The sequence below is a fragment of the Pseudomonas sp. Irchel s3f10 genome (assembly GCF_900187515.1).
GTDB classification, from domain to species: Bacteria; Pseudomonadota; Gammaproteobacteria; order Pseudomonadales; family Pseudomonadaceae; genus Aquipseudomonas; species Aquipseudomonas tensinigenes.
The window spans coordinates 57,672-173,014 of sequence record NZ_FYDZ01000007.1 but is presented as its reverse complement, the minus strand read 5'-3'; the positions used below and the strand labels follow the sequence as shown (position 1 = coordinate 173,014).

The 115,343-nt window shown below is 60.2% G+C and carries 92 protein-coding genes and 1 riboswitch (2 of these 93 cut by a window edge); of the genes, 49 read left to right on the top strand and 43 right to left on the bottom strand.

What is annotated here, in order from left to right; genetic code table 11:
• From pilO to hemE, 9 genes are all read left to right on the top strand, one after another.
• Window positions 1–618, top strand: the 3' portion of a protein-coding gene (gene pilO, locus CKW17_RS17030; protein WP_095120723.1) for a type 4a pilus biogenesis protein PilO. 6 nt of this gene lie to the left of the window's left edge; the window shows 618 of its 624 coding nt (coding positions 7–624); its start codon lies off the left edge, out of view; its stop codon occupies window positions 616–618.
• Window positions 615–1,142 carry a pilus assembly protein PilP gene (locus CKW17_RS17025; RefSeq protein WP_095120722.1) on the top strand — a complete coding sequence of 176 codons (528 nt, stop codon included), beginning with the start codon at window positions 615–617 and terminating at the stop codon, window positions 1,140–1,142. Before pilO ends, CKW17_RS17025 begins: the two co-directional genes overlap by 4 nt.
• 13 nt (window positions 1,143–1,155) lie before the next feature.
• Complete coding sequence (pilQ, locus tag CKW17_RS17020; RefSeq protein ID WP_095120721.1) at window positions 1,156–3,234, top strand: type IV pilus secretin PilQ; 2,079 nt, start codon at window positions 1,156–1,158, stop codon at window positions 3,232–3,234.
• Window positions 3,235–3,238: 4 nt separating this feature from the next.
• Window positions 3,239–3,757 (top strand): shikimate kinase AroK, encoded by a 519-nt coding sequence (gene aroK, locus CKW17_RS17015; RefSeq protein WP_011332081.1) that lies wholly within the window; start codon window positions 3,239–3,241, stop codon window positions 3,755–3,757.
• A 152-nt stretch (window positions 3,758–3,909) separates the two neighbouring features.
• Window positions 3,910–5,010: a 3-dehydroquinate synthase gene (gene aroB, locus CKW17_RS17010; protein ID WP_095120720.1), complete on the top strand. Its 1,101-nt coding sequence runs from the start codon at window positions 3,910–3,912 to the stop codon at window positions 5,008–5,010.
• Window positions 5,011–5,020: 10 nt separating this feature from the next.
• Complete coding sequence (locus CKW17_RS17005; protein ID WP_095120719.1) at window positions 5,021–6,613, top strand: AAA family ATPase; 1,593 nt, start codon at window positions 5,021–5,023, stop codon at window positions 6,611–6,613.
• Window positions 6,614–6,962: 349 nt separating this feature from the next.
• Window positions 6,963–11,408 carry a glutamate synthase large subunit gene (gltB, locus tag CKW17_RS16995; RefSeq protein ID WP_095120718.1) on the top strand — a complete coding sequence of 1,482 codons (4,446 nt, stop codon included), beginning with the start codon at window positions 6,963–6,965 and terminating at the stop codon, window positions 11,406–11,408.
• A 126-nt stretch (window positions 11,409–11,534) separates the two neighbouring features.
• The gene (locus CKW17_RS16990) at window positions 11,535–12,953 is read left to right on the top strand and encodes an FAD-dependent oxidoreductase (protein WP_039757038.1); all 1,419 of its coding nucleotides are present in this window, start codon (window positions 11,535–11,537) and stop codon (window positions 12,951–12,953) included.
• Between the two features lie 252 nt (window positions 12,954–13,205).
• Window positions 13,206–14,273 (top strand): uroporphyrinogen decarboxylase, encoded by a 1,068-nt coding sequence (gene hemE, locus CKW17_RS16985; protein WP_008077242.1) that lies wholly within the window; start codon window positions 13,206–13,208, stop codon window positions 14,271–14,273.
• A gap of 178 nt (window positions 14,274–14,451) precedes the next feature.
• Here hemE and CKW17_RS16980 read toward each other — a convergent pair whose 3' ends face one another.
• Window positions 14,452–15,726 carry an MFS transporter gene (locus CKW17_RS16980; RefSeq protein ID WP_095120717.1) on the bottom strand — a complete coding sequence of 425 codons (1,275 nt, stop codon included), beginning with the start codon at window positions 15,724–15,726 and terminating at the stop codon, window positions 14,452–14,454.
• Window positions 15,727–15,844: 118 nt separating this feature from the next.
• Between CKW17_RS16980 and CKW17_RS16975 the strand changes: the two genes are divergently transcribed.
• A complete protein-coding gene (locus CKW17_RS16975) occupies window positions 15,845–16,747 on the top strand; it encodes a LysR family transcriptional regulator (protein ID WP_095120716.1) in 903 nt (300 codons plus the stop codon).
• 104 nt (window positions 16,748–16,851) lie between these two features.
• Here the strand turns inward: CKW17_RS16975 and CKW17_RS16970 are convergent, their stop codons facing one another.
• The gene (locus CKW17_RS16970; RefSeq protein ID WP_095120715.1) at window positions 16,852–17,289 is read right to left on the bottom strand and encodes an excinuclease; all 438 of its coding nucleotides are present in this window, start codon (window positions 17,287–17,289) and stop codon (window positions 16,852–16,854) included.
• A gap of 216 nt (window positions 17,290–17,505) precedes the next feature.
• Between CKW17_RS16970 and CKW17_RS16965 the strand changes: the two genes are divergently transcribed.
• Window positions 17,506–17,889, top strand: a complete 384-nt coding sequence (locus CKW17_RS16965; RefSeq protein WP_042704943.1) for a type II toxin-antitoxin system PemK/MazF family toxin — start codon at window positions 17,506–17,508, stop codon at window positions 17,887–17,889.
• Window positions 17,890–18,102: 213 nt separating this feature from the next.
• On the opposite strand, the gene CKW17_RS16960 is transcribed toward CKW17_RS16965, so the two are convergent.
• The 21 genes from CKW17_RS16960 to CKW17_RS16860 all read right to left on the bottom strand — a co-directional run bounded on the left by CKW17_RS16960 (window position 18,103) and on the right by CKW17_RS16860 (window position 37,081).
• Complete coding sequence (locus CKW17_RS16960) at window positions 18,103–18,906, bottom strand: hypothetical protein (protein WP_095120714.1); 804 nt, start codon at window positions 18,904–18,906, stop codon at window positions 18,103–18,105.
• Window positions 18,907–18,931: 25 nt separating this feature from the next.
• Entirely contained in the window at window positions 18,932–20,158 is a 1,227-nt protein-coding gene (locus CKW17_RS16955; protein ID WP_095120713.1) for a beta-ketoacyl-ACP synthase, read from the bottom strand.
• On the bottom strand, window positions 20,158–20,886 hold the full coding sequence (gene fabG, locus CKW17_RS16950; protein ID WP_095120712.1) for a 3-oxoacyl-ACP reductase FabG: 729 nt from the start codon (window positions 20,884–20,886) through the stop codon (window positions 20,158–20,160). Before fabG ends, CKW17_RS16955 begins: the two co-directional genes overlap by 1 nt.
• Entirely contained in the window at window positions 20,879–21,343 is a 465-nt protein-coding gene (locus CKW17_RS16945; protein WP_095120711.1) for a hotdog family protein, read from the bottom strand. Before CKW17_RS16945 ends, fabG begins: the two co-directional genes overlap by 8 nt.
• Complete coding sequence (locus CKW17_RS16940) at window positions 21,340–22,536, bottom strand: beta-ketoacyl-[acyl-carrier-protein] synthase family protein (RefSeq protein ID WP_095120710.1); 1,197 nt, start codon at window positions 22,534–22,536, stop codon at window positions 21,340–21,342. Before CKW17_RS16940 ends, CKW17_RS16945 begins: the two co-directional genes overlap by 4 nt.
• Window positions 22,533–22,991, bottom strand: coding sequence for a hypothetical protein (locus tag CKW17_RS16935; protein WP_095120709.1), 459 nt, complete (start codon window positions 22,989–22,991; stop codon window positions 22,533–22,535). The genes CKW17_RS16940 and CKW17_RS16935 overlap by 4 nt, the downstream gene beginning before the upstream one ends.
• 137 nt (window positions 22,992–23,128) lie before the next feature.
• The gene (locus CKW17_RS16930) at window positions 23,129–23,854 is read right to left on the bottom strand and encodes a class I SAM-dependent methyltransferase (protein ID WP_095120708.1); all 726 of its coding nucleotides are present in this window, start codon (window positions 23,852–23,854) and stop codon (window positions 23,129–23,131) included.
• Window positions 23,851–25,098, bottom strand: a complete 1,248-nt coding sequence (locus CKW17_RS16925; RefSeq protein WP_095120707.1) for an NAD(P)/FAD-dependent oxidoreductase — start codon at window positions 25,096–25,098, stop codon at window positions 23,851–23,853. Before CKW17_RS16925 ends, CKW17_RS16930 begins: the two co-directional genes overlap by 4 nt.
• Window positions 25,085–26,248: a sodium:proton antiporter gene (locus CKW17_RS16920; protein WP_095120706.1), complete on the bottom strand. Its 1,164-nt coding sequence runs from the start codon at window positions 26,246–26,248 to the stop codon at window positions 25,085–25,087. The genes CKW17_RS16925 and CKW17_RS16920 overlap by 14 nt, the downstream gene beginning before the upstream one ends.
• Window positions 26,245–28,584 carry an MMPL family transporter gene (locus CKW17_RS16915; protein ID WP_095120705.1) on the bottom strand — a complete coding sequence of 780 codons (2,340 nt, stop codon included), beginning with the start codon at window positions 28,582–28,584 and terminating at the stop codon, window positions 26,245–26,247. Before CKW17_RS16915 ends, CKW17_RS16920 begins: the two co-directional genes overlap by 4 nt.
• Window positions 28,568–29,170, bottom strand: a complete 603-nt coding sequence (locus CKW17_RS16910) for an outer membrane lipoprotein carrier protein LolA (protein ID WP_095120704.1) — start codon at window positions 29,168–29,170, stop codon at window positions 28,568–28,570. The genes CKW17_RS16915 and CKW17_RS16910 overlap by 17 nt, the downstream gene beginning before the upstream one ends.
• Entirely contained in the window at window positions 29,167–29,592 is a 426-nt protein-coding gene (locus tag CKW17_RS16905) for a thioesterase family protein (RefSeq protein WP_095120703.1), read from the bottom strand. The genes CKW17_RS16910 and CKW17_RS16905 overlap by 4 nt, the downstream gene beginning before the upstream one ends.
• Window positions 29,585–31,129, bottom strand: coding sequence for a histidine ammonia-lyase (hutH, locus tag CKW17_RS16900; protein WP_095120702.1), 1,545 nt, complete (start codon window positions 31,127–31,129; stop codon window positions 29,585–29,587). The genes CKW17_RS16905 and hutH overlap by 8 nt, the downstream gene beginning before the upstream one ends.
• Window positions 31,110–32,057 carry a glycosyl transferase gene (locus CKW17_RS16895; RefSeq protein WP_095120701.1) on the bottom strand — a complete coding sequence of 316 codons (948 nt, stop codon included), beginning with the start codon at window positions 32,055–32,057 and terminating at the stop codon, window positions 31,110–31,112. The genes hutH and CKW17_RS16895 overlap by 20 nt, the downstream gene beginning before the upstream one ends.
• Window positions 32,054–32,788 carry a glycosyltransferase family 2 protein gene (locus tag CKW17_RS16890; protein ID WP_095120700.1) on the bottom strand — a complete coding sequence of 245 codons (735 nt, stop codon included), beginning with the start codon at window positions 32,786–32,788 and terminating at the stop codon, window positions 32,054–32,056. The genes CKW17_RS16895 and CKW17_RS16890 overlap by 4 nt, the downstream gene beginning before the upstream one ends.
• Before the next feature lie 59 nt (window positions 32,789–32,847).
• Window positions 32,848–34,527: an acyl-CoA synthetase family protein gene (locus tag CKW17_RS16885; RefSeq protein WP_095120699.1), complete on the bottom strand. Its 1,680-nt coding sequence runs from the start codon at window positions 34,525–34,527 to the stop codon at window positions 32,848–32,850.
• A complete protein-coding gene (locus tag CKW17_RS16880; RefSeq protein ID WP_095120698.1) occupies window positions 34,524–35,069 on the bottom strand; it encodes a hypothetical protein in 546 nt (181 codons plus the stop codon). The genes CKW17_RS16885 and CKW17_RS16880 overlap by 4 nt, the downstream gene beginning before the upstream one ends.
• Window positions 35,066–35,320, bottom strand: a complete 255-nt coding sequence (locus CKW17_RS16875) for an acyl carrier protein (protein WP_007909503.1) — start codon at window positions 35,318–35,320, stop codon at window positions 35,066–35,068. The genes CKW17_RS16880 and CKW17_RS16875 overlap by 4 nt, the downstream gene beginning before the upstream one ends.
• Window positions 35,321–35,329: 9 nt before the next feature.
• Window positions 35,330–35,590, bottom strand: coding sequence for a phosphopantetheine-binding protein (locus tag CKW17_RS16870; protein ID WP_016983882.1), 261 nt, complete (start codon window positions 35,588–35,590; stop codon window positions 35,330–35,332).
• Window positions 35,571–36,380 (bottom strand): 1-acyl-sn-glycerol-3-phosphate acyltransferase, encoded by an 810-nt coding sequence (locus CKW17_RS16865; RefSeq protein WP_095120697.1) that lies wholly within the window; start codon window positions 36,378–36,380, stop codon window positions 35,571–35,573. The genes CKW17_RS16870 and CKW17_RS16865 overlap by 20 nt, the downstream gene beginning before the upstream one ends.
• Window positions 36,356–37,081: a beta-ketoacyl synthase chain length factor gene (locus tag CKW17_RS16860; RefSeq protein WP_095120696.1), complete on the bottom strand. Its 726-nt coding sequence runs from the start codon at window positions 37,079–37,081 to the stop codon at window positions 36,356–36,358. Before CKW17_RS16860 ends, CKW17_RS16865 begins: the two co-directional genes overlap by 25 nt.
• Window positions 37,082–37,437: 356 nt before the next feature.
• On the opposite strand from CKW17_RS16860, the gene CKW17_RS16855 reads away from it, so the two are divergent.
• On the top strand, window positions 37,438–38,208 hold the full coding sequence (locus CKW17_RS16855; RefSeq protein ID WP_095120695.1) for a ParA family protein: 771 nt from the start codon (window positions 37,438–37,440) through the stop codon (window positions 38,206–38,208).
• Window positions 38,209–38,335: 127 nt separating this feature from the next.
• On the opposite strand, the gene trxC is transcribed toward CKW17_RS16855, so the two are convergent.
• From trxC to CKW17_RS16830, 5 genes are all read right to left on the bottom strand, one after another.
• On the bottom strand, window positions 38,336–38,770 hold the full coding sequence (gene trxC / locus CKW17_RS16850; protein WP_095120694.1) for a thioredoxin TrxC: 435 nt from the start codon (window positions 38,768–38,770) through the stop codon (window positions 38,336–38,338).
• An 80-nt stretch (window positions 38,771–38,850) separates the two neighbouring features.
• Window positions 38,851–40,314 (bottom strand): protein adenylyltransferase SelO, encoded by a 1,464-nt coding sequence (gene selO / locus CKW17_RS16845; RefSeq protein ID WP_095120693.1) that lies wholly within the window; start codon window positions 40,312–40,314, stop codon window positions 38,851–38,853.
• Between the two features lie 48 nt (window positions 40,315–40,362).
• Window positions 40,363–43,716 carry a mechanosensitive channel MscK gene (mscK, locus tag CKW17_RS16840; RefSeq protein ID WP_095120692.1) on the bottom strand — a complete coding sequence of 1,118 codons (3,354 nt, stop codon included), beginning with the start codon at window positions 43,714–43,716 and terminating at the stop codon, window positions 40,363–40,365.
• Window positions 43,717–43,750: 34 nt separating this feature from the next.
• The gene (locus tag CKW17_RS16835) at window positions 43,751–45,493 is read right to left on the bottom strand and encodes a potassium/proton antiporter (RefSeq protein ID WP_095120691.1); all 1,743 of its coding nucleotides are present in this window, start codon (window positions 45,491–45,493) and stop codon (window positions 43,751–43,753) included.
• A 323-nt stretch (window positions 45,494–45,816) separates the two neighbouring features.
• A complete protein-coding gene (locus tag CKW17_RS16830; protein ID WP_095120690.1) occupies window positions 45,817–47,442 on the bottom strand; it encodes a methyl-accepting chemotaxis protein in 1,626 nt (541 codons plus the stop codon).
• Between the two features lie 279 nt (window positions 47,443–47,721).
• Between CKW17_RS16830 and CKW17_RS16825 the strand changes: the two genes are divergently transcribed.
• The 3 genes from CKW17_RS16825 to CKW17_RS16815 all read left to right on the top strand — a co-directional run bounded on the left by CKW17_RS16825 (window position 47,722) and on the right by CKW17_RS16815 (window position 50,288).
• On the top strand, window positions 47,722–47,952 hold the full coding sequence (locus CKW17_RS16825; RefSeq protein WP_016987570.1) for a hypothetical protein: 231 nt from the start codon (window positions 47,722–47,724) through the stop codon (window positions 47,950–47,952).
• Window positions 47,949–48,251, top strand: a complete 303-nt coding sequence (locus CKW17_RS16820; RefSeq protein WP_016987569.1) for a cell division protein ZapA — start codon at window positions 47,949–47,951, stop codon at window positions 48,249–48,251. The genes CKW17_RS16825 and CKW17_RS16820 overlap by 4 nt, the downstream gene beginning before the upstream one ends.
• A gap of 99 nt (window positions 48,252–48,350) precedes the next feature.
• Entirely contained in the window at window positions 48,351–50,288 is a 1,938-nt protein-coding gene (locus CKW17_RS16815; RefSeq protein ID WP_095120689.1) for a methyl-accepting chemotaxis protein, read from the top strand.
• A 201-nt stretch (window positions 50,289–50,489) separates the two neighbouring features.
• Here the strand turns inward: CKW17_RS16815 and CKW17_RS16810 are convergent, their stop codons facing one another.
• Window positions 50,490–52,292, bottom strand: a complete 1,803-nt coding sequence (locus tag CKW17_RS16810; RefSeq protein ID WP_095120688.1) for an acyl-CoA dehydrogenase — start codon at window positions 52,290–52,292, stop codon at window positions 50,490–50,492.
• Between the two features lie 245 nt (window positions 52,293–52,537).
• Window positions 52,538–56,491, bottom strand: a complete 3,954-nt coding sequence (gene putA / locus CKW17_RS16805) for a trifunctional transcriptional regulator/proline dehydrogenase/L-glutamate gamma-semialdehyde dehydrogenase (RefSeq protein WP_095120687.1) — start codon at window positions 56,489–56,491, stop codon at window positions 52,538–52,540.
• Window positions 56,492–56,947: 456 nt separating this feature from the next.
• Here putA and putP point away from each other — a divergent pair, with 456 nt between their 5' ends.
• The 4 genes from putP (at window position 56,948) to CKW17_RS16785 (ending at window position 62,153) form a co-directional block, all read left to right on the top strand.
• A complete protein-coding gene (putP, locus tag CKW17_RS16800; RefSeq protein ID WP_095120686.1) occupies window positions 56,948–58,432 on the top strand; it encodes a sodium/proline symporter PutP in 1,485 nt (494 codons plus the stop codon).
• 352 nt (window positions 58,433–58,784) lie between these two features.
• Window positions 58,785–60,800: a type VI secretion system tip protein VgrG gene (locus CKW17_RS16795; RefSeq protein WP_095120685.1), complete on the top strand. Its 2,016-nt coding sequence runs from the start codon at window positions 58,785–58,787 to the stop codon at window positions 60,798–60,800.
• Window positions 60,790–61,503 carry a DUF4123 domain-containing protein gene (locus CKW17_RS16790; protein WP_095120684.1) on the top strand — a complete coding sequence of 238 codons (714 nt, stop codon included), beginning with the start codon at window positions 60,790–60,792 and terminating at the stop codon, window positions 61,501–61,503. The genes CKW17_RS16795 and CKW17_RS16790 overlap by 11 nt, the downstream gene beginning before the upstream one ends.
• Before the next feature lie 329 nt (window positions 61,504–61,832).
• Window positions 61,833–62,153 (top strand): hypothetical protein, encoded by a 321-nt coding sequence (locus CKW17_RS16785; protein ID WP_095120683.1) that lies wholly within the window; start codon window positions 61,833–61,835, stop codon window positions 62,151–62,153.
• 25 nt (window positions 62,154–62,178) lie between these two features.
• Here CKW17_RS16785 and CKW17_RS16780 read toward each other — a convergent pair whose 3' ends face one another.
• On the bottom strand, window positions 62,179–62,595 hold the full coding sequence (locus CKW17_RS16780; RefSeq protein WP_095120682.1) for a hypothetical protein: 417 nt from the start codon (window positions 62,593–62,595) through the stop codon (window positions 62,179–62,181).
• A 330-nt stretch (window positions 62,596–62,925) separates the two neighbouring features.
• Here CKW17_RS16780 and CKW17_RS16770 point away from each other — a divergent pair, with 330 nt between their 5' ends.
• A complete protein-coding gene (locus CKW17_RS16770; RefSeq protein WP_095120680.1) occupies window positions 62,926–63,765 on the top strand; it encodes a 23S rRNA (adenine(2030)-N(6))-methyltransferase RlmJ in 840 nt (279 codons plus the stop codon).
• A gap of 126 nt (window positions 63,766–63,891) precedes the next feature.
• Here the strand turns inward: CKW17_RS16770 and msrA are convergent, their stop codons facing one another.
• The 5 genes from msrA to aceE all read right to left on the bottom strand — a co-directional run bounded on the left by msrA (window position 63,892) and on the right by aceE (window position 73,998).
• Window positions 63,892–64,557: a peptide-methionine (S)-S-oxide reductase MsrA gene (gene msrA, locus CKW17_RS16765; RefSeq protein WP_016985652.1), complete on the bottom strand. Its 666-nt coding sequence runs from the start codon at window positions 64,555–64,557 to the stop codon at window positions 63,892–63,894.
• Between the two features lie 208 nt (window positions 64,558–64,765).
• Entirely contained in the window at window positions 64,766–67,462 is a 2,697-nt protein-coding gene (locus CKW17_RS16760; RefSeq protein ID WP_095120679.1) for a bifunctional diguanylate cyclase/phosphodiesterase, read from the bottom strand.
• A 243-nt stretch (window positions 67,463–67,705) separates the two neighbouring features.
• Entirely contained in the window at window positions 67,706–69,103 is a 1,398-nt protein-coding gene (locus tag CKW17_RS16755; protein WP_095120678.1) for an alkaline phosphatase D family protein, read from the bottom strand.
• A 276-nt stretch (window positions 69,104–69,379) separates the two neighbouring features.
• Window positions 69,380–71,341, bottom strand: a complete 1,962-nt coding sequence (aceF, locus tag CKW17_RS16750) for a dihydrolipoyllysine-residue acetyltransferase (RefSeq protein WP_095120677.1) — start codon at window positions 71,339–71,341, stop codon at window positions 69,380–69,382.
• An 11-nt stretch (window positions 71,342–71,352) separates the two neighbouring features.
• A complete protein-coding gene (aceE, locus tag CKW17_RS16745) occupies window positions 71,353–73,998 on the bottom strand; it encodes a pyruvate dehydrogenase (acetyl-transferring), homodimeric type (protein ID WP_007915682.1) in 2,646 nt (881 codons plus the stop codon).
• A gap of 384 nt (window positions 73,999–74,382) precedes the next feature.
• On the opposite strand from aceE, the gene glnE reads away from it, so the two are divergent.
• From glnE to CKW17_RS16685, 12 genes are all read left to right on the top strand, one after another.
• Window positions 74,383–77,322, top strand: coding sequence for a bifunctional [glutamate--ammonia ligase]-adenylyl-L-tyrosine phosphorylase/[glutamate--ammonia-ligase] adenylyltransferase (gene glnE, locus CKW17_RS16740; protein ID WP_095120676.1), 2,940 nt, complete (start codon window positions 74,383–74,385; stop codon window positions 77,320–77,322).
• A 444-nt stretch (window positions 77,323–77,766) separates the two neighbouring features.
• On the top strand, window positions 77,767–78,801 hold the full coding sequence (gene waaF / locus CKW17_RS16735; RefSeq protein ID WP_095120675.1) for a lipopolysaccharide heptosyltransferase II: 1,035 nt from the start codon (window positions 77,767–77,769) through the stop codon (window positions 78,799–78,801).
• Window position 78,802: 1 nt separating this feature from the next.
• Window positions 78,803–79,864, top strand: a complete 1,062-nt coding sequence (gene waaC, locus CKW17_RS16730) for a lipopolysaccharide heptosyltransferase I (protein ID WP_016985658.1) — start codon at window positions 78,803–78,805, stop codon at window positions 79,862–79,864.
• Complete coding sequence (locus CKW17_RS16725) at window positions 79,864–80,985, top strand: glycosyltransferase family 4 protein (RefSeq protein WP_095120674.1); 1,122 nt, start codon at window positions 79,864–79,866, stop codon at window positions 80,983–80,985. Before waaC ends, CKW17_RS16725 begins: the two co-directional genes overlap by 1 nt.
• A complete protein-coding gene (rfaP, locus tag CKW17_RS16720; protein ID WP_095120673.1) occupies window positions 80,985–81,791 on the top strand; it encodes a lipopolysaccharide core heptose(I) kinase RfaP in 807 nt (268 codons plus the stop codon). Before CKW17_RS16725 ends, rfaP begins: the two co-directional genes overlap by 1 nt.
• On the top strand, window positions 81,791–82,525 hold the full coding sequence (locus CKW17_RS16715) for a lipopolysaccharide kinase InaA family protein (protein WP_095120672.1): 735 nt from the start codon (window positions 81,791–81,793) through the stop codon (window positions 82,523–82,525). Before rfaP ends, CKW17_RS16715 begins: the two co-directional genes overlap by 1 nt.
• On the top strand, window positions 82,522–83,274 hold the full coding sequence (locus CKW17_RS16710) for a lipopolysaccharide kinase InaA family protein (RefSeq protein ID WP_095120671.1): 753 nt from the start codon (window positions 82,522–82,524) through the stop codon (window positions 83,272–83,274). The genes CKW17_RS16715 and CKW17_RS16710 overlap by 4 nt, the downstream gene beginning before the upstream one ends.
• Entirely contained in the window at window positions 83,274–84,725 is a 1,452-nt protein-coding gene (locus CKW17_RS16705; RefSeq protein ID WP_095120670.1) for a lipopolysaccharide kinase InaA family protein, read from the top strand. The genes CKW17_RS16710 and CKW17_RS16705 overlap by 1 nt, the downstream gene beginning before the upstream one ends.
• Window positions 84,726–84,870: 145 nt before the next feature.
• Window positions 84,871–85,185: a YceK/YidQ family lipoprotein gene (locus CKW17_RS16700; RefSeq protein ID WP_176470086.1), complete on the top strand. Its 315-nt coding sequence runs from the start codon at window positions 84,871–84,873 to the stop codon at window positions 85,183–85,185.
• A gap of 171 nt (window positions 85,186–85,356) precedes the next feature.
• Entirely contained in the window at window positions 85,357–87,111 is a 1,755-nt protein-coding gene (locus CKW17_RS16695) for a carbamoyltransferase (RefSeq protein WP_095120669.1), read from the top strand.
• On the top strand, window positions 87,104–88,012 hold the full coding sequence (locus CKW17_RS16690) for a glycosyltransferase family A protein (RefSeq protein WP_095120668.1): 909 nt from the start codon (window positions 87,104–87,106) through the stop codon (window positions 88,010–88,012). The genes CKW17_RS16695 and CKW17_RS16690 overlap by 8 nt, the downstream gene beginning before the upstream one ends.
• Before the next feature lie 54 nt (window positions 88,013–88,066).
• Window positions 88,067–89,527, top strand: coding sequence for a hypothetical protein (locus CKW17_RS16685; RefSeq protein ID WP_095120667.1), 1,461 nt, complete (start codon window positions 88,067–88,069; stop codon window positions 89,525–89,527).
• A gap of 3 nt (window positions 89,528–89,530) precedes the next feature.
• Here the strand turns inward: CKW17_RS16685 and CKW17_RS16680 are convergent, their stop codons facing one another.
• Entirely contained in the window at window positions 89,531–90,184 is a 654-nt protein-coding gene (locus CKW17_RS16680) for a toluene tolerance protein (RefSeq protein WP_095120666.1), read from the bottom strand.
• A gap of 125 nt (window positions 90,185–90,309) precedes the next feature.
• On the opposite strand from CKW17_RS16680, the gene msbA reads away from it, so the two are divergent.
• From msbA to CKW17_RS16645, 7 genes are all read left to right on the top strand, one after another.
• Window positions 90,310–92,130 (top strand): lipid A export permease/ATP-binding protein MsbA, encoded by a 1,821-nt coding sequence (gene msbA / locus CKW17_RS16675; RefSeq protein ID WP_095120665.1) that lies wholly within the window; start codon window positions 90,310–90,312, stop codon window positions 92,128–92,130.
• The gene (locus CKW17_RS16670; RefSeq protein WP_095120664.1) at window positions 92,124–93,020 is read left to right on the top strand and encodes a GNAT family N-acetyltransferase; all 897 of its coding nucleotides are present in this window, start codon (window positions 92,124–92,126) and stop codon (window positions 93,018–93,020) included. Before msbA ends, CKW17_RS16670 begins: the two co-directional genes overlap by 7 nt.
• A 4-nt stretch (window positions 93,021–93,024) precedes the next feature.
• Window positions 93,025–94,425: a PIG-L deacetylase family protein gene (locus tag CKW17_RS16665; RefSeq protein ID WP_095120663.1), complete on the top strand. Its 1,401-nt coding sequence runs from the start codon at window positions 93,025–93,027 to the stop codon at window positions 94,423–94,425.
• Window positions 94,426–94,489: 64 nt separating this feature from the next.
• Window positions 94,490–95,911: a bifunctional D-glycero-beta-D-manno-heptose-7-phosphate kinase/D-glycero-beta-D-manno-heptose 1-phosphate adenylyltransferase HldE gene (gene hldE, locus CKW17_RS16660; RefSeq protein WP_093430139.1), complete on the top strand. Its 1,422-nt coding sequence runs from the start codon at window positions 94,490–94,492 to the stop codon at window positions 95,909–95,911.
• Between the two features lie 130 nt (window positions 95,912–96,041).
• Complete coding sequence (locus tag CKW17_RS16655; protein WP_095120662.1) at window positions 96,042–97,016, top strand: glycosyltransferase; 975 nt, start codon at window positions 96,042–96,044, stop codon at window positions 97,014–97,016.
• Complete coding sequence (locus CKW17_RS16650) at window positions 97,017–97,703, top strand: hypothetical protein (RefSeq protein WP_095120661.1); 687 nt, start codon at window positions 97,017–97,019, stop codon at window positions 97,701–97,703.
• A 58-nt stretch (window positions 97,704–97,761) separates the two neighbouring features.
• Complete coding sequence (locus CKW17_RS16645) at window positions 97,762–98,562, top strand: hypothetical protein (RefSeq protein WP_095120660.1); 801 nt, start codon at window positions 97,762–97,764, stop codon at window positions 98,560–98,562.
• Between the two features lie 4 nt (window positions 98,563–98,566).
• Here CKW17_RS16645 and CKW17_RS16640 read toward each other — a convergent pair whose 3' ends face one another.
• From CKW17_RS16640 to CKW17_RS16625, 4 genes are all read right to left on the bottom strand, one after another.
• On the bottom strand, window positions 98,567–99,529 hold the full coding sequence (locus CKW17_RS16640) for a metal ABC transporter ATPase (RefSeq protein WP_095120659.1): 963 nt from the start codon (window positions 99,527–99,529) through the stop codon (window positions 98,567–98,569).
• A gap of 31 nt (window positions 99,530–99,560) precedes the next feature.
• The gene (locus CKW17_RS16635) at window positions 99,561–100,373 is read right to left on the bottom strand and encodes an aldo/keto reductase (RefSeq protein WP_095120658.1); all 813 of its coding nucleotides are present in this window, start codon (window positions 100,371–100,373) and stop codon (window positions 99,561–99,563) included.
• Window positions 100,370–101,545 carry an FAD-binding oxidoreductase gene (locus tag CKW17_RS16630; RefSeq protein ID WP_095120657.1) on the bottom strand — a complete coding sequence of 392 codons (1,176 nt, stop codon included), beginning with the start codon at window positions 101,543–101,545 and terminating at the stop codon, window positions 100,370–100,372. The genes CKW17_RS16635 and CKW17_RS16630 overlap by 4 nt, the downstream gene beginning before the upstream one ends.
• 117 nt (window positions 101,546–101,662) lie before the next feature.
• On the bottom strand, window positions 101,663–101,995 hold the full coding sequence (locus CKW17_RS16625) for a multidrug efflux SMR transporter (RefSeq protein WP_007915730.1): 333 nt from the start codon (window positions 101,993–101,995) through the stop codon (window positions 101,663–101,665).
• A gap of 110 nt (window positions 101,996–102,105) precedes the next feature.
• Here CKW17_RS16625 and CKW17_RS16620 point away from each other — a divergent pair, with 110 nt between their 5' ends.
• Together CKW17_RS16620 and waaA are read left to right on the top strand one after the other, a co-directional pair.
• Entirely contained in the window at window positions 102,106–103,002 is an 897-nt protein-coding gene (locus CKW17_RS16620; RefSeq protein WP_095120656.1) for a LysR family transcriptional regulator, read from the top strand.
• Between the two features lie 11 nt (window positions 103,003–103,013).
• Window positions 103,014–104,288, top strand: a complete 1,275-nt coding sequence (gene waaA / locus CKW17_RS16615) for a lipid IV(A) 3-deoxy-D-manno-octulosonic acid transferase (RefSeq protein ID WP_095120655.1) — start codon at window positions 103,014–103,016, stop codon at window positions 104,286–104,288.
• Between the two features lie 89 nt (window positions 104,289–104,377).
• On the opposite strand, the gene CKW17_RS16610 is transcribed toward waaA, so the two are convergent.
• On the bottom strand, window positions 104,378–105,811 hold the full coding sequence (locus CKW17_RS16610) for a TolC family outer membrane protein (RefSeq protein ID WP_016985680.1): 1,434 nt from the start codon (window positions 105,809–105,811) through the stop codon (window positions 104,378–104,380).
• 206 nt (window positions 105,812–106,017) lie between these two features.
• Window positions 106,018–106,123: riboswitch (TPP riboswitch) on the top strand.
• A 146-nt stretch (window positions 106,124–106,269) separates the two neighbouring features.
• On the opposite strand from CKW17_RS16610, the gene thiC reads away from it, so the two are divergent.
• Window positions 106,270–108,159 carry a phosphomethylpyrimidine synthase ThiC gene (gene thiC, locus CKW17_RS16605; RefSeq protein ID WP_007915736.1) on the top strand — a complete coding sequence of 630 codons (1,890 nt, stop codon included), beginning with the start codon at window positions 106,270–106,272 and terminating at the stop codon, window positions 108,157–108,159.
• 110 nt (window positions 108,160–108,269) lie between these two features.
• Complete coding sequence (gene cytX, locus CKW17_RS16600) at window positions 108,270–109,562, top strand: putative hydroxymethylpyrimidine transporter CytX (RefSeq protein WP_095120654.1); 1,293 nt, start codon at window positions 108,270–108,272, stop codon at window positions 109,560–109,562.
• On the opposite strand, the gene CKW17_RS16595 is transcribed toward cytX, so the two are convergent.
• Complete coding sequence (locus tag CKW17_RS16595) at window positions 109,531–110,277, bottom strand: RsiV family protein (RefSeq protein ID WP_095120653.1); 747 nt, start codon at window positions 110,275–110,277, stop codon at window positions 109,531–109,533. The two genes, cytX and CKW17_RS16595, sit on opposite strands and share 32 nt — an antisense overlap.
• Before the next feature lie 227 nt (window positions 110,278–110,504).
• On the opposite strand from CKW17_RS16595, the gene CKW17_RS16590 reads away from it, so the two are divergent.
• The 6 genes from CKW17_RS16590 to CKW17_RS16565 form a co-directional block, all read left to right on the top strand.
• Window positions 110,505–111,122, top strand: coding sequence for an NUDIX domain-containing protein (locus CKW17_RS16590; RefSeq protein WP_095120652.1), 618 nt, complete (start codon window positions 110,505–110,507; stop codon window positions 111,120–111,122).
• A complete protein-coding gene (locus CKW17_RS16585; protein WP_034151669.1) occupies window positions 111,113–111,565 on the top strand; it encodes a DUF1249 domain-containing protein in 453 nt (150 codons plus the stop codon). The genes CKW17_RS16590 and CKW17_RS16585 overlap by 10 nt, the downstream gene beginning before the upstream one ends.
• 99 nt (window positions 111,566–111,664) lie before the next feature.
• The gene (gene cpdA / locus CKW17_RS16580; protein ID WP_095120651.1) at window positions 111,665–112,480 is read left to right on the top strand and encodes a 3',5'-cyclic-AMP phosphodiesterase; all 816 of its coding nucleotides are present in this window, start codon (window positions 111,665–111,667) and stop codon (window positions 112,478–112,480) included.
• Window positions 112,481–112,769: 289 nt separating this feature from the next.
• Window positions 112,770–113,378, top strand: coding sequence for a YqiA/YcfP family alpha/beta fold hydrolase (locus CKW17_RS16575; RefSeq protein WP_095120650.1), 609 nt, complete (start codon window positions 112,770–112,772; stop codon window positions 113,376–113,378).
• A 41-nt stretch (window positions 113,379–113,419) separates the two neighbouring features.
• Window positions 113,420–115,327 carry a DNA topoisomerase IV subunit B gene (parE, locus tag CKW17_RS16570; RefSeq protein ID WP_095120649.1) on the top strand — a complete coding sequence of 636 codons (1,908 nt, stop codon included), beginning with the start codon at window positions 113,420–113,422 and terminating at the stop codon, window positions 115,325–115,327.
• Window positions 115,327–115,343, top strand: partial view of an esterase-like activity of phytase family protein gene (locus CKW17_RS16565; RefSeq protein WP_095120648.1) — the start only. It continues 973 nt past the right edge of the window; 17 of the gene's 990 nt are visible here — the first part of the coding sequence; the start codon lies at window positions 115,327–115,329; its stop codon lies beyond the right edge, outside the window. Before parE ends, CKW17_RS16565 begins: the two co-directional genes overlap by 1 nt.

The window sequence follows — 115,343 nt, the reverse complement described above, 5'->3', positions numbered from 1 at the left end:
CCGTCCGAATGGCTTGAAAGTTTGCGCGACATCGATTTCAACGATCTCGATACCAGCAACATCGGTTCGTGGCCGGCGGCGGTGAAATTTATCGCCGGAGCGCTGTTGATGGTGCTGGTGTTGGCGCTTGGCTATAACTTTTTCATCAGTGACATGGAAAATCAGCTGGATGCCAAGCGCGAAGAGGAGGCCACGCTCAAGGAACAATTTGCCAGCAAGGCGCGCCTGTCAGCCAATCTTGAGCTGTACACCCAGCAAATGAAGGAGATGGAAAATACCTTCGGCGTATTGCTGCGCCAATTGCCCAGTGACACCGAAGTGCCGGGGCTGCTGGAAGACATCACCCGTACCGGTCTGGGCAGTGGTCTGGAGTTCGAAGAGATCAAACTGCTGCCGGAGGTCACCCAGCAGTTCTACATAGAACTGCCGATTCAGATCACCGTCACCGGCGCCTATCACGATCTCGCCACCTTCGTCAGCGGCGTGGCTGGACTGCCGCGCATCGTTACCCTGCATGACTTCGAACTGGCGCCGGCCGATAAAGAAGGCGGGCCGAAGCTGCGCATGAGCATCCTTGCCAAGACCTACCGTTATAACGACAAGGGGCTGCAGAAATGAGCCCGATTCGTTGTATCGCGTTGTCGATGACGCTGCTCGCGTTGAACGGTTGTGGTGGTAGCGATGACTTCGGTGACCTCGATGCCTACTTGAATGAAGTGCGCCTGCGCCCGGCAGGCAAGATTGAACCAACCCCGACATTTCGGTCTTACCCAACATTCACTTACAGCGCTGCCAACCTGCGCAGTCCGTTCTCGCGCCAGGTGCGCGTCGATCTGGCCGGGCAGAAGCACGGCTCGCGCAACGTCAAACCCGACCCCAACCGGGTCAAGCAATACCTCGAAGGTTTCAATATCGAGCAGTTTGAGATGGTTGGCACGATCTCCAATGTTTCCGGCTCCTTTGCGTTGTTGCGCGGGGCGGGCGGGGTGCATCGGCTGAAAGTCGGCGATTACCTGGGGCGCAATGACGGTCGCATCGTCGCCATCAGCGCCACCCAGGTCGATGTCGTCGAAATTGTGCCCGACGGCGAAGGCGCCTGGCTGGAGCGTCCGCGCACCATTCCTTTGAAAGAGCACTCATAGTGGAAGTCGAATAATGAACAGGATTTTCTCCACCCTCGGTTTTTCGCTATGGATAGCGCTGATGTCGCCGATGGTATTCGCGGCCAATCTGAAGACGCTCGATGTGGCGGCGTTGCCAGGTGATCGCGTCGAACTGAAGTTGTCGTTCGACGCGCCGCCGCCGCAACCCAAGGGCTACACCACCGAATCACCGGCGCGGATTGCGCTGGACCTGCCCGGTGTCGCCAGTCAGTTGGCGAGCAAGAACCTTGACCTGGGCAGCGGCAATGCGCGCACCGCTACGGTGGTCGAGGCCAAGGACCGCACGCGGCTGATCGTCAGTCTCACGCAACTGGCGCCTTATAACACGCGGGTCGAAGGCAATAATCTATTCGTGGTGGTGGGGCAGGGTGCGCCAGCGGCTGCGCCGCGACCGGCAGCCGTGGCGCCGCGGCCGGCCACTGCGGCAGCCGCGCCTGCCAGGGCTCCGGTGCCGAAAAGCCGCGCCATTCGCGGCGTGGATTTTCAACGCGGTACAGCCGGCGAAGGCAATGTCGTCATCGATCTGTCCGACCCGACCATTGCCCCGGATATCCAGGAACATGACGGCAAGATCATCCTCAGCTTTGCCCGCACGCAGTTGCCAGACAAGTTGCGGGTGCGCCTCGACGTCAAGGATTTTGCTACTCCGGTGCAGTTCGTCAATGCCGGGGTGAGCGGTGATCGCACGGTTATTACTGTCGAACCCAGCGGCACCTACGAGTACTCCACCTTCCAGACCGACAACAAGCTGACCGTCAGCATCCGCCCGATGACCGTCGATGACCTGCAGAAACGTAATGCCGACCGTCAGGCGTACGTTGGCGAAAAGCTCTCGCTGAACTTCCAGGACATTGATGTGCGCTCGGTGCTGCAACTGATCGCCGACTTCACCAACCTCAATCTGGTCGCCAGCGACACGGTGCAGGGCGGCATCACCTTGCGTTTGCAAAACGTGCCGTGGGATCAGGCGCTGGATCTGGTGCTGAAAACCAAAGGTCTGGATAAACGCAAGATCGGCAATGTGCTGCTGGTCGCTCCCGCCGATGAAATCGCTGCCCGCGAGCGCCAGGAACTGGAGTCGCAGAAGCAGATTGCCGAACTGGCGCCGTTGCGCCGTGAGCTGCTGCAAGTGAATTACGCCAAGGCGGCGGACATCGCCAAGCTGTTCCAGTCGGTGACCAGTGCCGAGGCTAAAATCGACGAGCGCGGTTCGATTACTGTCGATGAGCGGACCAACAACATCATTGCCTACCAGACTCAGGATCGTCTCGACGAACTGCGGCGGATCGTGGCGCAGCTGGATATTCCGGTGCGTCAGGTGATGATCGAGGCGCGGATCGTCGAGGCCAACGTCGATTACGACAAAAGCCTGGGCGTGCGCTGGGGCGGCTCGATCCAGAACAAGGGCAACTGGAACGCTTCCGGGGTCAACGGTTCATCAACCACCATTGGTACGCCGGGCAGCACCAGTACCAACTCACCGTTTGTCGATATGGGGACCGTGGGTAATACCTCGGGGATCGGCATTGCCTTCATCACTGACAATGTCTTGCTCGATCTCGAGCTGACAGCGATGGAGAAAACCGGCAACGGCGAAATCGTCTCGCAGCCGAAAGTGGTCACCTCCGACAAGGAAACCGCAAAAATCCTCAAAGGCACCGAGATTCCGTATCAGGAAGCCAGCTCCAGCGGTGCCACGTCGGTGTCGTTCAAGGAGGCATCGCTGTCGCTGGAAGTCACGCCGCAGATCACCCCCGACAATCGCATCATCATGGAGGTCAAGGTCACCAAGGACGAACCGGATTACCTGAACAAAGTGCAGGATGTGCCGCCGATCAAGAAAAACGAGGTCAACGCCAAGGTACTGGTCAATGACGGCGAAACCATCGTGATTGGCGGTGTTTTCTCAAATACTCAAAGCAAGGTCGTAGATAAGGTGCCATTTCTTGGCGATGTGCCGTATCTTGGCCGCCTTTTCCGGCGTGATGTGGTTTCGGAGAAAAAATCCGAGCTGCTGGTATTTCTCACACCACGTATCATGAATAACCAGGCGATTGCTGTGAGTCGTTGATTCTGTGCGAAATTTGATTCTTGTAGGACCGATGGGCGCTGGCAAAAGCACCATCGGCCGGTTGCTGGCCAAAGAGCTGCGCCTGCCGTTCAAAGATTCCGACAAGGAAATTGAACTGCGCACGGGCGCCAATATCCCGTGGATCTTCGACAAGGAAGGCGAACCCGGCTTTCGTGACCGTGAGCAGGCGATGATCGCCGAGCTGTGCGCGTTCGATGGCGTGGTGTTGGCGACCGGCGGTGGCGCAGTCATGCGCGATGCCAATCGCAAGGCCCTGCATGAGGGTGGGCGAGTGGTGTATCTGCACGCCTCCGTTGAACAGCAGGTCGGCCGTACGTCTCGCGACCGCAATCGGCCATTGCTGCGCACCGCCAATCCGGAGAAAACCCTGCGCGACCTGCTGGCGATTCGGGATCCGCTCTATCGGGAAATCGCCGATCTGGTGGTGGAAACCGACGAACGGCCGCCGCGCATGGTGGTGCTCGACATTCTCGATCGTCTGGCGCAACTTCCTCCCCGTTAAAGCAGCGCTCGAAATGCGCTATCCTCGGCGTCCTGTCACAGCTCGTCGAGGTTGTGGCGGATGGCGTGCGAGCGGCGTCATACCCGCTATAGGCCGCAGATAACCAATAATTCAGGGCAGGACGCCTGCTTCCATCTTCACTGTGGGGACACATGCAGACACTCAAGGTCGATCTAGGCGAGCGCAGCTACCCGATTCATATTGGCGAAGGTTTGTTGGATCAGCCGGAACTGCTGGCTCCGCATATTCACGGGCGGCAGGTGGCAATCATCTCCAACGAGACCGTTGCGCCGCTCTATCTTGAGCGTCTGACCCGCAGCCTGGCGCAGTTCTCGGTGATCTCCGTGGTGCTGCCGGACGGCGAAGCCTTCAAGAACTGGGAAACCCTGCAACTGATTTTCGACGGTCTGCTGACCGCCCGTCATGACCGCCGCACCACCGTGATCGCCCTCGGCGGCGGTGTGATCGGCGACATGGCCGGCTTCGCCGCTGCCTGCTACCAGCGCGGTGTCGACTTTATCCAGATTCCTACTACGTTGCTGTCCCAGGTTGATTCGTCGGTGGGCGGCAAGACGGGTATCAATCATCCGTTGGGCAAGAACATGGTCGGCGCGTTCTATCAGCCGAACGTGGTGCTGATCGATACGGCGTCCCTGAAAACCCTGCCAGAGCGCGAGCTGTCCGCCGGTCTGGCCGAAGTCATCAAATACGGGCTTATCTGTGACGAGCCGTTCCTGACCTGGCTCGAAGAAAACGTCGATGCCCTGCGTGCGCTCGACCAGAAAGCCCTGACTTACGCGATCGAGCGCTCTTGCGCAGCGAAGGCTGCGGTGGTCGGTGCCGATGAGAAGGAAACCGGCGTGCGCGCCACGCTCAATCTCGGCCACACCTTCGGCCACGCCATCGAGACCCACATGGGCTATGGTGTCTGGCTGCACGGTGAGGCCGTCGCGGCTGGCACCGTAATGGCGCTGGAAATGTCCGCGCGCCTGGGCTGGATCAGCGAACAGGAGCGTGATCGCGGCATTCGTCTGTTCCAGCGAGCCGGTCTGCCGGTGATCCCGCCGACGGAAATGACCGAAGCCGATTTCCTGGAACACATGGCAATTGATAAAAAAGTGATCGACGGTCGTCTGCGCCTGGTGCTGCTGCGCCGGATGGGCGAAGCGGTAGTGACCGACGATTATCCGAAAGAGGTTCTACAGGCCACGCTGGGAGCGGATTACCGCGCCCTGGCTCAGCTTAAAGGTTAATAAGATTCCGATGACTAGTTTGCATGCCGACGAGGCGTTCCTCGGCCATTTCCAGTTAAGTCACGACCCGTTCGCGCCACGCGTACCGGGCTTCAAGTTCTTCCCGGCCCAGCGCAAACCGGTGCTGGGTCAATTGCATCATCTGGCGCGTTACAGCCAGTTGCTGCTGGTGGTCACTGGCCCGCAAGGCAGCGGCAAGACGCTGCTGCGTCAGGCGCTGGTCGCCAGCACCAACAAGCAGTCGGTACAGAGCGTGGTGGTTTCCGCCCGTGGCGCCGGTGATGCCGCTGGCGTGCTGCGCCAGGTCGCGCAGGCGCTGAACGTCGCTCAGGCCGAAGTTGGCGCGATTCTGGACCAGGTTGTGCAACTCGCGCTGACCGGCCAGGAAGTCTATCTGTTGGTGGACGACGCTGAGCAGCTCGACGAGTCCGCCCTGGAAGCGCTGATGGCGCTGGGTGCCGGCGCTCCGGAAGGTCGCCCGCATGTGTTCCTGTTCGGTGAGTCGTCGCTGATCGCTCAACTCGAGGCTTTGCACCTCGAAGAAGAGCGTTTCCACGTCATCGAATTGCAGCCGTACACGGAAGAAGAGACCCGCGAATATCTCGACCAACGGCTCGAAGGAGCAGGCCGCGGTGTCGAACTTTTCACCGCGGATCAGATCTCTGATATTCACGAAAGTGCCGAGGGTTGGCCGGGCAACATCAACCAGGTCGCTCGCGATGCTCTGATCGAAGTCATGATTGCCAGCCGCTCTGCGGTCAAGCGTCCAAGTATGGGGTTCAACATGCCGAAGAAACACGTATTGGCGATTTCCGCCGTCGTTGTGGTCGCGGTCGCCGCCGCCTGGCTGATGCCGGGTCGCAACAAGGCGCCAACCACCGGCGCACCGGCCAATGAACAGGCGCAGTTGCCGTTGGGCCAGGGCGCAGCCAATGGCGGCGCGCCGAACGTCGAATTCGCCGGTAATACGCAGCCGATGCCGCTGCCGTTGGTCGGCAACTCGCAACCGGTGATGCGCGGTCCGTTGGCCGAAGCGGCCGGTGGCATTACCGAAGGCGACGATGGCGTGCCGCTGGAAGGTTCCAGCGACACCCCGCCAACCGTGACCACTTCGGCGCCACCCGCGGGTGTTCCGGCAGGTCCTGCGCCAACACCGGTTCCTGTCCCGGCAGCCAAGCCGACCCCTGCGCCAACTCAGGTTGCCACCGCCAAGCCTGCTCCAGCAGCGCCAGCAGCCAAACCGGCTCCGGCGCCAGCCAAACCTGTTGCAGCCGCGAAACCGGCCGAGAAGCCGATTACTGTCGCCAAAGCGGCCGGTGGCAGCTGGTACGCCGGTCAGCCGACCGGTAACTACGTGGTGCAGATTCTCGGCACCAGCTCGGAAGCTGCCGCGCAAAGCTTCGTCAAGGAGCAGGGTGGTGAGTACCGTTATTTCAAGAAAGTCCTCAACGGCAAGCCGCTTTACGTGATCACCTACGGCAACTTTGCCAATCGTGATGCGGCCGTTTCTGCCATCAAGGCCTTGCCAGCGAAGGTTCAGGCTGGTAAACCTTGGCCTCGCACTGTCGCCAGCGTCCAACAGGAACTGGCAACAACTCGCTGAAGATTCGGCGGCCTTACCCAGGCCGCCTCTCCAAGCACCTCAAAATTTCTACGAGTGCGCGCTTCCTTCCAGGTCGCGTGCCTTGTGGTGTCTGCGTCACAGTAGTCTTTGAGTCGTTGCGGTCAAAATTAAAAAAGTTTTGACTAGCACAGCAGATCGCTTTAAACCTTTCACAAATGCGACATGAATTTGCGACATTTCGTCGTCAAATTTGTGAGCCTCTGTGTCGCTGTGTACAATGACCACCCTTTTGCCCCTGCTAAGCCGGCGTACGTTCGGCGCGGGGTGCAAGTGGTTGAATTGAAAAGAAATTTGCCTCGAAGAGAGGCAGCCTGGTGAGAAAGTGTCTATGAAAGCAGGTCTGTACCAACCAGATGAATTCAAGGATAACTGCGGTTTCGGCCTGATAGCCCATATGCAGGGCGAGCCCAGTCATACCCTTTTGCAAACGGCCATCGAGGCCCTGACCTGCATGACCCACCGCGGTGGGATTAATGCCGACGGCAAGACCGGTGACGGTTGCGGTCTGCTGATTCAAAAACCTGATGCGTTCCTGCGCGCCATTGCCCAGGAAATCTTCAGCGTCGAACTGCCCAAGCAATATGCAGTGGGCATGGTTTTCTTCAACCAGGATCCGGTCAAGGCCGAAGCCGCTCGCGAGAACATGAACCGCGAGATCCTCGCTGAAGGCCTGCAACTGATCGGCTGGCGCAAAGTGCCGATCGACACCAGCGTCCTCGGCCGCCTGGCCCTTGAGCGCCTGCCGCAGATCGAGCAGGTGTACATCGGCGGTGAAGGCCTGAGCGATCAGGACATGGCCGTGAAGCTGTTCAGTGCGCGTCGTCGTTCGTCGGTGGCCAATGCCGTCGACTCCGACCACTACATCTGCAGCTTTTCGCACAAAACCATCATCTATAAAGGCCTGATGATGCCGGCCGACCTGGCCGCGTTTTATCCAGACCTGAGCGACGAGCGCCTGCAAACCGCGATCTGCGTGTTCCACCAGCGCTTCTCCACCAACACCCTGCCGAAATGGCCGCTGGCGCAGCCATTCCGCTTCCTCGCCCACAACGGCGAGATCAACACCATCACCGGTAACCGTAACTGGGCGCAGGCCCGTCGGACCAAGTTCACCAACGATCTGATGGATCTGGAAGAGCTCGGCCCGCTGGTCAACCGTGTCGGTTCCGACTCTTCGAGCATGGACAACATGCTCGAGCTGATGGTCACCGGCGGCATCGATCTGTTCCGTGGCGTGCGGATGATCATTCCGCCGGCGTGGCAGAACGTCGAAACCATGGACCCGGATCTGCGTGCGTTCTACGAGTACAACTCGATGCACATGGAGCCGTGGGACGGCCCGGCTGGCGTAGTAATGACCGACGGTCGTTACGCGGTGTGCCTGCTCGACCGTAACGGTCTGCGTCCGGCGCGTTGGGTCACCACCACCAACGGTTTCATCACCCTCGCGTCGGAAATCGGCGTGTGGGATTACAAGCCTGAAGACGTGATTGCCAAGGGCCGTGTCGGCCCTGGCCAGATCTTCGCGGTGGACACCGAAACCGGGCAGATCCTCGACACCGATGCGATCGACAACCGCCTGAAGTCCCGTCATCCGTACAAGCAATGGCTGCGCAAGAATGCCCTGCGCATTCAGGCGACCATGGAAGACAACGACCACGGTTCGGCGTTCTACGACGTCGATCAGCTCAAGCAATACATGAAGATGTATCAGGTCACGTTCGAAGAGCGCGATCAGGTGCTGCGTCCGCTCGGCGAGCAAGGCTACGAAGCCGTTGGCTCGATGGGTGACGACACGCCGATGGCCGTGCTGTCGCAGCGCGTGCGCACGCCGTACGACTATTTCCGTCAGCAGTTCGCGCAGGTCACCAACCCGCCGATCGACCCGCTGCGTGAAGCCATCGTGATGTCGCTGGAAATCTGCCTCGGTGCCGAGCGCAACATTTTCCAGGAGTCGCCGGAACACGCTTCGCGCGTGATCCTCAGCTCGCCGGTCATTTCCCCGGCCAAGTGGCGCTCGCTGATGAACCTCGACCGCCCGGGTTTCGAGCGGCAGATCATCGACCTCAACTACGACGAAAGCGTTGGCCTCGAAGCGGCGATCCGCAACGTTGCCGATCAGGCTGAAGAAGCCGTACGCGCCGGGCGTACCCAGATCGTTCTGAGCGACCGTCATATCGCGCCGGGCAAGCTGCCGATCCACGCCTCGCTGGCGACCGGTGCGGTGCACCATCGTCTGACCGAAAAAGGCCTGCGTTGCGACTCCAACATCCTCGTTGAAACCGCGACCGCCCGTGACCCGCATCACTTCGCGGTGCTGATCGGTTTCGGCGCCTCGGCGGTCTATCCGTTCCTCGCGTACGAAGTGCTGGGCGACCTGATCCGTACCGGTGAAGTACTGGGCGACCTCTATGAGGTGTTCAAGAACTACCGCAAAGGCATCACCAAAGGTCTGCTGAAGATCCTCTCGAAGATGGGCATCTCGACCATTGCTTCGTACCGTGGTGCGCAGCTGTTCGAGGCCATCGGCCTGTCCGAAGAAGTCTGCGACCTGAGCTTCCGTGGCGTGCCGAGCCGCATCAAGGGTGCGCGTTTCGTCGACATCGAAGCCGAGCAGAAAGCACTGGCCAGCGAAGCCTGGAGTCCGCGCAAGCCGATCCAGCAGGGCGGTCTGCTGAAGTTCGTCCACGGTGGCGAATATCACGCCTACAACCCGGACGTGGTCAACACCCTGCAAGCCGCTGTGCAGCAGGGCGACTACGCCAAGTTCAAGGAATACACCTCGCTGGTGGACAACCGTCCGGTGTCGATGATCCGCGATCTGTTCAAGGTCAAGACCCTCGATACGCCGCTGGACATCAGTGAAATCGAACCGTTGGAATCGGTGCTCAAGCGCTTCGACTCCGCCGGTATCTCGCTGGGCGCCTTGTCGCCGGAAGCTCACGAAGCCCTGGCCGAAGCCATGAACCGCCTCGGTGCGCGTTCGAACTCCGGCGAAGGCGGTGAAGACCCGGCGCGTTACGGCACCATCAAGAGCTCGAAAATCAAGCAGGTCGCGACTGGCCGTTTCGGCGTAACCCCGGAATACCTGGTCAACGCCGAAGTGCTGCAGATCAAGGTCGCGCAAGGCGCCAAGCCGGGCGAGGGCGGGCAACTGCCGGGCGGTAAAGTCAACGGTTTGATCGCCAAGCTGCGTTACGCAGTGCCGGGTGTAACGCTGATTTCGCCGCCGCCGCACCACGACATCTACTCGATCGAAGACTTGTCGCAGCTGATTTTTGACCTGAAGCAGGTCAACCCGAAGGCACTGGTTTCGGTGAAGCTGGTAGCTGAAGCAGGCGTCGGCACCATCGCCGCCGGTGTGGCCAAGGCCTACGCGGACTTGATCACCATCTCCGGCTACGACGGTGGCACCGGTGCATCGCCGCTGACCTCGATCAAATACGCCGGCGCACCGTGGGAGCTCGGCCTCGCTGAAACCCACCAGACCCTGCGCGGCAACGACCTGCGTGGCAAAGTCCGGGTGCAGACCGACGGCGGCCTGAAAACCGGCCTCGACGTGATCAAGGCAGCGATTCTCGGCGCCGAAAGCTTCGGCTTCGGTACCGCGCCGATGATCGCGCTGGGCTGCAAATACCTGCGTATCTGCCACCTGAACAACTGCGCCACCGGCGTTGCGACGCAGAACGAGAAGCTGCGCAAGGATCACTACATCGGTACCGTCGACATGGTGGTGAATTTCTTCACCTACGTCGCCGAGGAAACCCGTGAATGGCTGGCCAAGCTCGGCGTGCGTTCCCTCGAAGAGCTGATCGGTCGTACCGATCTGCTGGAAATCCTCGAAGGCCAGACCGCCAAGCAAAACCACCTGGACCTGACGCCGCTGTTGGGCAGCGATCACATCCCGGCGGACAAGCCACAGTTCTGCGGTGTTGAGCGCAACCCGCCGTTCGACCAAGGCCTGCTGGCCGAGAAGATGGTCGAGATGGCCTCGTCGGCGATCAACGACATGAGCGGCGCCGAGTTCGACCTGGATATCTGCAACTGCGATCGTTCGATCGGCGCGCGGATCTCCGGCGAAATCGCCCGCAAGCACGGCAACCAAGGGATGGCGAAAGCGCCAATCACCTTCCGCTTCAAAGGCACTGCCGGGCAGAGCTTCGGCGTATGGAACGCCGGCGGTCTGAACATGTACCTGGAAGGTGACGCCAACGACTACGTCGGCAAAGGCATGACCGGTGGCAAGCTGACCATCGTGCCGCCGAAGGGCAGCGTTTATAAGACTCAGGAAAGCGCCATCATCGGCAACACCTGCCTGTATGGCGCCACGGGCGGCAAGCTGTTCGCCGCCGGCACCGCAGGCGAGCGTTTCGCCGTGCGTAACTCCGGTGCCCACACGGTCGTGGAAGGCACTGGCGATCACTGCTGTGAGTACATGACCGGTGGTTTCGTCTGCGTTCTGGGCAAGACCGGTTACAACTTCGGCTCTGGCATGACCGGTGGTTTCGCCTACGTGCTCGATCAGGACAACACCTTCGTTGACCGGGTCAACCACGAGCTGGTTGAAATCCAGCGGATCAGCGGCGAGGCGATGGAAGCCTATCGCAGCCACCTGCAAAACGTGCTGAACGAGTACGTCGCCGAAACCGACAGCGAGTGGGGTCGTGAACTCGCCGAAAACCTCGATGACTACTTGCGCCGTTTCTGGCTGGTCAAACCGAAGGCGGCGAGTTTGAAATCTCTGCTCTCCAGTACTCGTGCGAGTCCGCAATAACGGCGCAGCTGCAAGCCACTGGCTTCAAGCGGCAAGCTGGAGCCAGTGCGCGCTGTAACGGACTAATGTGATTTTCTTGCAGCTTGAAGCTTGTAGCTTGGAGCTGTCGTGTAAGAGGTTTTGAAGATGGCCGAACGTCTCAGTAACGACTTTCAATTCATCGATGTCGGGCGCAAAGATCCGAAGAAGAAACTGTTGCGTCAACGCAAGAAAGAGTTCGTCGAAATCTACGAACCGTTCAAACCCCAGCAGTCGGCCGATCAGGCCCACCGCTGCCTGGGTTGCGGCAACCCGTATTGCGAATGGAAGTGCCCGGTGCACAACTTCATTCCCAACTGGCTGAAGCTGGTGGCCGAGGGCAACATCCTTCAGGCCGCCGAACTGTCGCACCAGACCAACACCCTGCCGGAAGTCTGCGGCCGGGTCTGTCCGCAGGATCGTCTGTGCGAGGGTGCCTGCACCCTTAACGACGGTTTCGGCGCGGTGACCATCGGTTCGGTCGAGAAGTACATCACCGACACCGCGTTCGCCATGGGCTGGCGCCCGGACATGTCCAAGGTCAAACCGACCGGCAAACGTGTCGCGATCATCGGTGCGGGCCCGGCGGGTCTGGGCTGTGCCGACGTGCTGGTACGCGGTGGCGTGACCCCGGTGGTGTTCGACAAGAACCCGGAAATCGGTGGCTTGCTGACCTTCGGCATCCCCGAGTTCAAGCTGGAAAAGACCGTGCTGAGCAATCGTCGCGAAGTCTTCACCGGCATGGGCATCGAGTTCCGTCTGAATACCGAAGTCGGCAAAGACGTGACCATGGAACAACTGCTCGCCGAATACGATGCAGTGTTCATGGGCATGGGCACCTACACCTACATGAAGGGCGGTTTTGCCGGTGAGGATCTGCCGGGCGTCTATGACGCACTGGATTTCCTGATCGCCAACGTCAACCGCAACCTGGGCTTTGAAAAGTCGCCGGAAGACTTCGTCGACATGAAAGGCAAGAAGGTTGTGGTGCTCGGCGGCGGCGACACGGCGATGGACTGCAACCGCACGTCGATCCGTCAGGGCGCCAAGTCCGTGACCTGCGCGTATCGTCGTGACGAAGCGAACATGCCCGGCTCGCGCAAAGAGGTGAAGAACGCCAAGGAAGAAGGCGTGAAATTCCTCTACAACCGTCAGCCGATCGCCATCGTCGGTGAGGACAAGGTTGAAGGCGTGAAAGTGGTCGAGACCCGTCTCGGCGAACCGGACGCCCGTGGCCGTCGCAGCCCTGAGCCGATCCCGGGCTCCGAAGAGATCATCCCGGCCGACGCCGTGGTTATCGCCTTCGGTTTCCGCCCGAGCCCGGCGCCGTGGTTCGAGCAGTTCGAGATCCAGACCGACAGCCAGGGCCGCGTTGTTGCGCCTGAGCAAGGTCAGTACAAGCACCAGACCAGCAACCCGAAAATCTTCGCCGGTGGCGACATGGTGCGCGGTTCCGACCTGGTGGTGACGGCGATCTTCGAAGGCCGCAATGCTGCCGAAGGGATCCTCGATTACCTGGGCGTCTGATTACATTTCAAGCTGAAATGCGATCAAAAATGTGGGAGCGAGCCTGCTCGCGAAAGCGGTCTGTCAGCCAACTTAAATGTTGGATGTGCCGGCCTCTTCGCGAGCAGGCTCGCTCCCACAGTTATTTTTGGGGGCTGCAAAATCTGCATTCCAACGCAATAAATTGACCCGATAGACAAAAGGCTGACCTGCATCCGTGCCTTTTGCGTCGCGCTCTGAGAAAATGCCCGCACTTTTTTTCCGGATGCCGACATGACTGCCCTGAAGAACGACCGTTTCCTCCGCGCCCTGCTCAAGCAACCCGTAGACGTCACCCCGGTGTGGATGATGCGTCAGGCCGGCCGCTACCTGCCGGAATACCGCGCCAGCCGCGCCCAGGCCGGTGATTTCATGAGCCTGTGCATGAATCCGGAATTCGCCTGCGAAGTCACCATGCAACCGCTCGACCGCTATCCACAACTGGACGCGGCGATCCTGTTTTCCGACATCCTCACCATCCCCGATGCCATGGGCCAAGGTCTGTACTTCGAGACCGGTGAAGGCCCGCGCTTCAAGAAAGTCGTCAGCACCCTCGCCGACATCGAAGCCTTGCCAATCCCGGATCCGCACAAAGACCTCGGCTACGTGATGGACGCGGTCAGCACCATCCGTCGCGAATTGAACGGTCGTGTGCCGCTGATCGGTTTCTCCGGCAGCCCGTGGACCCTGGCGACCTACATGGTCGAAGGCGGCTCGTCGAAAGACTTCCGCAAGACCAAAGCCATGCTCTACGACAACCCGCAGGCCATGCACCTGCTGCTGGATAAACTGGCGCAATCGGTGACCTCGTACCTCAACGGCCAGATCATGGCTGGCGCGCAAGCGGTGCAGATCTTCGATACCTGGGGCGGCAACCTGTCGGCGGCGGCGTATCAGGAGTTCTCGCTGGCCTACATGAAGAAAATCGTCAGCGGCCTGATCCGCGAACACGACGGTCGCAAAGTGCCGGTGATCCTCTTCACCAAGAACGGCGGCCTGTGGCTGGAAAGCATCGCCGAGGCTGGCGCCGACGCACTGGGCCTGGACTGGACCTGCGACATCGGCAACGCCCGCGCCCGTGTCGGCGACAAGGTTGCGCTGCAAGGCAACATGGACCCGACCGTGCTCTACGCCAAACCGGAAGCGATCCGCACTGAAGTCGGGCGCATTCTGGCCAGCTACGGCAAGGGCAGCGGTCACGTGTTCAACCTCGGCCATGGCATCACGCCTGAGGTTGATCCGGAGCACGCCGGTGCATTCCTGCGCGCGGTGCATGAGCTGTCTGCGCAGTATCACGAGTGATCGCCACACCATAAAAAACGCCCGGCTAAATGCCGGGCGTTTTTGTTTGCACGATCCTACGTCGGACACGGACCCATTGTAGGAGTGAGCCTGCTCGCGATAGCGGTGAGTCAGTCGCTGAATGTACTGGCTGACACTCCGCTATCGCGAGCAGGCTCACTCCTACATGGGTTACGCGTCAGGCTTTGACACCGCTGAGAGGCGGCAACTTCGCCAGCTTCAATGCGACCAGCAGCGCGATCAGCAACAGCGCGCCGATAAACAGGCCGATGCCATTCCACCCGCCGAGATGCCAGAACACCCCGCCAGCCGTGCCGGCAATACTCGACCCGGCGTAGTAGCTGAACAAATACAACGACGATGCCTGGCCCTTGGCCTTGGTCGCGCGGCGGCCGATCCAGCTACTCGCCACAGAATGCGCTCCAAAGAAACCAAAGGTGAAAATCAGCATGCCGACGATCACCAGTAGCAGCGGCGTAAACATCGTCAACGCAAGGCCGGCAAACATCAGCGCAATGGTCGCCCACAACACTTTGCGCCGCCCCAGTTTGTCCGCCAGCGAACCAATCTTCGCCGAGCTGTAGATCCCCGACAGATACACCACCGACAGCAGACCCACGAATACCTGATCAAGGTTGTACGGCGCAGCCAGCAAGCGATAACCGATGTAGTTGAACAGGGTGACGAATGCACCCATCAGCACGAATGCCTCCAGAAACAGCAACGGCAGACCGGCATCGCGAAAGTGCATGGTGAAGCCGTCGAGCAAACTGCGCGGGTGCAGCGAGCGTGAGCGGAAGTTGCGCGACTCGGGGAGGATCTTCCAGAACACCGCGGCGGCAATCATCGCCAGACCGCCGATCACCAGCATCGCCGTGTGCCAGCTGACGAAGTCGATCAACACGCCGGTGATCAAGCGCCCGCTCATACCGCCAATCGCATTACCGCCAATGTACAAACCCATCGCCAGACCAATGTGTTGCGGATGGATCTCTTCGCTCAGATAAGTCATCGCTACCGCCGCAAGTCCGCTCAGCGACAGCCCGATCAGCGCGCGCATGATCAGCACGCCTTCCCAACTCGGCATCATCGCACTGGCCATGGTGCACAGCGCTGCAGCGAACAGCGCGGTCACCATCACCGGTTTGCGCCCGACCCGATCGGAAATCGGCCCGGTGATCAGCAGGCCGATGGCGAGCATGCCGGTGGCCACCGAGAGGATCAGGCTGCTCTGCGCCGCGTTGATCCCGTACTCGTTGGACAGCAGCGGCATCATCGGCTGCACGCAATAGAGCAGGGCAAACGTCGCAAAGCCGCCGCTGAACAGCGCCAGCACCGTGCGCATGAACATCGGCGTGCCTTTTTCGATGTAGATCTCTTGCAGTTCGGCGACGACATCGTCCGCCGCAGCAGGCGGGACTTCATGGGCAAGGGGTGCGACAGCAGTTTTCACTTCAGACCTCGGAGGGCACGGCCAGGCAGGCAATGAAAAAATCATATAGCTGGCTAATGTTTCTATCCAATATATTGTTCGACCTGTTTGATAGCTTTAACGACCTAATGGGGTTTCCATGGAATTGCGTCATCTGCGCTACTTCATCGCCGTCGCCGAGGAACTGCACTTCGGCCGCGCGGCACAGGTGCTGGGCATCTCGCAGCCGCCGCTAAGCCAGCAGATTCAGGCGCTGGAACAGGAAGTCGGCGCGCGGCTCTTCGAACGGACCAATCGTCGGGTCGAGTTGAGCGAGGCTGGTCGATTGTTCCTTGAAGAGGCGCGCTTGGTGCTGGCGCAGGTTGATAAAGCAGCGGACGTCGCCCGGCGTGCGCAGCTCGGTGAATTGGGCGAGTTGAAGATTGGCTTCACTTCGTCGGCACCGTTCAACTCGACCATTCCGCAGGCGATCTTTTCCTTTCGCCAGCGTTTTCCGGCGGTGCACCTCAACCTTCGCGAGATGAGTAGCACGCAAGTCGCCGAGGGCCTGGTGGATGAGTCAATCGAGGTCGGCATCATGCGCCCGCTGGGTTTGCCCGATTCGCTGAGTGTGGTTGAGTTGATGCGCGAGCCGCTGGTCGCCGTGCTCGGTTCCAAGCATCCATTGGCGCAGGGCAGTGAAGAAGGCCTGTTCCTCTCGGCGTTGGCGCTGGAGCCGTTCGTGTTCTTTCCGCGCAGCTACGGCAGCGGGCTGTATGCGCAATTGCTGAGTCTGGCGCGCGATGCCGGGTTCAGCCCACACTTTGCGCAAGAGGCGGGGGAGGCGATGACCATCATCGGTCTGGTTGCAGCAGGGCTCGGAGTTTCGGTGCTGCCGGCGTCTTATCAGCGGATGCGCATCGACGGCGTGGTCTATCGCCCGTTGCTCGATCCCGATGCGGTGTCGGCGGTGTGGCTGGTGCAGCGCAAAGATCAGAAATCGCCGATGGCCAAGGCGTTTGTCGACCTTCTTACGCGCAAGGTTGAACCTTCAAAGGCCTGATTGCTGCGCAATCAAATCGCGAGCAGGCTCGCTCCCACAGGGGAACGCATTCCAAGGTGGGAGCGAGCCTGCTCGCGAAGGCGTTAGTTCAGACACCACAACGCTCAGGGCAACCGCACCAAATCCCCCTTCAACGCCACCCGCGTGACAAAAATCCCCGCCCGGCACTCGTACGTATTCAAATCCTTGCGCACATGCTGGTCGTAATAGCTGACGATATTGACCACCGCATTCGCCCCGACCCGCTTGGCATCGGCCTGCAACTTGATCAGATTCGACTGCAACACCCACTCGCAAGAGTTGTGGTCACTCTTGTTGAAGCCGTTGGTCTTCAAATCACTGACCACCCCACGGCGCAATAACTGCTGAGTCCCCTGCGGCCCATTACCGAGCAGATAGAACTTCACACTGCCATCCAGCCGCCCGGCGCGAATCGCGTCCGACAGCACGGTTTCGAAGGGCATATACATGAGATTGGTGGCGTGGCTGGCGCTCGGCAGTAGCGCGAAAAGTGCAGCGGCGATCAGGGCTTTCACTTGCATGGTCATCTCCTTGACGGTGAAAGAGAACCGCGAGTGCTCGACCGACCGGGCCCGCCGTTCTGACAGGCGTATTGATGGCCTGCATGAGCGAGTGTAGATGCTGTGTGGCGAGTGTTCAGCTTGTGGAGCCGTGTTCACCACATTTGCGGTTACGAACTGTTTTAGCGAGTGTTTGTTTTCTTGCGCAGAATCGATTTCTTTAAGTGAGTGCCATGGATGCCACTTCGATACCAGCCCAAGGAAGGTAGTGTTCTGATCTGCGACTTCAGAGGTTATGAAGTACCTGAGATGGTCAAGGTCAGACCCGTTGTCGTGATACGCAAACACAGAACCAACAGTATGTTGGTGACGGTCGTGCCGCTGAGTACCACTGCGCCGGATTGTTTACTTGATCACCATTTCGAACTCTCCAGCCATCTTCAAGGCGCCAGCCCGATCTGTTGGGCGAAGTGCGATATGGTGGCCACTGTCAGCCTTTCCCGACTGGACCGGATCAAAAGCAGAGATCGTGAGGGACGGCGCGTCTATTTGATCTCACACCTTGAAACAGAAGAGTTCTGCGCCGTTAAAGCCGCAGTCAGGCGGGCGCTTGGGCTGTAATGGCTACAGAAGTGGCGCAGTGAGGCCAAACGCCAGCCGTTGTCCGGATTGATGATTCGGGCAATACTGCGAGCGTTCCCGCAAGGGGCTTGTGAGACTCTGAGGATCCTGGGTGACCAGCCATCGCAGAGCCAGACAGGTAATCGGCGATGACAAGCCAACCTGTTTGTGAAAGGGCGCCGAATGGCGCCCTTTGTCGATTCTACAATCCCATCAATCCACGTGCGCCAAGTCCCCGCGCAACGCCACGCTCGACACCACCAGCCCGGCACGGCACTGGAATTTCTCGGTGTCCTTGTACAGATCACGCTGGTCGACGCTGGCGATGTTGATCACCGCGTTGGCGTCGGCTTTCTTCGCGGCATTCTGCAGAGTCGCCAAGGCCGATTGCAGGGCCCAGAAGCAGGCGTCTTTGTCGGACTTGTTCGAGCCGTTGGTTTTGCGACTGCTGCTCACGGTGTCGAGTTTACGCACCTGTTTTGGCAGCGTTTCGCCGGCCAGGTAGAACTTCACGCTGCCGTCGAGCAGGCCGGCGTCGGTGGCGCGTTTGACGCCTTCACGGAAGCTCAGGTAGGTCGGCTCGTCGGCGCCTTGTTTGACGATGCCCAGGTCGTTGACGAACTCGATGTCCGGGTTGATCGACAGCTCTTTGAGCACGTTGTCGCGCAGGCGGTTGACCCAACGGTTGTAGTTGCCGTGGATCTTGCCGTCCTTGGCGTCGAGGCCGTAGCTGCTGCGGTAGTCGATTTCGAACGAGGTCGGGGTGAACGGGATGTCGACTTCGGCGTGATGACGACCGCGCACGGTGATCGCCGCTTTGATCATGCCCGGACGTACCGATTGCACAACCCACTGGCGGTCATTGAGTGCGGTAACGATGGCGCGGCTCATCTGTTGCTGGGTGAAACCGAGGTTGGGCGAGAACTCTTCCTTGGCGTTGTAAACCGGTTTGCTGGTGCAGCCACCGAGCACAAAAAACAGTGCCAACAGAGCGGCGATGCGGTGAAACTGAGTCATTCCCTTCACTCCAAAGGTGTTGCGGTCAGTGCCAGCGGCGGAAAATCAACGAGGTGTTGACGCCACCAAAAGCGAAATTGTTGTTCATCACGTAGTCGTGATGCATCTGGCGGAATTCACCGCGCAGGTAATCGAGTTTGCCGCAGTGCGGATCGACCTTGTCGAGGTTGAACGTGTGCACGTACAGGTCGCGATTCATCATCTCGATGCTGAACCACGACTCCAGCGCGCCGCAGGCGCCGAGGGTGTGGCCGAGGAAACTCTTCTGCGAACTGATCGGCATGCGCTCGCCGAACAAACTGCTGGTTGCCAGTGTTTCGGCAATGTCGCCCTGTTCTGTAGCGGTGCCGTGACCATTTACATAACCGATGGCATCCGGCGTCAGGCCGGCGTCTTCCAGAGCCAGTTCCATTGCACGACGCATGGTCACTTGTTCCGGGCGCGTGGTGTGCTGGCCGTCGGCGTTGCTGCCGAAACCGACGATCTCGGCGTGGATGTGCGCACCGCGGGCGAGGGCGTGCTCCAGCTCTTCGAGGACCAGCATGCCGCCACCTTCACCGATCACCAGACCATCGCGGCCCTTGTCGTACGGGCGTGGACTGGTCTGTGGCGCATCGTTTTTCAGGCTGGTGGCGTAGAGCGCGTCGAAGACCATGGCTTCGGTCGGGCACAGCTCTTCGGCGCCGCCGGCGAGCATCAGCGGCAGGCGCCCGAACTTGATTGCTTCGTAGGCGTAACCGATGCCCTGACTGCCGCTGGTGCAGGCGCTGGACGTCGGGATCAGCCGCCCGGTGAGGCCAAAGAAGATGCTGATGTTGGCGGCGGTGGTGTGCGGCATCATTCGCACGTAGGAGTTGGCATTGAGGCCTTCGGCGACCGAGTTGAGCAGCATATTGCCGAACGCTTTGATCTCGTCGGTGCTGCCCGTGGAAGAACCACAAGCGACGCCCATGCGCCCATCCTTGATCGATTCGTCACCGAGCAAACCAGCGTCAGCCAGGGCGTTTTCTGCCGCACGAACCGCCAGCCGCGATACCCGGCCCATGCTGCGCAGTTGCTTGCGCGTCCAGTGCGCAGGCACTGCAAAATCATCGATCGGCCCGGCCAGGCGCGTGTTGAGTTCGCTGAAGCGATCCCACTCGTCCATCCTGCGGATGCCGCTGCGGTTGGCCGCGAAGTTGCCGGCGATGGTCTCCCAGTCGCTGCCCAGCGAAGTGATGCCGGCCATGCCGGTGACGACGACGCGCTTCATCAGCACAAGCCTCCGTTGACCGCCAGGACCTGGCGGGTGATGTACGAGGCTTCCGCCGACATCAGGAAATTCACCGCACTGGCGACCTCTTCCGGGGTGCCCATGCGTTGCGCGGGGATCATTTTCATCAATTCTTCCACCGGCACGTTTTCGTCGAGCATCGCAGTGTCGATCAGGCCCGGCGCGACGCAGTTAACGGTGATTTTGCGCTTGCCCAGCTCGATCGCCAACGCCTTTGCCGCACCGATCACCCCGGCCTTGGAGGCGCTGTAGTTGACCTGTCCACGGTTGCCGATCAGCCCCGACACCGAGGTGATGCAGACAATGCGACCAGCAGCACGGCGGCGGATCATCGGCATCATCACCGGGTGCAGCACGTTGTAGAAACCGTCGAGGTTGGTGCGCAACACCACGTCCCAATCGTCGTCACTCAGAGCTGGGAACGCACCGTCGCGGGTCAGGCCGGCATTCAACACAACACCGTAATAGGCGCCGTGGCTTTCGACGTCGGCTTCCAGAATGGTTTTGCAGGTTTCGCGATCGGCAACGTCGAATTGCAGGATGCGCGCCTTGCGCCCCAAGGCTTCGATTTCAGCCTGAACGCCTAGCGCCTCAGTCACGCCGCTGCGGCAATGCAGGACGATATCGTGCCCGGCCTGCGCCAGACGCAAGGCAATGGCGCGGCCGATGCCACGGCTGGAGCCGGTGACCAGTACGGATTCAGTCATGGTTCGACTCCTGTGTCTGTTGCAGATATTGGGATGGCTGGGGCGGGCGGAACACGTTCAGCCGCGCGCTGGCATGGATGCCGGCGCCGTGGATATGACATTCGAATACGCCCATGCCGTTGTCGTCTTCCAGCGAGCGCAGGCCATGGATGGTCAGCTCGCTGCCGGCGGGAAAGGCTTCGACGTTGCACTCGAACTTGCGTGTGCCGAGCAGAAAGCCCAGCTCCACCGGATTGCCTTTGAGTCGCGCATGGCAACCGGCAAATGCGGCGACGCTCTGTGCCATCAGTTCGACGCCGACCCACGCCGGCAGGCTGCCGTCGGGCAGGCTGAACAAGCCTTCGGGCTTGACCGTGAGTCGGGTGAAAATCTGCTCCTCGTCAAAGCTTGTGATGCTGTCGATCAGAATCATGTCGCCCGCGTGGGGCAGCAGTTCGGCGAGCGGCCAGGCCGTCATGGGGCGTCTCCGATAATCAGGCTGACGTTGTTGCCGCCGAAGGCAAACGAGTTGCTCATCAGGTAGCGGGGTGCAATGGACGTCAGGCGTTCGCTCGCGGTCACCCACTTCAGCGGCGGCAGCGCGGGATCGGCCTGACCGTCCCAGACGTGCGGCGGCAAGGCGTGATCGGGGTTGTCGGCGCTCAGGCTCAACCAGCAAAACGCTGCTTCCAGTGCGCCGGCCGCGCCGAGGGTGTGGCCGGTCATCGGTTTGGTCGACGAACAGGCCACGCCATCGGGAAACAGCGCCGCGACGGCCAGACTTTCCATGGCGTCGTTGTGTTGGGTAGCGGTGCCGTGCAGGTTCAGGTAGTTGATCTGCGCTGCTTGCAGATGCGCGCGGTTCAAGGCTTTCTGCATGGCTTGCAGCGCGCCGCGCCCGGTCGGCTCAGGGGCGGAAATGTGATGGGCGTCGGAGCTGGCGCCGGCGCCGAGCAAGGCAATAGCGGGGCCGTCACCGGGTTGCTTGCTCATGACGAACAGCACCGCAGCCTCACCGATGTTGATGCCGCTGCGGTTGGCCGAGAACGGATTGCAGCGCTCGTCGGATATCGCTTCGAGTGACGAGAAACCGTTGAGGGTCAGTTTGCACAAACTGTCGACGCCGCCGCACAGCACCGCGTCGCACAGGCCCAGATCGAGCAAACGCTGAGCGCTCATCAGTGCCCGGGCGCTGGAGGTGCACGCCGTGGAAATCACATAGGCCGGGCCGCTCAGTTGCAGCCAGTCGGCAAGGAAATTGGCCGGGGCGCCCAGTTCCTGTTGCCGATAGTCGTATTCCGCCGGGAACTGCTGCTCGCGAATGTAGTGCGCCAGACCCCGGCTGGCCTCGTCGATGCCGGAAGTGCTGGTGCCGAGCACCACACCGATGCGCTCACGGCCGAAGGTCTGGATCGCTTGATCGATGTCATCGCGAATCTGCAACGCCGCTTCCAGCAGCAGCTGATTGTTGCGGCTGCGCTGATCGGCGAGTTCTGCCGGGATCGGCGCCAGTTCGCCCTGGACGGCAGCGACGGGCAGCTCACGCTCCGCCACCCAGCCGGACTCGCGGCGCATGCCCGAGCAGTCGCCGGCGAACAGGTTGCGCGCGACGGCTTGCTTGTCGCGGCCCAGCGCGCAAATCACGCCGAGGGCATTCAGGTAAGCGGTCATGGCGTCGGTTCACCCAGCGGAGAAACGCGGTAGTGCGGGCCTTGGGGCAGGTTCAATTGAAAGCTCAACGGTTGTGAATAGTGAATATCCCAGCGCGCAGGCAGCGAGCGTTGCTGACCTTGTTGTTGCGCGGAGGGGTAATTGCGCAGCAGCTCACCGGACGGGGTCAGGGCGAACAGCAGCGCGGCGAACAATTCCCGCGCTTCCGGATTCGGTGGCAGCAGACCATCGGCTTGCCAATGGCCGTCGATCAGTTGCTGACGTGCTTGGGGAATACCCAGCGGATCCATCATCGACCAGCGGATGCCCGGGCCTTCGCGCTGTATCACCAGCAGCCAGTCCTGGCGTTGTTCGGCTTGTTGGCGTTCGATGTGCAGTTGCAGCGGCAGGGGCAAAGTCGGGTTGCCCGTAGGCAACGGCGCCTGGCTGGCGCAGGCACTCAACAGAAGCACCATGCCAAACACAAAAAATCGCCACACCGCGGACACTGTAGGAGTGAGCCTGCTCGCGATAGCGGTCGCACATTCAAAATACAGGTTGGCTGACCCACCGCTATCGCGAGCAGGCTCACTCCTACAAGGATTTGTGTACATCAGGAAACCTCTGCCAGAGGCTTGCGCGCAACGACATTCACCAACGTCTCTTCGCGTTCGCCAAACGGCTTCGGCTTGCGCACCCCGAACCGCTCCAGCAAACCAAAATCCTTCGACCGGCTCCACCACAGATACGGGTACGAGACATTCTTCTCGCCAAACTCAAACCCCTGCCCACGAATCATCTGCAGATACTGCGCCGCACTCTTCTGCACGTGCATCGGATGGCGGAATAGCCAGCGGATCACCCACGTATCAATGTATGCCTCGGTGGACTCGGCGAACAGCAGATAGCCACCCGGTTTCAGCACCCGATAGAACTCGGCCAGCGCTTTTTCCTGCTCGACCAGATGGTGGAACGTCTGGTGACAGAACAGCAGATCAACACTGGCGTCCGGCACATTGAGCGTCGCGCAATCGCTGCCGATCAGTTCCACGTCCAGTTCCAGGCGCGTCGCTTCTGCGCCGCTCAATTCAAGGCTGTGCGGATCAGCATCAACACCGATCAAACGCTGTGGCGCAAAGGTCTGGCGCAGATGACCGAACGACTTGCCCTGACCGCAACCGGCATCCAGCAACACCGGATTTTCCGGCAGGGCGTCACTGAACAACCCGCGCAAATCATTGATCGCCACCCGCAGCACATGGTGCTGCCAGGTGTGGCTGCGCAGGAACCAGAAACCGAAACGGGTTTCCTCGACGTAGCTGTCGCTCAAATAGTTCATGTGGCGTCCTTTGCACAGAGTTCGGAAATCATCTTCAAGCGACGGCGCGCTTCGCTGACGAACGGGTTGCGCTCGTCCCAGGCGTAGCCGGCGAGGATCGAACAGATCATCCGACGGATTTCCGCCTGGCTGTCTTCATAGAAAATCACGTCCTGAAAGGTGCCGGCGTACCAGCCCTCGACGTAGCAGCGGAAGGTGTCGACGCCGCGCTTGAGCGGCTCGGCGAATTCGCTTTGCCAGTCGACGGTTTCGCCCTGCAACTGACGGTGCAAAACCGCTGCCGCCATGCTCGCCGAGCGCATGGCGATGGTCACGCCGGAGGAGAACACCGGGTCGAGAAATTCTGCCGCGTTGCCGAGCAGCGCGAAGCCTGGACCATGCAGGGTTTTCACATTGGCCGCGTAGCCGCCGAGGGTTCGTGCCGGGGTGTCCCACACGGCATTGTTCAGCACGCCGGCAAGGCTCGGCGTTTCGGCGATGAAGCCGCGCAGGCAGGCATCCAGATCGCTGTCGCGATCCTTGAAATGTTCTTCAGCGGCGACCACGCCCACCGAACAGCGACCGTTGCTGAACGGGATCGTCCAGAACCAGATATCGCGGTGTTCCGGATGGGTGGTGACGAGAATTTTTTCGCGGTCGAATGCCGGGTTGTCGATGTGATCTTCGACGTGGGTGAACACCGCTTGGCGCACCGGAAAATTCGACGGTGCTTCGAGGTCCAGCAAGCGTGACAGCACACGACCGTAGCCGCTGGCATCAAGGACGAAATCCGCTTCGACGCGATACTCGCTACCGTCCTCGCGACGCACATTCAGCTGCGGTTTCGTCCGCTCGAAATCGACGCTGACGATGGCATCGCCGTAGCGGATATCCGCGCCCTGCAACGCCGCTTGATCAGCCAGCAGTTTGTCGAAGTCGGCACGTTGCACCTGGAACGTGGTCGGTTTGCCGCCGGTAAAAGTCTCAGCGAAATCGAAGGCGCTGTAACGCTCGCCCCAGGCGAATGCGGCGCCGGTCTTGCGCTGGAATCCGGCGGCGTTGACGGCGTCGAGCATGCCGGCCTCTTCGACGAAATCCAGGCAATGGCTGAGCAGGCTTTCACCGATGGAAAAGCGCGGAAAGTGCTGGCGCTCGAGCACCAGCACATCGTGGCCCTTGCGCTTGAGCAGCGCGGCGGCGATGGCGCCGGACGGGCCGGCGCCGATGATCACGACCTGACGGGATTCCATTTCAACGATTGGCACGTGAGCTCCGGGACAGAGGCTGTTGCAGATTCAAGGGTGCGCGATGCAGGCCGATCAGGGCCGGTAGCAGCGTCGCGATCAGGCCCATCAGCATCAGCGCGAAGTACAGCGCCGGGGTGATGAGTTGTTGTTGCAAGAGCAAATTGAGAAAGACGATTTCGCTGAGGCCACGAATGTTCAGCAGCACACTTTCGCGCCAGCGGCTGGCGCCTTCGAACGAAGCGCCAGCCCAGCCGAGGCCTAGCCAGTTGCCGAGCAGTTTACTGGCAATCGGTAACAGCAATAGCGCCGCCCATTGCAGCGGACCAAGGCTGGAGAGGGCGCTGTGCACGTCGATCTGCACGATGCCGAACGTCAGAATCAGCGGAATCGCCAGCCACGTCTGCAAACGGCTCATCCAGCGCGCCGGCAATGGCAGCACCAATGGCACTTTCAGCGCGGCCATGCACAGCAGATAGCCGATGCCGAAGATCAGCGCGTTGAGTTTGTAATGCTCGGCCATTACCAGCAACGCGAAAAAACCGAGGCTGTAGGTCAGTGGTCGGCGCACGCCGATGACGCGCAACAACAGCGGCACACAGGCGAGGCCCAGCGGCAACAACAGACTGCTCAGGTGCAGACTGCCCTGAGCGAGGCCGAACAATGTCCAGCAGGTCAGATCAATGAGGATCGCGGTCTGCACCAGTCGGCGCGTGGCGGCCGGCGGATATTCGATGTGGCGCAGATACAGGTACAGCACCGGGATCGCGGTAATCGCGAACACCAGGCCGATGGCCAGCGAGTTGAGCCACGGTTGCGTTGGCAGTAACCAGTAAGCCGCCGCGAAGCCGCAAGTGAACGGCACGGCAAAACTCGGCACGGCGATTTTCACGCTCTGGCGATCGAGTTTCAGATCAATCACATCGCTGAGGATATGTCCGAGCAGCAGGGCAAAGCTCAGGCTGTAGAGGTTTTTCAGCCAGTCCGGCGCGATCAGTTCGGCGCCACTGAGCTGCCAGCCCGGCTCGATCCAGAAGTACATCAGCAGCGGCAAGCCGAAGCTCGCCAGCAACAACTGGCTGACAATCGGGATCAGACCGAAGTGGCGGCCGACGCGGGTGGCCACGGCGAACAACGCCAAGGCCAGCAGCCAGAAACCGACGACCATCACGCTGTTGGCTCCGCAACGGCGGCGGCATGTTCGTGACGCCCGGCCCAGGGCGCGAGCATGAAGCTGAAGGCCAGACCGAGGCTCACCGACAGGCCGAAATTGCTCACCGCCGGTGTGCTGGAAACCGCCAGCAAACCAAACGACAGCCACGTCGTCACAGCGGCCAGCAAGGTGCCGAGCAGGCTCACCGCCGCACCGCCGACCTGTTCACGCATGAGAATCGCGTAATCGACGCTGATTGCCGTGACCAGCAGCAGGCCGAACAGGCTGAACAGGGTCAGCGGCTGACCGAGCCAGCCAAGGCTGGCCAGACTGCACAAAGCGGCGAGCAACGGCAGGGCGACAATGCGCAGCGCGCCGCCGAGACCAAAGGGCAGCATCAGCACCAGCACGATCAACGCGCAGGAAGCGAGTTTCAGTTCAGCGGCGCTGATCTGCGTCGCAGCAAAGACTTCATTCAATTCGCCAAGGCGATCGACCAGTTTCACCCCCGGCAAATCCAGCGCCTGCACCCGTAGCAGCGCCGGGTTGTTAAAACCTTGCAGGCTGGTCATCGCTGCCACGCCGTTTTCGCTCGGGCCGAGCCAAAGCATGCGATAAGGCTCGCCAAGTGGGCCGGCCAATGCCGCGTCGATGTCTTCAGCGGGCACGGTCTGCAGCTGTTGCAGTTCGCTTTGCAGGGCGGCGAGCGGTACACCGAGGTCTAGCAGTGGCTGCCAGTATTGCGGCAGTTTGTTCAGCGCCTCGCGCACCTGTTCTTGCTGGTTCGGCGGGCTGACCAATTGATCGAGGGCCAGATAACCCTGCAGCTTGTCGAGGTTGACCAGTTGCTGCAGACGCTCGCTCAGCGCGGCCTGACGCTCCAGCAATTGCTGCTGATTGTCGGCGCGTACGAGGAAGAACTGGCTGGTCGGCTGATAGCCGGTGATGCGCGCGATGGCCTGCGCTTCGTCGGTCAGATGTTGCGGTGCGCCGACCCATTGGCGGATGTCATTCTTGCTTTGCAGCTGCACCAGACCGCCCACACAAAAGGCGATCAGCAGCGCCAGCAACACCGGCGTGCGTACGCGCTCGAGGAGTTTCTCGCGCAGGTTGACCATGCGCTCGGCCAGTTGCAGCGGCCATTGCGCGGGCCGCAGTTCGACGTTTTTCAGCAGCGCCGGCAACAGGCACACCGCCGACAGATAAGCACCGAGCAGACCGGCGGCAGAGAACACGGCGATTTGCGTCAGTGCCGGGAACGGCGTCCACGCCAGCGCCAGATAACCGATGGCGCTGGTGATCAGGCTCAGGGTCAGCCCGGACAAGGTCAGGCGCAAGGCTGGCCAGCTGCGCCACGGCTTCAGGCTCCAGCTCTTCGACAAATAGTGCAGCGGGTAATCCACGGCCACGCCGATCAGGCTGGAGCCGAGCACCAGCGTCATCACATGCATATGGCCGAACAGCGCCACACAGGCCACCGCGCCGAACAGCATACCGACCAACACCGGCACGAACGCCAGCAACACGCGCCAGCGGCGGAAAGCGAGCAACAGCAGCAACAGAATGCCGACAGTGGCGCCACCACCGACCCAAGTCATTTCGCGAGTGGCTTGCTGCTGACCATTGGCCGCGTACAGCAAGCCGCTGGCGGCGAGCAGTTGCACGTCGGATTTCGCGGCTTGATCACGGCTGTGTTGCAGCAGTGCCGCGACTTGCAGTGGCAGGTTCATGTCGAAGGCATTGCCGGTGGTGCGCGCTCGCAGCAGCACCCAGCTCTTGCCGTCGGCATCGGCAATCAACGCGCCGCTGCCGATATCCAGTTGCACCGAACCGTGCTGCGGTTGACTGTTCTGGATGCGCCCGGTCAGGCCCAGCCAATCGTCCTGACTCGGCACCAGACTGAAACCGCTGAACGGGTCGAACAGGGCCTGTACGCGTTGCTGAATGAATGCGTCGGGGTGTTCGATCAGCAGTTGCCGGTCGTCCGCCGAGAGCATCGCCAATCGCCCTTGCAGCAGTTGCGTGCGCAGGGCTGGCAGATCCGCTTGCAGGTTCCATTGCACCTTTTCGAACAATCCGCTGGCCTGCCATTGCTCACCCAGGGTTTGCGCCATGGCGACGGCTTGCTGGCGATCGGCGTGGCCGACCAGCACCAGCATTTCGCGGTTGAGCGGTTCCTGCATGCGCTGCTCGGCGCGCTGTTCAAGGGCGTCCGGGTGAGTGCCGGGCACCAGTTCCATCAGGTTCGCTGATAGCGGTGCACCGTCGCGCCATTGCCAACCGGCCAGCGCGACGACCGCCAGCAGCAGGATCAGAAACAGCCAGGGCAGCCTGCGTTCACTCGGCAAAGTCATGTTGCTCCGCGTCACTCAACGGTTGCCCGGCGTTGCTGTTCTGCATGCGCAGCACGGTGCTGTCGCCCTGGGTTTCCAGCAGTTCGATGGTCTGCACCAGCGCGCCGCCGTCGATATTGATTTGATTGAACACTTGCTTGAGCAGCAGCGAGCGCGGGGTCAGGGTGAGTTTCCACTGCTGTGCGTCGCCACTCAGCGCCAGTTCAAAGTCGCGTTGCAGGCCACTGCTGTCACCTTGCAGTACGGCGAGGAACAAGCGGTTTTGCTCGGCGCCGGCGCTCTTGTTCGGCAGCAATTGCCAGCCATTGCCTTCACGCCGGGCGATGCCTTTGGCGCTGATGCGGTAATCCTGTTTCAGCGGGGTTTTCAGCAGCCAGAGCAGGCCGTGTTTTTTTGCCAGAACGAAGCTGCCCTTGCTGATCAGTGGCTGCGGTAATGCACGCAGGTGTTTTTCCTGGATGAACTGGCCGTGGATCACGTCCGGTTTCGCCAGTTGTTCGCTGAGCTGTTGCAGGTCGAAGGCGTTGGCCAGCGACGACACGGCCAGCAGCGCCACTGCGCCAAGGCTTTTGAATAACAGGTTCATCGCAGCATCCTTTCCACGGCATCGGTGAAGACCTTCGGCGAAGCCAGTTGCATCTCGCGACTGTTCACTTCAACGGCGACCTGCACCGAGCTGGCGCGGGTCAGGCGCTCGCCGCTGTGCAGGTCGGTGATCAGGTAATTGATCTTCAGCCGGTTTTCCCACTCGACAAGACTGGCGCGCACATTCAGGCGCTGACCGAACACCGCGCCACGCACGTAGCGCAATTGCAGGTCGATGATCGGCCAGGCGTAACCCGACTCGACCATGTGCGTGTAGTTGTGGCCGATCTTGTCCAGCAGCGCGCAACGCGCCACTTCCAGATACTTGACGTAATGGCCGTGCCAGACGACGTGCATGGTGTCGACGTCGAAGAATGGCACGAGGATTTCGGTGTCGGCGTGAAGCACTCCGGCGCTACGCATGCAGCCTCCAGTGTTGCGCAGCGATGCGTTGCAGGCACAGGCGCAATTCGCCTTCCAGGGCGCGGTCTTCGATGACCGGCGGGAAGTCCTTGGCCAGTTCTGCGTGCATCGCCGCCAGCGATGGCGGCAACGGCCGGGCATCTTCGGCTTGAGCACGCAGCCACACGCCCTGGTTGGCGGCGAGCAATGTCGCGGCAGCGACCTGTTCGGTCAGCTCCAGCACACGAATCGCATCGCGAGCAGCGATGGTGCCCATGCTGACTTTGTCCTGGTTATGGCACTCGGTGGAACGCGAGAACACGCTGGCCGGCATGGTGTTTTTCAACGCTTCGGCGGTCCAGGCGCTGGTGCCGATCTGCACGGCTTTGAAGCCATGGTTGATCATTGCGCGATCCGCCGGAGCACCGGACAGGTTGCTCGGCAGACCGTGGTTGTAACGCTCGTCGACCAGCAGCGCGAGCTGGCGGTCCAGCAGGTCAGCGACGTTGGCCACGAGGTTTTTCAGGCTGTCCATGGCGAACGCGATGTGGCCGCCGTAGAAGTGCCCACCGTGCAAAACGCGCTCGGCTTCGGCGTCGATGATCGGGTTGTCGTTGGCGCTGTTCAGTTCGGTTTCGATGAACGAGCGCAGCCAGTTCAGGCTGTCGGCCAACACGCCGAGGACATGCGGGGCGCAACGCAGCGAGTAACGATCCTGCAGGCGATGCAGCGGCGCGGTCGGCGCGTCGATGGCCAGATCCTTGCGCAGCCACGCGGCGACCTGCATTTGCCCCGGATGCGGTTTGGCGGCGAACAGGCGCTCGTCGAAGTGCTCCGGGTTGCCTTGCAGTGCGACCACATTGAGCGCGGTGATGCGCGTGGCCAGTTGCAGCAGGTAGTCGGCGCGGGCGAAAGCGAGGCAGGCGAGGCCGGTCATCACCGCGGTGCCGTTCATCAGCGCCAGCGCTTCTTTCGGGCGCAGCACCAGTGGAGTCCAGCCGAGTTCGCGATGCACATCGGCGGACTGGCGACGTTCACCTCGGAACATCACTTCGCGCTCGCCGGACAAGGTCGCGGCGACGTAAGACAGCGGCGTCAGATCACCGCTGGCGCCGACCGAACCTTCTTCAGGAATCAGCGGCAGGATGTCGTATTCGAGAAACGCGTGCAGGCGCTCCAGCAATTCCACGCGTACTCCGGAAACGCCGTGGCACAACGACTGCAAACGTGCCGCGAGCACCGCGCGAGTGGCTTGCGCATCAAGCAGCTTGCCCAACCCGCAACCGTGGAAAGTGTAGAGGTGACGCGGCAACGCTTCGACGTGATGCAACGGCACCGCGACCACGCAGGAGTCGCCGTAACCGGTGGTCACGCCGTAGATCACGCCTTCCTTGTCCAGCAGCGAATCGAGGAACCGCGCGCCTTTGGCAATGCGCTCGCGATAGTCGGCGTCGTTCTGCAACTGCACGGGTGCCTGACGGTTGGCCAGGGCCAGCACGTCTTCGATGCGCAAAGGGCGTTCGCCGAAGGTTACCGGCTCATGGGTTGGCGTCGTCATCGGTCTTCCAGAAAGGGTAAAAGTTGAACCATTGTTGCGGCGCTTCGAGGCAATAGTGACTCAGGCGCTGCGCATAGCGGGTGGCCCACTGATGAATGACCTGCTCGCGCTCGCTGCGCTTCCACACCACGGCATCGGCGAAGGGTTCGAGGGTCAGGCGATAGTGACCGTCCGGCTGCTTGAGGCACATCAACAGATTGACCGGGCATTTGAGCAGGCCGGCGAGCAACCACGGGCCTTGCGGGAACGGCGCCGGATGGCCGAGGAAATCGACGGTCACACTGCGCCCGCCATGCAGCGGCACGCGATCGCCGGCAATCGCCAGCCACTCGCCGCGTTCCAGCCGTTCGTGCAGTTGCAGCATGATCACCGGGTCGAGTTCGCTGACCTGAATCAGGCGCAGATTGGTCGCTCCAGCCTCGCCCAGCAAACGGTTGAATTGTTCGGCGTGCTTGGTGTGTACCAGCACGTTCATGGTGACCTTTTCGCCGATCTCCGCCAGTGCGCGACAGACTTCGAGATTGCCCAGGTGCGCGCCGACCAGCAGTTGTCCGCGACTGCCGCGCAATTGATTGCGCAACAGCGCCGGGTCGATGATTTCGATTTGTTCGATACGCAGTTTGCCGTTCCACACGTCAAGCTTGTCGAGCATCGAATCGGCGAAGGCCATGAACTGGCCGAACACCCGCCAATGCGTCGGGCGCAAATCGGCGCGCTGACTCCAGTCGGCCAAGCGCTGCTGGTATTGCCAGGCACTGCGCCGTGCGGTGCGGCCGAACAGGAAAAAGTACAGGACGATGCCGTACAGCAACGGGCTGAGCAGGCGTCGCCCGAGGACCTTGGCGGCGAACGCGGTGAATTTCATCAGCAGGAAGCTGCCGCGCTCTTCGCGGTCAGCCCAGTGCTTTTTGTCGGCTTCGCCAGTCATGCGCGCCACCGCCGCCAGAGGATCAGCGGGAAGCGCAGCAACATGCCAAGAAACAGCCGCGTATGCATGCTGGAAATCAGTGCGTTGTCGTGGAACAGACGGAAGTGCGACACACCGTCCAGCGGGTAGTGCACGCTGGTTTGCAGCCAGCGCATCGGCTGATTGCGCCACGACAGGCGCACGAGAATGTCCGAGTCGAAATCCATGCGCTTGCCGACTTTCGCCGAGTCGATCACCGCCAGCGTCGGGGCCAGTGGATAGACGCGAAACCCGCACATCGAATCGCGGATCTGCAGCGACAGCGTGTTGATCCACACCATGACGTGGGTCAGATAGCGCGCGTACAAACGGCCTTTCGGCACGCTCTCGTCGAACAGCGGATAACCGCAGATCATCGCCTCGGGATGCGCACGGGATTCATCGACGAAACGGGCGACGTCTTGCAAGTCGTGCTGGCCGTCGGCGTCGACCTGCAATGCATGGGTGAAGCCCAGCAGCGCGGCCTCGCGCAGGCCGGTCATCACCGCACCGCCCTTGCCTTGGTTGGCAGTGAGGCGTACCAGATGCACGTTGTCGCGTTCCGCCAAGCCGTCGAGCACCTTGGCGCAGGACTGGGTGCTGGCGTCATCCACCAGAATGCACGGCAGATTTTGCGCGAGCAAAGCATCGACCACAGTACCGATGGCAGTTTCGTGGTTATAAACCGGGATCACTGCACAAGGATTATGCATATCGGTGATCCCTGTAGGAGCGAGCCTGCTCGCGATTGAGTGCGCAGCACTCACCAAGGTCAATCATGCTCTACACCCAAAAGAATCCGCCCACTGGAACAGGTCGCCGTGTCATTGCGGTAAGCGAAATACAACTTGCGGCGCTCAGGATCGAAACGCAGGTGCAACTGGATTTCATCGCCGGGACGCACCAGTTGCTGGAACTTCAGCACTTCCATCCCGGCAAACGGGCCGGTCAGGTTGAGCAATTGGCGACCGAGGTTCAACGCCCATTCCACCTGCACCACACCGGGCAATACTGGAGCTTTGGGAAAGTGACCACTGAAATAAGCCAGATCCGGTGGCACGCTCAGTTGCAGGCTCCATTCACCCTCGGTCTCGACCTGCGACAGCACTTCCGGCGCTTTCGCTCGCGGCGCCATCAGCAGCGTTTCGATATCGGCCTGCGGCAGCTTGCCTTGGCTGTTCAACGGCAATTGCCGCACCAGTCGCCAGCGTCGGGGCAGCGCCAGGGCTTCGCAGTGTTGGCGCAAATGCTGGCGCAGGGTTTCGGTCAGGTTGCGACGGCCGTGTTCACGCAAGGCAAACAGGCCGGTCTCGCTGAGTACCAGCAGTGCACCGAGGGAGGCGCGGTTTTCCTGCACTACGCCGAGACGTGCTTCGGCGACCCAGTCATGGGTCACCAGTGCTTGTTCGAGCATGGGCAGAGAAATGCGTTTTTCTTCGAGTTTGACGATCCGGTCCAGCCGCCCCAACAGTTCGAAACGACCATCGGCGGCGATGCGCGCTGCATCAGCGGTGTGTTCGACGTGTCCGGCAGGCAGGTAAGGTGAAGCGATCAGTAGAGCGCCGTCGTTATCCTGGCTCAGTTCGACACCGGCGAACGGTTGCCACAGTTGTTCGCCCTGACGCCAGGCGATGCCGCCGGTTTCCGAGCTGCCGAGGATTTCCGTCGGCCATTGTTGCAAGCGTTGTTGCAGACTCTGCGCCGCGTCGAGCGGTAGCGCGCCACCGGAGGAAAATACCCGGCGCACGGCGCTCAGGGCCGGCCAGTCGAGGTTGTCGCCCATGCGTTTGAGCAACGCCGGGCTGGCGATCCAGGCGAAGCACTGATGTTCGCGGCTGGCACGCTGCAAGTCCTCGGGAAACGCCAGTTGCTTGCGCACGAACGGGCGCCCGGCGCACAGCGGCCACAGCACGCGAAACAGCAATCCGTAAATATGTTGAGTAGCGACGCTACCGATGATGCAGGCCTCCCCGAGATCCGCGCCCCACAGTTGCTCCAGCGCTTCGACTTCATTGGCCAGTTGGCGCAGGGTTTTGTCGATACGCTTAGGCTCGCCGCTGGAGCCGGACGTGCACAGGCTGAGACGGCACTGGTCGAGATCCAGTTCGGCGCCGGGCAACGGCGGATGTTTAAAGTCGCTCAGTTGCGCGTCATCGGCCTGATCTGTCAGCCACAGGTCGACTTCGCCCGACCAGCGCTGGCGGGTTTGCGCTTGCAGATCAGACGGCAGCAGAACACTGACGCCTGCACGCCATGCGCCCAGCAATGCGATGGCCAGTTCGGCGGCATCTTCCAGGTGCACAGCCATGCGCTTCACGCCCTGAACTTGCAGGCCGGCGGCAACGCTCAACGCCTGCTCGCACAGTTGCGCGTGTTCGAGGGCCGGTGCGTGGCTGATGGCCCGCGCCGGCACAGCCTTGAGCAGCAACTGCTCAAGTTTTATCCAGTTCATGTACGGCCTCTTACCCGTTGTCGTATCAGCCATTCAATGGCAAACATCAGGCCGATCAATCCATAGGAGATCAGGCCGGTGTACAACATCCACCAATTCAGCGGCGCCCACAGGGTCAGCAGGGCGGCGCACAAACCGTTGCAGAAGAAAAACACGCTCCAGGCCACCGTGACCTTGCGCGTATAGCGGATCGCGATGTCCGGTAGCTCTGGCTCACGCAACCGCGCCAGGCGCTCGACCATCGGCGGGCCGTATTTCAGGCTCAGGCTGAACAGCACCAGCATGAAGCCGCTGATCAGCACCGGGTACCAGCGCAGCAACAACGGGCTGTCGAACAGCGCCAGCAGCAGGCAAAACACAATGGCCACGCCAGCCATCCACAGGCTGCCGGGTTTGCGCTCGCCGGTCAGCGCCCGCGCCAGCCACAGGCTGCCCAGCAGCAGGCCGAACTGCCACGGAGCAAAATGCTCCATGCCGAAATACACCGCAAAGGGGTACAGCAGACCGGCCAGCAGCAGGCCCAGGCCGATCAGTCGGCTCATGCGGCCGGTTGAACCAGACGGTAGACCGCCTCGACCACGTCACCGACCGTGCGCACCGATTTGAATTCTTCGGCGGCAATTTTCTTGCCGGTCTGGCGCTTGATGTGATCGATCAGATCGACCGCGTCGATGCTGTCGATTTCCAGATCCTGGTACAGATTGGATTCCAGGCTGACACGGGCCGGATCCAGTTCGAACAGTTCGACCAAGGCATCGCGCAGGGTGTTGAAAATATCGTCACGAGTTTGCATGGTCCGGTCTCAAGCTGCCTGTTTTGCCGTGACGAACGCCGCAAGGCTCGCCACGTTGGTGAAATGGTTACGGGTGTCTTTGGCGTCGGCGTCGATCTTGATGCCGTATTTTTTCTGGATCGCCAGACCCAGTTCCAGCGCGTCGACGGAATCCAGACCCAGGCCTTCGCCGAACAGCGTCTGCTCGTCGCCAATGTCGTCGACACTGATGTCTTCGAGGCCGAGGGCGTCGATGATCAGCAGTTTGATGTCACGATTCAGATCGCTCATCTTCGGCGAGCTCCTTAATAAAGTAGGTGTGCAAATAATCGTTGAGCTTGCGCGAAGCTTGCGGGGCTGGCCCCTGCGCGGCGAAAGTCTGTGGGTCTATATCGGCGCCGACGCGAAAACTGAAGTGCACGCGGCGACTGGGGATTCGATACCAAGGCTCGGCTTTGGTCAGCGTGGTCGGGCTGACCTTGATGATCACCGGCGTGAGGATTTTCGCACCGCGCAGGGCAATCGCCGCAGCGCCCCGATGAAAGGCCGGCGCCTGACCGGGCTGGGTGCGCGTGCCTTCGGGAAAGATGATCAGGGTCTGGCCGTTTTGCAGGGATTGGGCGGCGGCATCGAGCATGTCCATGCTGCCGTCGTTGCTGATGTATTCGGTGCTGCGCAACGGACCACGGGTGAAGGGGTTTTCCCACAGGCTTTTCTTCACCACGCAATTGGCCTGGCGCACCAGACCGATCAGGAACACCACGTCGATCAACGACGGGTGATTGGCGATGATCATCTGCCCGGGGCGGCCAAGACGTTCAGCCCCTTGAATGTCATAGGTCAGCACGCCGGTACGGGCCATGAACCGGACGAAAAACCAGAACAGCCGACTGACGGTCTGCCGCGCGCGCTGCCGATGTTTCAGCGCATCACCCGGCAGGCATCCGAGCAGCGGAAACACCAGCACGCGCAGGCACAGTCCGCCCAGCCCGAACAGGGCGAAGCTTGCAGCGGTAGCCAGCAAGCGCCAGTAATAGGCGTCGCGGTTTTTCTCGGTCACGGGTTGCGTTGCCAGGTCCATACGCGATTTTTCCAGGCATGTTGGCAATGGGGTTGCTGGCCGAGCAGGGTTCGCAGCAAGTTGAGCGCGTGCGGCCAGTGCGCTTTTGACCGTGTTTCTGTGGTGCTGTTCAGGGTCAGCCGCCAGTCGGTACCGGGGGTCAGCAAAAGACCGAGCGCATAGGGAAACGGCACGTCATCGATCCACGCTGAATAGGCCTCGGGTGGTTGTTCTTCAGTGATCACCAGCAACACCGCCGGGGCGCCTTCATTGAGCAGGGCGGCGGCTTCGAGCATGCCGTGTTCGAGGCCGTCGCCGGCAGCGGCGAGGGCAGTCATTTCGCTGGTCTCGCCGCGCATGATCGACCACAGGCCGATGATCGCGTTGTGTACGGACAAACTGAACTGCGTCGGCGAAAGGGGCTGTTCGTTGGCCAGATCGGTAAGGATCTCGTAGGTACGCGGGGTTTCGCCGTGACGCGAAACGAACACCAGCGGCAGATTCTCCCGTCCGTCGGCCAGGGGCCAGCCAACACTGAATGCCATGCGTGCCAGCCGGCTGAGGCGGCGACGTTGCATGGCCGGCAAAAACGACACATCGGGCGCGGCATCACTGCTCTGGAGCACGACCGGTTGTCGGCTCCAGGCCTGCCAGGCGTCCACGCTGTCGAGGCCAGGGGCCCACGCGCGCCATTGGGCGATGTTGAAGTTGATCACGGACATTCATCCCGCCCCTGCGGGCATTTGTTGACGCGTTGAGTGGCCAGAGCTGCAGCAGGCGCGACGTGGCGCTTGGCGCCGGGTGGCGCGCATTATCCCGGTGCGACGAGTGTGTAGCAAATGCTGGTTACATTTTGCGCAACGAAATGTACCGAGTGGTTCGCAAGAAAACTGTCACTTGGCCATTATCCAGATCGTGAGCGGCTTGTCTGTCGGAAATCTCGGCGATCAATGGCGGCGATTGCCCTATCTGTCCGCGGATATTTGCACCTGACTTTGTAGTCCGTGTCCGTGAAGGTAGCGAAGCGAGGTCGAGCGCATCTACACTCGGTCATTCTTTGATACACGGAGGTTTGGTCATGCGGCGCGTGGTGTTCAATCAGAAAGGTGGCGTAGGCAAATCCAGCATTGCCTGCAATCTGGCGGCGGTCAGCGCCAGCGAGGGTTATCGCACGCTGTTGGTCGATCTCGATGCCCAGGCCAACTCCACTCAGTATCTGACCGGGCTCACCGGTGATGACATCCCGATGGGCATTGCCGACTTCTTCAAGCAGACGCTGTCCTCGGGGCCGTTCTCGAAGAAGAATCAGGCGGATATCTACGAAACGCCGTTCGACAACCTGCACATCATCACCGCGACGGCCGAGCTGGCTGATTTGCAGCCCAAGCTCGAGGCCAAGCACAAGATCAACAAGCTGCGTAAGTTGCTTGATGAGCTGTCCGAGGATTACGAGCGGATTTACCTCGATACCCCGCCAGCCTTGAATTTCTATGCGGTATCGGCGCTGATTGCCGCTGATCGTGTGCTGATTCCCTTCGACTGCGACAGCTTCTCCCGTCAGGCCTTGTACGGCCTGATCGCGGAGATCGAAGAGTTGAAGGATGACCACAACGAAGGTCTGGAAGTCGAAGGCATCGTGGTCAACCAGTTCCAGGCCCGGGCGAGCCTGCCGCAGCAGATCCTTGATGAGTTGATTGCCGAAGGTTTGCCGGTATTGCCGGTGTATCTGACCAGTTCGGTGCGCATGCGTGAATCGCACCAGGCCAGCATGCCGCTGATCCACCTCGACCCGCGCCACAAGCTGACCCAGCAATTCGTCGAACTGCATAACTTGCTCGAAGATCACTGATCTCTTGAGCTACGCAGATCCCCTGTAGGAGTGAGCCTGCTCGCGATAGCTTCCTTTCAGTCACTCAAGTGTTGGCTGACAGAACGCTATCGCGAGCAGGCTCACTCCTACATTGTTTGGCGGTGGGTCAGATACCCTGGCTGCGCAACCACACCATCAACTGCGGCAGCGGAAACGCACCACTCTGCCGTGCCACTTCTTTCCCGTTCTTGAACAGAATCAAACTCGGAATCGAGCGAATCCCCAACTGCGCCGACAACTGCTGATTCGCCTCGCTGTCGAGTTTGGCCAAGCGGCACTTGCCGGCCAGCTGCGCCGCCGCCTGCTCGAACACCGGCGCAAACGACTTGCACGGCCCGCACCACTCCGCCCAGACATCCACCAGCAACGGCAGATCACCCTTGATCTGGCTGGCGTAATCGCCTTGCTTGAGTTCGAACGGTTTGCTCAGCAACACGGCGGATTTGCAGCGCCCGCACTTGGGCTGATCCGCAAGGCGCTCGGCAGGGATGCGGTTGAGGCCGTTGCAGGAGGGGCAGGGGATGAGGAGTGGGTCAGTCATATTCGGCTCGTTGGCGTTCAGCGTTTCGTACGACTTATCTGGAGCCGTAAGAACTGTTTATCAAGATGAGGCGCTGGCACTCAGGAAGAACAACTGATCTCCAAATGCTTGCCCCACTCCGGTGGCCGCTCGGCATAAGCCTCCATTCCCGCCTGCTCTTCAAACGGTTTGCTCAGCACCGCATGCAGTCGGCGTACCTCCGAGTAATCCCCTTGCTCTGCCGCATCGATAGCCTTTTGCGCCAGGTAATTGCGCAGGATGTATAGCGGATTGACCGCATGCATGCGGGTGCGGCGCTGTTCCTGATCGGTGTCGCCATCGCGGGCAACCCGGGCTACGTAGCGGTCGCCCCAGGCGTCGAAACCCTTGATGTCGACGAAGTCATCACGCAACTGGGCGACGGCCTGTTCGGCGGACTCTTCACCGAGGCGACGGAAGAACAGCGTGTAGTCGACGCCACTGTTCTGCATCAGTTGCAACAGGTCTTCCAGCAGCTTCTGGTCATCGTCTTCGGCCGTGGTGAAACCGAAGCGCCGGCGCATCAGGTCGAGGTAGTGCGCCTGAAACAGCGGCAGATACAAGCCGAGGGTTTCGCGCAGGGCTTCGACGCTGATGAACGGCGTCAGTGCCTGAGCCAATGCACTGAGGTTCCATTGGCCAACCGGCACCTGATTGCTGAACGAGTAGCGCCCCTGATCGTCCGAGTGATTGCAGATGAAGTTGGCGTCGAAATCATCAAGGAAGGCAAACGGGCCGAAGTCGAAGGTGATGCCGAGGATCGACATGTTGTCGGTGTTCATCACGCCGTGGCAGAAACCGTATGCCTGCCATTTGGCGATCAGTTCGGCGTTGCGCTCGACGATCTCGCGGAACATCGCCAGATACGGTTCCGGTTGCTCCAGGCACTCAGGGAAATGCATCGCCAGCACGTGCTCGCCCAGCTGCTTTTGCTGCTCGGGGCGTTTGGTGTAGTAGAAATATTCGAAGTGGCCGAAGCGGATATGGCTTGGCGCCAGACGCAGGACCATCGCTGCGCGTTCCTGCTTTTCACGCCAGACCGGGGTGTCGGAGCCGATCACGCACGCAGCGCGCGACGAAGGGATGTTCAGCGCGTATAGCGCCTCGGAAGCAAGGAACTCGCGGATCGACGAACGCAGCACCGCACGGCCATCGCCCATGCGCGAAAACGGCGTCTGCCCGGCACCCTTCAGGTGCAGGTCCCAATGCTCGCCGGCCGCGTTGTACACCTCGCCGAGCAGCAAGCCACGACCGTCACCCAATTGCGGCGTGTAGCCGCCGAACTGATGCCCGGAATAGACCATTGCCCGCGGTTCGGCGTCGGCCCACAGCTTGTGGCCGCCGAACAGCTCGGCAAATTCCTGAGTTTCAGCGGTCGCCGGGTCGAGATCGAGCAAGGCCAGGGCCGCCGGGCTGGCGACGACCAGACGCGGATTGTCGATCGGCTCGGGCAGCACGTGAGCAGAGAACGCATCGCCCAGGCGGGCGAAGCGATTATCAAAGGTCAGTTCGTCGAGGGCTTTCAAGGGCCGGCTCCAGCAGAATGTCCGAGCATTCTGCTGGGTATAGACCGGTTAGTCGAGTTTGGCCGGCGGCGGCTCTTGCAGTGGTTTCTGATCGTCGGCGATCGGCACGATGGTTTTCGTTTCCGGCTCGATCGGCACCATCTTGTATTCCTGACCGTGAAGGTTCTTCAGGTAAACCTCCATCTGGCGGAACGAGATGTTGATGTGCTGCTTCTTGAACTCGCGGTTGATGAAGCGGTTGACCTCATCGAGCACCGGATTGCGGTCACCGAGGTCGCGCACGTGCATGCGCAACTCGTGGTCGAGGGTGCTTTCGCCGAAGTTGAGGAAGTACACGTGTGGCTCGGGCTCCTTGAGCACGCGCGGGTTCTCGCGGGCAGCCTTGAGCAGCAGTTCCTTGACCAGATCCAGGTCCGAGCCGTAATCGACGCCGAGCTTCAGCGTCACGCGGGTGATGGTGTCGGTCAGCGACCAGTTGATCAGTTGCCCGGTGATGAACGTCTTGTTCGGGACAATGATGTCCTTGCGGTCGAAGTCGGTAATGGTCGTGGCGCGGATGCGGATCTTGCTCACCGTGCCCGACAGGTTGCCGATGGTGATGGTGTCACCGATCCGTACCGGGCGTTCGAAGAGGATCATGATGCCGGAGATGAAGTTCGCAAAGATCTCCTGCATACCGAAACCGAGGCCGACCGACAGCGCCGCCACCAGCCATTGCAACTTGTCCCAGCTGACGCCGAGGGTCGACAGGGTCGAGACGAAGCCGACCCCGGCGATCACGTAGGACAGCAACGTCGTGGTCGCATAAGCGCTGCCCTGGGCCAGATTGAGCTTGGACAGGACAAACACTTCCAGCAGGCCGGGCAAGTTGCGCGCGAGGGCGAAGGTGATGCCGATGATGATCAGCGCGCCGAGCATGTCGCCGATGCTGATCGGCACCATGCTCATATTGGCGCCGGTGCCGCTGGTGTATTCGTAGAGGGTGATGTTGTCGAGGTACGAGAACACCGAAATCAGGTCCGACCAGACCCAGTACAGCGCGGCAATGAAACCGCCGAGCAGGGCCAGACGGATCAGGCGCAGGGACTGTTCGTTGACCTTTTCAATGTCCAGCGTTGGCTCTTCGATCACCGCTTCGCCGTCGCCGGCTTCTTTCGCTGCCTGACGTTTAGCCAGAGCGCGCTGGTAGGCCAGACGTCGCGCGGCGACGCTCAGGCCGCGAACGAAAGTGGCTTCGATGACCAGCCAGAACATCAGCAGGTACAGGGTGTTGATCAGACGGTCGCTGAGTTTCAGCGCGGTGTAGTAGTAGCCGAAACATACCGCGACAAAAAGCGCGATCGGCAGCAGGGTGAACATCACGCCGACGGCCTTGCGGAACAGCGAGGCGTTTTCGTGGGCCGGGCTGCTGATCAGCAAGCGACTGAGCAGCCATGCCATCAACGCGTAGCAGGTCAGCACCACTGGCATGCCGAGGACGTCGTCGGCGAGCGCCGCCGGTTGCAATTCGGCAACCGCCACCACGGCCACCAGTGCCATGACCACCAGCCCGAGCCGGCGTACCCAGCCCTGAAGGAATTCGACCTGGGGTTTTTCCCAGCGGAAGTGCAATTCGGCCACACCGCCGGGCGCGAGGATTCGATAGGCGGTGTAGAACACCAGCCATGCCTGCCCCATCTGCAGGAGCGCTGCGCCCATGTTGGCGTTCTGGCCGCGCGCGTCGATCTGCAAGGCCAGCCCGCACAAGGCGAGGCCCAGCGCCACCGGCATCGCCAGCAGAATATTGATCAGAATGGCCTGCGGTGTGTGCCACTGGCTGTCGCGCTTGAAATGGCCGATGTCCTGGTGAACCTTGTTCAGGCGACCGTAGAGACTTTTGCGGCGCCACAGCAGTGCGCCGATCAGCAATGCCAGAGGCAGAAACAGCAAGGGGCGCTGGGTCAGGCCGTCGGTCAGCTCGCTCAGGCTGGAGGCCCACGGCAGTGTATCGACCTGGCGTTTCAGCCGCTCCGGTACACCCCGCATCCACTCCAGATCCAGCGGCTTGTTGCTGGGAATCCAGAACATTTGCTCATCGAGGGTCGCACGCAGGCTCTGCGCGGTGCTCAGCAGTTGTTTCTGGTTGAGTTGCAGGGTGATCGATTCGTTGAGCATCGAGCTCAGTTCGCGGTTCAGGCGCTCCAGCAGATCGACGCGGGTATTGGCCAGATCCAGCAGGCTTTTGCGCAACTGCGGGGTGACTTGTTCCGGCGGCTGAGTTGCCAGCAGGGTGTCGACATAGGACGCCGGATTGCTCAACAGTTCACGCTGCTGGCTGACGTCGAACTGATACAGGCGAATGTCGGCGATCTGATCCGCCAGATCACGATCGACCTTGAGTCGTGGCAGAGCTTGCTTCTGTTTGTAGAGAATCTTCGACAGCAGCAGGCTGCCCTTGAGCACGTTGATCTGCTCATCCAGGGCGGCATCGCTCTGGGTCAGGGTGTCGAGTTGCTGCTTGGTCTGCAGGTTCTGCTGGGTGACTTCGTTGAGGCGGTCGGTGCTTTTGAGCAGATAGTCCGAAAGCTTGAGGTTGGCTGAACTCTCAGTGGCGAGCAAGCTGCTGCTGCCGGCCTTCTGCGCCTCGATCGATTGCTGGGTCACGGTTTCCTGCGACTGCGCCAGACGCTTCTGATTGATCAGGGTTTGCAGTTCCTGGATCTCGCGGTCGAGGCGGTCGGATTTCTCCGAGAGCAGGTCATGCTGGGCGTTGCCCAGATCCTGCAACTGGCTGTTGCCGGCCAACTCCTGGCGGCGCAAAGGGATCAGCGCGTTCAGCGCTGCCAGTTCCGCGTTCAACTGATCGCGTTGCTCGTTGCTGACAGTCTTGCCGGCGTCCTTGCCGGACTTGAGGATGTTGTTGATCTGCTGGATGCGCGTCTGGCTGGCGGAAATTTCCGCCTGGGCGCGCTCGGGACGGGTCTGGGCAGTGATGATCAGACTGTTGGCGTCGGCCAGCGCTTTTTGCAGATCGCTTTGCTGGGTCGAGCGATCCGTCAGTATCTGCTCCAGCTGTTGGATCGACTCCTTGGGAAAACGCTGTGCCACCGGCACTATCGCCGTGGCCTTGAGGCGCGTCAGTTCGCGAGTGTTTTCGATCGTCTGCTTCGGCGCCGTGGCCAGCTGCTGTTTGAGGTCGATCAGCTTTTGTGCGTAATCACGCTGATTGTTCAGCTGAGTCAGCGTGCTCTGCAGGGTGGTTTGCAGGGCCTTTTTATCGGCATCCGGCAGTTTGCTGTCGGCCAGTTTGTCGAGACTGGCCTGCACGGCGTCGCTGGACGGTGGTTCGGCGGCGTACAGCGGGCCGACAGTGAGACTCAGGCCCAGCAGGGCCGCGGCGAAAAAGGAGCGCAGGGTAGGCATAGAGACCGGTCAAGCAAGTGAGAGTGGACGCAGTTTAGAGGAAGAGTCCGGGGCCCGGGCGACTTCCTTCGGGGAATCTGACGCCCACTTTGCCGATCTTGTTCCCGTCCATGACCGCAACCGTCCAGTGGGTGTTGTTCCACTCCACCTGGTCACCGACGATGGGCGCACCACCGACTTTCTGCGCGATGAAGGCGCCCAGTGTCATGTCCGGATCAATACCCTCGGCCGGCAGGCCATAGAGTGCGGCAACCGCTTTAAGCTGGGCATCTCCTTCGAGTACGAAATCGCCGAAGAAACGCAGATCGAGGCCACGTTGCGGCGCCTGGCTGAACAGTTTTCCGAGGGCGCCGAGGTTGTGTTCATGGCCGATAACACACAGTAAATCATCGACTTCCAGCACCGTACTACCCGACGGATGGAGCAGTTGCTGGCCACGAAACAGTGCGGCGATACGTGTGCCTTCGGGCATTTTCAGTTCGCGCAGGGGCGAACCGATGCACCATTTCTCTGCGCCGAGCTTATAAACGAACAGCTCCCATTCGCTGGTGACGTGGACTTCCAGCGCCGCGCGGGAAATCGGCGCAGGCTCCGGCGGTACCGTCACCTTCAACAGTTTGGCGACCCACGGCAGGCTCGTGCCCTGCACCAGCAGTGACACCAGCACGATGAAGAATGCGAGGTTGAAGTACAGCTGCGCATTCGGCAGCCCGGCCATCAGCGGGAACACCGCAAGAATGATCGGCACCGCGCCGCGCAGGCCGACCCAGGAAATAAAAGCTTTTTCGCGCCCGTGGAACGCCTTGAACGGCAGCAGGCCGACCATCACCGACAGTGGCCGCGCGAACAGAATCATCCACAGCGCCAGACCGAGAGCGGGCAGGGCGATTGGTAGCAAATCATGCGGCGTGACCAGCAATCCCAGCACGAGGAACATGCCGATCTGCGCCAGCCACGCCATGCCGTCGAGCATGTGCAGAATGCCGTGACGGCTGCGCACCGGGCGGTTGCCGATGACCAGGCCGCACAGATAAACCGCGAGGAAGCCGCTGCCGTGCAAGGCGTTGGTCAGGGCGAACACCACCAGACCGCCGGCGATCACCAGAATCGGATACAGGCCGGCGGCCAGATTGATCCGGTTGACCAGTTGCAACATCAGCCAGCCGCCGCCGAGACCGATCACGCCGCCGATGCCGAACTCGCGGATCAGATGGGTCAACAGGCTCCAGTGCAGGCCGGTCTGGCCGCTGGCGAGCATGTCGATCAGAGTGACAGTGAGAAACACCGCCATCGGGTCGTTGCTGCCGGATTCGATTTCAAGAGTCGCGGTGACCCGTTCATTCAAGCCTTTGCCGCCGAGCAGCGAGAACACCGCTGCGGCGTCCGTCGAGCCAACGATGGCACCGATCAACAAGCCTTGAATCAGATTGAGGTCGAACAGCCACGCGGCGGCCATGCCGGTCAGCCCGGTGGTGATCAACACCCCGACCGTGGCCAGCGATAGCGCTGGCCATAACGCCACGCGGAAACTCGACACCCGCGTACGCAAACCACCGTCGAGGAGGATCACCGCCAGTGCGAGGTTGCCGACCAGATAGGCCGTCGGGTAGTTATCGAAGATGATCCCGCCGCCATCGACCCCGGCGGCCATGCCGACAGCGAGGATGATGACCAGAATCGGGATGCCGAGACGGGAAGAAAGTGAGCTGACGAGAATGCTTGCGCCTACCAGCAACGCGCCGATCAAGAACAGGCTGTTGATGGTCGTCGCATTCAAAGGCAGTACTCCAGAAGCGTAAAGACGGGCACAAACTGACCATGCAGTCTGCGTGCCAGCGATTCTAACCTGTTGAAATGTGATGCTGTCAAAAAGGTTTTTACGCTGGGGGATTCGAGGTTTTGGTTCGGCTGGCTATTGCTGCCCTCACCCTAGCCCTCTCCCGGAGGGAGAGGGGACCGACCGCGGTGTTTGTTCAAGTTGCACCGACCTGAAATTCCGAGTCGAACGCAGGTTTTGAAAACACGAAGATCTGCCCCCTTTCCCCCTCTCCCTCTGGGAGAGGGCTGGGGTGAGGGTGCTTTTGATCTTGATCTACTAAATTAAAGGCTGAACCGCCCAACCATGTTGTTCAGGTCCAGCGCCAACCGCGACAGTTCATTACTCGCCGCACTGGTCTGATTCGCGCCCGTCGCCGATTGCACCGACAAATCACGAATATTCACCAGATTGCGATCCACTTCCCGCGCCACCTGCGCCTGCTCTTCGGCGGCGCTGGCGATCACCAGGTTGCGCTCGTTGATTTCGACGATGGCGGTGTTGATGGTGTCCAGCGACATGCCGGCACCACGGGCGATGTTCAGGGTCGACTCGGCGCGCTCGGTGCTGTTGCGCATCGAATCCACGGCGTGTTCGGTGCCGCTCTGAATGCTGCCGATCATCCGCTCGATTTCGCTGGTCGACTGCTGGGTACGGTGCGCCAGGGCACGGACTTCATCTGCCACCACCGCAAAACCACGACCGGCCTCACCGGCACGCGCCGCTTCAATCGCTGCGTTCAGTGCCAGCAGGTTGGTTTGATCGGCCAGACCACGAATCACGTCGAGCACCTTGCCGATATCACGGGATTCATTCGCCAGATCACCGATCAGCGAAGCAGTGCTCTGTACATCAGCGCTCATGCGTTCGATGGCGCTGACGGTCTCCTGCACCAGATCACGCCCGTCACCGGCCGAGGTGGTGGCGTTTTTCGAAGCTTCCGAAGTGCTCACGGCGTTGCGCGCAACTTCTTCCACAGCGCTGGTCATTTCATTGACCGCCGTGGCGGCTTGTTCGATTTCGTTGTTCTGCTGAGTCAGGCCGCGCGCGCTTTCGTCGGTGACGCTGTTCAGTTCTTCGGCTGCCGAAGCCAACTGAGTGGCCGAGCCGGAAATACGCTGCAGGGTGTCACGCAGTTTCGATTGCATCTTGGCCATGGCCGCGAGCAGACGTCCTGCCTCGTCTTCACCGTCAACGTGGATCGGCTGGGTCAGGTTGCCTTCGGCGATGGTTTCCGCAGCTTCCAATGCTTTGGAGATCGGCTTGGTGATGCTCACAGTCAGCAGCCAGGCAAAGAGGAACGTCAGGCCAGTGGCGATCACCAACAGCGTAACCACAAGGTTGAAAGACATCGAAAACTGCTCGCTCGCGCCTTTATCCGTCTCGGCGATTTGCTGGGTGTTGATCTCCAGCAGGCGCGCCAGGGCGGTGTTCACCGCCTCCGAGTTGCTCAGCAAGTCCGAGTTGAGCATCTGCCGCAGTTCATCGATCTGATTGTTGCGCGACAGGGTTTTCATCCGGTCTTCAAGCTGGCGATACTGCGCGAGCAACTGCACGTATTGATCGTAAGCCGCACGTTCTTGCGGGCCGTCGATCAACGGTTCGTAGGCGCGCTGGGCGTCGGCGATCTGCTTGTTGCGCAGCTCGAACAATTCGACAGTCTTTTGTTGAACGTCCGGTTCACGATTGATCAGCAACCGATACGACAGAACACGCAGGCGCAGGGTCAGTTGGGTGAATTCGTCGAGGGCCTTGATCGAAGGCACGCTGGCCGTGGCGATGTCTTCGCCTGCTGCGCGGATTTTGCTCATCTGATTCAGCGCGAACACACCGAGAATCAGCATCAGGCCGCCGATCAGGGCGAAGCCGGTAAACGCCCGTGGGGCGATATTCATATTGCGAAGGGACATGGGGCGGATACCAAGAGAGGGCCGCGTCCATGCGGGCTGAGACTGCTGTATGGATGACTTATCGGTCATACGACTAAAGTCTTGAGGCACTGTGCGTATTTGTCGCAGAAGGGCTTGGGCGACGAAGTGCAGGAACCAGATCGGCAGATCACAGTCTTTAAAACTCGCGAGAACGGTCCGCCACCTGGAAAATCAAGGCCTTGCGCCGGTTTAACCCTGGCATCCGTGGTGACTTTTCTTTATCGTACGCGCCCTTTGAAAATCGCTTGGAAGATCAAAATGTTGGAAGCATCCCTCAGCCAATTGGAACAGCTCGTCAGCGACCTGGTGCAACAAAACCAGAGCCTTGCGCAAACCAACCAGACCCTGTCCACGGAACTGGCCCAGGCCAAGGATGAAAACGAAAGCCTGCAACTGAACCTGATGGAACAGGAAGAAAAGCACGGCGCCACTGCTGCACGCATTCAGGCACTGGTTGATCGCGTCAACGCCGGTCCTGTCAGCGCATGAACCACCACACAGCAGGGGTAAAAGTCGTCTCCATTCTCGGGGAGGACTATTCGATCAAGGCACCGGCCGGGGAAGAACAGACCCTGCTGGACGCGGCCATGATGCTCAAGGCTGCGCTGGACGACACCAAACGCAAATACCCGACGCTGATCGGTGATCGCTTGCTGGTGTTGGCGGCGATGAATCTGTGCTCGCAGCAGATCGAAATGAAGAAGCAACACCAGGAAGAACTCGACCGTTACCAAGAGCAAGTCAGCGCCACGGTCGACACTATCGCCAAGACCATTAACCAGGGTTGATGGAGCTGCGCACAACCAAAGAATAGATTGTCGACTGGGTTGTATACAATCGGCACGGCTGTTGCATTGTTTCGGCCACTTATTCTTTGGGGGTGCTCCATGCAGTTGTGGCGACGCAGTATTCAATGGCAGCTGATTCTCAGCATGGGCACGGCCCTGCTGGTCAGCATCCTGATCGTGGTTGGCATTTATACCCTGGTGGTCAACCGCCTCGCCCAGAGCTATCTGGTCGAACAAGCACTGCCGTCGAGCATTGAAGCGACGCGCAATGATATCGAACGCATCCTGGTGCAACCGCTGACGGCGGCCAAGGATATCGCCAGCAATACGATGGTCCGCGATTGGCTCGCATCCGGCGAAGACAGCAGCAAAACGGCTGGCTTCGCGCGGTATCTGGAAGGCATCCGCGCCGAACATAAAGCCTTCACCGCTTTGATCATCGGCACCGAATCCAATCACTACATCACCGAAAAAGGTCTGGATCGCACCCTCAGCCGTTCAAAACCGGCTGACGCGTGGTTCTATTCCTTCCTCGACAGCAATCAGCCGCGCACCCTCAATATCGACAACGACGGGGCGACCGGAGAACTGGCGCTGTTCATCGATTTGAAGGTCGAGCAGGCCGGCAAAGTGGTCGGTGTGGCCGGGCTCGGACTGAGCATGAAAGAGCTGTCGGAGCTGATTCACAACTTCAGTTTTGGTGAGCGTGGCAAGGTCTATCTCGTGCGTTCCGACGGTTTGATTCAAGTGCACCCGGAGGCGCAGTTCAGCGGTAAACGCACCTTGAGCGAGCAGATCGGCGCCAATGCAGCGCAGGCCGTCATGGGCCAGAAAACGGCGATCAGCAGCAGCTTCCAGAGGGATGGCGAAGACTTCCTCGCCTTCAGCCTGCCGTTGCGCGATTTGGGCTGGACTCTGGTGGCCGAAGTGCCGCAGTCGCAGATCTACGCCGAAGCCCGTAAAGCGATGTGGATGAGCGGCGGTATCGGTCTGGCGGTGGCGCTGGTGTGCCTCGCGTTGGTGGTGTGGCTGGCGCAAGGTCTGGTGCGGCCGATTCGCCAAGTAACAGCCGCGCTGGTAGCAATCGGTAGCGGTGGTGGAGATTTGACCCACCGGTTAGATTCCAGCCGTGCCGATGAGCTGGGCGACCTCGCCCGCGGCTTCAACCGTTTCCTCGATAGCCAGCGCGGCATGATCGGTGAAGTGCTGACCACCAGCGAGCGTTTGCGTACGGCCGTGGGGCAAGTGGCGAAAGTGGTGGAAAACACTGCCGAGCGTTCCGGCCGTCAGCAGGAAATGACCGACATGGTCGCGACTGCGGTTCACGAGATGGGCCTGACGGTTCAGGAGATTGCGCAGAACGCCGGTAATGCGGCCCTGGCCTCGCAGACTGCACGAGATGAAGCGCTGCAGGCGCGAGAAGTGGTCGGCGGTTCGATCCGGCATATTGAAAGCATGTCCGATGAGATTGGCGTAGCGGCTGGCGCGGTGGGTGAATTGGCGCACCAAGTGGCCTCGATCGATTCGGTGCTGGCGGTGATTCGCGGGGTGTCCGAGCAGACCAACCTGTTGGCGCTCAATGCCGCCATCGAAGCAGCTCGAGCCGGGGATATGGGTCGCGGCTTTGCGGTTGTTGCTGATGAAGTGCGTACTTTGGCGCGACGCACTCAAGCGTCTACTGACGAGATTCAACAGATGATCGGCAGCCTCAAGCAAGGTGCGGAAAACGCCGTGTCGTCCATGCGCACCGGGCAAGCCGCAACCGGCACCGGGGTTGAGTCGAGTCAGCGAACCGGGGCCTCGCTGACTGCGATTACTGGTCAGGTCGAGCGCATCAGTGACATGAATCATCAGGTGGCGACGGCGACGGAAGAGCAGTCGGCGGTGACGGAAGAGATCAACCGTAACGTGCAGGGGATTTCCGATCTGGCGCGGGCGACGGCGGGGGAGGTTCGGGCGTGTCGTGAGGATTGTCAGATGTTGCAGAGGCTGGCGGACGATTTGGCGCGGCAGATGGGTGGGTTCAAGTTGAGTTGAGTGTTGAGCCAGAAAAGCCCCTCACCCTAGCCCTCTCCCAGAGGGAGAGGGGACTGACCGTGGGATGCTTGAGTAATACGCCGACCTGGGAGTGCAGTACCGAATCCATAATCGACACGGTTTTTCAGGTCGATGTATAGCGCCAGACACCTCGGTCGGCCCCCTCTCCCTCCGGGAGAGGGCTGGGGTGAGGGTAGGCTTTCAGAACCACGCATCCTGCATCGCCAGGCACGTATCATCCCGCGCCTCCAGCAACGCCAGTTCATGGTGACAACCCGGCACTTCCCACGTCAGAAAGTACCGCGCCGCCTGCAGCTTGCCCTTATAGAAGTCAGCATCCGCTGAGTTCCCTTTGGCCAACCCTTCCTCGGCACGAATCGCCTGCTCCAACCAGCGCCAGCCAATCACCGTGTGCCCGAACACCTTCAGGTACAACGCCGAGTTCGCCAGACTGCTATTGACCTTGCCCTGTGCCAGATCGGTCAACAAACCGATGGTCACCGTTTGCAGACGTGCCACCAGTTTCTCTAAAGGCTCACGCAATGCGGTCAGTGATTCATACGCCGTCGCGCGTTCAGCGGTGTTGGCGATCAGAAGAATCAGTTGCTTGAGCCCCGCGCCACCGTTCTGCGCCAGTTTGCGCCCGAGCAAGTCCAGCGACTGAATGCCATGGGTGCCTTCATGAATCGGGTTCAAGCGGTTATCGCGGTAGTACTGTTCAACCGGGTATTCGCGGGTGTAGCCGTGACCGCCAAGAATCTGGATCGCCAGTTCGTTGGCCTTGAGGCAGAACTCCGATGGCCAGGATTTGACGATCGGTGTCAGCAGATCCAGCAATTCATGCGCCTGTTTGCGCTCGGCTTCGGACTCAAGCGTGGTGGTGTCATCGAACAAGCGCGCCGCGTACAGACCGAGATCAAATGCACCTTCGACGTAGGATTTTTGCGTCAACAGCATACGTCTGACATCGGCGTGCTGAATGATCGCCACCGGCGCCGCCGTCGGATCCTTGCTGTCCGGCACGCGACCCTGTGGCCGCTCGCGGGCGTACTCCAGCGAGTACAGATAACCGGCATAACCGAGCATCACCGCGCCCATGCCGACGCCGATACGTGCCTCGTTCATCATCTGGAACATGTAGCTCAAACCGTGGTGCGGCTTGCCCACCAGATAGCCGATGCACTCGCCGTTATCGCCGAAGTTCAGCGCTGTGGAGGTGGTGCCGCGCCAACCCATCTTGTGAAACAGCCCTGCCAGCAGGACATCGTTACGCTGGCCGAGGCTGCCGTCATCGTTGACCAGAAACTTCGGCACGATGAACAGCGAAATGCCTTTAACACCCGCAGGCGCATCGGGCAGCTTGGCCAGGACCATGTGCACGATGTTTTCCGAGAGCGGGTGATCGCCGCCGGAAATGAAGATCTTGTTGCCTTTGAGGCGATAAGTGCCGTCGGACGCCGGCTCGGCGCGCGTACGAATATCCGACAGCGATGAACCGGCATGCGGCTCGGTCAGGGCCATGGTGCCGAAGAAACGCCCGTCGATCATCGGTTGCAGAAAGCGTTGTTTCTGCTCGTCCGTGCCAAAGCTCTCAATCAGATTCGCCGCGCCCATGGTCAGGAACGGGTAGGACGTCGAAGCCGCGTTGGCTGACTGGAAATGCGCGAAGCAGGCTTGCGACAGCAATGTAGGCAGTTGCATGCCGCCGGCGTCGAAACTTCTCGCGGCGTTGAGGAATCCGGCTTCAAGGAAGGCATCCACCGCTGGTTTCACTTCAGGAATCAGAATCGCCTGACCGTCTTCGTAGCGTGGTTCGTTCTCGTCGCCCTTGCGGTTGTGCGGCGCGAAGTACTTCTCGGCGATGTTGCGCGCGGTGCCGATGGCGGCGTCGAAGGTCTCGCGGTTGTGCTCGGCAAAGCGCTCACGCCGGGTCAGGCCCTCGGCATCAAGGACTTCATACAGCTCGAAAGCCAGATTGCGGGAACTGAGCAGCGTCTCGGACATGGCGGCCTACCTGAAATTGGGGTTGGGCCGAGTCTAAGGCGGGGGAATAGAGGCTGGATATGATGATTGATGAGAGTGATGCAGAGGTGAGGGCGACACTAATCAAATGTAGGAGTGAGCCTGCTCGCGATAGCGGTCTGTCAGACACAATTATTTTAACTGACAGACCGCTATCGCGAGCAGGCTCACTCCTACAGGGGATTTCATTCCAGGCGACCGTTGCGGGCACCTGGAGTTACAGCGGTTTAGCCGATGGTCATCAAGCTCGCATTACCACCCGCAGCAGCAGTGTTAACACTCAACGCCCGCTCGATCACCAGACGCTCCAGCGCAATATTGGTCTCGCCCTGGGACAAGCCCTGAACCCCAACGATCGCGCCGGCACGCTTGGCAATCTGCTGGCAGACACCGCGCAACTGGTCGGAATGGCCGTGATGCAGAACCGCATCAAACACCACTTCATCCTTGTTCCAGTCAGAAACCAGCTTGATCCGCGCCTGAATCTCCTTCGGCAGGCGTGCGAACAATGCCTTGCTGATGTCGGACTCTGGCCACACCGCCGAACCACCTACCGCCAGCACCGCTGCCAGTTGCGTCAGCAGATCGCCTTCAACCTCGGCCAGGCACAACACGTGCTCGCGCGGCAGGATCGCGTAGCTGTTTTTCTCGCCGGTCGGGCCGGCCAGCACGCGGGTGATGCCGCTCTGCGATTGCGCAGCGTACTGCACGCAGAGGGTGCTCAGGTCAGCGAACTTGTTGCTGTCAGCCCAAGCTTTCAGGGCGTTCAGCGGTTTGCTCATGGCATCGCGCAAACGAACGTCGGGGGCGATAACGGCATCACCGCGAGCGAAGGATTGTTCGATGGCGTCGGTAGGACGTGTCGCCAGCAAGCGGTACAGGTACAGCGGGCCACCGGCTTTCGGGCCAGTACCCGACAGGCCTTCGCCGCCGAATGGCTGCACGCCGACCACGGCACCGACGATGTTGCGGTTAACGTAGACGTTACCGGCGTTGACGTTGTCGATCACCTTGGCGATGGTCTCATCGATGCGCGTGTGCACGCCCAGCGTCAGGCCATAACCGGAAGCGTTGATCTGAGCGATCAGTTGATCGATCTCTTTACGCTTGTAGCGCACCACGTGCAGCACCGGACCGAAGATCTCGCGTTGCAGCTCGTCGAAGCTTTCCAGTTCGATCAGGGTCGGCATGACGAAGGTGCCGCGTTTGACCTCTTCGGTGTCGGCGATTGCTACCTGGTAAACATTGCGACCTTTATCGCGCATGCCCTGGATGTGCTTGTCGATGCCAGCCTTGGCTTCGGCGTCGATCACCGGGCCGATGTCCACGGACAGGCGCTCCGGGTTGCCGAGACGGCTTTCTGCCATGGCACCTTTGAGCATTTCGATGACACGATCCGCGGAATCTTCCTGCAAGCAAAGTACGCGCAGCGCCGAGCAACGCTGACCGGCGCTGTCGAAGGCCGACGAAACTACGTCGATCACGACTTGTTCGGTCAGTGCCGAGGAGTCGACGATCATCGCGTTCTGGCCACCGGTTTCGGCGATCAGCGGAATCGGACGGCCCTGGCTGTCGAGACGGCCAGCGATGTTGCGTTGCAGCAGACGCGCGACTTCGGTAGAACCGGTGAACATCACGCCTTTGACGCGCTCATCACCAACCAGACCGGCGCCGACGGTTTCGCCGCGACCCGGCAGCAGTTGCAGCACGCCTTCCGGAATCCCGGCTTCGAGCAGTAAGCGCACGGCTTGAGCCGCCACCAGTGGAGTTTGCTCAGCCGGTTTGGCCAATACCGGGTTACCGGCAGCCAATGCCGCAGCGACTTGACCGCTGAAGATCGCCAGCGGGAAGTTCCACGGGCTGATGCACACCACCGGACCCAGTGGGCGGTGGGCGTCGTTGCTGAAATCGTTGCGCGCCTGCACTGCGTAATAACGCAGGAAGTCGACGGCTTCGCGGACTTCGGCGATGGCGTTGGCGTAGGTCTTGCCGGCTTCACGAGCGAGCAGGCCCATCAGCGGCTGGATCTCGCCTTCCATCAAGTCAGCGGCACGTTCCAGAATCGCCGCGCGTTCCGCGGGCGGGGTGGCCTGCCAGATCGGCGCAGCGTTCAGCGCGCATTGAATGGCGTTGTCGACGTCTTCGACGGTGGCTTCTTGAACATGACCGACCACATCACGGTGGTCCGACGGGTTCAGAACGGCTGCCGGTGTTTCGTTGCTGGAGGCGCAACCAAGCATCGGCGCGGCTTTCCAGTCGTTATGCGCAGTGGCGAGCAAGGCGCAGGACAGCGAAGCCAAACGATGTTCGTTGGCCATGTCGATGCCGCTGGAGTTGGCGCGTTCGGCACCGTACAGGTCACGCGGCAGCGGAATGCGCGGGTGCGGCAGGCCGAAACCACCTTCCACGGTCGCCATCTGCTCAATCTGCGCCACTGGATCGGCCACCAGCTCCTGAATCGAAATCGACTGGTCGGCGATGCGGTTGACGAACGAAGTGTTCGCGCCGTTTTCCAGCAAGCGACGGACGAGGTACGCCAACAGGGTTTCGTGGGTGCCGACCGGTGCGTACACGCGGCACGGACGGTTCAGCTTGCCTTCGGAAACTTTGCCTACAACTTGTTCGTAAAGCGGTTCGCCCATGCCGTGCAGGCACTGGAATTCGTACTGGCCCGGGTAATAGTTCTGACCGGCGATGTGGTAAATGGCCGACAGGGTGTGGGCGTTGTGCGTGGCGAACTGCGGGTAGATGACTTCCGGCACCGACAGCAGTTTGCGGGCGCAAGCGATGTAGGAAACGTCGGTGTACACCTTGCGGGTGTAGACCGGATAGCCTTCGAGGCCTTCGACTTGGGCGCGCTTGATTTCGCTGTCCCAGTACGCGCCTTTTACCAGACGGATCATCAGACGATGACGGCTGCGGCGAGCCAGGTCGATCACGTAGTCGATCACGTACGGGCAACGCTTCTGGTACGCCTGGATGACGAAACCGATGCCGTTCCAGCCAGTCAGTTGTGGCTCGAAGCACAGGCGCTCAAGCAGATCCAGCGACAGTTCGAGACGGTCGGCTTCTTCGGCGTCGATGTTCAAGCCGATGTCGTATTGCTTGGCCAGCAACGTCAACGACAGCAGGCGCGGGTACAGCTCGTCCATCACACGCTCGTACTGCGCACGGCTGTAACGCGGGTGCAGTGCCGACAACTTGATGGAGATGCCCGGGCCTTCATAAATCCCACGGCCGTGGGACGCTTTGCCGATCGAGTGGATGGCTTGTTCGTACGACGCCAGGTATTTCTGCGCGTCGTGCTCGGTCAGTGCCGCTTCACCGAGCATGTCGTAGGAATAACGGAAGCCCTTGGCTTCGAACTTGCTCGCGTTGGCCAGCGCTTCGGCGATGGTTTCGCCGGTCACGAACTGCTCGCCCATCAGGCGCATGGCCATGTCGACGCCCTTGCGGATCATCGGCTCGCCGCTCTTGCCGATGATGCGGCTCAGCGACGACGTCAGGCCGGCTTCGTTGTGCGTCGAGACCAGTTTGCCGGTCAGCAGCAGGCCCCAAGTGGCGGCGTTGACGAACAGCGACGGGCTGTTGCCCAAGTGCGGGTGCCAGTTGCCGGTGCTGATCTTGTCGCGGATCAGTGCATCGCGCGTGCCCTTGTCCGGGATACGCAGCAGCGCTTCGGCGAGGCACATCAGCGCCACGCCTTCCTGGGACGACAGGGAAAATTCCTGCAGCAGACCCTGAACAATGCCTGCACGGCCGCCGGCACTTTTCTGGTTACGCAGTTTTTCCGCGATGGAAGCGGCGAGTTTGTTAGTGGCTTCAGCCATGGCGACCGGCAGGCGAGCCTGCTCGATCAGCATCGGCACGACTTCCGGCTCGGGGCGGCGGTAAGCGGCGGTGATCGAAGCGCGCAGAACGGACTGCGGCAGGATGCTTTCGGCGAATTCGAGGAAGCACTGGTGGGCGTGATCGGTGTGGACTTCGCCCGCCTCATCGGCGTCCTTGGCGGTCAAACCGTTCAGCTCGGTCAGGGTTGCACCACCCTCGAGTTTTTCCAGGTAATTGAAAATTGCCTGCTTGATCAGCCAGTGCGGTGTGCGATCAATCGAGGTCGCGGCCGCCTTCAGGCGCTCGCGGGTCGGGTCATCGAGTTTGACCCCAAGGGTGGTGGTAGCCATATTTTTATCCTCATGGTTGCCACAGTTGCGTGGCATCAGCTGGCCGCAAGATTAGCCGTGCGCCGAAAGAGGTGCAACCGGGTGCAACCCTTTTTTTGTCGGAAAAATAAACGCTTCGTCAGGAATTATTTTCTGGTACGGAAGTGCCGCACTTGCTTGGTGCTTTTACTTCTAGCAACACCCTCTGACTGCGCTAAAAGGGAGCAAAAAGTGCCTGTTTCTCGGAATATCCGACTAGGTGCAACTAATTCGCGCGAAACTGGTTGCACCTTTTTTGGTTTGTTGCATAGCATTCGCGCCCTAGGTGCAACCGGGATAACCCGGTGTATCGGCTGGTGGCTTTCCTGGGGAAACATCAGTCCTAAATGCGCGGGATCGCGAATCGTCTGCCAAACGTTACCGTTTGCGCGCGGTTCATCACCGCTGCTACATAAAAACAAAGCCAGGGCGTACTTAATGAGCGTAAGCAATCCAACACTGATCACGTTCGTGATCTACATCGCAGCAATGGTGCTGATCGGCTTCATGGCCTATCGCTCCACCAATAACCTTTCTGACTATATTCTTGGCGGCCGTAGCCTGGGCAGCGTCGTGACGGCTCTGTCTGCCGGTGCTTCCGACATGAGCGGCTGGTTGTTGATGGGCCTGCCGGGCGCCATCTACATGTCCGGTCTGTCCGAAAGCTGGATCGCCATCGGCCTGATCGTCGGTGCTTATCTGAACTGGCTGTTCGTCGCCGGCCGTCTGCGCGTGCAGACCGAGCACAACGGTGATGCCCTGACCCTGCCGGACTACTTCTCCAGCCGTTTCGAAGACAAAAGCGGTTTGCTGCGCATTATTTCGGCAATCGTGATTCTGGTGTTCTTCACCATTTACTGCGCTTCCGGCATCGTGGCTGGCGCCCGTCTGTTTGAAAGCACCTTCGGCATGTCCTACGAGACAGCGCTGTGGGCCGGTGCTGCGGCGACGATTGCCTACACCTTCGTTGGCGGTTTCCTCGCCGTGAGCTGGACCGACACCGTGCAAGCCACGCTGATGATTTTCGCGCTGATCCTTACGCCGATCATCGTCCTGCTGGCCACTGGCGGCGTCGACACCACGTTCCTGGCCATTGAAGCCAACGATCCAAGCAACTTCGACATGCTCAAAGGCACCACCTTCATCGGCATCATCTCGCTGATGGGCTGGGGTCTGGGCTACTTCGGTCAGCCGCACATCCTCGCGCGTTTCATGGCGGCGGACTCGGTGAAATCGATCGCCAAGGCGCGTCGCATTTCCATGACCTGGATGATCCTGTGCCTGGGCGGCACTGTGGCGGTGGGCTTCTTCGGTATCGCGTACTTCTCGGCGCACCCGGAAGTTGCCGGTCCCGTGACCGAGAACCACGAACGCGTGTTCATCGAACTGGCCAAACTGCTGTTCAACCCATGGATCGCCGGTGTGCTGTTGTCGGCCATTCTGGCTGCGGTGATGAGCACCCTGAGCTGCCAGTTGCTGGTGTGCTCGAGCGCCCTGACCGAAGACTTCTACAAAACCTTCCTGCGTAAATCCGCTTCTCAGGTTGAGCTGGTCTGGGTCGGTCGCGCCATGGTGCTGTTGGTTGCACTGATCGCGATCGCCTTGGCGGCCAACCCGGAAAACCGCGTACTGGGTCTGGTGTCCTACGCATGGGCCGGTTTCGGTGCTGCGTTCGGTCCGGTTGTGCTGATCTCGGTTATCTGGAAAGAAATGACTCGCGACGGCGCACTGGCCGGTATTCTGGTCGGCGCGATCACCGTGGTGGTCTGGAAGCATTTCGAACTGCTGGGTCTGTACGAAATCATCCCGGGCTTCATCTTCGCCAGCCTGGCCATCTACATCGTCAGCAAAATGGGCGAGCCGACCAGAGGCATGGTGCAGCGCTTCGAAGCGGCGGAAAAAGATTTCCACCTGAACAAGTGATTGTTCTGAGCTGAGGCTCACCCGAAAACGGCCCGTTTCCTACAGGATACGGGCCGTTTTTTTGTGCCTGTGATTTCTCTGATTCACCGCGTTTCCCTGTAGGAGTGAGCCTGCTCGCGATGGCGGTGTGTCAGTCGACATCAATGCTGAATGTCGGACCGCTATCGCGAGCAGGCTCACTCCTACAAGGGATGGTGGTGGGCTTGAGGGATTTGTCTGTAGTTGAAGGCGCTGCTTTTTGCAGGGGTTTTCGTCAATGAAAGTAGGGCAAATCTGATTTTCCCGTCACCCATTCACCACCCCTTGCCCCTCATGCAGAATCGCCCGCCCTCACACTGCAGAGAGACATCGGATGTTCGCGTCTGCCAATCAACCGCGTTTCACGTTGACCCTCGAAGGCGCCCAACATGACCTCAAGGTCCTTGAGTTCACGGGCAAGGAGGCCATCAGCCAACCCTTTCGTTTCGAGCTGGAACTGGTCAGTGAGCGACCGGATCTGGATCTCGAAAGCCTCCTGCACTGTCAGGCGTTTCTGAGTTTTGATGCGGACGGCTCCGGCGTTCACGGTCAGATTTATCAGGTCGGGCAGGGCGATTCCGGGAAACGTCTGACGCGTTATCACCTGAGTCTGGTGCCGCGTCTGACGTACCTCGGTCACCGCATCAATCAGCGGATCTTCCAGCATCAGAGCGTGCCGCAAATTGTTGCGCAGGTACTTAAGGATCACGCGATCCTTCGTGATGCTTTCGATTTTCGGTTAGGCAGTGAATACCCGGTTCGTGAGTATTGCGTGCAGTACGCTGAAAGCGACTTGGCGTTCATTCAGCGGCTATGTGCCGAGGTCGGCATTCATTACCACTTTCAACACAGCCCCGACGCGCACGTACTGGTGTTCGGTGATGACCAGACGGTGTTTCCAAAACTGGCCACGCCGACCCTTTATTTGCCGGGCAGTGGCATGTCTGCCGGAGCCCCGGCGATTCAGCGTTTCAATGTGCGCGTGGAAACCCGCACCAGCGTGGTCACTCGGCGCGACTACAACTTCGAAAAGCCTCGTCTGCACCTGCAAAGTCGTGTCGACGGCGAGCAGCGCCCAGTGCTGGAGGATTATCACTTCCCTGGCCAATTCAACGATCGTGAAACCGGCAAACATCTGGCTCAGCGTGCCCTTGAACGGCATGTCGCTGATTATCGTCAGGCCGAAGGCATCAGCGACGAATCCGCACTGGTTTGCGGACATTTCCTGCAACTGGCCGAGCATCCGCGCCACGACTGGAACGACCTGTGGCTGCTGACTGCCGTCGAACACCATGGCCGCCAGCCACAAGTGCTGGAGGAATCGGTGACCAGCGATGGGGACGCTTTTCAGGGTTACCGTAATAGCTTTTTCGCCACGCCGTGGGACGTGTTTTTCCGCCCGACGCTGGGGCCGGAAAAACCACGCATGCCCGGATATCAACCAGCGGTTGTGACCGGGCCGAAAGACACCGAAATCCACTGCGACGAGTACGGTCGGGTCAAGGTGCAACTGGCTTGGGATCGCGACGGTGAATTGAACGAGCATTCCAGTTGCTGGCTGCGCGTTGCCAGCGGTTGGGCCCATGACCGTTATGGCAGCGTGTTGATCCCGCGAGTCGGCATGGAAGTGCTGGTCGGCTTCATCGATGCCGACGCCGACAAACCTTTGGTCGTGGGCTGCCTGCCCAACGCCGCGACACCGATCCCGCTGGATCTGCCCGCGGACAAGACCCGCAGCATTTTCCGCAGCCAGAGCAGCCCCGGCGGTGGCGGCTACAACGAACTGCGCATCGAGGATCGCAAAGGCGCCGAGGAAATCTACCTGCGCGCCCAGCGCAACTGGACGCAGCATGTGTTGAATGATCAACAGGTGCAGGTCGACAACCAGCGCAGCATCGTCGTCACCGGCACCGCCCGCCACGAGTTGAAGGCTGATGAGCAACGCATCACTCATGGTCAGCGGCAGACCGAAGTGAGGCAGGACGACCATCTGAGCGTGATCGGCGATCGGCATATTCGCGTGAGCAATCAGGCGATCAGCGCCAGTGGGCAATTCCACGTCAGCGCCGGTCAGCAAGTGGTCATCGACGGTGGCGCGAGTGCGACGATTCAGGCTGGTGGGCAGTGGATCAACATCGGCCCGGGTGGGATTTTCAGCAGCGTGCCGATTGTCGTGGGCGGCGCAGCGATGGCGGCGATGAGTGCCGCGCCGGTTGTACCGGGATTGCCGGAGAAACTCGCCGCCGCGCCGGCTGCCATGCTGACTGCCGCACAAATCATGAGTTTCAAGGGTGACGCGCCATTCTGCGAAGAGTGCGAGCGTTGCAAGGACGGTCTCTGTGCAGCCTGATTTTCTATTGCCTGCCGAGTGGTTGGCGCGGGAGCCATTGAAAGTTTCCGAGCAGTTGTTTGCGGTTTTCAGTAATGCCAGCGAGGCGAAGCCGCTCAAGGGCTGGCCAGACATGGCGAGTTCGATCTGGGCCGAGACGATCTATGCCGAGTGGGATGCGGTGATGCCTTACGTGGGAATTGTCGCTACTGACAGTGAGTTACTGCATTGGGTCGCCACTACCGAGTCGCAGGATTGGGGGTGGCTGGCGGTTTCTTCGGCGAGTCTGGAAGAGGTGGTGGCGCACTTTCGCAGCCTGACCCAAGTGCTGATGCCTGGCGGCAAAACGGTGTTTTTTCGTTTTTGGGACGGGCGGTTTCTGTTGCCGATTCTTCAGGCCGATGAGGTGGGTGCGGCGCAACTGTTTCCGCTGATCGGGCGTTGTTTGATTAATGGGCAGGCGCTGGAAATTGGCGGCAGGGCGCAGGTTTCGGGAAGGGTATTTCCGTGGTGGCAGGTACCGGCTTCGGTGCTGGCGCAGCAGGGCCATGACGTTCGAACGGCCAATGCGTTGCAATGGTTGAGCGACGAATATCCGGTTCTTTTCGAGGCCTTTCCCGAGGCGGTTTTGCGTTGCAAGGTCAGGCGGTTTTTTCAGGTTTCAATGTCGGAAGATTCGTCGCAATCGGCGTTGCTGGCGTTTTTGCTGGCAGAGTCAGGGTGAGTTTTCGGGGCGAAGGTCTCGGACGATTCCTTCGAGTCGCGGCGGTTTTCATGAACTGGTGGGCGATGGGTTGCAGGGATAGTCTTTTCGTTGTCACTGCGAGAGCGGTGACAGGGTGTAGGAGCCCTCTACCTATGGTGCATCAGCGCTGTTGTTTGAATTGCGGCACGTAACTTGTGTGAGCAATGTCGTCAGCGGCGGCTGTGTGCGGGACACGCTTCGGCGTGGCCGAATTCCATGGGTCGGTTTCCTACTCCCGTGCACGGCTGCCACCCAATCCCGTAGGAAGGAATGCGGCAGTTCACTTTTACACTCTATGGAAGATAGAAATGACGACAATACGAACGGCTCCACCCTACGAAAAAATCATCCCCCATCCCGATAACCGCTTCATGGCCCTGACCGGCAATTGCAGTGACATGCCGACCCTGTTCATCGACACCCACGTGCCCCTCGACATCCTTATGGACGCCGCCAACCATCGCCTGCGCGCCGTGATCCAGGTGCTGGAAAACATGTGCATGCGCGGCTCGGTCGAATGCGACTCCGTCATCCTCAGCGACTTCGCCCAGCTCTGCGTGATTCCTTTGCGCGATGGCTGTGATGTGCTTGATGTCATCGGCAGGCGGTTGCGCGAGATGCCTTCCTGATGCTTAAAAGCAACATCAAAAGATGTCAATCATCAACGATGTAAGCATCCTGAGTCCGGATAAAACGGTCGAACGCTTCTGAGTTGTACACCTGTAGGCAACCATGGAATATCATTTTTTTGTCCGAGTATTCTCTGTTGGCAGAGATCTGGTCAGACGCCGCAAACATATAGTTTCTGGTTTCTTTATAGGGATCGTGTAAAACCTTTTGCGTGTCTTCATTTTCCATGACGGTGTGCATGCCTTTGCCAAAATGCGAGTAGGCGCCGGCGGACATTTCGATGTCATGCTCCAGCTCAGACTTTTGATTGAATGGCTTGAGAATGCACTCGCTCAATCCATAGTTCTTGAGCGTTTGTCTGGCTTGATCGATGTGGTTTTCGTCGGCAAGTGCTAGATATGGGCTTAGCACGACGAGTAGGAAAATGAACGGGTATCGCATGAGTTTTTGACTTCCTGTCTCTGATTTTTCGCAAGTGTAACTGCGTAATAGCAAAAACCCTCACCCTAACCCTCTCCCAGAGGGAGAGGGGACTGATCGAGTTGTCTGGGTGAGGTGCGCCGACCTGCGACTTCAGCGGCGCACTTTGCTTCGCCAGGCTTGAGTTCGCGCTGATCTTTCAGGTCGACATAAGCCGCAAGATCACCACCGTCAGTCCCCTCTCCCTCCGGGAGAGGGCTAGGGTGAGGGCAGGCTTTTGTCCGCTCGGCTGCGAACCCCTGACTTGCCGCGCGGTAAAAGGTAAACTTTGCGCCCTTCGCAGGAGCAGCCATGAATTATCGTCACGCCTTCCATGCCGGCAATCACGCCGATGTGTTCAAACACCTGACCTTGACCCGCCTCATCGCCCTGATGTCGCGCAAGGAGCAGCCGTTTGCCTATCTCGACACGCACGCCGGCATCGGTCTGTATGACTTGCAGGGCGATCAGGCCAACCGTACCGGTGAGTACCTGGAAGGCATCGCGCGCTTGTGGGAGCAGCCGGATCTGCCGGCGCTGACCGCCGACTACATGAAGGTGCTGCACGAGATGAACCCGGAGGGCCAGTTGCGCTATTACCCGGGTTCGCCGGAGCTGGCGCGGCGCCTGACGCGCCCACAGGATCGGGTCATGCTCAACGAGAAGCACCCGGAAGACGGTGTGCTGCTCAAGGACAACATGGCCGGCGATCGTCGGGTCAAAGTTCATCTTGGCGAAGGCTGGCACGTGGCGCGGGCGATGTTGCCTGTGCAGGAGAAGCGTGCGGTGATGTTGATCGATCCGCCGTTCGAGCAGCTCGACGAGATGCAGCGTTGTGCGGCGTCGTTGAAAGAGGCGATTGGCCGCATGCGCCAAACGGTGGCGGCGATCTGGTATCCGGTGAAGGATCAGCGTGCGTTGCGTCGTTTCTATCAGGATCTGGCTGGGACCGGTGCGCCGAAGTTGCTGCGCGTGGAACTGCTGGTGCACCCGCTGGATACGCCGAACAGTCTGAACGGCTCGGGCATGGCGATTGCCAATCCGCCGTGGGGGCTGGAGGAAGAGTTGCGTGAGCTGCTGCCGTGGTTGTCGAAGAAGCTGGGGCAGACCCAGGGTGGGTGGCAGATGGATTGGCTGATTGCCGAGAGTTAATTAGTTGCTTTGATGGTGTCTGGACGGACGCCTTCGCGGGCAAGCCCGCTCCCACAGGTTTAGCGCCGAATTCAAAAATAGCGCATGACCCTGTGGGAGCGGGCTTGCCCGCGATGCTTTTGGGGTTTAGTTACCCGCCAGGCTCGCTGGCATGCACACGCCGGTGCCGCCAATCCCGCAGTAACCCTCTGGATTCTTCGCCAGATACTGCTGGTGATACGTCTCGGCGAAGTACACGGTCGGCGCCTGTTCGATCTCGGTGCTGATTTCGCCCAGACCCGCTTTCGACAGTTCAGCCTGGTAGGTCGCTTTGCTTTTCAGCGCTGCGTCCAGGTGCTCAGGTGAGGTCGCGTAGATCACCGAGCGGTACTGCGTGCCGATGTCGTTGCCCTGGCGCATGCCCTGTGTCGGGTTGTGCAGTTCCCAGAACATCGCCAGCAGCTCTTCGTAGCTGACTTTGGCCTTGTCATACACCACCAATACTACTTCCGCGTGGCCGGTCAGGCCCGAGCAGACTTCTTCGTAAGTCGGGTTCGGCGTGAAACCGCCGGCATAACCGACGACCGTGCTGACCACGCCTTCACGCTGCCAGAAGCGGCGCTCGGCGCCCCAGAAACAGCCCAGACCGAAAATCGCAAAGTCGACGTCCTGGAAAAACGGGCCAAGCAGCGGGGTTTCTTCGAAAACGAAGTGCTTTTCAGGCAAGGTCATCGCGGTTTCGCGGCCGGGCAGAGCTTGTTCTTTAGTCGGGAGCACGTTTTTGTTCACCAGAATTTCCGAGCGCAGAACCATGATCGTTCCTCTCAGTCAGGTTGGATGTAAAAAGTCAGACCGCCAGTGTGCCGAATGATGCCCGGTTAATCACTACCCAAAATGTGCGGGTACTCGCACAACATTGTAGGAGTGAGCCTGCTCGCGATAGCGGTGGGTCAGTCAGAGGGTTTGTTGCTGACACACCGCTATCGCGAGCAGGCTCACTCCTACAAGGGATTTGCGGTGTTTATAGGCACAACGGGCCGCGCGGGTAGCGCTTGAGTGCCTGGATCAGTTCGCCACCGGGGATTGGCCGGTCGAACAGGTAACCCTGGCCGACGTCGCAACGATGCCGACGCAGGAACGCCAGTTGTTCGGCGGTCTCGATACCTTCGGCCACAACCTTGAGTTTCAGGTTGTGCGCCATGGCGATCACCGCTGAGGTGATTTCCATGTCGTCCTGGTTGTCGGGGATTTCGTGGATGAAGCTGCGATCGATCTTGATGATGTCGATCGGGAATTTCTTCAAATAACTCAGCGACGAATAACCGGTGCCGAAGTCGTCCATGGCCAGGGTCAGGCCCAGACGCTTGAGCTGATCGAGCTGCAAGTGCGTGTCTTCAGTGGCTTCCAGCAGCAGGCCTTCGGTCAGTTCCAGTTCGAGCAGATTGGCCGGCAGCGCTTCTTCCTTGAGGATGTTGGCGATGGACGCGACCAGATCCGGATCGGAGAACTGTTTCGGCGACAGGTTGATCGCCACTTGCAGATTGCCCATCCCAGCAGCAGTCAGCGCTTTGCTCATGCGGCAGGCCTGACGCGCGATCCACTTGCCGATCGGAATGATCAGGCCGGTTTCTTCGGCGACGCTGATGAACTGGTCCGGGCGGATCATGCCGCGCTCCGGATGGTTCCAGCGCAACAGCGCTTCCATGCCCAGCAGACGACCGCTGCGCAGGCACAGCTTGGGCTGGTAGAACACGTCCAGCTCGTTCTGGGTCAGGGCGCGGCGCAGGTTGTTTTCAACGAACAGTTTGTAACTGGCCTCGGCATTCAACGCTTCGGTGAAGACCTGCACCTGATGTTTGCCGTTGGCCTTGGCCTTGTGCAGCGCCAGGCCGGCGTTGCGCATCAGCGTTTGCGGGTCGCGACCGTGCAGCGGCGCGCACGCCAGGCCGACCGAACCGGTGACGCTGATCAACTGGTTGTCGACGAACATCGGCTTGTCGAGCGTCGCCAGCAATTGGTTGGCGATCTTCTGACCGGTCGCGAGGTCGGTGTCGTCGAGCAGCACGGCAAACTCGTTACTGGCGAACCGCGCGAGGCTGCCACTTGGGCTCAGGCTGTTGCGCAGACGCCGGGCCAGACTGATCAGCAGCTTGTCGCCGGTCTGGTGACCGAGGCTGTCGTTGATCCGTTTGAAGTTGTCGATGTCCACCAGCAACAGGCTGATCGGTGTATCGCTATCGCGGGCGAAGCGTTCGTCCAGATTGCGGATAAACGCCGGGCGGTTGCCGAGATTGGTCAGGTTGTCGGTGTAGGCCAGACGCTCGATGCGCTGTTGCGCCAGTTTGGTCTGGGTGATGTCTTCGTAGATGCCGATGTAATGCGTCAGCTCGCGGTTGTCGCCGTAGACCTTGGAGATCGACAACTGGCCCCAGTACGGTTCGAGGTTCTTGCGGCGGCTCTTGAATTCGCCCTGCCAACTGTTGCTCTTGGCCAGCGCCGAGGGCGCGTCGAACAACAATTCACTGAGGTTTTCCAGCGCCGGCAGCTCGGACAGACGCTGGCCGTGGACTTCTTCGGTGGTGTACTGGGTGATCGCGGTGAAACTCGGGTTGACGTACTCGACCACGCCGTCGCAATTGACCAGCAAAAAGGCGTTGGCGCTTTGCTCGACCGCACGCTGGAACAGGTGCAGGGCGCTGGTGGCGGTGCGGCGGTTGTGGTTGTTGATGACTTGTGCGAACTGATCGGCCAACTCGCCGGCAAAAGCAATTTCATCGGACTGCCAGGCGCGGGTGACGCCGGTTTGCTCCAGACACAGTACGCCGACCACTTGGCCATCGACGCGAATACTGGCGTCGAGCATGGCGTTGACGTCGCGCGGGCGCAGCGCTTCGGCCATCTCGCGAGTGCGCGGATCGCGCATCGCATTGTGTGCATCGATGGCGCGGCTGCTGTGCAGAGCGTCCATGTAGTCGGGGAAACTGCTGATGTCGATCACGTCCGGGAGAATGTATTCCTGGGTCGCGCGGTGGTACGCGGAGATCGGCATCAGTTGTTGGCCTTCGAGGTTCCACAGGCTGGCGCAGTCGATTTCATAGATATCGCAGGCGCAGCGGGTGATCAGTTCGGCGGCTTCCTGCAGCGAGTTGTGCGTGCTGTAGCGCTGACGGGCGAGTAGCAGAATCAAGTCCTGCTGGGCGCGCACCCGTTCCAGGTGCTGCAACTGTTCCTGCTGGGCGCGTTGATTGAGTTCAAGGGCGATTTGCAGGCGTGAATTCTGCGTTTCGAGGTCAACGGAGGGGGGCAGCGGTACTTCATCGAAAACGTGATCGACCGCCAGCAGATAGCCACGCAGCAGATGACGGTTGTGTTGTTTGTAGGCTTCGCCCAGCTCAAGGATGTTCAGTGCACCGGCAGCCGTGTGCAGGGTGTAACGCACCAGATAATGCGGGCTGACGGTCAGCTGTTGCTGGATCGCGTCGTGCAGTTGATAGCGCGCTTCGGGTTCCATCAGGCTGGCGTAGGGTGAGCCGACCAGCGCGCAGAGTTCGACGGCTGGCTGACCGAACTGGCGCTCACAGTTGGGATCGAGAAACAGCATGGCCCAACTGGCTTCATTCAAGCGCTCGAAACGCAGCATGCCGAGCCGCGAGGGCACAGGCAACTGCGTCACTACCTCGGCCGCCATACGGCTGGCGGCATCGGGTTGGCTCTTCATGAAGGGAACTCGCTTGGAAATATGCTGAACGCGCCGGGCTCTCGCCCTCTTTACTGTTGCCTGCGGCAAGGTTGCATCATTGCGGCACCGACTGACAAGAGACATGAAGGCCAAGTGCTATAAGAATATGTCGGCTGCGCTGAACATTTCTCCAGCGTGCGGCAGAAAGTAATGCTGTTGAATGGAAAAAACGCCGTTCCAGAGCGCTTTGTGCCCCGAAACGACGCCCCTTCAACCGGTTATTCAACGCAAGGGAATGGCGATCGATTGCAGCTGTTTGCCATCGCGATCGTGGTAATTGACCTGAATCTGCCCGGCGTCGACCACCATGTGAGCGAAATTGTCTTCGCTGACCACGGTGCTGGTCAGTTCATGCCGGTAATCGCCCGCCGCTGTGCGCACCAGCGGCTGATCCAGAATGAACGTGGACGCCTTGGCGTAAGGCAGCAGTTTGCTGTTGCACAGCGGTGAGGACACCACCGTATGGACTTCAAAGTCGGGGTCTTCGCTGTGAGTCAAGCGAGCGGTCAGCGAGCCATGCACGTCCCCGGAGATGAACACGACATTCTTGATCCGTCGGGTGCGGATGGTTTCCAGCAGACGCAGACGCTGCTCGGGAAAGACTTTCCAGGCGTCATCGCCGTGCAGTTTGCGATCGGGGTAGAACATCACGCTGGTGACCACGAACTTGACCCGCGCGGTGCTGTTGCTCAGCCATTCAAGCAAGGCTTTTTCCTGTGCCTCGTCGAGGATCCGTCGATCCTCGGCGGACAAGTTGCGACGGGTGCGACTGTCGGTGACAAACCATTCGATATCGCCGTCGCTGAATTGATACCAGTAATGCTCGAGTGTTGCGTGATCTATATCTCCGTTAGTTGTCAGTGGATGTGCCGGGCTGTGACTAACCTGATACAGCTCATAAGCAGCCATGGCATTACGATATAAATCACCGTCGGACTTGCTGGCATTGGCCGGCCAGTTATCTTCGATTTCATGATCGTCAAGAATCATGTAAGTCGAAGTGCCGGACATCAAGCGTTGAATATTCGGTTGGGAAAATGCGGCACGGTATTTGTTAAGGATGTCTTTGTATTCGCGATCCGGTGCGATCAGATTCAAATCATCCACATAAATTTGATCGCCGGTCATCAATACCGCGCTGATCGGTGGCTGTATGCCTTCGATCAGCTGATTGATGGATGCAAAGATCCGGTCGCCCAGTTGCGGCAGGGAGGCGATGCCTGCCGTCATGCGCAGGTAGCGGCAGGAGCCGACGATATAGGCTCTGGGTTGCAGGGTTTTGCTGGAGCGGGTGCGCATGCGGTAGATTTCCCGCGGCCATTGCAAAGGCAACTCGGCAACGCTGTCCGGGGTATGCACCGGATTCATCGGGCTGAACCAGCCGGCCTGAAATTCATATTCTGTGTCGGCACTCAAGTTGTTGAGGGCGAACACATGTGACAGGTCGCGTAATTCGCTCAGATGCGCGAAGTTACCGTTGGACCATTGTTGTGTGCCGCAAGCGCGATAACGTACTCCGGCAAATACTCTTGAGCTGTTCTGCCGGTCGCCACGCATGAAGATGCGTGCATGATGAGTTGTAACGTGGCCGACAATCGGGCCGATAGTTGGTTTTAACATGTCGAATCCATTCGAATTAACTTGAATTAACAGGGTTCTACTAAGTTTTATTAGTTGAATTGGCTGCGCCTAGGTTAGTTGCGTATCGAATAAAAAAGATCAGTGTCAAGCCGACCAGAGTTGTGGCCGATATCAGCGCAACGTGTGGGAAAAAGAAGAGAAGGTGTTTTCTTCAGGCAAAAAAAAGCCCCGCCAAACTGACGGGGTTGAGGTACGAGCGTGTGGCGCTCGAAAGGGTGCAGCAATCGGCCCTCCGTTGCCGGAGGGCCGATCGAGTTACAGCAGGATCGTGCGGATGTCCGCCAGCAGGCTGCCCAGACGCTGGGTGAAGCGTGCGGCAGCGGCGCCGTTGATCACACGGTGATCGTAGGACAGCGACAGCGGCAGCATCAGTTTCGGCTGGAAGGCTTTGCCGTCCCAGACTGGCTGGATGGTTGCCTTGGAAACACCGAGGATCGCCACTTCCGGCGCGTTGACGATCGGCGTGAAGCCGGTGCCGCCAATGTGGCCGAGGCTGGAAATGGTGAAGCAGGCGCCCTGCATGTCGTCAGCGGTAAGCTTCTTGTCGCGGGCTTTGGCGGCCAGCGCAGCGGCTTCGGCTGCCAGTTGCAGCAGGCTCTTCTGGTCGACGTTCTTGATGACCGGTACCAGCAGGCCATCCGGGGTGTCGACGGCGAAGCCGATGTTGACGTATTTCTTGCGGATGATCGCTTTGCCGCTTGGTGCCAGCGAACTGTTGAAGTCCGGCAGCTCCTTGAGCATGTGCGCGCACGACTTGAGCAGCAGCGGCAGGATGGTCAGCTTGACGCCAGCCTTCTCTGCAACGGCTTTCTGTGCAACGCGGAAGGCTTCCAGCTCGGTGATATCAGCTGAATCGAACTGAGTCACGTGCGGGATGTTCAGCCAGCTGCGGTGCAGGCTCGACGCGCCGATCTGCATCAGGCGAGTCATCGGCACTTCTTCGATTTCGCCGAAACGGCTGAAATCGACGACCGGAATCGGCGGGATGCCCGCGCCACCGGTTGCGCCCGCTGCAGCGGCCGGTGCTTCCTTGGCCTTCTGCATCATCGCTTTGACGTAAACCTGCACGTCTTCTTTCAAGATACGACCGTGCGGGCCGCTGGCGCCGACCGCGTTCAGCTCGACGCCGAACTCACGGGCCAGTTGACGCACAGCTGGGCCGGCGTGAACTTTCGCGCCGGGCTTGGCCGGTGCGGCGGCTGGAGCGGCAGCAGGTGCAGGTGCTGCGGCAGCCGGAGCAGCAGCGGCAGGAGCACTTGGTGCAGCAGCGGCAGCTGGAGCCGGTGCAGCAGCAGGGGCTGCGCCTTTGACTTTCAGCTTCAGAATCAGGTCGCCGGTACCGACTTCGTCATCCAGCTTGATGGAAACGCTTTCCACCACGCCAGCGGCAGGCGATGGAATTTCCATGCTCGCCTTGTCGGATTCCAGAGTGATCAGCGACTGGTCGGCTTCAACGCTGTCGCCAGCCTTGACCAACACTTCGATGATCTTGGCTTTGCCAGCCGAACCGATGTCCGGAACGTGGATGTCCTGAACGCTGTCAGCCACCGGTGCTGCTGGCGCGGCTGCCGGAGCAGGCGCAGCGGCAGCGGCCGGGGCAGCAGCCTGGGCCGGAGCGGCAGCCGCAGGGGCCGCAGCACCCGCCACTTCCAGATCCAGAATCAGGTCGCCAGTGCCGACTTCGTCGTTGAGCTTGACGCTGATGGCCTTGACCACGCCAGCGGCAGGCGACGGGATTTCCATGCTCGCCTTGTCGGATTCCAGGGTGATCAACGATTGGTCAGCTTCGACAATGTCGCCGACCTTGACCTGAATCTCGATGATCTGTGCCTTGCCCGACGAACCGATGTCCGGCACGTGCACTTGCTGAACCGAAGCGGCAGCAGGGGCAGCAGCTGGCGCGGCAGCTGCAGGAGCGGCAGCCGGTTTGGCTTCTGCTTTTGCGGCTGGCGCAGCAGTTGGTGCAGGGGCCGCTTCAGCGGCGCCCTCGACTTCCAGCTCAAGCAGTTCGTCGCCTTCTTTCAGGCGGTCGCCCAGCTTCACTTTCAGGCTCTTGATGACGCCGGCTTTCGGGGCCGGCACTTCCATGCTGGCCTTGTCCGATTCCAGGGTCAGGATGCTCTGGTCGGCTTCGATACGGTCGCCGACCTTCACAAACAGTTCAATTACTTCACCTTCACCGCTGCCGATGTCAGGTACGCGAATGAGTTCGCTCACAAAATGTCTCCTCAGCAGTCCAGTGGGTTGCGTTTTTCCGGGTCGATGCCGAACTTGACGATGGCCTCAGCCACGACCTTAGGTTCGATATCACCACGGTCAGCCAGTGCTTCCAGGGCTGCCAACACCACGAAATGACGGTCAACTTCGAAGAAATGACGCAGTTTCTTGCGGCTGTCGCTGCGGCCGAAACCGTCGGTGCCGAGGACTTTGAATTCCTTGGACGGTACCCACTGACGGATCTGCTCGGCGAACAGTTTCATGTAGTCGGTAGAGGCGATGACCGGACCTTTACGGCCGTTCAGGCACTCTTCGACGTAGCTCAGCTTAGGCTTCTGGCCAGGCTTCAGACGGTTGCTGCGTTCTACAGCGAGGCCGTCGCGACGCAGTTCGTTGAAGCTGGTAACGCTCCACACGTCAGCGCCGACGTTGAACTCTTCACGCAGGATCTTCGCCGCTTCACGGACTTCACGCAGGATGGTGCCGGAGCCCATCAGCTGTACGTGGTGCGCCGCATCGCGGGTGTCTTCTTCGAGCAGGTACATGCCTTTCTTGATGCCTTCTTCGGCACCGGCCGGCATGGCTGGCTGCTGGTACGACTCGTTCATCACGGTGATGTAATAGAAGATGTCCTGTTGCTCTTCGGTCATCTTCTTCATGCCGTCCTGAATGATCACCGCCAGCTCGTAGCCGTAGGTTGGATCGTAGGTGCGGCAGTTCGGGATGGTCGCGGCCAGCAGGTGGCTGTGACCGTCTTCGTGTTGCAGACCTTCACCGTTCAGGGTGGTACGGCCGGCGGTGCCGCCGATCAGGAAGCCACGGGTACGGCTGTCGCCGGCAGCCCAGGCCAGGTCGCCAATACGCTGGAAGCCGAACATCGAGTAGAAGATGTAGAACGGCAGCATCGGCTGGTTGTGGCTGGAGTACGAAGTACCGGCAGCGATGAACGAGCTCATGGCGCCTGCTTCGTTGATGCCTTCTTCAAGGATCTGACCTTTCTGGTCTTCCTTGTAGAACATCACCTGGTCTTTATCGACTGGCTCGTAGAGCTGGCCGACGGACGAGTAGATGCCCAACTGACGGAACATGCCTTCCATACCGAAGGTACGGGCTTCGTCCGGGATGATCGGAACGATGCGCGGGCCGATTTCCTTGTCCTTGACCAGTTGCGCGAGGATCCGCACGAAAGCCATGGTGGTGGAAATCTCACGGTCGCCGGAACCGTCAAGGATGGCCTTGAGGGTGTCCAGATCCGGAGTCGGTACGCTGAAGCTTTGTGCGCGGCGCTGAGGTACGAAACCGCCCAGTGCAGTGCGACGCTCGCTGAGGTAGCGGGCTTCGGCGCTGTTTGGCTCTGGCTTGAAGAACGGCAGGTTCTCCAGCTCTTCGTCCTTGACCGGGATGTCGAAGCGGTCGCGGAACAACTTCAGGCTGTCGACGTCGACTTTCTTGGTGTTGTGCGCAGTGTTTTTCGCTTCGCCGGCACCGGTGCCATAACCCTTGATGGTCTTGGCCAGGATAACGGTAGGTTGTTCTTTGTGGTTGACCGCTTCGTGGTACGCCGCATAGACCTTGTACGGGTCGTGGCCGCCACGGTTGAGTTTCCAGATCTCGTCGTCGGACAGATCAGCAACCATCGCCTTGAGTTCTGGCGTGTTGAAGAAGTGTTCACGGACGAACGCGCCGTCTTTGGCTTTGTAGTTCTGGTACTCGCCGTCGATGACTTCGTCCATGCGACGTTGCAGGATGCCGTCGACGTCTTTGGCCAGCAGTGGGTCCCAGAAACGGCCCCAGATGACTTTGGTCACGTTCCACTGAGCACCGCGGAACACGCCTTCGAGTTCCTGGATGATCTTGCCGTTGCCGCGAACCGGGCCGTCGAGGCGCTGCAGGTTGCAGTTGATGACGAAGATCAGGTTGTCCAGCTTCTCGCGGCCGGCCAGGGAGATCGCACCCAGGGATTCCGGCTCGTCGCACTCGCCGTCGCCCAGGAAGCACCAGACTTTCTGTTTGCCCGGCTGGATGAAACCGCGGTGTTCCAGGTACTTCATGAAGCGTGCCTGGTAGATCGCCTGGATCGGACCCAGACCCATGGATACGGTCGGGAACTGCCAGAAGTCAGGCATCAGCCAAGGGTGCGGGTAGGACGACAGGCCCTGACCGTCGACTTCCTGGCGGAAGTTGTTCATCTGGTCTTCGGTGATGCGACCTTCCATGAACGCACGGGCGTAAACGCCTGGCGAGGTGTGGCCCTGGAAGTAGATCAGGTCGCCGCCGTGTTCGTCGGTCGGGGCCTGGAAGAAGTAGTTGAAGCCGATGTCATACAGGGTCGCACTGGAAGCGAAGCTGGAGATGTGACCACCCAGGTCAGAATCTTTCAGGTTCGTACGCATTACCATGGCCATCGCGTTCCAGCGTACCAGCGAGCGAATGCGGCGTTCCATGAACAGGTCGCCAGGCATGCGTGCTTCGTGGGTTACCGGGATGGTGTTGCGGTAAGGCGTGGTGATGGCGTAAGGGAGCTGCGAGCCGCTGCGGGTCGCGAGTTCGCCCATACGGGTCATCAGATAGTGAGCACGGTCTTCGCCTTCTTTGTCGAGAACCGATTCCAGGGCGTCCAGCCATTCCTGGGTTTCGACGGGATCGAGGTCTTGCATGGCTTGCTCCAGGGCGGAAAGGCTTCCAGAATCGGTTGCCTGAGTTTGCGACTGGCCTTGTGGGCAGACGATTTAAAATTCTTGGATTGCCGATAGGTTGTTCCGGCGGCGTGTAGTTTTACTACAAATCTTCCGGCATTTCAGCCTTTCGAATGTATAGACGAGTAGTAAAACTACAGAAGAATGGCTTGTGGCCTCCGGCTGCGTTGTGAGAATAATCGTTAAGGTTGGTCTTTTGCCATCCGAAAAAGGTGAAACTTTGATGTTCGCTGCCAAAGAGAAAGAAATTTCAGCTATTTCTAACTTTTGTTCGACAGTCCTCCGGGTAGCGGGTTTTCACCAATCACTACAAGCGGCCATTTACACGCCGATCAAGGATAGACCATGACCCTGCCCGTGCTTGCCGAACTGCCCGCCATTCTCCTGCCGTTGGTCACTCGATCCGAGCAGTCGTTCCGTACGGCCGTCACCGCGCTGGAAGACGAACATGGCCTGGCGAACTGGACGCCAGAGCGCTGGGCGCAGTTCGCCCGGGTCACCGCCGCCAGCGAGTTCGTCATTGAACAGAGTGTTCGTGACCCTTTGATGTTGCTCACGCTGGTGCAGTCCGGCGAACTCGACCGGGCCTTCGCGCCGGGTGAATTGTGTGCGCAGATTGCTGCGGCAGTGAACGCCGCGCAAACCGAAGATGAACTCGGCCGCGCCTTGCGCCGCCAGCGCGCTCGCCATCAAGTGCGGATCATCTGGCGCGATCTCACCCGTCAGGCCGATCTGGTGCAGACCTGCCGCGATCTCTCGGATATGGCCGACGCGACTATCGACCAGGCTTATCAATGGTTGTACAGCCGCCATTGCGAACAATTCGGTACGCCGACCGGCCGCCGCAGCGGTGAGCCGCAGCAAATGGTCATTCTCGGCATGGGCAAGCTCGGCGCCGTCGAGTTGAACCTGTCTTCAGATATCGATCTGATCTTCGCCTACCCCGAAGGCGGCGAGACCGTCGGTGTGAAACGCGCGCTGGATAATCAGGAATTCTTCATTCGTCTCGGCCAGCGCCTGATCAAGGCGCTGGACCCGATGACCGTCGACGGTTTCGTCTTCCGCGTCGACATGCGCCTGCGCCCGTATGGTTCGTCCGGCGCGCTGGTGCTGAGCTTCAATGCGCTGGAGCAGTATTACCAGGATCAGGGTCGCGACTGGGAACGCTACGCGATGATCAAGGCGCGGGTGGTGGCCGGCGATCAGGTCGCGGGCGCGCAGTTGCTCGACATGCTGCGGCCGTTCGTTTATCGGCGTTATCTGGACTTCTCGGCGATCGAAGCGCTGCGCACGATGAAGCAGTTGATTCAGCAAGAAGTGCGGCGCAAGGGCATGGCCGAGAATATCAAGCTGGGCTCCGGTGGCATCCGTGAGGTCGAGTTCATCGCTCAGGCCTTTCAGTTGATCCACGGTGGCCGCGATCTGAGCCTGCAGCAGCGTCCTCTATTAAAGGTGTTGAGCACGCTGGAGGGGCAGGGCTACCTGCCGCCGGCGGTGATCAGCGAGTTGCGCGAGGGCTACGAATTTCTGCGTTACACCGAACACGCGATTCAGGCGATCGCCGACCGTCAGACCCAGATGCTGCCGGATGGTGCGCAGGATCAGGCGCGTATTGCCTTTATGCTCGGTTTCGCCGACTGGGACGCCTTTCACGAGAAGCTGATGTTCTGGCGTGGCCGTGTGGCCTGGCACTTCGCCCAGGTGATTGCCGATCCCGACGAGGATGAAGGCGCCGAAAGTGAAGTGGTGGTCGGCGGTGAATGGCTGCCGTTGTGGGAAGAGGCGCAGGACGAAGAAGCGGCCTGCCGTCAGTTGCAGGAGGGCGGTTTTGCCGAGGCGAGCAAAGCCCTGAAAGCACTGGCCGGTTTGCGCGGCAGCCCGCAATTGCGCGCGATGCAGCGTCTGGGGCGTGAGCGCCTCGATGCCTTTATTCCGCGTCTGCTTGCCCAGGCGGTGGAGCACAACAATCCCGATCTGGTACTCGAGCGGGTACTGCCGCTGGTTGAAGCGGTCGCCCGGCGTTCGGCGTATCTGGTCTTGCTGACGGAAAATCCCGGCGCCCTGCGCCGCTTGCTGACGCTGTGCGCGGCGAGCCCGTGGATTGCCGAACAGATCACGCGCTTCCCGCTGCTGCTGGATGAATTGCTTAACGAAGGTCGTTTGTTCAAGCCGCCATTGGCGCCGGAATTGGCCGCCGAGTTGCGCGAGCGGCTGACGCGGATTCCCGAAGACGATCTCGAACAACAAATGGAAGCCCTGCGCCATTTCAAACTGGCGCACCGCTTGCGCGTCGCCGCTTCGGAAATCGCCGGCAGCCTGCCGCTGATGAAAGTCAGCGATTACCTGACCTGGCTGGCCGAGGCGATTCTCGAGCAAGTGCTGGCCCTGGCCTGGCGCCAGACTGTGGCCAAGTACGGCACGCCGCTGCGCACCGACGGCACCTTGTGCGATCCCGGCTTTATCATTGTTGGTTACGGAAAAGTCGGCGGTCTCGAACTGGGACATGGTTCGGACCTGGATCTGGTGTTTATCCACGACGGCGATCCGCAGGCGGAAACCGATGGGCCGAAGTCGATTGATGGCGCGCAGTTCTTCACGCGGCTCGGGCAACGGATCATTCACCTGCTGACGGCGCAGACCAACTCTGGTCAGCTCTATGAAGTGGACATGCGTCTGCGCCCATCCGGTGCCTCGGGGTTGCTGGTCAGTTCGCTCGGCGCGTTTGCCCGCTATCAGGAAAATGAAGCCTGGACGTGGGAGCATCAGGCTTTGGTGCGGGCGCGAGTGCTGGTTGGCAGTCAAGATGTCGGTCAGGCGTTCGAGAAGGTGCGCGCACAGGTCTTGGGTAAACCGCGTGATCTGGCGAAGTTGCAACAGGAAGTCAGCGAGATGCGCGCGAAGATGCGCGATAACCTTGGCACCAAGAGCACCGCGGCCGGTACAGCGGCAAATGCCTTCGACGCCACGGCGCCGTTCGACCTCAAGCAGGACGCCGGTGGTATCGTCGATATTGAATTTATGGTGCAATACGCGGCTCTGGCGTGGTCGCAAAGCCACCCGCCACTGCTGCGCTGGACCGATAACATCCGCATTCTGGAAGAGCTGGAACACGAAGGGCTGATGCCTGCCGAAGATGCCAGTCTGCTGCGTGAGGCCTATAAAGCCTACCGCTCCGCCGCCCACCGGCAGGCGTTGCAGAAAGACGCCGGGGTGATATCGGGCGACCAGTTTGCCGAAGAGCGGCGGCAGGTTTTGCGGATATGGCGTGAGTTGGGGCTAAGCTGAGTCGCAGATGTGTGAATGAATGCAAAACCCTGTAGGAGTGAGCCTGCTCGCGATAGCGGAGTATCAGACGACAACAATGTTGAATGTAACGACCCCTTCGCGAGCAGGCTCGCTCCCACAGTGATCTGTGGTGAGTCGCAGATGTTGGAGTGAATGCAAAACCTGTAGGAGCGAGCCTGCTCGCGATAGCGGAGTATCAGACGACAATAATGTTGAATGTAACGACCCCATCGCGAGCAGGCTCACTCCTACAATGGATCTGCGCTGAGTCGCAGATAGGTGAACAGATGCAAAACCATGTGGGAGCGAGCCTGCTCGCGATAGCGGAGTGACAGTCGGCAGTCATGTTGAAGGTAATGACCCATCGCAAGCCGCCGGTGTTCCCACAGTGATTATCGAGGCGGGGAGGCGTAAATGCCTCCCCGGTTCGTTTTTGGAAACCACATGAATATTTTGATCGTTGGGCCCAGTTGGGTCGGTGACATGGTGATGGCGCAGACACTGTTTCAGTGTCTCAAGCAGCGCCACCCGCAATGCGAAATCGACGTGCTGGCCCCCGAGTGGAGCCGGCCGATCCTTGAGCGCATGCCTGAAGTGCGCAAGGCCTTGAGCTTCCCGCTCGGCCACGGCGCGTTGGAACTGGCGACGCGTCGGCGCATCGGTAAATCCCTGCGCGGCCAGTACGATCAAGCGATCCTGCTGCCCAACTCGCTGAAGTCGGCGCTGGTGCCGTTTTTCGCTGGCATCCCGAAACGCACCGGCTGGCGCGGCGAATTCCGCTACGGCTTGCTCAATGATGTACGCACTCTCGACAAAGAACGCTATCCGCTGATGATCGAGCGCTTCATGGCGTTGGCCTTTGAAGCGAACGCCGAACTGCCGAAGCCGTATCCGCACCCGAGCCTGCAAATTGACCCGGTGACCCGCGAAGCGGCGCTGGCCAAGTTCGGCCTGAGCCTTGATCGGCCGGTATTGGCCCTGTGCCCCGGCGCCGAATTCGGCGAGTCCAAACGCTGGCCGTCCGAGCATTACGCCAAAGTCGCCGAAGCACGTATTCGCGAAGGCTGGCAGGTGTGGTTGTTCGGTTCGAAAAACGATCACTCGGTCGGCGAAGACATCCGCGCGCGGTTGATCCCGGGCCTGCGTGAAGAATCGGTCAACCTCAGCGGCGGCACCTCGCTGGCCGAGGCTATCGACCTGATGTCCTGCGCTGACGCGGTGGTCTCCAACGACTCCGGCCTGATGCACGTTGCCGCTGCGCTGAACCGTCCATTGGTCGCCGTCTACGGCTCGACCTCGCCGGGTTTCACTCCGCCGCTGGCCGAGCACGTTGAAGTCGTTCGTCTGGGCCTCGATTGCAGCCCGTGCTTCGACCGTACCTGCCGTTTCGGCCATTACAACTGCCTGCGCCAGCTGATGCCGGACGCGGTCAACGATGCCTTGCAGAAGTTGCAGGGTTCTGTGGTCGAGGTTCATTAAGTTGCGGGTACTGCTGATCAAGACTTCATCGCTGGGCGACGTGATTCATGCGTTGCCGGCGCTGACCGACGCCGCCCGGGCCATCCCCGGGATCAAATTCGACTGGGTCGTGGAAGAAGGCTTCGCCGAGATCCCGACCTGGCACCCGGCCGTTGGCAAGGTGATTCCGGTGGCGATCCGCCGCTGGCGCAAAAACATCTGGAAAACCATCACCAGTGGCGAATGGAAACGCTTCAAGCAAAGCGTGCGCGCGAACAAATACGATTTGGTCATCGACGCTCAGGGTCTGCTGAAAAGTGCCTGGCTGACCCGTTATGTCAAAGCGCCGGTGGCCGGACTCGACAAAGGTTCGGCCCGCGAGCCGATGGCTTCGCGTTTTTACGATCGCAAATTGGCTGTGGCCCGTGGTCAGCACGCCGTCGAGCGGGTGCGGCAGTTGTTCGCCATCGCCCTCGGTTACGACTTGCCCAAAGGTCTGGGCGATTACGGCCTCAACGTTGAACGTCTGGTCGAATTGCCGCGCAAAAACGCCTTTGTGGTGTTCCTGCATGGCACCACGTGGGACACCAAACACTGGCCGGAAAGTTACTGGCGTGAGCTGACCGAACGCGTCGGTTATCTCGGCGTCGGCGTCAAGCTGCCGTGGGGCAACCCGCAGGAAAAGGCCCGTGCCGAGCGCATCGCTGCCGGCTTCAAACATGCCGAAGTGCTGCCAAAGCTCAATCTGGCCGGCGTCGGTAAAGTTCTCGCCGGCGCGCAGGCTTGCGTGGCGGTGGACACCGGTCTCGGCCACTTGGCCGCGGCGCTGGATGTGCCGACCATTTCGCTGTTCGGCCCGACCAACCCGGGCCTGACCGGCGCTTACGGCAAGTTGCAGATTCACCTGGCCAGCGATTTCCCGTGCGCGCCGTGCCTGCAAAAGAAATGTACCTATCAACCGACCGCGCAGGATGCCCGTCAGTTTGACCTGAAGCGTGAACAGCCTCTGTGCTTCACGCGTCTGAACCCCGAGCGTGTCGCCAGCCGACTGAGCACGTTGTTAATGGCTGAGGAGCTGCGCTGATGCAATTGGCATTCGTCCTGTACAAATATTTCCCGTTCGGTGGTTTGCAGCGCGACTTCATGCGCATCGCCCTCGAATGCCAGAAACGCGGGCACCAGATTCGCGTCTACACACTGATCTGGGAAGGCGACGTGCCGCCCGGTTTCGAAGTGCTGGTGGCGCCGGTCAAGGCGTTCTTCAATCACCGTCGCAATGAAAAACTCAGCGCGTGGATGGCAGCGGACTTGGCCAAGCGTCCGGTGGATCGCCTGATCGGTTTCAACAAGATGCCGGGGCTGGACGTCTACTACGCCGCCGACGGCTGCTTCGAAGACAAGGCGCAGAACCTGCGCAACTCGCTGTACCGCCGCTGGGGCCGTTATCGTCACTTCGCCGAGTACGAGCGCGCGGTGTTCGCCAAAGACGCGAAGACTGAAGTGCTGATGATTTCCGAAGTGCAGCAGCCGCTGTTCATCAAGCATTACGACACGCCGCTTGAACGCTTCCACCTGCTGCCGCCGGGCATCGCTCAGGATCGTCGCCGTCCAGCGAATGCCGACGAAATTCGCGCCGGTTTCCGCGCCGAATTCAATCTGAAGGACGACGAACTGCTGCTGGTGCAGATCGGTTCGGGCTTCAAAACCAAAGGCGTTGATCGCAGCCTGAAAGCACTGGCCGGATTGCCCGCTGAACTGAGAAAGCGCACCCGGCTGTTTGTAATCGGCCAGGATGACCCCAAATTATTCCAGATGCAGAGCGCCACTTTGGGTCTGGGCGATAACGTCACGTTCCTGAAAGGGCGCAGCGATATCCCGCGTTTCCTGCTCGGCGCCGACCTGTTGATCCACCCGGCGTACAACGAGAACACCGGTACGGTGTTGCTCGAAGCGCTGGTCGCCGGTTTGCCGGTATTGGTCAGCGCGGTCTGCGGTTATGCCCATTACATCGCCGAGGCGGATGCCGGGCGAGTGCTGGACGAGCCGTTCGATCAGGCGCAGCTGACGCAATACCTGACTGAAATGTTGAATGATGACGCTGCACGCGCGGCCTGGAGCCGCAATGGTCTGGCCTTCGCCGAGACGGCCGACCTCTACAGCATGCCGCAGCACGCGGCCGATGTGATTCTGGCGGAGCACGCTTAATGAAGTTGATGCTGGCTGAACCGTTCAAAAGCCTTTGGGCCGGGCGCGACCCGTTCGCCGAAGTCGAAGGCTTGCAGGGCGAGGTATACCGCGAGCTGGAAGCGCGTCGGACACTGCGCACGGAAGTCGATGGCAACGGATTTTTCGTCAAGATCCACCGCGGCATCGGCTGGGGCGAAATCTTCAAAAACCTGCTGACCGCCAAGCTGCCGGTACTCGGCGCAGGCCAGGAGTGGAAGGCTATCCAGCGTCTGCAGGAAGTCGGCGTGCCAACCATGACCGCCGTTGCTTACGGCGAGAAGGGCAGCAATCCGGCGGATCAGCATTCGTTCATCGTCACCGAAGAACTGGCGCCGACCATCAGCCTGGAAGACTTCAGCATCGACTGGGTCAAGCAGCCGCCCGAGCCAAAACTCAAGCGTGCGCTGATCGCTGAAGTCGCACGCATGACTGGCATGATGCACCGCGCCGGCGTCAATCACCGCGACTGCTACATCTGCCACTTCCTGTTGCACACCGATAAACCGGTGACGGCAGACGATTTCAAACTCTCGGTGATCGACCTGCACCGTGCCCAGACCCGCGCGAAGATCACTCAGCGCTGGCGCAACAAGGATCTGGCGGCGCTGTATTTCTCCGCGCTGGACATCGGCCTGACCCGCCGCGACAAGCTGCGCTTTCTCAAGGGCTATTTCCAGCAGCCGCTGCGCCAGATCCTGGCGGAAGAAGCGCCGCTGCTGAACTGGCTCGAAGGCAAAGCCAACAAGCTCTACGCACGCAAGCAGCGTTACGGGGATGCGCTCTGATGGCGGGTTGGACTCTTGAGCCGCAATACAGTGAGCTCGCCGAAGATTTCGGCAGCCTCGAAGCGGTATTTGCGTTGCAAGGCGAGCGCCTGACCCGTGACCCGCTGTCGGAAGTGATTCGCGTGCAGCGCAACGGCGTCAACTATTACGTCAAACGCTATGTCGGCGCCGGTAAAGGCTTGCGCCGCTACCTCGGCAAGCCGCGAGTGAAGATGGAATGGCAGAACCTCAAGCGCTTCGCCAAGTGGGGCATTCCCACTGCTGAGGTGGTCGCCTGGGGCCTGGAGCGCCGTGGCGCGGCCTATGATCGTGGTGCCATGATCACTCGCGAATTGCCCAACACCGAAGACCTTTCGGCGCTCGCCGAGCGCAAGGATCCGAAACTCAAGGATCGCGCCTGGGTCGACGCTGTCAGTCGGCAACTGGCCGGTTATACCCGGACGATGCATGATCACCGATTTACCCATAACGATCTGAAATGGCGCAACCTGTTGATCGATGATCAGGCGCGGATATTTCTGATCGATTGCCCTAACGGCGAGTTCTGGCGCGGCTTCTGGCTCAAGTATCGGATCACCAAGGATCTGGCCTGTCTTGATAAACTCGCCAAATACCACCTGTCCAATACCCAACGCCTGCGCTTCTATAAGCAATACCGCCAGTGCGATCGGCTTGATAGCGCCGACAAGAAACGGATTCGGCACGTGGTGAGATTTTTCGAGGGACGCGAATGACTGATTTTCTCGCTGCTGAGGACCGTGCGCTGCTTGAGCGCCATGGTCTCGGCACTTTTGACGCGCTTTGGACGAAACAGCTTGAGGCTGTGGACGAACCCAATACCGCCCGTGGCGGTTGGAGCAGTGTCTTCCGTCTGGACCTGGAAGGGCAGGGTTATTACCTCAAGCGCCAGAGCAACTACCTGACGCGGACCTTGCACGCACCTTTCGGCGAGCCAAGCTTTGCCCGTGAGTTTCGCAATATCAGTCGCTATCGCAAGCTCGGTATTCCGGCGCTGCAAGCGGCGTTTTTCGGTGAGCGCAAGGTTGATGGCGAAGTCCGCGCGATCCTGCTGACCCGGGCGCTGGACGGCTGGAGTGATCTGGAATCGCTGTTGCAACGCTGGTCGCAACTCAGTGCCGCACAGCATTCGGCGATCCTCAAGGCCTGCGGATTGCTGGCGCGGCATCTGCACGGTGTGCGTCAGGTACACGGCTGCTTCTACCCCAAGCATATTTTTCTGCGGGCCACCGGTGACGGGTATCAGGCGCAATTGATCGACCTGGAAAAGACCCGGCCTTTGTTGTTCGGCATGCGTGACCGGATCAAGGATCTGGAGCCGCTGCAACGCCGCGCGCCGGAATGGAACGAGGCGCAACTGCGTGAATTGCTCGCGGCCTATCTCGATCAGCCCGCCGATAGCTCGCTGCTCGACAGCTGGCTCGCCCGGCTGACCGCGCGCCGCAGTCACAAGGAGACCCGCTGATGCAATTGTCCGAGCTGGCCGGTGTCGGGCGAGCCCCGCAACTGCCTCTGACCGTGACTCTGGCCGATGCCGCTGGCAGTGCGGATCTGCAATTGCTGAGCCTGCTGCGAGTCCTGCCGGGGCAGCGTTACGTTGGCGCCGGTGTCTGGCGCGGGCGTCCGGTGCTGGCCAAATTGCTGGTGGGCGGCAAGGCTGCCTGGCATTTTCAGCGCGAGTTGGAAGGTGTGCGCCTGCTGGCGGCGCAAGGTATGACGACGCCGCTGCTGCTGGCCGATGGCTTGCAGAATGGCGAAGGTGGCTGGCTGCTGTTCGACTTCCTTGAGGGTGCCGAAAGCCTTGGCGATGCCTGGGCGAAAGTCGAGTCGCTGCCGGTGCTGGCCGATGAACAATCGGCGGTGTTGGCCGAGGCGCTGGGTGCCATTGGCCAATTGCACGGTAAAGGGCTCTGGCAGGAAGACCTCCATCTGGACAATCTGCTGCGTCATGGCGGCCAGTTGTACTTGATTGACGGTGCCGGGATCTGCGCAGAAAGCGCCGGCCAGCCGTTATCGCGGCAAAAAGTCCTGGAAAATCTCGGGGTGTTTTTCGCCCAATTGCCCAAGGCGCTGGAACCCTTTACCGAAGAACTGCTGGTGTATTACTTGTTGAGCAACAGTGAGCACGCGTTGCCACTGGAAGCCTTGCAGAAGCAGATCGACAAAGTGCGTCGCTGGCGTTTGAAAGACTTCCTGATCAAGGTCGGTCGCGAGTGCACGCTGTTCAGTGTGCAGCGTGGAGCGTTCGCTTTGCGCGCGATCCGTCGCGAAGAAGAATCAGCCATGCTACCGGTACTGGAGCAAGCCGATGCGTTGCTCGATCAGGGCCATCTGTACAAGACCGGTGGTGCGGCGAGCGTCGGCAAGGTTCAGGCCGGTGCGCGCACGCTGGTGATCAAGCGCTACAACATCAAGGGCTTTGCGCATTGGCTCAAGCGTTTCTGGCGGCCGAGTCGGGCGTGGCATTCGTGGCGCGAAGGCAATCGCCTGGCGTTCCTCGGGATCGCCACGCCCAAGCCGCTGGCGGTGCTGGAAAAGCGCTTCTTGTGGCTGCGCAGTCGTGCGTATCTGGTGACCGAGTTCCTGTCGGGGCCGGATATCATCGAGCGCTTTGCACCGTATGTTGAAAATGGCCAGGCACCGGAAGCGGAGCTGCAGGCGCTGGATCAGTTGTTCGTCAGATTGATTGACGAGCGCATCAGCCACGGCGACTTCAAGGGGCATAATCTGTTCTGGCAGCAGGACCGCTGGGCGCTGATCGATCTGGACTCGATGTGTCAGCATGGATCGGTCGGCAGTTTCGCCCCGGCCTATGCCCGTGACCGTGCGCGATTCATGCGTAACTGGCCGGAAAGCAGTGCACTGTACAAGGTCATAGATCAGCGTTTGCCCAAAGAAATCTCCAGCGCGGCCTGAGTCAAACCACTACAGCAATAGAGGACAAGATTCAGCGACTTGTCCTACAGCTTCTCCAGAAGCCATGAACTGTGCCCTGTTCAGCCCCGATGCTAATTTGCCCAACGACCTTGGAGGGCAAATATTGATCATTAAAAAAGTTGCAATGTTGGGTGCAATTTCCTGGCTTTTAGTTGGCTGTGGCAGTGTTCTGACCGTACTGCAGGACGATGCCGATGTCGCTCGGGACATGCGCAAGCAGAAAACCTACTGCCAATCCATCCCCCATATTTACAGTGGTCTGGCCTTTGACTTCTGCGTATTGAACGCGCCCCCTGATCCCAGCGGATTTCTTGTGCCATTCGTGCTGCTGGACCTGCCATTGTCCGCTGTATTCGATACAGTAGCGCTGCCCTATACGGTTTATCGTCAGGTCACCGACGGTAATCTTGGTATTTACTGGCGCAAGGGCGGTTATTGAGTCGCAGGGCAAGGTTTCTCCAAACCATTCACCCTGGGGCAATCGCGCAGGGTAATTCCCCTCTCGTTTACGCTATAATCCCGCCCTTTAGCTGTCACTCGCCCTGTGCGAGGACGCATCAATTTTCAAGGCGCATCGCGCCTGCACGCAGACTAAAGAGGCTAGACCCCTGTGGCATTGACGATTCTTGGCCTGTCCGGCGCCCTTAGCCATGATCCTTCAGCAGCCTTGTACATCGACGGCAAGCTGGTGGCGGCGGCTGAAGAAGAGCGCTTCGTACGCGATAAGCATGCAAAGAACCGCATGCCCTACGAATCGGCGAAGTTCTGTCTTGAACAGGCCGGCATCAAGCCGTCCGACGTTGACGTGGTTGCGATTCCATTTGCTCCGATCAGCCTGTTCGGCAAGGCGCGCTGGCACTACGCCAAGCGTTACTGGTACGCGCCGGATCGCGCCCTCGATGCGATCCTGATGGGTAACCGTCGCTACAAGCGCTATCGCAACAAGATCGTCTGGTGCCTGGAGCAATTGGGTTTCGATCCGAAAAAGATCAAGATCGAGCCGGTCGAGCACCACTTGGCTCACGCCTCCAGCGCCTACCACTGCTCCGGTTTCAAAGAGAAAACCGCGATCCTCGGCATCGACGGCAAGGGCGAGTACGCCACGACCTTTTTCGGCTATGGCGAAAACGGCAAGATCCACAAGATCAAGGAATTCTTCGACCCGGACTCCCTCGGCGGCCTGTACGGTGCGATCACCGAGTTCCTCGGTTTCGAGATGCTCGACGGTGAGTTCAAGGTCATGGGCATGGCGCCTTACGGTGATGCCAGCAAGTACGATTTCTCGCGTCTGGCCTCGTTCGAGAACGGCGAGTTGGTGATCAACACCGACTACGCCAACGTGATCGGTCTGCGTCGCTACAAAGAAAAAGGCAAAGGCTTCTACTTCTCGCCAAAGCTGATCGAATGGCTGGGCCCGAAACGCGAAGGCGATATCGCTGACGAACCGTACATCCACTACGCCGCGAGCATGCAAGCGCTGTTCGAGAAACTCGCGTTGCAGATGATCGACCATTACCTGGGCGATGTGCTCAAGGAAACCGGCAAGCTGGCATTCGCCGGTGGCTGTGCGTTGAACGTCAAGCTGAACCAGAAAATCATCGCCCGCGACGACATCAAAGAGCTGTTCGTCCAGCCGGCGTCCGGCGATGCCGGTACTGCGGTCGGCGCCGCTGCCTACGTTTCGCACGCCCGCGGCGTGCCGGTCGAGAAGATGGAACACGTCTACCTCGGCCCGTCGTACAGCAACGAAGACGTGATCGCCGCCTGCGCGCGTCACGAGAGCAAGCCGACCTGGCGCAAGCTCGACAACATGCCTGAAGAGATCGCCAAGATCATGGTCGACGGCAATCCGGTGGCCTGGTTCCAGGGGCGCATGGAGTTCGGTCCGCGTGCATTGGGTGGCCGTTCGATCATCGGTTGCCCGAGCGTGGCCGGGGTGGCTGACCGGATCAACCATCAGATCAAGTTCCGCGAGCGCTGGAGGCCTTTCTGCCCGTCGATGCTCGACACCGTGGCGCCACAGATGATCAAGATCGATCACCCGGCGCCGTTCATGACCTTCACCTTCGAAGTGGCGGAAGAGTGGAAGACCCGCGTGCCGGAAGTCGTCCACGAAGACGGCACTTCCCGTGCCCAGGTGCTCAAGCGTGAATACAACCCACGCTACTACGACATGATGAAGGCGCTGGAAACCCTGACCGGCAACGGCGTATCGCTGAACACCTCGCTTAACCGTCGTGGCGAACCGATGATCTGCTCGCCGACCGATGCGCTGAACATGTTTTTCGGCTCGGATCTGGAATACCTGATCATGGAAGATATTCTGGTCGTAAAAGAGGGTGTTAAAGGATACGAACTTGACTGAAACACTGATCAGCGTCGTCATTCCGGTTTACAACTATGCGCGAACCCTGCCACGTGCAGTGGAGTCGGTGTTGGCGCAACTGGATGAAACGACGGCGGATCTGCTGGTCATCGACGATGGGTCGACGGACGATACGCCTGAGGTGGTGGAAAAGCTCCTGCTCAAGCATGGCGGGCGTTTTCGTGCGCTGCGCAAAAGCAATGGCGGCTTGTCGTCGGTGCGCAATCGTGGGCTTGAGGAGACGACCGGGCGGTATCTGGTATTCCTCGACTCTGATGACGAAATGGCTCCCGGCGCACTGGCTGCGCTTTCTCGGCACATTGCCAGCAACCCGCAAAGTCTGATGGTGATCGGTGCACACTGGTCGGTGTTCGCCGACGGGCGACGCAGCTTGCAAGCGGCCAAGCCGTTGCCTGTGACGCCCCGGCAGCGCTTGCAGGGCTACCTGTTGAGCAAGACCGTATCGATTTCAAACGGCGCCTGCGCAATGCATCGCGATGTTTTTGTTTTGGGTAACTACCCGGAACATTTGCGCAACGTCGAGGATTTGCCAGTGTTTGCCCAAGTGCTGGCGCGCTATCCCTGCACTGTTCTGGACAAGCCGTTGGCGCTGATCTACAAGCATGCCGACAGCATGCGCCATGATTTGCGCCAAAGCCTTGCCGCCGGTACGGAACAGGTGGTCAGCGAAGTATTTTCCAGTCGACGAATGCCCGAAGAAATGAGTGATTTGCGCCAGGCCTTTCTGGCGCAGCGCTGTTTATCGTTGTTTCGTGACTGTTACTCCCATGGCGAGTACAAGCTGGCCAAGTCATTCTATTTTCAGGCCTTGCGCGCAGACTGGCGGACGTTTTCGCGCTGGTCATACACTCGCAAGGCGTTGCGATTGCTGTTTCGGTAAGCGGGTCGCGGTGACGTGCGCGTACCTTGTAATGAGTGTCGATGAGGTGGCTGGGTGAAAGGTACGGGCGGCAAGGTAGGGGCTCAAGTCTCCAGAATCATCGACGAATACCCGGTTTGGCTGGCGTTTCTCGGCAGTGCGCTGTTATCGCTGATTGCAGTTCTGGGCACCGCGACGGTGGGGCGTGATGCCGCGCTGTACATTGATATTGCGCAACAGGTCACCGAGCACGGGCCAGATGTGGCCTGGGCAGCTTTCGACTGGCCGTGGTTTTCCTTTCTGCTGGCCGGTACGCACGCCGTCCTGCATCTGCCGCTGGAGCTGAGTGCCTACCTTTGGTGCGCGCTCTTTTTCGCCGGCACCGGCGCGCTGATGGTGGATTGCGTTCGTCAGCGGTCTGCGCATCTCGCCGGTTGGGCCTGCTTCGTGGTACTGGCCATGCCGGCGGTGAACGCCTTTCGCAATGACATCATTCGCGAATGCGGTTTCTGGTTCTTCTGCACACTGACGCTCTGGCTTGCGCTGCGCTGGCAAGCCCGTGGCGGCTGGCTGCGGGGGGCATTGATTCATTTGGCAATCGTTGCGGCAGCCTTGTTCCGGCTGGAAGCCTTGCTGCTGGTGCCGGCGTTGGCGCTGTGGCAGTTGCCCAACCTGTGGTCGTCGACCCGACGGATGCAGTTCGCTCAGTTTTCGCTGCTACCGGTTCTGGGGCTGCTGGCCGTTTCGGTGTCGGGTGCGCTCATGTCGGCGCGCGTGATGCTGTATCTGGACATGATTGCGCCGCACAGTGTGTTTGCCGCCTTCCAGATGCTGAGCGATCAGTTTGCCAACTCGCTCATCAACAAGTACTCCCAGGATGAAGCTGGCCGGATCATTTTCTTCGGCATTCTGGCGACCATGACCATCAGTTTCGTGAAATTGATGGGGCCTTTCGCGGTGCCTTTCCTTGTGCGGCGCAACTGGGGGGTTCTCGGTACTTACTGGCGTGATTATCGTCCTTTTGCCTGGGCGGCCGTGTTGTATCTGGTGGTACTGGTGCTGTTTTTCATCAAGCAACAGTTCATGAACACGCGTTATCTGAGCTTTCTGAATCTGTTGTTTGTGCCTGTGCTCGCCATGGGGCTGGCCGCGTTTGTTCGCGAGTTTCCGCGTTGGGGCAAATGGCTGGTGATCCTCGGGTTGCTGGTGATGCTGTCCAACGTCATTTCCACCGGCGCCGGTAAAACGCATTACGTCGAGGCCGGTCGCTGGTTGTCTGCTCATGTCGAGCCGGGCGCGAAGACGTATTTCGAGGATGGGCGGATCAGCTATTACGCCGGGCGCGGTTACGTGATGCCGGTGCTGACCGCAGAGGAAGCGATGTCGGCAGCTCATGCGGGCGACTATCAGTACTTCCTCATCGAGGCCAAAGGTGACGAGCCGTGGCTGAGCGAATGGCTGGTGGCGCACAAGCTGCGCATCATCGAGCATTTCGCCAATCGCAAAGGTGCCACCGTGGTAGTCATCGGCCGCTGAGATTTAACCGAGCAGCGGACGCAGGCGCGAGATCAGCGGCGCTTGTCGGTTGCTCGGCAGCGCCTGCCGATAACCTTCGATAAACGTGTCGCCGGCATCCTGGCCCAGCAGCCATTGGCGGTCTTCCTTGTAGCGCAGCAAGTGCGCGAAGTTGCGCAAGCGTTTGCTATCGCTGAGTGCGCGTCGCTGACAGCGCAGATCGGCGATATCAATCAGGCCCAAATGGTTGTCCGGCGTCAGCACCACGTTGCCGAAGTGCAGCGATCGAAAGTACACACCTTTTTCGTGCAGCAGTGCGAAGTACCCGCCCAGCTGGAATCGCAGTGAGTCAGCCTCTTCGCCAGTGCTTTGTAACTGACGCACCGTATTGCCTTGCAGCGGGCTGTAATACACGCAGTCACGTTCGATGCTCGGGATGCGATACACCGCGATCACTTTCGGGCAGAGGATGCCGCGTTGTTCGAGGGCCCGGGTGTTGTCGGCAAAGCGTTGCGCATACGGGTAGAACAGTGCCGAACTGAACAAGCGTTTGCGCCGGAACAGCTTGAGCATGCGTCCATCGGCCAATCTGAGCACCTTGTCGCCGGAGCCGTCGGCTTCCAGTACGTGTGCACCGGCGCGCAGTGCCTCGTAAGTGCTGTGATCAATCGATTGCATATCGGGCTCCCCATCATTAGCGGCGTATCTTAACCGACTTGGTCAAGGGCTGGCTTGAAGTCATGTTTATCGGGGAAAAAACGCGTGTGATATCATCCCCGCCTCACTGAATTGTGCGGATCACCATGAGCAGTCCTGAACCGAAAGCCCAGTCAACGCTGGCGATCTATTTCCGCCTTTTGGCTTACGTGCGGCCTTATGCCGGTCTCTTCCTTCTCAGCATCGTCGGGTTTCTGATCTTCGCATCGACTCAACCGATGCTCGCTTACATCCTCAAGTATTTCGTCGATGGCCTGGCCAATCCTGAGGCCAGCCTGTTCCCGGGCAACCCTTATCTGGGCAAATTGCAACTGCTCGAAACCGTGCCGCTGATGATTGTGCTCATTGCGCTGTTACAGGGCGTGGGTTCGTACCTTGGCAACTTCTTCCTGGCTCGGGTTTCCCTGGGGCTGGTGCACGATCTGCGGGTCGTGTTGTTCAACAAGTTACTGGAGCTGCCTAACCGGTTCTTCGACAAAAACAACTCGGGTCACCTGATTTCGCGGATCACCTTCAACGTGACGATGGTCACCGGCGCGGCGACAGACGCGATCAAGGTTGTCATTCGTGAAGGCATGACCGTGATTTTCCTGTTCTGCACCCTGTTGTGGATGAACTGGAAACTCACACTGGTAATGGTGGCCATCCTTCCGGTGATCGGCATCATGGTGAACAGCACCAGCCGCAAATTCCGCAAGCAAAGCAAAAAGATCCAGGTGTCGATGGGCAATGTCACGCACGTCGCCTCCGAGACCATTCATGGTTACCGCGTCGTACGCAGCTTCGGTGGCGAGCACTATGAAAAGACGCGCTTTCGCGAGGCCAGCCAGAGCAACACTGACAAGCAACTGACGATGACCAAGACCGGTGCGGTCTACACGCCGATGCTGCAACTGGTGACCTACAGTGCCATGGCCGTGGTCATGTTCCTGGTGCTCTACCTTCGCGGCGATGCGTCTCCGGGTGATCTGGTTGCCTACATCACCATGGCCGGTTTGTTGCCAAAACCCATTCGTCAGCTCTCGGAGGTCAGCTCGACCATTCAGAAGGGTGTGGCCGGTGCCGAAAGTATTTTCGAGCAACTGGACGAGCCGGCTGAAGTGGATCAGGGCACGGTCGAGCATGATCGCCTTGAAGGCCGCCTGGAAGTGCGCAACCTCAGCTTTCAGTACCCGGACACCGACAAACAGGTGCTCGACAACATCAGTTTTGTGGTCGAACCCGGGCAGATGGTTGCATTGGTCGGACGCTCGGGCAGTGGCAAGTCGACGCTTGCCGGTCTTATTCCGCGCTTCTATCAGCATGAGCAGGGCGAGATTCTTCTTGATGGCGTCCGTGTGCAGGACTTTACCTTGCACAGCCTGCGTCGCCAGATCGCTCTGGTGACCCAGCAGGTCACGCTGTTCAACGATACGGTGACCAACAACATCGCTTACGGCGATCTGGCCGGCGCGCCGTTCGATGAGGTCAAGCGAGCCGCCAGCGAGGCCTATGCCGACGAGTTCATCGCCAAGATGCCACAAGGCTACGAAACCCTGGTCGGCGAAAACGGCGTATTGCTCTCCGGCGGTCAACGCCAGCGCATTGCTATCGCCCGGGCCCTGCTCAAGGATGCTCCGCTGCTGATTCTCGACGAGGCGACTTCGGCCCTCGATACCGAATCGGAGCGGCACATTCAGGCGGCACTGGATCATGTGGTGCAGAACCGCACGACCCTGGTGATCGCCCACCGCTTGAGCACTATCGAGAAAGCCGACCTGATTCTGGTCATGGATGAAGGCCGGATTGTCGAGCGCGGCACCCACGCGCAGCTGCTGGAGCAGAACGGCTATTACTCCCGTCTGCACGCCAAAGAGTTTGAAGAGGGGGACGAGCCTCTGCCGGCCCACGCGACCAACGTATGCTGACGGTGTTTCGCAGCTTTCGTGAACGTGGCTGGACCGAAATCGACCAGGCTGCCTATGCTCGGGCCTGGCAGCGTTTCGGTGGCAGCTTCGCAACGCATCCTGATGTGGTCGAACGACTGTCGACGTTCGTAGGTATCGAACTGCGTTATCTGGGCTGGATCGTTGGCGGTGACGTCGTGGCGGCCATTCCTTGCTGGGGCCGTCATGTCGCCTTGTCCAAGGAAGTGCTCAAGCGTGAGGGCAAGCGTGGCTTGCTGGACATGGGCAATGCGGAAATCATCCTGCCGATTGCTGCCGAAGTCGTCGTCCCCGTGCGCCAGCGCATGGCTTATGTATCCCAGCTCAATGCCGAGCAGATCAGCACGTTGTCGCCACAGCCCGAAGGCCTGGCTCTGGCCCGGCTGCCGGAAGAATATTCGAAGAAGTTCCGCTACAACCAGCGTCGCGAGCAGCGTCTGCTTGAAGAGGCGGGCGGATCGCTGGTGCCGATGTCCGACTTCACGCCACAGGAACAGGCCGCCGCGTACGGCGATCTGTTTCAGCGCCGCTGGGGCTTCGAGGTGCCGGGCAAGGCCGGGCTGGTTGAGGTCTTTACATTGCTGCGCGAGTTCATGACCGGTTCCGTGGCGATGCTCGATTCGGCACCGGTGGCCATTCAAGTGCTGTACCGCGTCGAGGCCCCGCAATGGGTTTCGCTGGAGTACATCAACGGTGGCGTCGACCCGCAGAGCCGCGAGTTCAGTCCCGGCAGTGTGCTGAGTTTCGTCAACACCCAAGAGGCCTGGGCGCACGCGCAAGCGCTGGGCAAGCCTCTGCGCTATTCATTCGGTCGTGCCGACCGTGAGTACAAGGATCGCTGGTGCCACACGGTGCCGGTCTACAAGGTCTGAATTCATGAGTGCTCGCAAGCAACAGCTGCTCAAAGCCCATCGACGCAACAAGCGTCTGTTCCTGATCGCCTTTGTGCTGGCGCTGTTGCTGATTGGCGTGCTGATTGCCTGGTGGCTGGTGCCGCTGTTGCTGGTGCTGGCCTGGGTCGCTCACGAGGCCTGGTTCGCCGACCATTTGTTCTACCGGCCTGGCGACGACTATCAATACAACTTCCCGGCGCAAACCGCGCGGCAGGCCGTGAGCCTTGAGGGCGGCGTAGTGCGCCTGAGCGAGCCGCTGGCGCAGGGCGAGACGCTGGTGCTCGAGCTTGAAGTGAAGTCCACTTGGCTGGGTCGTTGGTTCGATCCCCACGTTGAGGTGGGCGATGATCGCCAGGACCTTGAGCGTGGCGTCAGGGGCCGGCGTTTCATTAATCTGTCCGGGCAGGGCAATGCGTTGATGCAAGGTGCTCTGGCACTGCGTGGTCGATATTGCACGCCGGCGGCGACGGGTGTGTTGTGGGTCATGGCCAACCCTGACTACAGCCGCCAGCGGGTGATGGTCATCGCTCCCCATGCCGACGATGCCGAGCTCGCTGCCTTTGGCCTTTACAGCCGATGCGAAGAGGTCAGCATCGTCACCCTGACCCAAGGCGAGATCGAGGCTGAAGACTTGCAGCGTCTGGGCCTTGATCAAGCCGCAGCCGCACGCTTGAAGGGGCGTTTGCGCAGTTGGGACAGTCTGGTGATCCCGCTGTGGGGCGGTGTGCCTGCCGAGCGCTGCGTGCAATTGGGTTATTACTGCCTGCAACTGCCCTCGATGGCCGCAGAGCCCGCACGGGCATTCGGTTCCCGTGAGTCGCAGGAAAACGACGTGCGCAGTGTGCGCCGGCACAATCCGTTGACCCTGCCCGCCGACATCGATGGGCAGCCGACCTGGCAAAATCTGCTGGGCGACTTGAAGGCCCTGCTTGAGCACTTTCGTCCAGAAGTGGTGGTGACGCCCCATCCTGAGCTCGATCCTCACAGCGATCACGTAGCCTCGACCCAGGCGTTGCTTGAGGCTATCGCGCTGAGTAGCTGGAAACCGACAACCCTGCTGATGTACGCCAATCACCTGCACGACAATGATCGCTGGCCGATGGGCCCTGCCGGTGCCGGTATCGCATTGCCGCCCGCCATCGAGCCGCTGCCGGCTGACCGGCTGTGGAGTCCGCTGTTGTCGGCGGACGTGCAACTGGACAAAGCCATGGCGCTGGCCATGGAACATGATTTGCAGGGCGAGCAAGTGTTCAAACGGCAATTGCGCCGTTGGATCCAGCAGGGTCTGGCTGGCCGCCGTTGGCCTGAAACGGGCAGTAACGAGTTTTTCCGCAAGGCAGTCCGGCGTCATGAATTGTTCTGGGTACGCGACCTTTCAGATTGAGGCGGACGGCGCTTTACCCTGTGTTAATATCGCGCCCCTGTTCATTTTGTATGTGGGTTGCTCCATGAAGTTGTCCATGCCGCGTTTCGATCAAGCCCCGGTCTTGGTAGTCGGCGATGTCATGCTCGACCGTTACTGGCATGGCGGAACCTCACGGATTTCCCCTGAGGCGCCGGTGCCGGTCGTTAAGGTCGAGCAGATCGAAGATCGTCCGGGCGGTGCCGCGAACGTTGCCTTGAACATTGCCGCGCTGGGTGCGCCGGCGTCGCTGGTCGGTGTGACCGGCGATGACGAAGCCGCCGACAGCCTGAGCAACAGTCTCAAAGGCGCGGGCGTACGCGCCCTGTTCCAGCGCATCGCGCACCAGCCAACCATCGTCAAGCTGCGGGTCATGAGCCGGCACCAGCAACTGCTGCGTATCGACTTTGAAGAACCGTTCGCCACCGACGCTCTGGCCCTCGGCTCGCAGGTCGACGACCTGCTCGAAGGCATCAAGGTGCTGGTACTTTCCGACTACGGCAAAGGCGCCCTGAAAAACCATCAGGCGTTGATCCAGGCTGCCCGCGCAAAGAACATTCCGGTGTTGGCCGACCCTAAAGGCAAGGATTTTTCGATCTATCGTGGCGCCAGCCTGATCACGCCGAACCTCAGCGAATTCGAAGCCATCGTCGGCGGTTGCGTCGATGAGCATGAGTTAGTGAGCAAGGGCGCCGCCCTGATGCATGACCTCGAGCTTGGTGCACTGCTGGTGACACGCGGCGAACACGGCATGACTTTGCTGCGCCCTGATCAACCGGCGCTGCACCTGCCGGCCCGAGCCCGTGAAGTATTCGATGTCACCGGTGCCGGTGATACGGTGATCTCTACCCTGGCCGCAGCGATTGCCGCCGGTGAAGACCTGCCCCACGCCGTTGCGCTGGCCAACCTGGCAGCCGGCATCGTGGTTGGCAAACTCGGTACAGCCGCCATCAGTGCCCCGGAATTGCGTCGCGCCATCCAGCGTGAAGAAGGTTCCGAGCGCGGTGTTCTGGGTCTTGAACAGCTGTTGCTCGCCGTGGCCGATGCTCGCGCGCACAACGAGAAGATTGTCTTCACCAACGGCTGCTTCGACATCCTGCACGCCGGGCATGTGACCTATCTGGAGCAGGCGCGGGCACAGGGCGATCGTCTGATTGTCGCGGTCAACGACGATGCTTCGGTCAGCCGCCTGAAAGGGCCGGGTCGCCCGATCAACAGCGTCGACCGGCGCATGGCGGTTCTCGCCGGCCTTGGCGCGGTGGATTGGGTGATCAGTTTCCCTGAGGGTACCCCGGAAAACCTGCTGCGCGAGGTCAAGCCGGACGTGCTGGTCAAGGGCGGCGACTACGGCATCGATCAGGTGGTCGGCGCTGATATCGTTACCGCTTATGGCGGTACGGTTAAGGTCTTGGGACTTGTCGAAAACAGCTCGACAACTGCGATTGTCGAGAAGATTCGCAGTCGTTGATCAGATGAATTTTTACCGTTGTGTACTGCGTGTGAACGGATTTTGCCTTGGGGATCTAACCGTTTCCGTTGATGTTGGCAGGTTTGAATCCGATGCGCTTGCCTGCCTACGTCGCGTGGTCGATTAATCTATGAAAGTCATGCTCCTGGTGATGGACGAGCAGCGGGTCATTCTCGACCGGCTTTACGACATCGTGCAGCAGAACTGTGATGAATGTTTCATCTATCGGCTGAGCAAACAGCAGCAGTTGAATCTGGGGTCATTTCTGGCCTCGGTCGATTACCAGACCTTTGATCGCGTGGTGATTTTCTCCCGGGTCAAGCGTCTGGCCACGCAACTGCAGGTGCTCAAGTGCATTCCCGGGCTGGTGTTTCTCGAGCACGATGCCTACCAGAACTACATGCCGGCGAGTAAATATCGGGGCGTGTATTCACGGCTCTATCGTCGTCTGCCAAGTTGTCGGGCACTGGTGTCGGGTGCCGTTGTCGCGCGCAAGATGCTCGCTGAAGGCATCGACACAGTGTTCGTCTCCAAAGGTTATGACGAGCAGATGCTGCACAACACCGGCGTCGAACGGGACATCCCCATCGGTTTTCTTGGCAGTCTGAAGAGCACCGAGTATGCCGAGCGCAAAGCCATGCTCGAGTCGCTCTCCAAGCGCACCGGTATGCTGGTGACCCGCACCAAGTCGGGCGCGGAATATCTGCAGACGCTCAATCGCATCCGGATTTTCGTCAGCGCCGACATCGGCATGAACGAGTTCATGATCAAGAACTATGAAGCCATGGCCTGCGGCTGTGTACTGCTGGCCTGGAGTCAGGGCGAAGAAGACCGCTTGCTCGGCTTTGAAGACATGCACAACACCGTGTTCTATCGCAGCGAAGAAGAGGCGGTGGAAAAGATCAAGCTGCTGCAAAGCGATCCGGAACTGGCAGAGCGCATTGCCCGCAACGGCCAGGAGTTCGCGCAAAGCCGCTATTCCTTTGCCCGTGTCGGTCAGGCACTGGCCACGGAAATCCAGCGTGAGATGCGCCCATGGCAGCCGCCCTCGGCGTTCACGCGATTCTGGGTGAAGTTGCGTTACGGGATGAAGGTGCCGGTCTGAATGAAGGACGAACACATGGCGCTGGATGCGCTGCCCGGTGGTGATCAGTCCGTACTGGGTGCTTTACCCACAGAGCTTCTCGACTGTCTGAGCCGTGCGCCTCGGGTCGTGCTGATTGCCAACAACCCAGCCATCACGGCGGCGGACTTTCAGGCGTTGAACATTGGCGTCGATGACGTCGTTGTCAGCTTCAATACCTGTATCAAAGCGGCGCTGCTCAACGAGCACAGCGTCAATGTTTTCGTGCATGGCTACAACGCGCCGGATGCATACTTTTTTGGTCTGCCTTACGCGCAGCCGGTACAGCAGATGTTCGAACAGGCGAGCGAACGTTGTTTCAGCATGTTGGTGGGCTGTGCCGCACCCATGTGTCCGTTGCCACGTGTGGCCATGTATTGGGATCGCATTCCATTGCCGCCGCTGTGGAACTACCCGGTCGACCGGCCGGGCGGCAAGCGCTACGTCGGGCCTTCCACCGGTTTCAACACGCTGGTGTTGTTCGACTGGTTGCGTGGCCATGTCGGTTATACCTATCAGCTCATGACCCTGGGGTTTTCCAACGAAGCAGGAAAACTGTGGGGCGGCCATGCCTGGGACTATGAACGTGACTGGCTGCAGAAGTCGGACATCATCGTGGTGCCGCTGCAACCCCGTCGCTGGTGGCAAAAACTGTTTCGACAGAAGTAAGCGACATCGTCTGTCCGGTTGCCAGCAGGTCCGAACTACTTTCAAAAGGTGCTGTTGAGTGTTGAAAATTGCCGTGGCTTTTTTCGGGATCCCGAGAAATTCGCCGATCTGTTTCCCCTCTATCGAACAGAACGTTCTGGCGCAGTTGCCTGCAGGCAGCGACATAAAGTGCTTCTACCATCTGTACAAGATTGATGAGGTGCAGAACTCGCGGTCCGGCGAGAAAGGCGAATTGACGGCGGACAACTACCAGCCTTTCGAATCGATGATCGGCACGCTGACCTCGACCGAGGGCGTCCTGGAGCGCTGGGATTTCGAGCAGGTCAAAGCTCAGGGCGACACCTGGGCCGATGACTATGCCTCGTTGCGTAATCTGATCTATCAGCTCAACTCGCTGCACACCGTGACGACCATGATCGAGTCCTTCAATCCGGATTTCGTCGTGTTCGTGCGCCCGGACAATTTCTTTCACAGCGCATTGCCTGGCTATGTCTTCGCTCACCCTGAGGCTCGCAAGCACAACGCTTATATTCCGGACTGGCAGTGGTGGGGCGGCTTGAACGACCGCTTTGCGGTTTGCGGGCGCGATACCTATGTGGCGTACGGCAAACGGGTCGAGCGTATCTTCGATTTCTGCAAGGCGACAGGTCGAAAGCTGCATTCCGAGCGCTTGCTCAAATATGCGCTGCAGCAGGTCGATGCCAAAATCTGCACACTGCCGACCCAGGCATCGCGGGTGCGCATTACCGGTGCCTTTGCCGAAGAATCGTTCTCGCCCAAGCGCGGCATGGGCAAGCGCGAAAACCGCTATTTCCACTTATTTGCCGCGTTGCGCACGTGGTGGGATCGCCGCCGTTAAACCGCTATTTGGCGGTTTTTTTGCCTAGCCCGACCAATCGCAGCGCCTTGATACTCAACTGCTTGAGCCCCTGACGCGGGGCTTTCGCCGGTTGCAGGCCCTGTTGCACCAGCCAGTCCTTCCAGCGAATCCGCTCCTCGCGCACGACCCAACCAGTCTGTGTCGCAAAGCTTTCCGCGAGGTACAGACCTCGGGTGCTGGCGGGGACGAGTTTGTCGCGCTTGAGCGTGTACAGCTCGGCCAGTGGTGCGCCTTCCTTGAGTGGCATCAAGTACAGGTCGGGGCGTTTGCGGTCGAGTCGGGCTACCAGTTGATCACCCTCCAGACGCTCGTCGACGTGGAACAGACTCAGGGACTTGGCTTCCTTGGGCACATCCAGGCGCAAATCGTAGATCAATTGCAGTGACGCGGTCGGCAGGTGCACATAGGCCCGTGGTCGTTCGAGCAATTGCAGATTGGCGCAACGGATCGGTCGCGCCGAGCCGGACAACGGGGTCAGGCGGAACGGCAGAGCCTCGCGATAATGCAGCGCCGCCGAGTAGGGCGCCGGCAGCCAGGTGTCGTTGAAGCGTCCGCCGAGCCAGCCTTCTGGCGTCTCGAGCAAGCACTCTTCGGCAATTTCCTGAATGGCGGTGTGCAGCGGAATATTCAGTTCATGCGCCGGCACGTAGCCGGAAATCAACTTGAGCACGACGTCGCCGCGATCCTGTCGGCGCTGGCGCACCAGCACCCAATAATCGCGATTCTGCCAATGCAGGGTCAGGCGTACCGAAACGCCGAGATTGGCCAGTTCCAGCGAGAAGCGCTCGGCATCGGCCACGCTCACCGGTTTGCGCCGCTGCAAGGTCTGCGTGAAGTTCAGCGGCATGCCGACGCTCTGATAGGTCAGGCCTTCGGGGGTTGCTTCGACGAACAGCGGCAGGGTCTTGAAGTTGCTCGGGTTCTTTCGGATGAGCGTGCGCGGCATATCGGCTCCTGCTTAAGGCCGCGAGGCGGCGTCAGTGACCACGAAGGACCTGGGCAACGGTCGCTACGTTGTGGGCGAGGTGCAGCGGATTGATCGTGCCGACAATAGCACTGGCCACACCAGGTTGCGCGAATAGCAGTTCGAAGCTGGCGCGCACCGGATCCACGCCCGGACTCAGGCAAACATGACCGCTGGCCAGGGCTTTTTTCACCAGAATGGCTTTGCCGTGGGCAGCAGCATAGTCAATGACAGCCTTCTCGCTTTGTTCGTTCAGATTGTAGGTGACCATCGCGCAGTCGCCTTGCTCCAGTGCTTTGAGGCCACCTTCGACGGTTTTGCCGGAGAAGCCGAAGCCGCGAATCTTGCCTTCGGCCTTGAGTGCGGCGAGTGTCGCGTAAACCTCTTGGTGCTCGAGGATCGCCATGTCGTTGCCGTCGGAATGCACCAGCACCAGGTCGATAAAATCGGTTTCAAGACGTTGCAGGCTGCGTTCCACCGACATCCGTGTGTGCGCCGCGCTGAAGTCGTGGCGCGACAGGCCATCGGCAAACTCTTCGCCGACTTTGCTGACGATTACCCAGTCTTGCCGCTGGCCGCGTAGCAGCGGGCCGAGGCGTTCTTCGCTGCGACCGTAGGCGGGGGCGGTGTCGATCAGGTTGATGCCCAATTCCCGCGCCTGCCGCAGCAGCATCCGCGCTTCGTCATCACCGGGAATCTGGAAACCGTTGGGGTATTTCACCCCTTGGTCGCGGCCAAGTTTGACAGTGCCCAGGCCCAGCGGCGAAACCGTCAGGCCGGTGCTGCCCAGCGGACGGTGGAAGTCATGCAGGCTGGCAATGGTCATGGCAGCAGTTGCTCCCAGGCAGGTACGCCCATCGGTGGTTTCGGCAGGGCCGGCAGCGGTTCGGTGGCTTGCGGCTGGATGCCGTCGCGCTCAAGGGAGGCGATGACTCGGTCAGCAAAGTCTGGCGCCAACGCCAGTTTGGTCGGCCAGCCGACCAGCAAACGGCCCTGTTCGGCGAGGAAGGCGTTGTCCGGGCGCGTGAGCCCAGTTTGCAGCGGCTCGGCACGGTCAACCCGCAGGGTCGCCCATTGCGCGGTGCTGAGGTCGATCCACGGCAACAACTGGGCGATTTCTTTCTGCGCGGTGGCGATCTGCTCGGCCGGCTCGCGGTGCACGCCTTCGCTTTCGGCGATATCGCCGCCCATGTACCAGACCCACTGACCGTCAGCGGCCGGATGAGTGGTCACGGTGATGCGCGGTTTGGTGCCGCCACCCAGGCAGTGCGCGTACAGCGGTTTGAGGCCCGGGCCTTTGGCAATGATCATATGCAGCGGGCGGCGTTGCATGGCCGGCTGGCTCAAGCCGAGGTCTTCGAGCAGTTGAGCCGTGCCGGCACCGGCACTGAGGACAATGCGTTGCGCACGGATCTCGCGGCCGTCGACTTTCAAACCGACCAGCACGCCCGCTTCCAGCAACGGCTCAATGGTTTGCCCGGCGAGCAGGCCATCGCCGGCCAGATCGGCGAGACGCTGGACCAGGCTCGGCACGTCAACAACGAGTTCGGCGAGACGGTAGACCTTGCCCTTGAAGCGCTTGTCCTGCAGGGCCGGCGGCAGTTGCTCGCCCTTGACCTGATCGACCCGGCCACGCACGGCTTTACTGGCGAAGAAACTGGTGAGGTTGCCGGCGAGGGTGCCCGGCGACCACAGGTAATGGGCTTCGGACAGCAGGCGCACGCCGGACAGATCCAGCTCGCCATTGCCGGCCAGCGCTTCACGCCAGCGGCGCGGCATGTCGGCGATGGCTTCCGAGGCGCCGGTCAGTGCACCGTGCAGCGCGTACTTGGCGCCGCCGTGGATGATGCCCTGGGACTTCACAGTCTGCCCGCCGCCGAGGCTGGCGCTTTCCACCAACACGGTCGAAAAACCCTGACGGCGCAGACGCGCGTTCAGCCAGAGGCCGGCGACACCAGCGCCGACAATCAGAACGTCGGTGGAAATAACGGATGGCATGCAGCGACCTCGGAGCTTAGAGAAGCCGCAAGTTTCAAGCTTCAAGCCGCAAGCTGCAACCCGGCGCTGGAAAATCAGCTCTGCTTGCAGCTCGGGGCTTGATGCTTGTCGCTGCTTTTAGTGGCCGGCAGTTTTCGAGAACAGCTGGATCACGACGACGCCCAGCACGATCAGCGCCATCCCCAGCATCGCCGGGATATCCAGCTTCTGCCCGTAGATGAACAGCGCCGCTACGCTGACCATCACAATGCCCATGCCGGCCCAGACCGCGTAAGCCACGCCGACCGGAACGGTGCGCACCACCAGCGTCAGCATCCAGAACGCAATCGCGTAGCCGACGATGACCAGCACTAGCGGCAGGGGTGTGCTGATACCTTTGACGGCCTTCATCGACACAGTGGCGATCACTTCGGCGCAGATGGCAATGGCCAGGTAGGCGTAGGCGTTCATGGTTCAAATCCTCAATGTGAAACGTTGCTTGCTGAGGCGGCATTCTAGTGATTCGCCAGATGGGGTAAAGTCATTACCTATCTGTTACAGAGATGGGTTGGTGAATCAGCATGCAGTGGAATCTGGATCAACTTCGGGTGTTTGTCGACGTCGCCGAACACCGCTCGTTTTCCGCCGTGGCGCGCCAGCAGCGCAAAGCGCAGTCGGCGATCAGCAGCGCGATTGCCATGCTCGAAGATGACTTGGGCGTCAGCCTGTTCGAGCGTAGCAGCGGCCGTCAACCAACGCTCACCGAGGCGGGCGAAGCGCTGTTGGAAGAGGCACGTGAAGTCCTGCGTCAATGCGAGCGCCTAAACGGTCGGGCGATGGCGATGCTGCGCGGCCAGGAAGCGCAACTGCGCGTGGCCCAGGACGAGGCGATGCCCTATCAGGCGCTGGTGGAAAGTTTCGGTGAACTGGCCGAGCAGTTCCCCAGCCTTGAAGTGCAACTGACCAGCGCCGCTCAAGGTGAAGTCGCGCACAAGCTGGTGGAGCGCCGGGCCGATCTCGGCCTGCTGTTTTATCACGACGAAATCCCTGAAGCGCTGGAGCGCCGCGTGCTCGGCAGCGTCGAAATGGTCACCGTCTGCGGGATCAATCATCCGTTGGCGAAGCAGTCTTACGTGACCTGCCAGCAACTGGCGCAGCACCGACAGTTGCTGATGTCGACGCAAACCAGTGTTTATCCCGGCAACGAACCGGCCAGCCCGCAGGTGTGGCGCGCGGACAGTTTCTACGTCATGTCCGAATGGCTGGTGCGCGATCTCGGTTGGGCCTGGTTGCCGCGTCATGTGGTGCAGTACTCGGCGTATCAGGGTTTGATGGTTGAACTGGACAGCGAATGGACGCCGCCGGCGCTGGTGGTCGAACTGGTCTGGCGCCGCGACGAACCGCTCGGCCCGGCCGCGCGTTGGCTGGCCGAACGTTTTGCCGTGCACTTGCGCGCGATCGGCGAGAAAAGTCGATAAACTCCGCCGCCATGAATAGAACTCTCTACACCGCGCTGTTTTATCTGGGGCTGCCATTGGTGGCGATTCGGCTGTGGCTGCGGGCGCGCAAGGCGCCGGCGTACGCCAAACGGATTGGCGAACGCTTCTCCTACGGCATGCTGAAACTGCAACCCGGCGGCATCTGGGTGCACGCGGTATCGGTGGGCGAAAGTATCGCCGCCGCACCGATGATTCGCGCCTTGCTGCAGCGTTATCCACAGCTGCCGATCACCGTCACTTGCATGACGCCAACCGGGTCGGAGCGGATTCAAGCGCTGTTCGCCAATGAGCCGCGCATCCAGCATTGCTATCTGCCCTACGACTTGCCCTGTGCGGCGGCGCGGTTTCTTGATCGCGTTCAGCCGAAGCTCGCGGTGATCATGGAAACCGAACTGTGGCCCAACCACATTCATCAGTGCGCCAAGCGCGGGATCCCTGTGGCGCTGGCCAATGGGCGTTTGTCCGAGCGTTCGGCACGCGGCTATGGCCGCTTCAGCAAGCTGACCGCGCCGATGCTTGCCGAGATGAGTCTGTTCGCCGTACAGACCGAAGCGGAAGCACAACGCTTCCGTGATCTTGGCGCCCGTCCGGAGACGGTCGAGGTCACCGGGTCGATCAAATTCGACCTGACCATCGCCCCGCAACTGCTGCAACGCGCCACCGAACTGCGCGGCCAGTGGCAAGCGCAGGAGCGTCCGGTGTGGATCGCCGCCAGCACCCACGAAGGCGAAGACGAAGTGGTGCTCAATGCCCATCGTCGCTTGCTGGCCAATCACCCGGATGCGTTGCTGATTCTGGTGCCGCGTCACCCGGAGCGTTTCAACTCGGTGTTCGAACTGTGCCAGCGTGAAGGCTACGCCACGGTGCGGCGTTCGACCGGGGCCAATGTTGATGCGCAGACGAGCGTACTGCTCGGCGACACCATGGGCGAGTTGCTGTTTCTCTACGCCCTGGCTGACAGCGCGTTTGTCGGCGGCAGTCTGGTGCCGAACGGCGGGCACAATCTGCTGGAACCGGCCGCGCTGGCGAAACCGGTGATCTGCGGCCCGCACCTGTTCAACTTCCTCGACATCGCCGCGCAATTGCGTGAAGCCGGGGCGTTGGCCGAGGTCGATGATGCCGAAGGGCTGGCGGTGGAAGTGCAGCGCCTGTTTGAATTGCCGCGCGATGCGCAGCGCATGGCTGACGCCGGGCTGGCAGTGATGCGCCGCAATCAGGGCGCATTGCAGCGGTTGCTGGATGGTTTGGGCCGACTGATCAAGTAAGCAAAAAGATCGCAGCCTTCGGCAGCTCCTACAGGAAACGTATTCCAATGTAGGAGCTGCCGAAGGCTGCGATCTTTTGTTTTTAAGGCTTAAGGCCGGGCCTTGAGCTGCGCCTCGGCAGCCTTGGCCAGATCCGGCGGGAGGAAATCCTTGTCCGGGTTGTAGTCGGCTTTCAGATAACGCCGCAGATCTTCCAGATCCCCCGGATTCAACGTCCCCGCCGCCTGCTTCAAGCGCAGGTTGTCGAGGATGTAGTCGTAGCGCGTGTTGTTGTAGTTGCGCACCGAGGTGTACAGCTGACGCTGCGCATCGAGCACGTCAACGATGTTGCGCGTACCCACCTGGTAACCGATTTCCGTGGCTTCCACCGCGCTCTGGTTGGAGATGATCGACTGACGACGCGCCTGCACCTGCTCGACGTCGGTGTTCACCGCACGGTGCAGGTTACGAGTGTTTTCGACGATCTGTCGGCGCAGGGATTCGCGCTGTTGTTCGCTTTGATCCAGTTGCGCATACGACTGACGCACTTGCGAACTGGTCAGCCCGCCGCTGTAGATCGGAATGTTCAGTTGCAGGCCGACCGTGCTTTGTTCGACGTTGCCACCGTAGGGCGCACCGAACGAGTTCGGGTTGGCGAAACCGAGGGCGTCGTTGTCGCCTTTCTCGTATTTCGCTACCGCGTCGAGGGTCGGCAAGTGGCCGGCCTTGCGTTGCTTGAGCGTTTGCTCGGCAGAGCTGACCGCGTAGTTGCTGGCGAGCAGATTGAGGTTCTGCCGCGCCGCCGTGTCGACCCAGGATTTCGCATCGTTCGGCGCTGGCGGCAGGATCGGCAGCGTATGGACGATGCCCTGAATCGAGTTGTACTGGCGGTTGGTCAGGGTGATCAGCGCTTCAAAGGCATCATCGACCTGACGCTGGGCGACGATGCGGTTGGCCCGCGCAGTGTCGTAACTGGCTTGCGATTGCAGGACGTCGGTCTTGTCCGAGAGGCCCACGTCGAAACGCTCGTTGGACTGGTCGAGCTGGCGCTTGAACGCGGCTTCTTCAGCCTTGGTCGAGGCCAGGTTGTCCTGACTGCGCAGCACGTTGAAATAGCTTTCGGCCGATTGCAGGATCAGGTTTTGCTCGGTCGCTGACAGTTGCAGCGCAGCCTGTTCGTTGACGTCCTTGGCGGCCTGGTACTGGAACCAGCGATCCGCGCGGAACAACGGTTGCGCGAGGGTCGCCTGATACGAGTGAGCGCTGCGATTGGCAATGGCCGAGGGCTGATCGATCGAGGTGCGCACGTTGGCGGTTTCGGCGCCGCCGGACAGGTTCGGCAGCAACCCGGCGCGAGCCTGTGGCACTACTTCTTTCTGCGCACCGTACTGGGCACGGGCGGCGGCGAGATCGGCGTTGTTGTCGACCGCTTCCTGATAGACGCTGACCAGATCGGTTTTGGTCGACAAGGGCGCTTCTGCTGCCCAGGCCATTGCGTTGGACGCACAAGACACGGCAAGAGCCAGTGAGAGTTTGCGCAGCATGAGGCGATCCCTAGCATTAATATTATGGAAGTAATCCGGACGCCAAAGGTAAGGCGCAGGCCCCGCAGCGTCAAGACTTGGCAGGGCACAGCGAGTGTAGTTGCGCAAGCGCATCACAACAATCGGCCAAGCCCCTGTATTTGCGCCATTCATCATGGTGATTGCCACGGTGTTGGCGTTCTTTGCCAGTTGTGTCTAGACTGGCCGGGTTCTTGTCGGGGTGCCTTGCTATGAGGCTGAGATCGAATAATTTCGGATCCCGTTGAACCTGATCAGGTTAGCGCCTGCGTAGGGAACAAGATTTCTCGTCACCCGGCGAGTCCTCTTGTGCTTCGTCCGGGAAATTGTTCGACAATCGAACGCTCGACGACGATGCACAGCACCGGTCCTGGTGCGTCCGTGCCTTTCAGGTTCTGCTCCGACAATCCACTGCCTGGATGCTGTCTGGAGAGCCCGTGATGACTACAAAATCAAAAAACGCGATCAACCTGAGTGACTCGGCCAAGGTCGACGAGCAATCGGTCAAGCCGTTCACCCGTTCGCAAAAAGTCTACGTTCAGGGCTCGCGCCCGGACATCCTCGTGCCGATGCGCGAAATCACCCTCGATGTGACCCCGACCGACTTCGGCGGCGAAATCAACGCGCCCGTCACCGTCTACGACACCTCGGGCCCGTACACCGATCCGAACGTGGTGATCGACGTACGCAAAGGCCTGGCCGATGTGCGTTCGGCGTGGATCGACGACCGTGGCGACACCGAGCGTCTGGCCGGCCTGAGTTCCAACTTCGGTCGCGAACGCCTCGCCGATCCGGAATTGACCAAACTGCGCTTTGCCCACGTCAACAACCCGCGCCGCGCCAAGGCTGGCGCCAACGTCACGCAAATGCACTATGCGCGTCAGGGCATCATCACGCCCGAGATGGAATTCGTCGCCATCCGCGAAAACATGAAGCTTGAAGTGGCCCGCGCCGCCGGCCTGCTCGATCAGCAGCACCCGGGCCACAGCTTCGGCGCCAGCGTGCCGAAAATCATCACCCCTGAATTTGTCCGTGAAGAGATCGCCCGTGGCCGCGCAATCATTCCGGCCAACATCAACCACACCGAACTGGAACCGATGATCATCGGCCGTAACTTCCTGGTGAAGATCAACGGCAATATCGGCAACAGCGCGCTGGGTTCGTCCATCGAAGAAGAAGTGGCGAAACTGACCTGGGGCATTCGCTGGGGCGCGGACAACATCATGGACTTGTCCACCGGCAAGCACATTCACGAAACCCGCGAGTGGATCATCCGCAACTCGCCGGTGCCGATCGGCACGGTGCCGATCTATCAGGCGCTGGAAAAAGTCGGCGGCGCGGCCGAAGACCTGACCTGGGAGCTGTTCCGCGACACGCTGATCGAGCAGGCCGAGCAGGGCGTCGACTACTTCACTATTCACGCTGGCGTGTTGCTGCGCTACGTGCCGCTGACCGCCAAACGCGTGACCGGTATCGTTTCCCGTGGCGGTTCGATCATGGCCAAGTGGTGCTTGGCGCATCACAAGGAAAACTTCGCCTACACGCATTTCGAAGAAATCTGCGAAATCATGAAAGCCTATGACGTCAGCTTCTCGCTGGGCGATGGCTTGCGTCCGGGGTCGATTGCCGACGCCAACGATGCCGCCCAATTCGGCGAACTGGAAACCCTCGGCGAACTGACCAAGATCGCCTGGAAGCACGACGTGCAAACCATGATCGAAGGCCCGGGTCACGTGCCGATGCAGTTGATCAAAGAGAACATGGACAAGCAGCTGGAGTGCTGCGACGAGGCGCCGTTTTACACCCTCGGCCCGCTGACCACCGACATCGCGCCGGGCTATGACCACATCACCTCGGGTATCGGGGCGGCGATGATCGGCTGGTTCGGTTGCGCGATGCTCTGCTACGTGACGCCGAAGGAACACTTGGGTCTGCCGAACAAGGATGACGTGAAGACCGGGATCATCACTTACAAGATCGCCGCCCACGCAGCGGACTTGGCCAAAGGACATCCGGGTGCACAGATTCGCGACAACGCCTTGAGCAAGGCGCGTTTCGAATTCCGTTGGGAAGACCAGTTCAACCTTGGTCTGGACCCAGACACCGCCCGTTCGTATCACGATGAAACCCTGCCGAAGGATTCGGCCAAGGTCGCGCACTTCTGTTCGATGTGCGGGCCGAAATTCTGCTCGATGAAGATCACTCAGGAAGTCCGCGAGTACGCGGCCAACCAGCGGATCGACGCGGTCGATGTGGACGTCGCCCAAGGCCTGGCGGAACAGGCCGAGCGGTTCAAGAAGGAAGGCAGTCAGCTGTACAAGAAAGTCTAGCCCCGAGCGGCAAGCTACAAGCTGCAAGATCAGAAGCAGTCCGCGCACTGCTTCTAACTTGTAGCTCGCAGCTTGCAGCTTTTTCTCTGCTCCTTTTTGAGATAACACCCTTGAGCATTCAACCCAGCACCTATTCCCCAGACCTCGCCGTACCCGCCGACAAGCGTGTGTTCGGCGGTCGCGATCTGTTTTCCCTGTGGTTCTCCCTCGGCATCGGCCTGATGGTTTTGCAGACCGGCGCATTGCTCGCTCCAGGTCTGGGCCTGTCCGGTTCGCTGCTGGCGATTTTCCTTGGCACGCTGGTCGGCGTAATGTTGCTGGCCGCCGTTGGCGTAATCGGCAGCGACACCGGCCTGTCGTCGATGGCCGCGCTGAAACTGAGCCTCGGCAGCAAAGGTGCGAGCCTGCCGGCGCTGCTCAACCTGCTGCAACTGGTCGGTTGGGGCTCGTTCGAAATCATCGTCATGCGCGACGCTGCCAGCCTGCTCGGTACCCGCGCGTTCAGCGAAGGTTCGCTGTGGTCGAACCCGGTGTTGTGGACGCTGTTTTTCGGTGCGTTGGCAACCTTGCTTGCGGTCAGCGGGCCGCTGACTTTTGTCCGGCAGATCCTGCGCAAGTGGGGCATCTGGCTGCTGTTGGCGGCGTGCCTGTGGCTGACCTGGAACCTGTTCGCCAAAGCCGATCTGGCCGATCTCTGGTCGCGCGCCGGTGACGGTTCGATGCCGTTTGCCGTGGGCTTCGACATCGCTATTGCGATGCCACTTTCGTGGCTGCCGCTGATCGCCGATTACTCGCGTTTCGGCAAGCGGGCGAAGAATGTTTTCGGCGGTACTGCGGTCGGTTTCTTCATCGGCAACTTCTGGCTGATGAGCCTCGGCGTTGCCTACACTTTGGCCTTCGCGCCAAGCGGTGAAGTCAACGCGCTGTTGCTGGCTCTGGCTGGTGCCGGGCTGGGCATTCCGCTGCTGCTGATTCTGCTCGATGAGTCGGAAAACGCCTTCGCCGATATTCACTCGGCGGCGGTGTCCAGCGGGATTCTGTTGCGTCTGAAAGTCGAGCATCTGGCCTTGGCCATCGGCGTGATCTGCACGCTGATCGCCCTGCTGGCGCCGTTGGCGCAGTACCAGAACTTCCTGCTGTTGATCGGTTCGGTGTTTGCGCCGCTGTTCGGCGTGGTGCTGGTGGATCACTTCATCCTGCGCAAGCGCAGCGCTCAGGTTGCGTCAGCCGCATTGCGCTGGCCGGCGTTGTTGGCGTGGCTGGGTGGCGTGAGCACCTACCACTTGCTGGCGAATCTGTATCCGGATGTCGGCGCAACCCTGCCGGCGCTGGTGCTGGCAGGGCTGTTGCAGTTAGTGCTGGGCCGGGCCTTCAGTTACGGCCGGGAAACAGCTCGGGCTTGAGAATGCCGTTCAGACGCGGGTAAGGAATCTTCAGTTCGACGTGGCCCAGCGCGTAAGGCGCAATGGTGGTCACGTCGTACTTGAGGATCACGCCGCCATAGGTCAGCGCTACGTTCGGGGTTTTCACGAACGGCCAGTTCGCCACGAACTCCGGCTCCTGATCGAGCTTGGTGCTGATCAACCAGCTGTTGTGCGCCACCTGCGCGGCCTTCCAGAATGCCTCTTCCTGACCCGGCATCAGCATGTCGGACAGGTTCAGCACTTTGTGCTGCTGGCGCGAATAGTTGATGAAACCGCGACCCGGGGTGCCATGCGCGCCGCCGGTGTCGAGGTAGCTCGACACCTCGATGATCACCAAGCCGTCATGCTGCTCACGTACTTTCGCTTGCAGGTAGCTGCTGTTGCGCGGGCCGGCGCTGGCCAGAAACTGCTCGCGGTAGGCCGCCAGGGTGGGCGCCACCGGCGCGTTTTTCTCGGTGCGGGTCATTTGCAGCAGACGTTTTTCGATGATTCCGTCCAGCGCAGGTTCGGCCGGGAAGCGCAGGGTGTCGATGTTCACCAGCGGGCAATCCGGGTTGGAACAGCCCGGTTTCAGTTGTTCCGATGCATCGCGGGTGGTTTCCAGCGGCGTGCGGTAGTTGGGCTGGAACAGGCTGGCGCACGCGCCCAGAGTCAGGGCAATGGCGGCCACGGAGGCAATTTTGAAAAGCGACATGGGCGTCCTTTCGAAAGCAGGGGAAGGCAAAAAGATATCCGCTTCGACTCTCGCAGAAGCAGTCAGTTCGCCACTAAGCTAATTAGAGTGGGTTTCGCCTCCACCGTCCATCCCGCTGACGGTAAAGGGGCTGCATCAAACCGTTCGGGCGCGTTAGGATGGCGCGAAGTCGAGGTTGCCAGTAACAAGCGGCAACTCGTAATGGATCTGCAGTAAAGAGGATGCTCATGACTGATTTTGCCAACGCCATTCCGACCGCCGTCGATATCGTGCGGCGCGAAAAATGCTACGAGGGCTTTTACAAGCTCGACCGTGTCCACTTGCGCCATGAATTGTTCGCCGGTGGCATGAGCCGCGAAATCAACCGTGAAATCTTTGTTCGCCACGATGCCGTGTGCATGCTGCCGTACGATCCGCAGCGCGATGAAGTGGTGCTGATCGAGCAGTTCCGTATCGGCGCCATGGGCAAGACCGACAATCCGTGGCTGGTCGAACTGGTCGCTGGTCTGATCGACAAGGATGAACAGCCGGAAGAAGTTGCTCACCGCGAAGCGCAGGAGGAAGCTGGGTTGGACATCATGGCCTTGTGGCCGATGACCAAATATTTCCCGTCGCCGGGCGGCAGCAACGAGTTCGTGCATTTGTACTTGGGGCGTTGCAGCACCGACGGCGTTGGCGGCCTGCATGGCCTGGAAGAAGAGGCAGAAGATATCCGCGTCACGGTCTGGGCCTTTGAAGATGCCTTGCAGGCCGTCCGTGACGGACGCATTGCCAACGCGGCGAGCATCATCGCCTTGCAGTGGCTGGCGCTGAATCGCGCCGAAGTGAGGGGGTTATGGTCGTAAACAAGTTGCGCGATCGCTATCGGGTTGACCTCGTGGGGCTGCAAGCCGCCTGCGAGGCCAACTACGCGCGTCTGATGCGACTGGTCCCGGACATGCGCAACGAACCCGAGGCGCGGCGCATCGCCGTCACTCAGGGCGAGCAGATGCTCGGCGTATTGGCCCTCGAAGTGCTACAAACCTGCCCGTACACCACCACTTTGCAGGTGCGTCAGGAACACAGCCTGCCCTGGCTGCCGGTGCCGCAACTGGAAGTGCAGGTCTATCACGACGCGCGCATGGCCGAAGTGGTCAGTGCCGAACATGCACGACGCTTTCGCGGCATCTATCCTTACCCGAACGCCGCCATGCATCAGCCGGATGAAAAAGCTCAGCTCAATCTTTTCCTGGGGGAATGGCTGAGTCATTGTCTGGCGTTGGGGCACGAGTACGAAGTCGTACGCTAGTTGTGAACTGCGTCCGGTTCGGCGGTTTCCTCTTTCACTGATCCCCCAGCATAATTGCGGCACTTGATCGATTCCGTGCTTTTGCCTTGGGAGAACGCCTTGCCGAGCGTATCCACGTTGACCACCGCCGATCCGGCGTTGCTGGTGCAGTTGTCCGACAGCCATTTGTTTGCTGAAGCGAACGGCACACTGTTGGGCATGAACACCCGCGAGAGCCTGCAAAAGGTCATCGAGCTGGTGCTGGGGCAGCAGCCGCAGATCGACCTGATTCTGGCCACCGGCGATATCTCGCAGGACGGCACGCTGGAGTCGTATCAGCAGTTTCGCCAGATGAGCGCGCAGATCGACGCTCCGGCGCGGTGGATTCCCGGTAATCACGACGAACCGATGATCATGGCAGAGGCGGCGGTGCAGAGCGCGTTGCTGGAATCGGTAGTCGATATCGGTAACTGGCGGGTGACGATGCTGGATTCGGCGGTGCCGGGTTCGGTGCCGGGTTATTTACAGGACGATCAACTGCAACTGCTGGCCCGTTCGCTGAGCGAAGCGCCGGAGCGCCATCATCTGGTGTGCTTTCATCATCATCCGGTGTCGATCGGTTGTGCGTGGATGGAACCGATCGGTTTGCGCAATCCGGAGGCGTTTTTCGAGGTGCTGGATCGTTTTCCACAGGCTCGCGCGGTGTTGTGGGGGCATGTGCATCAGGAGATTGATCGTGAGCGCAATGGCGTGCGGTTGATGGCTTCGCCTTCGACGTGCATTCAGTTTGAGCCGGGGAGTGAGGACTTCAAGGTGGGGGAGCAGGCGCCGGGGTATCGCTGGTTGCGGTTGTTGCCGGATGGGCGATTGGAGACTGGCGTGGAGCGTGTCACCGGTTTTGCTTTTACCGTTGATTACGGTTCCGAAGGTTACTGATTTTCGATCAAGAGCCCCTCACCCCAGCCCTCTCCCGGAGGGAGAGGGGGCCGACCGAGGTGTATTGCGTCATGCGTCGACCTGAAATACTGAGTTGATTATGGATTCGCCCAATCACTTTCAGGTCGGTGTATCTCTTTAATATCCCCCAATCAGTCCCCTCTCCCTCCGGGAGAGGGCTAGGGTGAGGGCAGCTCGTGATGTCACACCAAATTATCGAAACCACCCCCAATCCAATCTTCTCTCCCTGTAAACTCCGCAAACCCAAACCGACACCCAGGGAGCTCAAATGTCCGGTTCGATCCTCTATATCCACGGTTTCAACAGCGCCCCGGCCTCGAAAAAGGCCTGTCAGCTGGTCTCCGTGATGGAGCAGCTGGGTTTGAGCGACAAATTGCGAGTTCCGGCCCTGCATCACCACCCGCGCGAAACCATCGGTCAGTTGGAGCGGGCAATCGCCGAGCTGGGCAGCCCGCTGCTGGTGGGAAGCTCACTCGGCGGCTACTATGCGACTCACCTGGCCGAGCGCCATGGCCTGAAAGCCCTGCTGGTCAACCCGGCGGTCAGCCCGCACCGGATGTTCGACGGCTATCTGGGCACGCAGAAAAACCTGTATACCGATGAAACCTGGGAATTGACCCACGACCACGTCACCGCTCTGGCCGAACTGGAAGTGCCGGCGCCTCAGGATGCGCAGCGCTATCAGGTCTGGTTGCAGACCGGCGATGAAACACTGGATTATCGCCTCGCCCAGCAGTATTACCGGGCCTGTGCCTTGCGTATTCAGGCCGGCGGCGACCACGGTTTTCAGGGTTTTGCCGGGCAATTGCCGGCGTTGCTGAGTTTTGCCGGCATTGGCGCCGATGTGTATCAGGCAATCGATTTCACCGCACTGTGAAGTCTTGCCCCTATTTCATGAATGACTGACGACGAGACCCTATGGCCACTCCCAGCGCTAGCTCTTATAACGCCGACGCCATCGAAGTCCTCTCGGGCCTCGACCCGGTGCGCAAACGCCCCGGCATGTACACCGACACCAGTCGGCCGAACCACCTCGCCCAGGAAGTCATCGACAACAGTGTCGACGAAGCCTTGGCCGGCCACGCCAGATCGGTACAGGTCATCCTGCATGCCGATCACTCGCTGGAAGTCAGCGATGACGGCCGTGGCATGCCGGTCGACATCCACCCGGAAGAGGGCGTGTCGGGCGTCGAACTGATCCTCACCAAGCTCCATGCGGGCGGCAAGTTCTCGAACAAGAACTACCAGTTCTCCGGCGGTCTCCACGGCGTGGGTATTTCCGTGGTCAACGCCTTGTCGACCGAAGTGCGCGTACGCGTGAAGCGTGACGGCAACGAATACCAGATGACTTTCAACGACGGCTTCAAAGCCTCGGAACTGGAAATCGTCGGCACCGTCGGCAAGCGCAACACCGGCACCAGCGTGTACTTCGCGCCGGACCCGAAATACTTCGACTCACCAAAATTTTCCATCAGCCGCCTCAAGCACGTGCTCAAGGCCAAGGCCGTTTTGTGCCCGGGGCTGCTGGTCAGCTTTGAAGACAAAGGTACCGGCGAGAGAGTCGAGTGGCATTACGAAGACGGCCTGCGCTCGTATCTGGTCGATGCGGTCAGCGAATTCGAACGCCTGCCGAACGAGCCGTTCTGCGGCGCTTTCGCCGGTAATAAAGAAGCGGTCGACTGGGCGCTGCTGTGGCTGCCGGAAGGTGGCGACGCGGTGCAGGAAAGCTACGTCAACCTGATCCCGACGGCGCAGGGTGGTACCCACGTCAACGGTTTGCGTCAGGGCCTGCTCGATGCGATGCGCGAGTTCTGCGAATTCCGCAGCCTGCTGCCGCGCGGTGTGAAGCTGGCGCCGGAAGACGTCTGGGAACGCATCGCGTTCGTCCTGTCGATGAAAATGCAGGAGCCGCAATTCTCCGGCCAGACCAAAGAGCGTCTGTCATCGCGTGAAGCGGCGGCGTTTGTCTCTGGTGTGGTCAAGGACGCGTTCAGCCTGTGGCTCAACGCCAACCCGGAAACCGGTCTGGCGCTGGCTGAACTGGCGATCAACAACGCCGGTCGTCGCCTCAAGGCCAGCAAAAAGGTCGAGCGCAAACGCGTTACACAGGGCCCTGCATTGCCGGGCAAACTGGCGGACTGCGCCGGGCAGGATCCGATGCGTTCCGAACTGTTCCTTGTCGAAGGTGATTCCGCCGGCGGTTCCGCCAAGCAAGCGCGGGACAAGGAATTCCAGGCGATCCTGCCGTTGCGCGGCAAGATCCTCAACACCTGGGAAGTCGACGGCAGCGAAGTGCTGGCCAGCCAGGAAGTGCACAACATTGCCGTGGCCATCGGTGTCGATCCGGGTGCGGCGGACATGAGCCAACTGCGCTACGGCAAGATCTGCATCCTCGCCGACGCCGACTCCGACGGTCTGCACATTGCGACCTTGCTGTGTGCGTTGTTCGTCCAGCATTTCCGCCCGCTGGTGGATGCCGGTCACGTCTATGTGGCGATGCCGCCGTTGTACCGCATTGACTTGGGCAAAGAGATTTACTACGCCCTCGACGAAGCCGAGCGCGACGGCATTCTCGACCGTCTGGTCGCCGAGAAGAAGCGCGGCAAACCGCAGGTCACCCGATTCAAAGGTCTGGGTGAAATGAACCCGCCGCAGCTGCGTGAAACCACCATGGACCCGAATACTCGGCGTCTGGTGCAACTGACGCTGGGTGAAGACTTCGCCGAAACCTCGGAAATGATGGACATGCTGCTGGCGAAGAAACGCGCCGGTGACCGCAAGACCTGGCTGGAATCCAAAGGCAACCTCGCCGAGGTGCTGGCCTGATGCGGTTTGGCTGGGC

Excerpts from the sequence above, each read along its gene's own strand:
- CKW17_RS16670 (WP_095120664.1), top strand. The coding sequence starts at position 92,124 with ATGCTGACGGTGTTTCGCAGCTTTCGTGAACGTGGCTGGACCGAAATC.
- hldE (WP_093430139.1), top strand. The coding sequence starts at position 94,490 with ATGAAGTTGTCCATGCCGCGTTTCGATCAAGCCCCGGTCTTGGTAGTC.
- CKW17_RS16770 (WP_095120680.1), top strand. The coding sequence starts at position 62,926 with ATGAATTATCGTCACGCCTTCCATGCCGGCAATCACGCCGATGTGTTC.
- CKW17_RS16885 (WP_095120699.1), bottom strand. The coding sequence starts at position 34,527 with ATGAACTGGATAAAACTTGAGCAGTTGCTGCTCAAGGCTGTGCCGGCG.
- CKW17_RS16665 (WP_095120663.1), top strand. The coding sequence starts at position 93,025 with ATGAGTGCTCGCAAGCAACAGCTGCTCAAAGCCCATCGACGCAACAAG.
- thiC (WP_007915736.1), top strand. The coding sequence starts at position 106,270 with ATGACTACAAAATCAAAAAACGCGATCAACCTGAGTGACTCGGCCAAG.
- CKW17_RS16940 (WP_095120710.1), bottom strand. The coding sequence starts at position 22,536 with ATGACCGCTTACCTGAATGCCCTCGGCGTGATTTGCGCGCTGGGCCGC.
- CKW17_RS16705 (WP_095120670.1), top strand. The coding sequence starts at position 83,274 with ATGCAATTGTCCGAGCTGGCCGGTGTCGGGCGAGCCCCGCAACTGCCT.
- msbA (WP_095120665.1), top strand. The coding sequence starts at position 90,310 with ATGAGCAGTCCTGAACCGAAAGCCCAGTCAACGCTGGCGATCTATTTC.
- CKW17_RS16965 (WP_042704943.1), top strand. The coding sequence starts at position 17,506 with ATGCCACTTCGATACCAGCCCAAGGAAGGTAGTGTTCTGATCTGCGAC.
- CKW17_RS16630 (WP_095120657.1), bottom strand. The coding sequence starts at position 101,545 with ATGCCATCCGTTATTTCCACCGACGTTCTGATTGTCGGCGCTGGTGTC.
- CKW17_RS16865 (WP_095120697.1), bottom strand. The coding sequence starts at position 36,380 with ATGGACCTGGCAACGCAACCCGTGACCGAGAAAAACCGCGACGCCTAT.
- CKW17_RS16935 (WP_095120709.1), bottom strand. The coding sequence starts at position 22,991 with ATGGTGCTTCTGTTGAGTGCCTGCGCCAGCCAGGCGCCGTTGCCTACG.
- CKW17_RS16595 (WP_095120653.1), bottom strand. The coding sequence starts at position 110,277 with ATGTCGCTTTTCAAAATTGCCTCCGTGGCCGCCATTGCCCTGACTCTG.
- CKW17_RS17025 (WP_095120722.1), top strand. The coding sequence starts at position 615 with ATGAGCCCGATTCGTTGTATCGCGTTGTCGATGACGCTGCTCGCGTTG.
- CKW17_RS16700 (WP_176470086.1), top strand. The coding sequence starts at position 84,871 with ATGTTGGGTGCAATTTCCTGGCTTTTAGTTGGCTGTGGCAGTGTTCTG.
- CKW17_RS17005 (WP_095120719.1), top strand. The coding sequence starts at position 5,021 with ATGACTAGTTTGCATGCCGACGAGGCGTTCCTCGGCCATTTCCAGTTA.
- pilQ (WP_095120721.1), top strand. The coding sequence starts at position 1,156 with ATGAACAGGATTTTCTCCACCCTCGGTTTTTCGCTATGGATAGCGCTG.
- CKW17_RS16635 (WP_095120658.1), bottom strand. The coding sequence starts at position 100,373 with ATGACCATTGCCAGCCTGCATGACTTCCACCGTCCGCTGGGCAGCACC.
- aroB (WP_095120720.1), top strand. The coding sequence starts at position 3,910 with ATGCAGACACTCAAGGTCGATCTAGGCGAGCGCAGCTACCCGATTCAT.
- CKW17_RS16575 (WP_095120650.1), top strand. The coding sequence starts at position 112,770 with ATGTCCGGTTCGATCCTCTATATCCACGGTTTCAACAGCGCCCCGGCC.
- CKW17_RS16585 (WP_034151669.1), top strand. The coding sequence starts at position 111,113 with ATGGTCGTAAACAAGTTGCGCGATCGCTATCGGGTTGACCTCGTGGGG.
- mscK (WP_095120692.1), bottom strand. The coding sequence starts at position 43,716 with ATGCCTACCCTGCGCTCCTTTTTCGCCGCGGCCCTGCTGGGCCTGAGT.
- CKW17_RS16855 (WP_095120695.1), top strand. The coding sequence starts at position 37,438 with ATGCGGCGCGTGGTGTTCAATCAGAAAGGTGGCGTAGGCAAATCCAGC.
- putA (WP_095120687.1), bottom strand. The coding sequence starts at position 56,491 with ATGGCTACCACCACCCTTGGGGTCAAACTCGATGACCCGACCCGCGAG.
- hutH (WP_095120702.1), bottom strand. The coding sequence starts at position 31,129 with ATGACGACGCCAACCCATGAGCCGGTAACCTTCGGCGAACGCCCTTTG.
- CKW17_RS16975 (WP_095120716.1), top strand. The coding sequence starts at position 15,845 with ATGGAATTGCGTCATCTGCGCTACTTCATCGCCGTCGCCGAGGAACTG.
- CKW17_RS16710 (WP_095120671.1), top strand. The coding sequence starts at position 82,522 with ATGACTGATTTTCTCGCTGCTGAGGACCGTGCGCTGCTTGAGCGCCAT.
- fabG (WP_095120712.1), bottom strand. The coding sequence starts at position 20,886 with ATGACTGAATCCGTACTGGTCACCGGCTCCAGCCGTGGCATCGGCCGC.
- parE (WP_095120649.1), top strand. The coding sequence starts at position 113,420 with ATGGCCACTCCCAGCGCTAGCTCTTATAACGCCGACGCCATCGAAGTC.
- glnE (WP_095120676.1), top strand. The coding sequence starts at position 74,383 with ATGACCCTGCCCGTGCTTGCCGAACTGCCCGCCATTCTCCTGCCGTTG.
- CKW17_RS16820 (WP_016987569.1), top strand. The coding sequence starts at position 47,949 with ATGAACCACCACACAGCAGGGGTAAAAGTCGTCTCCATTCTCGGGGAG.
- waaF (WP_095120675.1), top strand. The coding sequence starts at position 77,767 with ATGAATATTTTGATCGTTGGGCCCAGTTGGGTCGGTGACATGGTGATG.
- CKW17_RS16590 (WP_095120652.1), top strand. The coding sequence starts at position 110,505 with ATGACTGATTTTGCCAACGCCATTCCGACCGCCGTCGATATCGTGCGG.
- CKW17_RS16955 (WP_095120713.1), bottom strand. The coding sequence starts at position 20,158 with ATGAAGCGCGTCGTCGTCACCGGCATGGCCGGCATCACTTCGCTGGGC.
- CKW17_RS16825 (WP_016987570.1), top strand. The coding sequence starts at position 47,722 with ATGTTGGAAGCATCCCTCAGCCAATTGGAACAGCTCGTCAGCGACCTG.
- CKW17_RS16860 (WP_095120696.1), bottom strand. The coding sequence starts at position 37,081 with ATGTCCGTGATCAACTTCAACATCGCCCAATGGCGCGCGTGGGCCCCT.
- CKW17_RS16895 (WP_095120701.1), bottom strand. The coding sequence starts at position 32,057 with ATGACTGGCGAAGCCGACAAAAAGCACTGGGCTGACCGCGAAGAGCGC.
- CKW17_RS16760 (WP_095120679.1), bottom strand. The coding sequence starts at position 67,462 with ATGAAGAGCCAACCCGATGCCGCCAGCCGTATGGCGGCCGAGGTAGTG.
- waaA (WP_095120655.1), top strand. The coding sequence starts at position 103,014 with ATGAATAGAACTCTCTACACCGCGCTGTTTTATCTGGGGCTGCCATTG.
- CKW17_RS16725 (WP_095120674.1), top strand. The coding sequence starts at position 79,864 with ATGCAATTGGCATTCGTCCTGTACAAATATTTCCCGTTCGGTGGTTTG.
- CKW17_RS16880 (WP_095120698.1), bottom strand. The coding sequence starts at position 35,069 with ATGAGCCGACTGATCGGCCTGGGCCTGCTGCTGGCCGGTCTGCTGTAC.
- CKW17_RS16795 (WP_095120685.1), top strand. The coding sequence starts at position 58,785 with ATGTTCGCGTCTGCCAATCAACCGCGTTTCACGTTGACCCTCGAAGGC.
- CKW17_RS16620 (WP_095120656.1), top strand. The coding sequence starts at position 102,106 with ATGCAGTGGAATCTGGATCAACTTCGGGTGTTTGTCGACGTCGCCGAA.
- CKW17_RS16910 (WP_095120704.1), bottom strand. The coding sequence starts at position 29,170 with ATGAACCTGTTATTCAAAAGCCTTGGCGCAGTGGCGCTGCTGGCCGTG.
- CKW17_RS16680 (WP_095120666.1), bottom strand. The coding sequence starts at position 90,184 with ATGCAATCGATTGATCACAGCACTTACGAGGCACTGCGCGCCGGTGCA.
- CKW17_RS16815 (WP_095120689.1), top strand. The coding sequence starts at position 48,351 with ATGCAGTTGTGGCGACGCAGTATTCAATGGCAGCTGATTCTCAGCATG.
- CKW17_RS16640 (WP_095120659.1), bottom strand. The coding sequence starts at position 99,529 with ATGCCGCGCACGCTCATCCGAAAGAACCCGAGCAACTTCAAGACCCTG.
- CKW17_RS16785 (WP_095120683.1), top strand. The coding sequence starts at position 61,833 with ATGACGACAATACGAACGGCTCCACCCTACGAAAAAATCATCCCCCAT.
- CKW17_RS16655 (WP_095120662.1), top strand. The coding sequence starts at position 96,042 with ATGAAAGTCATGCTCCTGGTGATGGACGAGCAGCGGGTCATTCTCGAC.
- CKW17_RS16890 (WP_095120700.1), bottom strand. The coding sequence starts at position 32,788 with ATGCATAATCCTTGTGCAGTGATCCCGGTTTATAACCACGAAACTGCC.
- CKW17_RS16755 (WP_095120678.1), bottom strand. The coding sequence starts at position 69,103 with ATGTTAAAACCAACTATCGGCCCGATTGTCGGCCACGTTACAACTCAT.
- CKW17_RS16970 (WP_095120715.1), bottom strand. The coding sequence starts at position 17,289 with ATGCAAGTGAAAGCCCTGATCGCCGCTGCACTTTTCGCGCTACTGCCG.
- CKW17_RS16875 (WP_007909503.1), bottom strand. The coding sequence starts at position 35,320 with ATGCAAACTCGTGACGATATTTTCAACACCCTGCGCGATGCCTTGGTC.
- CKW17_RS16960 (WP_095120714.1), bottom strand. The coding sequence starts at position 18,906 with ATGACTCAGTTTCACCGCATCGCCGCTCTGTTGGCACTGTTTTTTGTG.
- CKW17_RS16625 (WP_007915730.1), bottom strand. The coding sequence starts at position 101,995 with ATGAACGCCTACGCCTACCTGGCCATTGCCATCTGCGCCGAAGTGATC.
- msrA (WP_016985652.1), bottom strand. The coding sequence starts at position 64,557 with ATGGTTCTGCGCTCGGAAATTCTGGTGAACAAAAACGTGCTCCCGACT.
- CKW17_RS16930 (WP_095120708.1), bottom strand. The coding sequence starts at position 23,854 with ATGAACTATTTGAGCGACAGCTACGTCGAGGAAACCCGTTTCGGTTTC.
- hemE (WP_008077242.1), top strand. The coding sequence starts at position 13,206 with ATGACTGCCCTGAAGAACGACCGTTTCCTCCGCGCCCTGCTCAAGCAA.
- rfaP (WP_095120673.1), top strand. The coding sequence starts at position 80,985 with ATGAAGTTGATGCTGGCTGAACCGTTCAAAAGCCTTTGGGCCGGGCGC.
- CKW17_RS16870 (WP_016983882.1), bottom strand. The coding sequence starts at position 35,590 with ATGAGCGATCTGAATCGTGACATCAAACTGCTGATCATCGACGCCCTC.
- CKW17_RS16945 (WP_095120711.1), bottom strand. The coding sequence starts at position 21,343 with ATGACGGCCTGGCCGCTCGCCGAACTGCTGCCCCACGCGGGCGACATG.
- CKW17_RS16810 (WP_095120688.1), bottom strand. The coding sequence starts at position 52,292 with ATGTCCGAGACGCTGCTCAGTTCCCGCAATCTGGCTTTCGAGCTGTAT.
- CKW17_RS16650 (WP_095120661.1), top strand. The coding sequence starts at position 97,017 with ATGAAGGACGAACACATGGCGCTGGATGCGCTGCCCGGTGGTGATCAG.
- CKW17_RS16715 (WP_095120672.1), top strand. The coding sequence starts at position 81,791 with ATGGCGGGTTGGACTCTTGAGCCGCAATACAGTGAGCTCGCCGAAGAT.
- CKW17_RS16830 (WP_095120690.1), bottom strand. The coding sequence starts at position 47,442 with ATGTCCCTTCGCAATATGAATATCGCCCCACGGGCGTTTACCGGCTTC.
- CKW17_RS16990 (WP_039757038.1), top strand. The coding sequence starts at position 11,535 with ATGGCCGAACGTCTCAGTAACGACTTTCAATTCATCGATGTCGGGCGC.
- CKW17_RS16610 (WP_016985680.1), bottom strand. The coding sequence starts at position 105,811 with ATGCTGCGCAAACTCTCACTGGCTCTTGCCGTGTCTTGTGCGTCCAAC.
- CKW17_RS16780 (WP_095120682.1), bottom strand. The coding sequence starts at position 62,595 with ATGCGATACCCGTTCATTTTCCTACTCGTCGTGCTAAGCCCATATCTA.
- putP (WP_095120686.1), top strand. The coding sequence starts at position 56,948 with ATGAGCGTAAGCAATCCAACACTGATCACGTTCGTGATCTACATCGCA.
- trxC (WP_095120694.1), bottom strand. The coding sequence starts at position 38,770 with ATGACTGACCCACTCCTCATCCCCTGCCCCTCCTGCAACGGCCTCAAC.
- CKW17_RS16915 (WP_095120705.1), bottom strand. The coding sequence starts at position 28,584 with ATGACTTTGCCGAGTGAACGCAGGCTGCCCTGGCTGTTTCTGATCCTG.
- aceE (WP_007915682.1), bottom strand. The coding sequence starts at position 73,998 with ATGCAAGACCTCGATCCCGTCGAAACCCAGGAATGGCTGGACGCCCTG.
- CKW17_RS16905 (WP_095120703.1), bottom strand. The coding sequence starts at position 29,592 with ATGCGTAGCGCCGGAGTGCTTCACGCCGACACCGAAATCCTCGTGCCA.
- gltB (WP_095120718.1), top strand. The coding sequence starts at position 6,963 with ATGAAAGCAGGTCTGTACCAACCAGATGAATTCAAGGATAACTGCGGT.